At 69.7% G+C, this 108,761-nt stretch carries 112 protein-coding genes and 8 pseudogenes (2 of these 120 running past the window's edge); 42 read left to right on the forward strand and 78 right to left on the reverse strand.

The features are described from left to right. The 8 genes from ACHMXE_RS40745 to ACHMXE_RS40780 all read right to left on the reverse strand — a co-directional run. On the reverse strand, positions 1-289 hold the 5' portion of the coding sequence (locus tag ACHMXE_RS40745; protein WP_203203953.1) for a hypothetical protein. It extends 119 nt beyond the left edge of the window; 289 of the gene's 408 nt are visible here — the first part of the coding sequence; it begins with the start codon at positions 287-289; its stop codon lies beyond the left edge, outside the window. Between the two features lie 88 nt (positions 290-377). Further along, the gene (gene atpG / locus ACHMXE_RS40750; RefSeq protein WP_057593978.1) at positions 378-1,253 is read right to left on the reverse strand and encodes a F0F1 ATP synthase subunit gamma; all 876 of its coding nucleotides are present in this window, start codon (positions 1,251-1,253) and stop codon (positions 378-380) included. Positions 1,254-1,274: 21 nt separating this feature from the next. Continuing rightward, positions 1,275-2,828 carry a F0F1 ATP synthase subunit alpha gene (gene atpA, locus ACHMXE_RS40755; protein WP_093350313.1) on the reverse strand — a complete coding sequence of 518 codons (1,554 nt, stop codon included), beginning with the start codon at positions 2,826-2,828 and terminating at the stop codon, positions 1,275-1,277. Between the two features lie 51 nt (positions 2,829-2,879). After that, positions 2,880-3,410 carry a F0F1 ATP synthase subunit delta gene (locus ACHMXE_RS40760; protein WP_093350310.1) on the reverse strand — a complete coding sequence of 177 codons (531 nt, stop codon included), beginning with the start codon at positions 3,408-3,410 and terminating at the stop codon, positions 2,880-2,882. A gap of 7 nt (positions 3,411-3,417) precedes the next feature. After that, positions 3,418-3,888 (reverse strand): F0F1 ATP synthase subunit B, encoded by a 471-nt coding sequence (locus ACHMXE_RS40765; RefSeq protein WP_093350307.1) that lies wholly within the window; start codon positions 3,886-3,888, stop codon positions 3,418-3,420. A 34-nt stretch (positions 3,889-3,922) separates the two neighbouring features. Beyond that, on the reverse strand, positions 3,923-4,186 hold the full coding sequence (gene atpE, locus ACHMXE_RS40770; protein WP_057593982.1) for a F0F1 ATP synthase subunit C: 264 nt from the start codon (positions 4,184-4,186) through the stop codon (positions 3,923-3,925). 61 nt (positions 4,187-4,247) lie between these two features. Then, on the reverse strand, positions 4,248-5,144 hold the full coding sequence (gene atpB, locus ACHMXE_RS40775) for a F0F1 ATP synthase subunit A (RefSeq protein ID WP_203203951.1): 897 nt from the start codon (positions 5,142-5,144) through the stop codon (positions 4,248-4,250). A 24-nt stretch (positions 5,145-5,168) separates the two neighbouring features. Further along, positions 5,169-5,759 carry an ATP synthase subunit I gene (locus tag ACHMXE_RS40780; RefSeq protein ID WP_395349227.1) on the reverse strand — a complete coding sequence of 197 codons (591 nt, stop codon included), beginning with the start codon at positions 5,757-5,759 and terminating at the stop codon, positions 5,169-5,171. Positions 5,760-5,769: 10 nt separating this feature from the next. Here ACHMXE_RS40780 and ACHMXE_RS40785 point away from each other — a divergent pair, with 10 nt between their 5' ends. The 6 genes and pseudogenes from ACHMXE_RS40785 to ACHMXE_RS40810 all read left to right on the forward strand — a co-directional run bounded on the left by ACHMXE_RS40785 (position 5,770) and on the right by ACHMXE_RS40810 (position 11,629). After that, positions 5,770-6,666: a D-amino acid aminotransferase gene (locus ACHMXE_RS40785; RefSeq protein ID WP_395349228.1), complete on the forward strand. Its 897-nt coding sequence runs from the start codon at positions 5,770-5,772 to the stop codon at positions 6,664-6,666. Continuing rightward, a complete protein-coding gene (locus tag ACHMXE_RS40790; protein ID WP_209546167.1) occupies positions 6,663-6,974 on the forward strand; it encodes a DUF493 family protein in 312 nt (103 codons plus the stop codon). Before ACHMXE_RS40785 ends, ACHMXE_RS40790 begins: the two co-directional genes overlap by 4 nt. Positions 6,975-7,168: 194 nt before the next feature. Next, positions 7,169-8,221: an MBL fold metallo-hydrolase gene (locus tag ACHMXE_RS40795; protein WP_395349229.1), complete on the forward strand. Its 1,053-nt coding sequence runs from the start codon at positions 7,169-7,171 to the stop codon at positions 8,219-8,221. After that, the gene (gene lipB, locus ACHMXE_RS40800; RefSeq protein WP_209546163.1) at positions 8,218-8,913 is read left to right on the forward strand and encodes a lipoyl(octanoyl) transferase LipB; all 696 of its coding nucleotides are present in this window, start codon (positions 8,218-8,220) and stop codon (positions 8,911-8,913) included. Before ACHMXE_RS40795 ends, lipB begins: the two co-directional genes overlap by 4 nt. 11 nt (positions 8,914-8,924) lie before the next feature. Continuing rightward, positions 8,925-9,909 (forward strand): annotated as a pseudogene (lipA, locus tag ACHMXE_RS40805) (lipoyl synthase). 187 nt (positions 9,910-10,096) lie between these two features. Next, positions 10,097-11,629: a class I adenylate-forming enzyme family protein gene (locus ACHMXE_RS40810; RefSeq protein ID WP_395353022.1), complete on the forward strand. Its 1,533-nt coding sequence runs from the start codon at positions 10,097-10,099 to the stop codon at positions 11,627-11,629. On the opposite strand, the gene ACHMXE_RS40815 is transcribed toward ACHMXE_RS40810, so the two are convergent. Together ACHMXE_RS40815 and ACHMXE_RS40820 are read right to left on the reverse strand one after the other, a co-directional pair. Continuing rightward, positions 11,595-11,945, reverse strand: coding sequence for a hypothetical protein (locus tag ACHMXE_RS40815; protein ID WP_395349230.1), 351 nt, complete (start codon positions 11,943-11,945; stop codon positions 11,595-11,597). The genes ACHMXE_RS40810 and ACHMXE_RS40815 overlap by 35 nt on opposite strands. A gap of 35 nt (positions 11,946-11,980) precedes the next feature. Next, complete coding sequence (locus ACHMXE_RS40820; RefSeq protein ID WP_395349231.1) at positions 11,981-12,214, reverse strand: hypothetical protein; 234 nt, start codon at positions 12,212-12,214, stop codon at positions 11,981-11,983. A gap of 80 nt (positions 12,215-12,294) precedes the next feature. Here ACHMXE_RS40820 and ACHMXE_RS40825 point away from each other — a divergent pair, with 80 nt between their 5' ends. The 6 genes and pseudogenes from ACHMXE_RS40825 (at position 12,295) to ACHMXE_RS40850 (ending at position 18,229) form a co-directional block, all read left to right on the forward strand. Continuing rightward, the gene (locus tag ACHMXE_RS40825) at positions 12,295-13,128 is read left to right on the forward strand and encodes a sensor histidine kinase (protein WP_395349232.1); all 834 of its coding nucleotides are present in this window, start codon (positions 12,295-12,297) and stop codon (positions 13,126-13,128) included. Further along, positions 13,113-14,472: pseudogene (locus ACHMXE_RS40830) on the forward strand (sigma-54-dependent transcriptional regulator). The gene ACHMXE_RS40825 and the pseudogene ACHMXE_RS40830 overlap by 16 nt, the downstream one beginning before the upstream one ends. A gap of 148 nt (positions 14,473-14,620) precedes the next feature. Further along, positions 14,621-15,376, forward strand: coding sequence for a hypothetical protein (locus ACHMXE_RS40835; protein WP_395349233.1), 756 nt, complete (start codon positions 14,621-14,623; stop codon positions 15,374-15,376). A gap of 19 nt (positions 15,377-15,395) precedes the next feature. Next, positions 15,396-16,640, forward strand: a complete 1,245-nt coding sequence (locus ACHMXE_RS40840; protein ID WP_395349234.1) for an MFS transporter — start codon at positions 15,396-15,398, stop codon at positions 16,638-16,640. Beyond that, a complete protein-coding gene (locus tag ACHMXE_RS40845; RefSeq protein WP_203203941.1) occupies positions 16,637-17,791 on the forward strand; it encodes an SLC13 family permease in 1,155 nt (384 codons plus the stop codon). Before ACHMXE_RS40840 ends, ACHMXE_RS40845 begins: the two co-directional genes overlap by 4 nt. Positions 17,792-17,905: 114 nt before the next feature. After that, positions 17,906-18,229, forward strand: coding sequence for a hypothetical protein (locus ACHMXE_RS40850; RefSeq protein ID WP_057596177.1), 324 nt, complete (start codon positions 17,906-17,908; stop codon positions 18,227-18,229). A gap of 37 nt (positions 18,230-18,266) precedes the next feature. Here the strand turns inward: ACHMXE_RS40850 and ACHMXE_RS40855 are convergent, their stop codons facing one another. From ACHMXE_RS40855 to ACHMXE_RS40930, 16 genes and pseudogenes are all read right to left on the reverse strand, one after another. Further along, positions 18,267-19,259: a fimbrial protein gene (locus ACHMXE_RS40855; protein ID WP_395349235.1), complete on the reverse strand. Its 993-nt coding sequence runs from the start codon at positions 19,257-19,259 to the stop codon at positions 18,267-18,269. Continuing rightward, entirely contained in the window at positions 19,256-21,952 is a 2,697-nt protein-coding gene (locus ACHMXE_RS40860) for a fimbria/pilus outer membrane usher protein (protein ID WP_395349236.1), read from the reverse strand. The genes ACHMXE_RS40855 and ACHMXE_RS40860 overlap by 4 nt, the downstream gene beginning before the upstream one ends. Positions 21,953-21,981: 29 nt before the next feature. Then, positions 21,982-22,752 carry a molecular chaperone gene (locus ACHMXE_RS40865; RefSeq protein WP_395349237.1) on the reverse strand — a complete coding sequence of 257 codons (771 nt, stop codon included), beginning with the start codon at positions 22,750-22,752 and terminating at the stop codon, positions 21,982-21,984. A 204-nt stretch (positions 22,753-22,956) separates the two neighbouring features. Then, positions 22,957-23,493: a fimbrial protein gene (locus ACHMXE_RS40870; RefSeq protein WP_203203937.1), complete on the reverse strand. Its 537-nt coding sequence runs from the start codon at positions 23,491-23,493 to the stop codon at positions 22,957-22,959. A 198-nt stretch (positions 23,494-23,691) separates the two neighbouring features. After that, positions 23,692-24,740 (reverse strand): annotated as a pseudogene (locus ACHMXE_RS40875) (NADP-dependent oxidoreductase). Between the two features lie 114 nt (positions 24,741-24,854). Further along, a pseudogene (locus tag ACHMXE_RS40880) lies at positions 24,855-26,262 on the reverse strand (ATP-binding protein). Further along, positions 26,259-26,954 carry a response regulator transcription factor gene (locus ACHMXE_RS40885; protein WP_203203934.1) on the reverse strand — a complete coding sequence of 232 codons (696 nt, stop codon included), beginning with the start codon at positions 26,952-26,954 and terminating at the stop codon, positions 26,259-26,261. Before ACHMXE_RS40885 ends, ACHMXE_RS40880 begins: the two are co-directional and overlap by 4 nt. A 38-nt stretch (positions 26,955-26,992) precedes the next feature. Beyond that, entirely contained in the window at positions 26,993-27,394 is a 402-nt protein-coding gene (locus ACHMXE_RS40890; RefSeq protein WP_395349238.1) for a hypothetical protein, read from the reverse strand. Then, positions 27,388-27,861 carry a DUF4260 domain-containing protein gene (locus tag ACHMXE_RS40895; protein ID WP_395349239.1) on the reverse strand — a complete coding sequence of 158 codons (474 nt, stop codon included), beginning with the start codon at positions 27,859-27,861 and terminating at the stop codon, positions 27,388-27,390. The genes ACHMXE_RS40890 and ACHMXE_RS40895 overlap by 7 nt, the downstream gene beginning before the upstream one ends. A gap of 83 nt (positions 27,862-27,944) precedes the next feature. Beyond that, positions 27,945-28,409 (reverse strand): Spy/CpxP family protein refolding chaperone, encoded by a 465-nt coding sequence (locus tag ACHMXE_RS40900; RefSeq protein WP_395349240.1) that lies wholly within the window; start codon positions 28,407-28,409, stop codon positions 27,945-27,947. Positions 28,410-28,589: 180 nt separating this feature from the next. Then, the gene (locus ACHMXE_RS40905) at positions 28,590-28,958 is read right to left on the reverse strand and encodes a DUF4148 domain-containing protein (protein ID WP_395349241.1); all 369 of its coding nucleotides are present in this window, start codon (positions 28,956-28,958) and stop codon (positions 28,590-28,592) included. Between the two features lie 125 nt (positions 28,959-29,083). Next, complete coding sequence (ptsP, locus tag ACHMXE_RS40910; protein ID WP_395349242.1) at positions 29,084-30,880, reverse strand: phosphoenolpyruvate--protein phosphotransferase; 1,797 nt, start codon at positions 30,878-30,880, stop codon at positions 29,084-29,086. Positions 30,881-30,892: 12 nt separating this feature from the next. Then, complete coding sequence (locus ACHMXE_RS40915) at positions 30,893-31,162, reverse strand: HPr family phosphocarrier protein (RefSeq protein WP_209546125.1); 270 nt, start codon at positions 31,160-31,162, stop codon at positions 30,893-30,895. Next, positions 31,131-31,586, reverse strand: a complete 456-nt coding sequence (locus ACHMXE_RS40920; protein ID WP_203203928.1) for a PTS sugar transporter subunit IIA — start codon at positions 31,584-31,586, stop codon at positions 31,131-31,133. The genes ACHMXE_RS40915 and ACHMXE_RS40920 overlap by 32 nt, the downstream gene beginning before the upstream one ends. Then, positions 31,583-32,833: an MFS transporter gene (locus tag ACHMXE_RS40925; RefSeq protein WP_395349243.1), complete on the reverse strand. Its 1,251-nt coding sequence runs from the start codon at positions 32,831-32,833 to the stop codon at positions 31,583-31,585. The genes ACHMXE_RS40920 and ACHMXE_RS40925 overlap by 4 nt, the downstream gene beginning before the upstream one ends. A 43-nt stretch (positions 32,834-32,876) precedes the next feature. Then, a complete protein-coding gene (locus ACHMXE_RS40930) occupies positions 32,877-33,440 on the reverse strand; it encodes a hypothetical protein (protein ID WP_203203926.1) in 564 nt (187 codons plus the stop codon). A 103-nt stretch (positions 33,441-33,543) separates the two neighbouring features. Between ACHMXE_RS40930 and ACHMXE_RS40935 the strand changes: the two genes are divergently transcribed. Continuing rightward, on the forward strand, positions 33,544-34,041 hold the full coding sequence (locus tag ACHMXE_RS40935) for a TlpA disulfide reductase family protein (RefSeq protein ID WP_203203925.1): 498 nt from the start codon (positions 33,544-33,546) through the stop codon (positions 34,039-34,041). 73 nt (positions 34,042-34,114) lie between these two features. Here the strand turns inward: ACHMXE_RS40935 and ACHMXE_RS40940 are convergent, their stop codons facing one another. Further along, positions 34,115-34,561, reverse strand: coding sequence for a cytochrome c (locus tag ACHMXE_RS40940; protein WP_208510582.1), 447 nt, complete (start codon positions 34,559-34,561; stop codon positions 34,115-34,117). A gap of 168 nt (positions 34,562-34,729) precedes the next feature. Here ACHMXE_RS40940 and ACHMXE_RS40945 point away from each other — a divergent pair, with 168 nt between their 5' ends. After that, the gene (locus ACHMXE_RS40945; RefSeq protein WP_395349244.1) at positions 34,730-35,416 is read left to right on the forward strand and encodes a cytochrome b/b6 domain-containing protein; all 687 of its coding nucleotides are present in this window, start codon (positions 34,730-34,732) and stop codon (positions 35,414-35,416) included. Beyond that, complete coding sequence (locus ACHMXE_RS40950) at positions 35,413-36,000, forward strand: GNAT family N-acetyltransferase (protein ID WP_395349245.1); 588 nt, start codon at positions 35,413-35,415, stop codon at positions 35,998-36,000. The genes ACHMXE_RS40945 and ACHMXE_RS40950 overlap by 4 nt, the downstream gene beginning before the upstream one ends. 50 nt (positions 36,001-36,050) lie before the next feature. Here ACHMXE_RS40950 and ACHMXE_RS40955 read toward each other — a convergent pair whose 3' ends face one another. From ACHMXE_RS40955 to ACHMXE_RS41065, 23 genes are all read right to left on the reverse strand, one after another. Then, positions 36,051-36,557, reverse strand: a complete 507-nt coding sequence (locus tag ACHMXE_RS40955; RefSeq protein ID WP_057596157.1) for a peroxiredoxin — start codon at positions 36,555-36,557, stop codon at positions 36,051-36,053. 97 nt (positions 36,558-36,654) lie between these two features. Further along, positions 36,655-36,924: a 30S ribosomal protein S17 gene (rpsQ, locus tag ACHMXE_RS40960; RefSeq protein WP_013543938.1), complete on the reverse strand. Its 270-nt coding sequence runs from the start codon at positions 36,922-36,924 to the stop codon at positions 36,655-36,657. Between the two features lie 9 nt (positions 36,925-36,933). Continuing rightward, entirely contained in the window at positions 36,934-37,143 is a 210-nt protein-coding gene (gene rpmC / locus ACHMXE_RS40965; RefSeq protein ID WP_395353025.1) for a 50S ribosomal protein L29, read from the reverse strand. 55 nt (positions 37,144-37,198) lie between these two features. Further along, positions 37,199-37,615: a 50S ribosomal protein L16 gene (gene rplP / locus ACHMXE_RS40970; RefSeq protein WP_057596155.1), complete on the reverse strand. Its 417-nt coding sequence runs from the start codon at positions 37,613-37,615 to the stop codon at positions 37,199-37,201. A gap of 66 nt (positions 37,616-37,681) precedes the next feature. Beyond that, positions 37,682-38,593 carry a 30S ribosomal protein S3 gene (rpsC, locus tag ACHMXE_RS40975; RefSeq protein WP_057596153.1) on the reverse strand — a complete coding sequence of 304 codons (912 nt, stop codon included), beginning with the start codon at positions 38,591-38,593 and terminating at the stop codon, positions 37,682-37,684. Between the two features lie 15 nt (positions 38,594-38,608). Further along, the gene (gene rplV, locus ACHMXE_RS40980; RefSeq protein ID WP_007838134.1) at positions 38,609-38,941 is read right to left on the reverse strand and encodes a 50S ribosomal protein L22; all 333 of its coding nucleotides are present in this window, start codon (positions 38,939-38,941) and stop codon (positions 38,609-38,611) included. 9 nt (positions 38,942-38,950) lie between these two features. After that, positions 38,951-39,229 (reverse strand): 30S ribosomal protein S19, encoded by a 279-nt coding sequence (gene rpsS, locus ACHMXE_RS40985; RefSeq protein ID WP_007838132.1) that lies wholly within the window; start codon positions 39,227-39,229, stop codon positions 38,951-38,953. A 10-nt stretch (positions 39,230-39,239) separates the two neighbouring features. Beyond that, complete coding sequence (gene rplB, locus ACHMXE_RS40990) at positions 39,240-40,064, reverse strand: 50S ribosomal protein L2 (protein ID WP_203203921.1); 825 nt, start codon at positions 40,062-40,064, stop codon at positions 39,240-39,242. A 2-nt stretch (positions 40,065-40,066) separates the two neighbouring features. Continuing rightward, positions 40,067-40,402: a 50S ribosomal protein L23 gene (rplW, locus tag ACHMXE_RS40995; protein WP_057596149.1), complete on the reverse strand. Its 336-nt coding sequence runs from the start codon at positions 40,400-40,402 to the stop codon at positions 40,067-40,069. Further along, a complete protein-coding gene (rplD, locus tag ACHMXE_RS41000) occupies positions 40,399-41,019 on the reverse strand; it encodes a 50S ribosomal protein L4 (RefSeq protein WP_203203920.1) in 621 nt (206 codons plus the stop codon). Before rplD ends, rplW begins: the two co-directional genes overlap by 4 nt. Beyond that, the gene (gene rplC / locus ACHMXE_RS41005) at positions 41,019-41,699 is read right to left on the reverse strand and encodes a 50S ribosomal protein L3 (protein WP_057596145.1); all 681 of its coding nucleotides are present in this window, start codon (positions 41,697-41,699) and stop codon (positions 41,019-41,021) included. The genes rplD and rplC overlap by 1 nt, the downstream gene beginning before the upstream one ends. 247 nt (positions 41,700-41,946) lie before the next feature. Then, the gene (locus tag ACHMXE_RS41010; RefSeq protein WP_395349246.1) at positions 41,947-42,480 is read right to left on the reverse strand and encodes a hypothetical protein; all 534 of its coding nucleotides are present in this window, start codon (positions 42,478-42,480) and stop codon (positions 41,947-41,949) included. A gap of 14 nt (positions 42,481-42,494) precedes the next feature. Further along, on the reverse strand, positions 42,495-43,892 hold the full coding sequence (locus ACHMXE_RS41015) for a hypothetical protein (protein ID WP_395349247.1): 1,398 nt from the start codon (positions 43,890-43,892) through the stop codon (positions 42,495-42,497). 327 nt (positions 43,893-44,219) lie between these two features. Next, entirely contained in the window at positions 44,220-44,534 is a 315-nt protein-coding gene (rpsJ, locus tag ACHMXE_RS41020; protein ID WP_057596142.1) for a 30S ribosomal protein S10, read from the reverse strand. 21 nt (positions 44,535-44,555) lie between these two features. Further along, positions 44,556-45,749: an elongation factor Tu gene (gene tuf, locus ACHMXE_RS41025; protein WP_093356177.1), complete on the reverse strand. Its 1,194-nt coding sequence runs from the start codon at positions 45,747-45,749 to the stop codon at positions 44,556-44,558. A 142-nt stretch (positions 45,750-45,891) separates the two neighbouring features. Further along, on the reverse strand, positions 45,892-47,991 hold the full coding sequence (fusA, locus tag ACHMXE_RS41030; RefSeq protein WP_395349248.1) for an elongation factor G: 2,100 nt from the start codon (positions 47,989-47,991) through the stop codon (positions 45,892-45,894). Positions 47,992-48,086: 95 nt separating this feature from the next. Then, on the reverse strand, positions 48,087-48,560 hold the full coding sequence (rpsG, locus tag ACHMXE_RS41035) for a 30S ribosomal protein S7 (protein ID WP_007829591.1): 474 nt from the start codon (positions 48,558-48,560) through the stop codon (positions 48,087-48,089). A gap of 155 nt (positions 48,561-48,715) precedes the next feature. Further along, positions 48,716-49,093, reverse strand: a complete 378-nt coding sequence (rpsL, locus tag ACHMXE_RS41040; protein WP_057597516.1) for a 30S ribosomal protein S12 — start codon at positions 49,091-49,093, stop codon at positions 48,716-48,718. Positions 49,094-49,311: 218 nt separating this feature from the next. After that, on the reverse strand, positions 49,312-50,481 hold the full coding sequence (locus tag ACHMXE_RS41045; protein ID WP_203203916.1) for a D-alanyl-D-alanine carboxypeptidase family protein: 1,170 nt from the start codon (positions 50,479-50,481) through the stop codon (positions 49,312-49,314). Between the two features lie 45 nt (positions 50,482-50,526). Continuing rightward, on the reverse strand, positions 50,527-51,165 hold the full coding sequence (locus tag ACHMXE_RS41050; RefSeq protein ID WP_209546112.1) for an alpha/beta fold hydrolase: 639 nt from the start codon (positions 51,163-51,165) through the stop codon (positions 50,527-50,529). 86 nt (positions 51,166-51,251) lie between these two features. Then, positions 51,252-51,608 carry a (2Fe-2S) ferredoxin domain-containing protein gene (locus tag ACHMXE_RS41055; RefSeq protein WP_209546110.1) on the reverse strand — a complete coding sequence of 119 codons (357 nt, stop codon included), beginning with the start codon at positions 51,606-51,608 and terminating at the stop codon, positions 51,252-51,254. 52 nt (positions 51,609-51,660) lie between these two features. Next, a complete protein-coding gene (locus ACHMXE_RS41060) occupies positions 51,661-52,779 on the reverse strand; it encodes a VanZ family protein (RefSeq protein WP_203203913.1) in 1,119 nt (372 codons plus the stop codon). Positions 52,780-52,784: 5 nt separating this feature from the next. Further along, the gene (locus tag ACHMXE_RS41065; protein WP_203203912.1) at positions 52,785-53,213 is read right to left on the reverse strand and encodes a CopD family protein; all 429 of its coding nucleotides are present in this window, start codon (positions 53,211-53,213) and stop codon (positions 52,785-52,787) included. Between the two features lie 342 nt (positions 53,214-53,555). Between ACHMXE_RS41065 and hemB the strand changes: the two genes are divergently transcribed. Continuing rightward, the gene (gene hemB, locus ACHMXE_RS41070) at positions 53,556-54,572 is read left to right on the forward strand and encodes a porphobilinogen synthase (RefSeq protein WP_203203911.1); all 1,017 of its coding nucleotides are present in this window, start codon (positions 53,556-53,558) and stop codon (positions 54,570-54,572) included. A 58-nt stretch (positions 54,573-54,630) separates the two neighbouring features. Then, positions 54,631-55,788, forward strand: a complete 1,158-nt coding sequence (locus tag ACHMXE_RS41075; protein ID WP_395349249.1) for a magnesium transporter CorA family protein — start codon at positions 54,631-54,633, stop codon at positions 55,786-55,788. A 99-nt stretch (positions 55,789-55,887) separates the two neighbouring features. Here ACHMXE_RS41075 and ACHMXE_RS41080 read toward each other — a convergent pair whose 3' ends face one another. Together ACHMXE_RS41080 and ACHMXE_RS41085 are read right to left on the reverse strand one after the other, a co-directional pair. Next, on the reverse strand, positions 55,888-56,256 hold the full coding sequence (locus tag ACHMXE_RS41080) for a DUF4148 domain-containing protein (protein ID WP_203203909.1): 369 nt from the start codon (positions 56,254-56,256) through the stop codon (positions 55,888-55,890). A 206-nt stretch (positions 56,257-56,462) separates the two neighbouring features. After that, complete coding sequence (locus ACHMXE_RS41085) at positions 56,463-56,837, reverse strand: alpha/beta hydrolase (protein ID WP_395349250.1); 375 nt, start codon at positions 56,835-56,837, stop codon at positions 56,463-56,465. Positions 56,838-56,953: 116 nt separating this feature from the next. Here ACHMXE_RS41085 and ACHMXE_RS41090 point away from each other — a divergent pair, with 116 nt between their 5' ends. Next, positions 56,954-57,856 carry a LysR family transcriptional regulator gene (locus ACHMXE_RS41090; protein WP_209546097.1) on the forward strand — a complete coding sequence of 301 codons (903 nt, stop codon included), beginning with the start codon at positions 56,954-56,956 and terminating at the stop codon, positions 57,854-57,856. 45 nt (positions 57,857-57,901) lie between these two features. Here ACHMXE_RS41090 and ACHMXE_RS41095 read toward each other — a convergent pair whose 3' ends face one another. Further along, positions 57,902-58,585 carry a dienelactone hydrolase family protein gene (locus ACHMXE_RS41095; RefSeq protein WP_395349251.1) on the reverse strand — a complete coding sequence of 228 codons (684 nt, stop codon included), beginning with the start codon at positions 58,583-58,585 and terminating at the stop codon, positions 57,902-57,904. A gap of 79 nt (positions 58,586-58,664) precedes the next feature. Beyond that, positions 58,665-59,276 (reverse strand): 2-hydroxychromene-2-carboxylate isomerase, encoded by a 612-nt coding sequence (locus ACHMXE_RS41100; protein WP_395349252.1) that lies wholly within the window; start codon positions 59,274-59,276, stop codon positions 58,665-58,667. A gap of 139 nt (positions 59,277-59,415) precedes the next feature. On the opposite strand from ACHMXE_RS41100, the gene ACHMXE_RS41105 reads away from it, so the two are divergent. Continuing rightward, positions 59,416-60,165 carry an SDR family oxidoreductase gene (locus ACHMXE_RS41105; protein WP_395349253.1) on the forward strand — a complete coding sequence of 250 codons (750 nt, stop codon included), beginning with the start codon at positions 59,416-59,418 and terminating at the stop codon, positions 60,163-60,165. Beyond that, complete coding sequence (locus ACHMXE_RS41110; RefSeq protein ID WP_093355304.1) at positions 60,165-60,812, forward strand: MarC family protein; 648 nt, start codon at positions 60,165-60,167, stop codon at positions 60,810-60,812. The genes ACHMXE_RS41105 and ACHMXE_RS41110 overlap by 1 nt, the downstream gene beginning before the upstream one ends. A gap of 9 nt (positions 60,813-60,821) precedes the next feature. Here ACHMXE_RS41110 and ACHMXE_RS41115 read toward each other — a convergent pair whose 3' ends face one another. The 10 genes and pseudogenes from ACHMXE_RS41115 to purT all read right to left on the reverse strand — a co-directional run bounded on the left by ACHMXE_RS41115 (position 60,822) and on the right by purT (position 71,356). Further along, the gene (locus ACHMXE_RS41115) at positions 60,822-61,283 is read right to left on the reverse strand and encodes an EVE domain-containing protein (RefSeq protein WP_395349255.1); all 462 of its coding nucleotides are present in this window, start codon (positions 61,281-61,283) and stop codon (positions 60,822-60,824) included. A gap of 72 nt (positions 61,284-61,355) precedes the next feature. Further along, positions 61,356-62,516, reverse strand: a complete 1,161-nt coding sequence (locus tag ACHMXE_RS41120) for an ABC transporter substrate-binding protein (protein ID WP_395349256.1) — start codon at positions 62,514-62,516, stop codon at positions 61,356-61,358. 62 nt (positions 62,517-62,578) lie between these two features. Further along, positions 62,579-64,463 (reverse strand): annotated as a pseudogene (locus ACHMXE_RS41125) (AMP-dependent synthetase/ligase). A gap of 5 nt (positions 64,464-64,468) precedes the next feature. Further along, positions 64,469-65,242, reverse strand: a complete 774-nt coding sequence (locus ACHMXE_RS41130; protein WP_093355294.1) for an ABC transporter ATP-binding protein — start codon at positions 65,240-65,242, stop codon at positions 64,469-64,471. After that, positions 65,239-66,060, reverse strand: coding sequence for an ABC transporter ATP-binding protein (locus ACHMXE_RS41135; RefSeq protein ID WP_395349257.1), 822 nt, complete (start codon positions 66,058-66,060; stop codon positions 65,239-65,241). The genes ACHMXE_RS41130 and ACHMXE_RS41135 overlap by 4 nt, the downstream gene beginning before the upstream one ends. Further along, positions 66,057-67,133, reverse strand: coding sequence for a branched-chain amino acid ABC transporter permease (locus ACHMXE_RS41140; protein WP_093355289.1), 1,077 nt, complete (start codon positions 67,131-67,133; stop codon positions 66,057-66,059). The genes ACHMXE_RS41135 and ACHMXE_RS41140 overlap by 4 nt, the downstream gene beginning before the upstream one ends. Before the next feature lie 2 nt (positions 67,134-67,135). Beyond that, the gene (locus ACHMXE_RS41145) at positions 67,136-68,011 is read right to left on the reverse strand and encodes a branched-chain amino acid ABC transporter permease (protein ID WP_203203897.1); all 876 of its coding nucleotides are present in this window, start codon (positions 68,009-68,011) and stop codon (positions 67,136-67,138) included. A gap of 19 nt (positions 68,012-68,030) precedes the next feature. Continuing rightward, the gene (locus tag ACHMXE_RS41150) at positions 68,031-68,906 is read right to left on the reverse strand and encodes a helix-turn-helix domain-containing protein (protein WP_395349259.1); all 876 of its coding nucleotides are present in this window, start codon (positions 68,904-68,906) and stop codon (positions 68,031-68,033) included. Between the two features lie 122 nt (positions 68,907-69,028). Beyond that, a pseudogene (locus ACHMXE_RS41155) lies at positions 69,029-69,981 on the reverse strand (alpha/beta hydrolase). Between the two features lie 172 nt (positions 69,982-70,153). Beyond that, entirely contained in the window at positions 70,154-71,356 is a 1,203-nt protein-coding gene (purT, locus tag ACHMXE_RS41160) for a formate-dependent phosphoribosylglycinamide formyltransferase (protein WP_395349260.1), read from the reverse strand. A gap of 177 nt (positions 71,357-71,533) precedes the next feature. Here purT and ACHMXE_RS41165 point away from each other — a divergent pair, with 177 nt between their 5' ends. The 7 genes and pseudogenes from ACHMXE_RS41165 (at position 71,534) to ACHMXE_RS41195 (ending at position 78,070) form a co-directional block, all read left to right on the forward strand. Beyond that, a complete protein-coding gene (locus ACHMXE_RS41165) occupies positions 71,534-72,382 on the forward strand; it encodes a 3-hydroxybutyryl-CoA dehydrogenase (protein ID WP_093355279.1) in 849 nt (282 codons plus the stop codon). Between the two features lie 31 nt (positions 72,383-72,413). Continuing rightward, positions 72,414-73,229, forward strand: a complete 816-nt coding sequence (locus tag ACHMXE_RS41170; RefSeq protein WP_093355276.1) for a crotonase/enoyl-CoA hydratase family protein — start codon at positions 72,414-72,416, stop codon at positions 73,227-73,229. Between the two features lie 33 nt (positions 73,230-73,262). Then, positions 73,263-74,600, forward strand: a complete 1,338-nt coding sequence (locus tag ACHMXE_RS41175; protein WP_395349261.1) for a serine hydrolase domain-containing protein — start codon at positions 73,263-73,265, stop codon at positions 74,598-74,600. A gap of 95 nt (positions 74,601-74,695) precedes the next feature. Then, positions 74,696-75,146 (forward strand): annotated as a pseudogene (locus ACHMXE_RS41180) (MarR family winged helix-turn-helix transcriptional regulator). 106 nt (positions 75,147-75,252) lie between these two features. Beyond that, positions 75,253-75,678, forward strand: coding sequence for an organic hydroperoxide resistance protein (locus ACHMXE_RS41185; protein WP_057595126.1), 426 nt, complete (start codon positions 75,253-75,255; stop codon positions 75,676-75,678). Positions 75,679-75,866: 188 nt separating this feature from the next. Next, a complete protein-coding gene (locus ACHMXE_RS41190; protein WP_395349262.1) occupies positions 75,867-76,985 on the forward strand; it encodes a DUF2855 family protein in 1,119 nt (372 codons plus the stop codon). Between the two features lie 35 nt (positions 76,986-77,020). Beyond that, on the forward strand, positions 77,021-78,070 hold the full coding sequence (locus ACHMXE_RS41195) for a serine/threonine protein kinase (RefSeq protein ID WP_395349263.1): 1,050 nt from the start codon (positions 77,021-77,023) through the stop codon (positions 78,068-78,070). Here ACHMXE_RS41195 and ACHMXE_RS41200 read toward each other — a convergent pair. The 3 genes from ACHMXE_RS41200 to ACHMXE_RS41210 form a co-directional block, all read right to left on the reverse strand. Continuing rightward, positions 78,061-78,456 carry a hypothetical protein gene (locus ACHMXE_RS41200; RefSeq protein WP_395349264.1) on the reverse strand — a complete coding sequence of 132 codons (396 nt, stop codon included), beginning with the start codon at positions 78,454-78,456 and terminating at the stop codon, positions 78,061-78,063. The two genes, ACHMXE_RS41195 and ACHMXE_RS41200, sit on opposite strands and share 10 nt — an antisense overlap. A gap of 55 nt (positions 78,457-78,511) precedes the next feature. Beyond that, a complete protein-coding gene (locus tag ACHMXE_RS41205; RefSeq protein WP_395349265.1) occupies positions 78,512-79,225 on the reverse strand; it encodes an AP2 domain-containing protein in 714 nt (237 codons plus the stop codon). A 257-nt stretch (positions 79,226-79,482) separates the two neighbouring features. Next, a complete protein-coding gene (locus ACHMXE_RS41210; RefSeq protein ID WP_203203886.1) occupies positions 79,483-80,379 on the reverse strand; it encodes a LysR substrate-binding domain-containing protein in 897 nt (298 codons plus the stop codon). Between the two features lie 90 nt (positions 80,380-80,469). Between ACHMXE_RS41210 and ACHMXE_RS41215 the strand changes: the two genes are divergently transcribed. The 3 genes and pseudogenes from ACHMXE_RS41215 to ACHMXE_RS41225 all read left to right on the forward strand — a co-directional run bounded on the left by ACHMXE_RS41215 (position 80,470) and on the right by ACHMXE_RS41225 (position 84,946). Beyond that, positions 80,470-82,149 carry an acyl-CoA dehydrogenase family protein gene (locus ACHMXE_RS41215; protein WP_395349266.1) on the forward strand — a complete coding sequence of 560 codons (1,680 nt, stop codon included), beginning with the start codon at positions 80,470-80,472 and terminating at the stop codon, positions 82,147-82,149. Between the two features lie 50 nt (positions 82,150-82,199). Continuing rightward, a complete protein-coding gene (locus ACHMXE_RS41220) occupies positions 82,200-83,186 on the forward strand; it encodes a tripartite tricarboxylate transporter substrate binding protein (protein ID WP_093355257.1) in 987 nt (328 codons plus the stop codon). 607 nt (positions 83,187-83,793) lie between these two features. Further along, positions 83,794-84,946, forward strand: a pseudogene (locus tag ACHMXE_RS41225) (CaiB/BaiF CoA transferase family protein). On the opposite strand, the gene ACHMXE_RS41230 reads toward ACHMXE_RS41225, so the two are convergent. Beyond that, complete coding sequence (locus ACHMXE_RS41230; RefSeq protein ID WP_395349267.1) at positions 84,929-86,266, reverse strand: UDP-glucose dehydrogenase family protein; 1,338 nt, start codon at positions 86,264-86,266, stop codon at positions 84,929-84,931. The pseudogene ACHMXE_RS41225 and the gene ACHMXE_RS41230 overlap by 18 nt on opposite strands. Positions 86,267-86,380: 114 nt before the next feature. Here ACHMXE_RS41230 and ACHMXE_RS41235 point away from each other — a divergent pair, with 114 nt between their 5' ends. From ACHMXE_RS41235 to ACHMXE_RS41250, 4 genes are read left to right on the forward strand one after another with little or no spacing between them, the layout of a single operon-like run. Next, entirely contained in the window at positions 86,381-87,403 is a 1,023-nt protein-coding gene (locus ACHMXE_RS41235; RefSeq protein WP_395349268.1) for a glycosyltransferase, read from the forward strand. Between the two features lie 11 nt (positions 87,404-87,414). After that, the gene (locus tag ACHMXE_RS41240) at positions 87,415-88,404 is read left to right on the forward strand and encodes a hypothetical protein (RefSeq protein WP_395349269.1); all 990 of its coding nucleotides are present in this window, start codon (positions 87,415-87,417) and stop codon (positions 88,402-88,404) included. Next, positions 88,394-89,152 (forward strand): hypothetical protein, encoded by a 759-nt coding sequence (locus ACHMXE_RS41245; protein ID WP_395349270.1) that lies wholly within the window; start codon positions 88,394-88,396, stop codon positions 89,150-89,152. The genes ACHMXE_RS41240 and ACHMXE_RS41245 overlap by 11 nt, the downstream gene beginning before the upstream one ends. A gap of 4 nt (positions 89,153-89,156) precedes the next feature. Further along, positions 89,157-90,302 (forward strand): hypothetical protein, encoded by a 1,146-nt coding sequence (locus tag ACHMXE_RS41250; protein WP_395349272.1) that lies wholly within the window; start codon positions 89,157-89,159, stop codon positions 90,300-90,302. Here the strand turns inward: ACHMXE_RS41250 and ACHMXE_RS41255 are convergent. The 4 genes from ACHMXE_RS41255 to htpG form a co-directional block, all read right to left on the reverse strand. Continuing rightward, positions 90,278-91,954, reverse strand: a complete 1,677-nt coding sequence (locus tag ACHMXE_RS41255) for a hypothetical protein (protein ID WP_395349273.1) — start codon at positions 91,952-91,954, stop codon at positions 90,278-90,280. The genes ACHMXE_RS41250 and ACHMXE_RS41255 overlap by 25 nt on opposite strands. A 162-nt stretch (positions 91,955-92,116) precedes the next feature. Continuing rightward, on the reverse strand, positions 92,117-93,160 hold the full coding sequence (locus tag ACHMXE_RS41260) for a Bug family tripartite tricarboxylate transporter substrate binding protein (RefSeq protein WP_395349274.1): 1,044 nt from the start codon (positions 93,158-93,160) through the stop codon (positions 92,117-92,119). Positions 93,161-93,168: 8 nt separating this feature from the next. Then, positions 93,169-93,840 carry a hypothetical protein gene (locus ACHMXE_RS41265; RefSeq protein ID WP_395349275.1) on the reverse strand — a complete coding sequence of 224 codons (672 nt, stop codon included), beginning with the start codon at positions 93,838-93,840 and terminating at the stop codon, positions 93,169-93,171. Next, positions 93,837-95,873: a molecular chaperone HtpG gene (gene htpG / locus ACHMXE_RS41270; protein ID WP_203203874.1), complete on the reverse strand. Its 2,037-nt coding sequence runs from the start codon at positions 95,871-95,873 to the stop codon at positions 93,837-93,839. Before htpG ends, ACHMXE_RS41265 begins: the two co-directional genes overlap by 4 nt. Before the next feature lie 278 nt (positions 95,874-96,151). Between htpG and ACHMXE_RS41275 the strand changes: the two genes are divergently transcribed. The 6 genes from ACHMXE_RS41275 to ACHMXE_RS41300 all read left to right on the forward strand — a co-directional run bounded on the left by ACHMXE_RS41275 (position 96,152) and on the right by ACHMXE_RS41300 (position 101,668). Further along, positions 96,152-98,413, forward strand: coding sequence for a hypothetical protein (locus ACHMXE_RS41275; RefSeq protein ID WP_395349276.1), 2,262 nt, complete (start codon positions 96,152-96,154; stop codon positions 98,411-98,413). Positions 98,414-98,477: 64 nt separating this feature from the next. After that, on the forward strand, positions 98,478-99,092 hold the full coding sequence (locus ACHMXE_RS41280; protein WP_395349277.1) for a hypothetical protein: 615 nt from the start codon (positions 98,478-98,480) through the stop codon (positions 99,090-99,092). Continuing rightward, the gene (locus ACHMXE_RS41285) at positions 99,092-99,715 is read left to right on the forward strand and encodes a hypothetical protein (RefSeq protein ID WP_395349278.1); all 624 of its coding nucleotides are present in this window, start codon (positions 99,092-99,094) and stop codon (positions 99,713-99,715) included. The genes ACHMXE_RS41280 and ACHMXE_RS41285 overlap by 1 nt, the downstream gene beginning before the upstream one ends. Positions 99,716-99,720: 5 nt before the next feature. Further along, positions 99,721-100,203, forward strand: a complete 483-nt coding sequence (locus tag ACHMXE_RS41290) for a hypothetical protein (RefSeq protein ID WP_395349279.1) — start codon at positions 99,721-99,723, stop codon at positions 100,201-100,203. Beyond that, positions 100,200-101,030 carry a hypothetical protein gene (locus ACHMXE_RS41295; protein WP_395349280.1) on the forward strand — a complete coding sequence of 277 codons (831 nt, stop codon included), beginning with the start codon at positions 100,200-100,202 and terminating at the stop codon, positions 101,028-101,030. Before ACHMXE_RS41290 ends, ACHMXE_RS41295 begins: the two co-directional genes overlap by 4 nt. Next, complete coding sequence (locus ACHMXE_RS41300) at positions 101,027-101,668, forward strand: hypothetical protein (protein WP_395349281.1); 642 nt, start codon at positions 101,027-101,029, stop codon at positions 101,666-101,668. The genes ACHMXE_RS41295 and ACHMXE_RS41300 overlap by 4 nt, the downstream gene beginning before the upstream one ends. Before the next feature lie 21 nt (positions 101,669-101,689). Here ACHMXE_RS41300 and ACHMXE_RS41305 read toward each other — a convergent pair whose 3' ends face one another. Together ACHMXE_RS41305 and ACHMXE_RS41310 are read right to left on the reverse strand one after the other, a co-directional pair. Continuing rightward, positions 101,690-102,730, reverse strand: coding sequence for an ABC transporter substrate-binding protein (locus ACHMXE_RS41305; RefSeq protein ID WP_203203868.1), 1,041 nt, complete (start codon positions 102,728-102,730; stop codon positions 101,690-101,692). A 62-nt stretch (positions 102,731-102,792) separates the two neighbouring features. Then, complete coding sequence (locus tag ACHMXE_RS41310) at positions 102,793-103,701, reverse strand: LysR substrate-binding domain-containing protein (RefSeq protein WP_209540554.1); 909 nt, start codon at positions 103,699-103,701, stop codon at positions 102,793-102,795. Between the two features lie 98 nt (positions 103,702-103,799). On the opposite strand from ACHMXE_RS41310, the gene ACHMXE_RS41315 reads away from it, so the two are divergent. Both ACHMXE_RS41315 and aqpZ read left to right on the forward strand, forming a co-directional pair. Next, positions 103,800-104,807, forward strand: a complete 1,008-nt coding sequence (locus ACHMXE_RS41315; RefSeq protein ID WP_209540553.1) for an NAD(P)-dependent alcohol dehydrogenase — start codon at positions 103,800-103,802, stop codon at positions 104,805-104,807. A 183-nt stretch (positions 104,808-104,990) separates the two neighbouring features. Then, positions 104,991-105,731, forward strand: coding sequence for an aquaporin Z (gene aqpZ / locus ACHMXE_RS41320; RefSeq protein WP_395349283.1), 741 nt, complete (start codon positions 104,991-104,993; stop codon positions 105,729-105,731). 75 nt (positions 105,732-105,806) lie between these two features. Here aqpZ and ACHMXE_RS41325 read toward each other — a convergent pair whose 3' ends face one another. From ACHMXE_RS41325 to ACHMXE_RS41340, 4 genes are all read right to left on the reverse strand, one after another. Continuing rightward, positions 105,807-106,148, reverse strand: coding sequence for a hypothetical protein (locus ACHMXE_RS41325; protein WP_203203864.1), 342 nt, complete (start codon positions 106,146-106,148; stop codon positions 105,807-105,809). 203 nt (positions 106,149-106,351) lie between these two features. Then, complete coding sequence (locus ACHMXE_RS41330) at positions 106,352-106,690, reverse strand: DUF4148 domain-containing protein (protein ID WP_203203863.1); 339 nt, start codon at positions 106,688-106,690, stop codon at positions 106,352-106,354. Between the two features lie 387 nt (positions 106,691-107,077). Further along, positions 107,078-108,460 (reverse strand): sensor histidine kinase, encoded by a 1,383-nt coding sequence (locus tag ACHMXE_RS41335; RefSeq protein ID WP_395349285.1) that lies wholly within the window; start codon positions 108,458-108,460, stop codon positions 107,078-107,080. Next, a protein-coding gene (locus tag ACHMXE_RS41340; RefSeq protein WP_057593551.1) for a response regulator transcription factor crosses the window boundary here: on the reverse strand, positions 108,457-108,761 show its 3' portion. The gene runs 352 nt beyond the window's last position; only the last 305 of its 657 coding nucleotides appear in the window; its start codon lies off the right edge, out of view; it ends in the stop codon at positions 108,457-108,459. Before ACHMXE_RS41340 ends, ACHMXE_RS41335 begins: the two co-directional genes overlap by 4 nt.

Consider the following 108,761-nt stretch of genomic DNA (forward strand, 5'->3'; position numbering starts at 1 on the left):
TGGCCTTCATCGCGTCGGCGGCGGCACCGCTTTGCGAGCTGACGCAGGCGCTGACCTTCGTCAGGTAGTCGTTGCACTCTTGCGGCAGGTCGGCGGCCGAAGCCGTCGGTGCTGCTGCAGCCGGTGCCGAAGCGGGCGCTGCCGGTGCCGCGGCGGGAGCCGATGCAGCGGGAGCAGGCGCCGGCGCCGGTGCGGCCGCCGGAGCGGGCGCGGGTGCCGGTGCCTCTTCCTTCTTGGAACAGGCGGTCAGAGCGGCAGCCACGGCTACCAGGGCGAGAAGTTTCTTCATTGAGTCGGGTCCCCTTGTTATGAGCTGGGCCGTTGTCACCGGTCCGCGTACGAACCCGTGGGCAATGTGGCCCTGTGCACTGCCTCGATCAGACGCCCGCCGCTGCGGCCGCGCCCGACACGATTTCCGAAAGCTCCTTCGTGATGCCGGCCTGGCGGGTCTTGTTGTAGACCAGCTTCAGCTCGCTGATCACGTTGCCCGCGTTGTCGGTGGCGGCCTTCATCGCGACCATGCGCGCCGATTGCTCGGACGCCATGTTCTCGGCCACGGCCTGGTAGACCAGCGACTCCACGTAGCGCACCAGCAGCTCGTCGATGACGCTCTGCGCATCGGGCTCGTAGATGTAGTCCCAGGCGTGCTGGCCGCTCTCGACCTGCAGCGTCTCGGAGGCGAGCGGCAGCAGCTGCTCGACCACCGATTCCTGGCGCATCGTGTTGATGAACTTCGTGTAGCACAGGTACACGGCGCTCAGCTTGCCCTCGGCATACGCGTCGAGCAGCACCTTGACCGGGCCGATCAGCTTGTCGAGGTGCGGCGTGTCGCCCAGCTGGGTGACATGCGACACCACGCGGGCGCCGATCCGGTTGAGGAAGCCCAGGCCCTTGTTGCCGATGGCGACCGCCTCGACCGCGTTGCCGGCCGACTGCTGCTCGCGCAGCTTGGCGGTCACGGCGCGCAGCACGTTGGTGTTCATGCCGCCGCACAGACCCTTGTCGGTCGTGACGACGATGAAGCCCGCGGCCTTGGCCTCGTTCTCCTTCATGAACGCGTGCGTGTACTCCGGATTCGCCTGGCCGAGGTTGGCCGCGATGTTGCGGATCTTCTCGCTGTAGGGGCGGGCGGCGCGCATGCGTTCCTGCGCCTTGCGCATCTTCGACGCGGCCACCATTTCCATGGCCTTGGTGATCTTCTTGGTGTTCTCCACCGATTTGATCTTGCCGCGGATTTCCTTACCAGCTGCCATGAGGATTCCTTTGGGGGTCGATCAGGCGAACGACTTCTTGAACGAGGTGATCGCCGCGTGCAGTTCGGCTTCCGAGTCCTTGTCGATCGCCTTGGCCTGTTCGATCTTGTCGAGCAGAGCCGCGTGGCTGGTCTTGAGGAACTGGTGCAGGCCGTGCTCGAAGGCCAGGACCTTCTTGACGTCGAGATCGTCCATGAAGCCCTTGTTGACCGCGAACAGCGACGCGCTCATCAGCGAGATGGACAGCGGGCTGTACTGGGCCTGCTTCAGCAGTTCGGTCACGCGGGCACCGCGGTCGAGCTGCTTGCGGGTGGCTTCGTCGAGGTCGGAAGCGAACTGCGCGAACGCAGCCAGTTCACGGTACTGCGCGAGGTCGGTACGGATACCGCCCGACAGGCCCTTGATCGCCTTGGTCTGTGCCGACGAACCCACGCGCGACACCGAGATACCGGCGTTGATGGCGGGACGGATGCCGGCGTTGAACAGGCTGGTTTCCAGGAAGATCTGGCCGTCGGTGATCGAGATCACGTTGGTCGGAACGAAGGCGGACACGTCGCCGGCCTGCGTTTCGATGATCGGCAGCGCGGTCAGCGAACCGGTCTTGCCCTTGACTTCACCCTTGGTGAAGGCTTCGACGTAGTCGGCGTTCACGCGGGCCGCGCGCTCGAGCAGGCGGCTGTGGAGATAGAACACGTCGCCGGGGTAGGCTTCGCGGCCCGGCGGGCGGCGCAGCAGCAGCGACACCTGACGGTAGGCCACGGCCTGCTTCGACAGGTCGTCATAGACGATCAGGGCGTCCTGGCCGCGGTCGCGGAAGTATTCGCCCATCGTGCAGCCCGAGTAGGCCGACACGTATTGCATGGCGGCCGATTCCGACGCCGATGCGGCCACCACGATGGTGTAGTCCATCGCGCCGGCTTGTTCGAGGGAGCGCACCACGTTCTTGATCGACGAAGCCTTCTGGCCGATCGCGACGTAGACGCAGGTCATGTTCTGACCCTTCTGGTTGATGATCGCGTCGATCGCCACGGCGGTCTTGCCGGTCTGGCGGTCGCCGATGATCAGCTCGCGCTGGCCACGGCCGACGGGCACCATCGAGTCGATCGACTTGAGGCCGGTCTGCATCGGCTGGTCGACGGACTTCCGTGCGATCACGCCCGGGGCGACCTTCTCGATCACGTCGGTCATCTTGGCGTTGATCGGACCCTTGCCGTCGATCGGCTGGCCCAGCGCGTTGACCACGCGGCCGATGAGCTCGGGGCCCACCGGCACTTCCAGGATGCGGCCCGTGCACTTGACGGTGTCGCCTTCGGAGATGTGCTCGTACTCGCCCAGAATCACGGCGCCGACGGAATCGCGCTCGAGGTTCAGCGCCAGGCCGTACGACGGGACGCCGTCGGCCGTGGGCGGGAACTCGAGCATTTCGCCCTGCATCGCGTCCGACAGGCCGTGCACGCGCACGATGCCGTCGGTCACCGACACCACGGTGCCCTGGTTACGGATGTCTGCGCTGACGCCAAGCCCTTCGATGCGGCTCTTGATCAGCTCGGAAATTTCTGCGGGATTGAGTTGCATGACTCTTTTCCTTCTTTCAATAAATAGGGCTTACCGCGGCGACAGACCGCCTCAGGCGGTGAGCGCAGCTTTCATTTGTTCGAGCCGGGCCTTGACGGACATGTCGAGCACCTCGTCGCCGACCACGGCACGGATGCCGCCGATCAGCTCGGGATCGATCGCGACGCTCGTCTTGAGCTTGCGACCGAAACGGCGCACGAGCGCCGCCTCGATGTCCTGCAGCGCGGCGCCTTCGATCGGGAAGGCGCTGTAGATCACCGCATCGGACGAACCGCTGCTGGCGTTCTTGAGGGCACGGAACTGGACCGCCACCTCGGGAACGGCCGCGAGGCGGCCGTTGTCGAGAACGGTGCGCAGGAAGTTCGTGCCGAGGTCCGGCAGCGGCTGGGACAACAGGCCGGCGACCAGGCCGACGACCTGCTCGGGCGCGACCTTGGGATTGGCCGCGAACTGCAGCAGCTGCGGGTTCCCGACGACCGCGGCCAGCTGGTCGATCCAGCCGGTGGTGGCGTCGAGGTTGCCGGCACTGGCCTGGAACAGCGCTTCAGCGTAGGGACGGGCAATGGTCGCGAGTTCGGCCATGTCGTCCTCAGAGCTCGGTCTTCAGGCGCTGGAGCAGGTCGGCATGGACGCCGGCATCGACTTCCTTGCGGAGGATCTGCTCGGCACCCTTGACGGCCAGCGCGGCAACCTGCTCGCGCAGCGCTTCGCGGGCGCGCACGGTCTGCTGCTCGGCCTCGTCGCGGGCAGCCGCGACGATCTTGTTGGCCTCTTCGTTCGCACGGCCCTTGGCTTCTTCGATGATCTGCTGGGCGCGGCGCTCGGCGTCGGCAAGACGGCTGGCGGTCTCGGTGCGAGACGCCGACAGTTCCTGTTCGACGCGCTGGTTGGCGGACTGCAGTTCGGCCTTGGCCTTGTCGGCGGCCGCCAGGCCCGCGGCGATCTTTTGTGCCCGGTCATCCAAAGCCTTCGCGATCGGCGGCCACACGAATCTCATCGTGAACAGCACGAGCAACAGGAAGACGATGGCCTGAACGAACAGGGTCGCGTTGATACTCACGGCAACACCTTTCTAGAGTGGCGTTGAAACCGGATTACTTCGGCAGGGCGGACAGGAAGGGGTTGGCGAACGCGAACAGCAGGGCGATGGCCACGCCGATCAGGAAGGCCGCGTCGATCAGACCGGCCAAGATGAACATCTTGGTCTGCAGGTCGTTCATCAGCTCGGGCTGACGGGCCGACGATTCCAGAAACTTGCCACCCATCAGGGCGATACCGATCGATGCACCGATAGCGCCGAGACCGACGATCAGACCACAGGCGAGGGCAACGAGACCGAGAACGTTGGATGCTTCCATGATGACTCCTTAGATTTAACTGGATGAATGCAAAAGAAAAAGAACGAAAGGGAACCGAGCCTCAGTGGGCCTCATGAGCCTGGCCCAGATAAATGAGCGTCAGCATCATGAAAATGAATGCCTGGAGCGTGATCACCAGAATGTGGAAGATCGCCCAGACAGTACCGGCAATGACGTGGCCCACTGGCAACAGCACTCCCGAGAACGACGCAGCCATCGCACCACCCATGAGCGCGATCAGCATGAAAACGAGTTCGCCCGCGTACATGTTGCCGAACAGCCGCATGCCATGCGACACGGTCTTGGCCACGTACTCGATGATCTGCATGAGCAGGTTGACGATGCCGAGGATCACGGCAAACACGGGGTTCTTGCTGGTGCCGAACGGCGCGGTCACCAGTTCGTGCGCCCAGCCGCCGGCGCCCTTGATCTTGATGCTGTAGAGCAGGCACAGCAGCAGCACGGAGGTCGACAGGCCCAGCGTGGTGGACAGGTCGGCCGTGGGCACGGCGCGCATGTACGCGTGGTGCGGATCGTGGCCGGCAACTTCATGCAGCTTCGCCCAGATGGCCGGCAGCAGATCCACCGGCAGCATGTCCATCGCGTTGAGCAGGAAGATCCAGACGAACACTGTGAGCGCGAGCGGCGCAATGAACTTGCGGCTCTTGGCGTTGTGGATGTTGGCCTTGGTCTGGTTGTCGACCATCTCGACCAGGATCTCGACCGCGGCCTGGAAGCGGCCCGGCACGCCCGACGAGGCCTTGCGCGCGGCCAGCCACAGCACGAAGCAACCCAGCGCGCCGATGATCAGCGCATACAGGATCGAGTCGAGATTGATGATGTTGAAGTCGACGATCGACTTCTGCACCACGGGATTGAGATTCCAGTCGACCTGCCAATGTTGGAGGTGGTGAACGATGTACTCACTCGCAGTCGGTGCGTGTCCTTCGGCGGCCATCTTCAGCGTCTCTTTTTAAACAAGTCAAATCCGGTTCAACAACCTGGGCCGCACCACGAGTGCGATCCAGTACGTCTTCAGGGCGGCGATCACGCCAGCGACCAGCGCCAGCCAGTTCAGCCCTCCGACCAGCCACGGCGCCGCAACCAGCATGGCCACGGTCAGCACGATCTTGATCGACTCCCACACAAAAAACCTCAGCATGGCAGCGGACTGTGACACTGCTCCCGTTCCGCGCCGTACGCCTCGAACGAACAGCGCCGCCGGCAAGGCCACCGCGATCGCTCCGTAGAGCCCCGACACGGCGGCCGACGACAGTCCCGTCCACACCCATGCAACTCCCGCCACGATCACTCCCAAGGCCACTTGGGCCCCGATCACCCACCAGGGCGACAGTTCGGGATTTTGCTCGCGCAGCCGCCGCGCCTCTTCGGACGTGAGCGGCTCGAAATCAGAGATTTCGACCTCGGGTTCGGCTTCGGGGGTCCTGGTTGTCATTTGGAATGCGAACCCCTTGCCTGCCGAGAATTCTACAAAGCCTCTGATTATAAGGACAAACCCGCCCCGATCCGGACATCTTGGGCGCACAAGCGACACATTGGGGACGGCGCTCATAATTTGCGCCATGCAAGCCCTGCCCGCCACCCTGTGCCATCTCGATGGCGACTACCTTCCGCTGCGCGACGCGAAGATCAGCGTCCTCGATCGCGGCTTCATCTTCGGCGACGGCATCTACGAAGTGATCCCGGCCTATGACGGCCACCTGTTCTGCCTCGACGAGCACCTGGCCCGGCTCGAGCGTTCGCTCGCCGAGGTCCGCATCCCGAACCCGCACGACCGCGAGGGCTGGCGCGCCCTGGCGCAGCGGCTCGTGGACTCGGCCGCGAACGAGGCGACCGTTTCAGTCTACATCCAGGTCACGCGCGGGGTCGCGCCGCGCGACCACGCGATGGTCCAGGGCATCGCGCCCACCGTCTTCGCGATGGTCAATCGGCTCACCCTGCCGAATGAAGCGGCGCGCACGAACGGCGTGAAATGCGTGACGGCCGACGAGTTCCGCTGGGCCAAGGCGCACATCAAGAGCACCAGCCTGCTGGGTGCGGTGATCGCGCGCCAGATCGGCGTCGACGCGGGCGCGACCGAGACCGTGATGTTCCGCGACGAATGGCTCAGCGAGGCGGCCTCGAGCAACGTCTGGGTGGTCAAGGACGGCACCGTGTACGGCCCGCCGCGCGACAACCTGGTGCTGACCGGCATCCGCTACGGCCTGCTCGAGCGCCTGTGCGCCGAGCGCGGCATCCCGTTCGTGCTGCGGCGCATCGCGCGCGAGGAGGTGTTCGCGGCCGACGAGCTGATGATCTCCTCGGCCACCAAGGAGGTGCTGCCGGTGACGCTGCTCGACGACCGGCCCATTGGCAATGGCCGACCCGGCCCCATCTACCAGAGCTTGTACGCGGCCTACCAGGAGGCCAAGCGACACAACGCACAGGCGCAGCAGCCGCCACGAGGAGTATCCGCATGAGCACCGACCGTCCCGACACGCCCGCCACCGACGCCGTCACCGATCCGCGCAAGGATTCGCTGATCGAGTACCCCTCGCAGTTCCCGATCAAGGTGATGGGTGCGAAGGTCGACGGCTTCGTGCACGCGATCACCCAGATCGCCGAGCGCTTCGACCCGACGTTCGACGCCACCACCGTCGAGCTGCGCGACAGCAAGGCCGGCAACTACCTCGGCGTGACGATCACCGTGACCGCCACCAGCCGCGAGCAGCTAGACGACATCTACCGCGCCCTGTCCTCGCACCCGATGGTCAAGGTCGTGCTCTGAGCACGGGCGAGCGATGCCGCGTTGTGCGCTGACACGCTGGCGGCACCTCGCGGCCGCGCTGTGCGCGGGCGGCCTGGCGGTGGCCTGCTCCACCGCCCCCCAATCCCTACTACTACGCGAGCCGCCCGCACCACCGCCCCGACGGCTTCCAGGACAACTACGTCGAGTTCCAGCCCAAGAACTTCTTCATCGACGTGCTGGTGCGCTGGCAGATCCCGTCGTGGTTCAAGGGCCTGCCGAAGGCGCCCGAGGCGCCGCCGCCGGTGGTCAAGCCCGAGCTCGCGCTGCTGCGCGCCAACGCCACGGCGCAGCCGATGCGCCCCACCGCCACCTTCATCGGCCATGCCACCGTGCTGGTGCAGCTGCCGACCGCGAACGGCGGCCTCAACCTGCTGACCGACCCGGTGTTCGGCGAACGCGCCTCGCCGGTCTCGTTCGCGGGCCCGAAGCGCTTCCAGCCGCCGGGCCTGGCGCTGGCCGAGCTGCCGCGCATCGACCTGGTGCTGATCAGCCACAACCACTACGACCACCTCGACGAGGCCAGCGTGAAGGCGCTCGCCGCGCAGGCCGGCGGATCGCCGCTGTTCGTGGTGCCGCTGGGCATCGCCCCCTGGCTGGCCGAGCGCGGCATCGCCAACGCGGTCGAGCTCGACTGGTGGGACAGCCTCGAGCTGCCGGCCGGCACCGGCGCCGGCAGCGCCCCGCCGCAGGCTTCGCAGGTGCGCATCCAGCGCAACGGCGCGGGCCTCGCGACCACGACGGACGCCACCCAGGTCTTCCTCACGCCCGCCCAGCACTGGAGCGCGCGCGGCCTCGGCGACCGCCTCAAGACGCTGTGGGGCGGCTTCGCCGTGCTGTCGCCGAAGCTGCAGCTCTTCTATTCGGGCGACACCGGCTATTCGCGCGACTTCGCCGACATCCAGGCCCGCTTCGCGCCGCGCCAGGGCCGGAGCCAGGGCGGCGGCTTCGACCTCGCGCTGCTGCCCGTGGGCGCCTACGAGCCACGCTGGTTCATGAAGGACCAGCACGTGAATCCCGAGGAGAGCGTGCGCATCCACCGCGAACTCGGCGCCAAGCGCAGCCTGGGCGTGCACTGGGGCACCTTCGCGCTGACCGACGAGGCGCTCGACCAGCCGCCGCGCGACCTCGCCGCCGCGCGCCAGGCCCAGGGCGTGGCCGCCGACGATTTCTTCACGCTCGCCATCGGCGAGACCCGCACCCTGCCCGAGCGGCAGCCCCCACGATGAGCACCGACACCGCAGCGCCCCCCATCGCCCTCGACTGGCAAGGCCGCGTCGACTACGCCGCCACCTTCGCCGCGATGAAGCAGTTCACGCTGGAACGCACGCCCGACACGCCCGATGCGCTATGGATTTGCGAGCACGCGCCGGTCTTCACGCAGGGCATCGCGGGCCGCCAGGACCACATCCTCAACCCCGGCGAGATCCCCGTGGTGCAGACCGACCGCGGCGGCCAGGTCACCTTCCATGGCCCGGGCCAGGTGGTGGCCTATCCGCTGATCGACCTGCGCCGCGCGGGCTACTTCGTCAAGGAATACGTCTACCGGCTCGAGGAAGCGGTGCTGCGCACGCTGTCGCATTTCGGCGTCACCGGCCACCGCGTGGCCGGCGCGCCCGGCATCTACGTGCGCCTGGACGACCCGTTCTCGCATGCCGCCCTCACCGGCCCGCGGCCCGCGCACGACCCGTTCCGCGGCCTCGGCAAGATCGCCGCGCTGGGCATCAAGGTCAGCCGCCACGCCACCTACCACGGCGTGGCGCTCAACGTCGCGATGGACCTCGAACCCTTCTCGCGGATCAACCCTTGCGGCTACGCCGGGCTGCAAACGGTCGACCTTTCTACAATCGGCGTCCAATCCACATGGGAAGAAGCCGCCGCCGTGCTGGGCCGCAAGCTCGGTACTTTCCTGGCGCCTTGACGAGAACTCCAATGAGCACCACCGAAGTCGTCCGCGACGCCCAGAGCGCCGAAACCTACAACCCGCTGGCCAAGCAGAAGGCCGCGGCCAAGCTCTCGCGCATCCCCGTCAAGGTGATCCAGCAGGGCGAGGTGCTCAAAGAAGCCCGAGTGGATCCGCGTCAAGGCCGGCAGCCCGACCACGCGCTTCTACGAGATCAAGCAGATCCTGCGCGAGAGCAACCTGCACACGGTCTGCGAGGAAGCCTCGTGCCCCAACATCGGCGAATGCTTCGGCAACGGCACCGCCACCTTCATGATCATGGGCGACAAGTGCACGCGGCGCTGCCCCTTCTGCGACGTGGGCCACGGCCGCCCCGATCCGCTCGACAAGGACGAGCCGCTGAACCTCGCGAAGACCATCGCCAAGCTGCGCCTGAAGTACGTGGTGATCACCAGCGTCGACCGCGACGACCTGCGCGACGGCGGCAGCCAGCACTTCGTCGACTGCATCCGCAACATCCGCGAGCTCTCGCCGATGACGCAGATCGAGATCCTGGTGCCCGACTTCCGCGGCCGCGACGACCGCGCGCTCGAGATCCTCAAGGCCGCGCCGCCCGACGTGATGAACCACAACCTCGAGACCGCGCCGCGCCTGTACAAGGAAGCGCGCCCGGGCAGCGACTACCAGTTCAGCCTCAACCTGCTGAAGAAGTTCAAGGCGCTGCACCCCGACGTGCCGACCAAGAGCGGCATCATGGTCGGCCTCGGCGAGACCGACGAGGAGATCCTGCAGGTGATGCGCGACATGCGCGCCCACGACATCGACATGCTGACCATCGGCCAGTACCTGTCGCCGTCGGGCTCGCACCTGCCGGTGCGCCGCTACGTGCATCCCGACACCTTCAAGATGTTCGAGGAAGAGGCCTACAAGATGGGCTTCTCCCACGCGGCCGTCGGCGCGATGGTGCGCTCGAGCTACCACGCGGACCAGCAGGCACACGCGGCCGGCGTCTGAGCCGCGCGAGCCCCCTGCGCAGAGCGGCCTCCGGGCCGCTTTTTTCATGGCGCGGCCCGTCGCCTCGGGCTCACCGGGCGCGGGGCATCTTCGCTATCCTGCACGGCCGGCAACGACCGAGGATCCGACCTTGCAGCAATCCGCTTCCGCTTCTTCCGCTTCTTCCGACGCTTCCTTTCAGGCCCTGATGGAGCGCGACTTCGGCGTGATCGCCGACCTGATCCGCTTCCACGCGCACAACACCCCCGAGCGCCCCGCGCTCGCCGATGCCGCGCAGCAACTCGACTACCGCGCGCTCGACGCGCTGATGGACCGCATCGCCGCCAGCCTGCAGCGCGACGGCCTGCGCGCCGGCGACGCGATCGCGGTCTGCGCCGCCTCGTCGGTGAACTACGCGGCCGTGTTCCTCGGCGCGCTGCGCGCGGGCGTGGCGGTGGCGCCGCTGGCCCCGGGCTCCACGCCGGCCAGCCTGGCGCGCATGATCTCGGACGCCGATGCGCGCCTCCTCTTCGCCGACGCGGGCGCGGCCGAGGTGATCGGTGCGGCGCAGCCCGGCGGCATCGCGCGCGTGGCGCTCGACGGCTCGGCCATCGGCCGCTCGCTGGCCGACTGGCTCGCGCCCGAAGGCGCCACGCCCGAGCCCGCCGACGTGCAGCCCGGCACGGCCTTCAACATCATCTATTCCTCGGGCACCACGGGCGAGCCCAAGGGCATCGTGCAGGGCCACGGCATGCGCTGGGCCCATGTGCAGCGCGGCGCCAAGTACGCGTACGACAGCCACACCGTCACGCTGCTGTCGACGCCGCTGTACTCGAACACCACGCTGGTCGTGTTCTTCCCCACGCTGGCCTTCGGCGGCTGCGTGGTGCTGATGCCCAAGTTCGACGCGCTCGGCTACCTGCAGCTGGCCGAACGGCACCGCGTGACCCACACCATGCTGGTGCCGGTGCAGTACCAGCGGCTGATGGCGCATCCGCGCTTCGACGCGCACGACCTCTCGGCCTACCGCTTCAAGTTCAGCACCAGCGCGCCCTTCAATGCCGCGCTCAAGGCCGACGTGCTCGCGCGCTGGCCCGGCGGGCTGATCGAGTTCTACGGCATGACCGAGGGCGGCGGCACCTGCATCCTCGAGGCCCACCTGCATCCGACCAAGCTGCACACCGTGGGCCAGCCGGCACCGGGCAGCGACATCCGGCTGATCGACGAGGAAGGCCGCGAGCTGCCGGCCGGCAACACCGAGGTGGCCGGCGAGGTGGTCGGCCACTCGGCCGGCATGATGACCGGCTACCACCGCCAGCCCGAGAAGACGCGCGAGGCCGAGTGGTTCGACGCGACGGGCAAGCGCTTCATCCGCACAGGCGACGTGGGGCGCTTCGACGCCGACGGCTTCCTCACGCTGTTCGACCGCAAGAAGGACATGATCATCAGCGGCGGCTTCAACATCTACCCGAGCGACCTCGAGGCGGTGCTGCGCTGCCATGCGGCGGTGGCCGACGTGGCGGTGGTCGGCGTGCCCTCCGAGCAATGGGGCGAGACGCCGATGGCCTTCGTGGTGCGCCGCGAGGGCGATGCCACCGCCGCCGAGGCGCTGCTGCAATGGGCCAATGCCCAGGTCGGCAAGACGCAGCGGCTCGCGGGCCTGGAACTGATCGACGAGCTGCCGCGCAGCGCGATCGGCAAGGTGCTCAAGCGCGAGCTGCGAGAACGCGTTCGCGGCTGACGCGCCGCGCACCGAAGACCGGGCAGGATCGCGGCAGATGAAATCGCTGCGCGGTCAACTGGTCTTCTTCTGGGTGCTGCTGCTCGGCATGTGCGCGGCGCTCGCGGTCGTGATGTTCACGCTCTACCGCAGCAGCGCGGGCGCCCAGGTGGCGGCCGGGCGCGCCGCCACCGAGCAGTCCTGCCGCGCGATCGCGGCGCGCTACGCCAAGTCGATCACCGCGCCCGCGCCGCCGCGGCCCGAGGTCGACCTGCTGCGCGTGCTGCTGCAGCTCGTGCTGATCGAGGCGCCGCATGTCGAGGGCGGCGTCTGGCATGCGGTCGACGGCCCGCTGGCCTACGCCTACCCGACCTACGAGGGCAGCGGCGTCAAGCGCGACGTGCCCGCGGCCGAGCAGCCGCTGATCGCCCAGCTGGCGCAGCTCGCGGCGCGCACCCGCCAGCCGCAGACCGACGTGGTGCGCGGCAGCCGCGAGGCGCTGATCGTCTCGGCCTGCCCGCTGCCGGCGCCGGCCGACGACCTCGCGGCCTGGACCATGACGCGCACCAGCGGCGGCGCGCTCGCGGCCCAGGACAGCCTGCGCACCGGGCTCGGCGCGCTGCTGTTGCTGGTGCTGGCCTCGGGCCTGTGGCTCGGGCTCGATCCTGCTGCGCGGGCTGCGCCACGTGCAGCGCCTCGAGGGCCGGCTGGCGCAGGCCGACGCCGACGGCGACGCCATGCCCGAGCTGCCGCGCACCGGCGTGCGCGAGCTCGACCGCATCGTCGACGGCTTCAACCGCTATCGGCTGCGCTTCGAGGAGGCGCGCGCCCACCTGCGCGCGGCCGCCCAGCAGCGCAGCCGCGACCAGCGGCTGGCCGCGCTGGGCCGCATGACGGGCGGCATCGCGCACGAGATCCGCAACCCCATCGCCACCATGCGGCTGAAGGCCGAGAACGCGCTGGCCGCCTCGCCCGAGCGACAAGGCCCGGCGCTGCAGGCCATCGTCGGCCAGATCGACCGGCTCGACGCTCTGGTGCAGAGCCTGCTCGCGCTGGTGCAGCCCGTGACGCTGGCGCCGATGCCGGTGCCGCTCGCGCGCTGGCTCGAGGAACGGCTGGCGGCCGTGGCGCCGAAAGCGGAAGCCGCGGGCGTGCGGCTCGTGCTGCGGCACGAGGCGCCCGCGAGCGCCGTGTTCGACCCCGTGCACCTGGCGCGCGCCATCGACAACCTGCTCGACAACGCCGTGCGCCATGCGCCGCGCGGCGGCGAGGTCGTGCTCGCGGCCGCGCAGCCCGATGCGCGCACGCTCGCGCTGCGCGTCGACGACGACGGAGCGGGCGTGCCCGAGTCGCTGCAGGCCAGCCTGTTCGAGCCCTTCGCCACCGGCCGCGCCGACGGCACCGGCCTGGGCCTGGCGCTGGCGCGCGAGGTGGCGCTGGCGCATGGCGGCGAGCTGCGCCACCTGCCGCTGGCGCCGGGCACCCGTTTCGAACTGGAGCTTCCATGGCGCACCTCCTGATCGTCGACGACGACGATGCCTTCCGCGACACGCTGGCCGGAAACCCTCGAGGGCCTGGGCCACGGCGTGACGGCCGTGGCCGGCGGCGCCGAGGCCATCGAAGTGCTCGCGCACACGCGCTTCGACGCCGTGTTCCTCGACCACCGCATGCCCGGCATGGACGGCCTGCAGACGCTCTCGGCGCTGCGCGCCCGCGCGGGCAGGCTGCCGCCAGTGATCGTGCTGACCGCGTTCTCGAGCGCGGGCAACACCATCGAGGCGATGCGCCTGGGCGCCTTCGACCACCTGGCCAAGCCGATCGGCCGCGAGGCGGTGCGCGAGGTGCTCGAGCGCGCGCTGCAGCAGCGCACGGCGACTGCCCCCTCGGCCGCGCCCGACGACGCGGACGACGCCGAACTGATCGGGCCGAGCGAAGCCATGCGCGAGGTGCACAAGCGCATCGGCCTGGCGGCCGCCAGCGCGATGCCGGTGCTGGTGCTCGGCGAGACGGGCACCGGCAAGGAGATGGTGGCGCGCGCGCTGCACCGCCATTCGGCGCGCGCCGGCGGGCCCTTCGTGGCCATCAACTGCTCGGCCATCCCGAAGGAGCTGCTCGAGAGCGAGCTGTTCGGCCATGTGCGCGGCGCCTTCACCGGCGCCACCGGCGAGCGGCTCGGCTGCTTCCGCGCGGCCGACGGCGGCGTGCTGCTGCTCGACGAGATCGGCGACATGGCGCTCGACGTGCAGGCCAAGATGCTGCGCGCGCTGCAGGAAGGCGAGGTGACGCCGCTGGGCGGGCACCGCACGGTGAAGGTCGACGTGCGCGTGGTCGCCGCGACCCATCGCGACCTGCGCATGGCCGTGCGCGAAGGTCGCTTTCGCGAGGACCTGCTGTACCGGCTCGACGTGCTGTCGATCCGCCTGCCGCCGCTGCGCGAGCGGCTGGCCGACATCATCCCGCTGGCCGAGCACTTCCTGCGCCGCGCGGTTCCGCGCGACGCGACCGAGCCGCCGAAGTCGCTGTCGGCCGAGGCGGCCCGGCGCCTGCTCGGCCATCCCTGGCCCGGCAACGTGCGCGAGCTGCGCAACGCGATGGAGCGCTGCCAGGCGCTGGTGCGGCACCGCGTGATCGGCGAGGCCGACCTGGCCGCCGCGCTGGGTGCCGCGCCGGCCGCCGATGCCGCGCCGACGCTGCCCGCGGACTGGCTCGAGGGCGAGCTGCCGGTGGCCGTCGAGAGGCTGGAGCGGCTGCTGATCGCGCATGCGCTCGCGCAGGCGCAGGGCAACCGGGCCGAGGCGGCGCGCCGGCTCGGCATCCACCGCCAGTTGCTCTATCGCAAGCTGACGCAGTACGGCCTCGAGTGACGCGGTGTCCGAAAAGCGGACGCCCGCTGTCCCCGGATCATCCGGATGCCGCCGCGGCGGCACTCGCAAGTCGTTGATATCAAAGGGTTTCGGTGCTGGCACGTTGCGTGAGATGTCCTGGGGACATCCAACCCGCAAGGAGCTTCCCGTGACAGTCCGCACCCCTTTCCTCGCCGCCGCCTTCCTGCTCGCGGGCGGCTCGGCCTTCGCCCAGCTGCCGCCCCCGCCGCCCGGCGCCCCGCTGCCGCCGGGCCCCGTGGCCGCGGCCGCCGCGCCCGAGGCCGGCACGGTCGTCACCGGCCGCGTGCAGCGCTTCCTGCTCAACCCCGGCGGCGAGGCCGATGGCCTGCTGCTGGCCGACGGCACCCAGGTCGCGTTCCCGCCGCACCTGTCGGCCGACGCGATGCAACTGCTGCAGCCCGGCGACACGGTGCAGGTCGGCGGCTGGCGCGCGCCCGGCGTGCCGGTGCTGCGCATGCGCTCGCTCGAAACCAAGGGCCGCAGCCTGGTCGACACCCCGCCCGCGCCCGGCATGGCGCCGCCGCGGCCGCCGCGCGATCCGGGCGCGCTCGATGCGCTGAGCGCGCAGGGCCGCATCGAGCGCCTGCTCTACACCGACCGCGGCGACGTGCGCGGCGTGCTGCTGGCCGACCAGACCATCGTGCGCTTCCCGCCGCATGTGGGCGCGATGTACCGCGACCAGCTGAAGCCGGGCGCCGAACTCCATGCGCGCGGCTGGGGCACGCGCGGCGCGCAGGGCACGGCGCTCGAGGCCACCGGCCTGGGCCCGACGGCGGACACGGTCGCCGAGGTGCTGCGCGGTCCGCGTCCGGGCGCAGGCCCTGGCGCGGGTCCTGGCGTGGGCCCGGGTCCGCGCCCCGCCCCGCGCGGCCCGGCTTCCTGATCTTCGGCCTCGCCCCGCCATGACGACCGCGCCCTCCCGCCGCAGCCTGCGCGCCCTCGATGCGCTGGCCTTCTTCGCACCCGACATCCAGGGCGGCGTCGGCCCGTTCCTGGTGGTCTTCATGGCCGGCACCTTGGCCTGGGATCCGCAACGCATCGGCAGCGTGATGTTCGTCTCGGCGCTGGTCGGGCTGGCGGTGCAGGCGCCGGCCGGCGCGCTGATCGACAGCGTGCGCCGCAAGCCGCGCTGGATCGCGGGCGCGGTCGCGCTGATCGCCTTGTGCCTGGTGGCGATGGCCCAATGGCCGCTCTACGGCACCATCCTCGCGGGCCAGTCGCTGATCGGCGCCGCGGGCACGCTGGTCGCGCCCGCCCTCGCGGCCACCAGCCTCGGCATGGTGGGCCGCGCCGGCCTCGACGCGCGCATCGGCCGCAATGCCGCGATCACCGCGGCCGGCACGGTGCTGTGGGCGCTGGGCACCGGCTGGGTCGGCCATGCCTTCGGGCCGCGCGCGATGTTCTTCTATGCGGTGGCGATGGCGCTGCCGACCATCGCGGCGGCGCTGCTGATCCGCGACCGCGACGTCGACCCGCGGCTGGCGCGCGGCGCCGACGCGCCATCCGAGGATGCCGCCCCGGGCACCGTCCGCTGGCACGACCGCCGCCTCGTCGTGCTGCTGGCCTGCGCCTTCCTGTTCCACCTCGCCAATGCCGCGATGCTGACGCTGGTCGCGCAGAAGGTCGGTTCGCGCACCGGCGCCGCGGCCACGCTGTGGCTGTCGGCCGGCGTGATCGTCACGCAGCTGGTGACCATCCCGATCGCGATGGCGGTCGGACGCTGGGCGCCGCGGCTCGCGCGCAAGCCGGTGTTCCTGGTCGGCTTCGCGGTGCTGCCGGTGCGCGGGCTGCTCTACCTGCTGGCCGACAGCCCCGCCGCGCTGCTCGCGCTGCAGGTGCTCGACGGCATCGGCGCGGGCATCTTCGGCGTGATGCTGACGCTGATGATCGGCGACCTCACGCGCGGCAGCGGCCACTTCAACTTCGCGCTCGGCCTGGGCGCGGCCTGCGTCGGGCTGGGCGCGGCGCTCAGCAACCTGCTGGCGGGCAGCATCGCGCACGCGGCCGGCTACGGCAGCGCCTTCGTCGTGCTCGCGGCCATCGCCGCCGCGGCGCTCGCGCTGTTCGCGCTCGCCATGCCCGAAACTCGGGGGCGGGACGCGCGCACCGCGCACGCTCCCGCCGCCCTGACCACCGCCGCCCCATGACCAAAGACACCGCCGCGTCCGCCCTGCCCCCCGCCACCGCCGCCGCGGACACCGCCCCGCCGCACGAGGGCGGCGGCAACGGGCTGCTGTGGGTGCTGGTGGCGGTGGCGGTGCTGTTCGCCTTCGTGCGACCGCGCGCGCCGCTCGACTGGCTCCAGTTGATCGACTGGCAGACCGTGGGCGCGCTCGCGGGCCTGCTCGCGATCACGCAGGGCGTGGAGAAGAGCGGCGTGCTGCAGTCGGCCGCGCAGCGCCTGCTGGCGCGCACCACCAACCTGCGCCAGCTCGCGCTGCTGCTCGTGGCCAGCGCGGCCGTGCTGTCGGCGCTGGTCACCAACGACGTGAGCCTGTTCCTGCTGGTGCCGCTCACGCGCGTGCTCGCCACCCAGGCGCACCTGCCGCTGGCGCGGCTGGTGGTGCTGGAGGCGCTGGCGGTCAACGCGGGCTCGGCGCTCACGCCGATCGGCAATCCGCAGAACCTCTACCTGTGGCACCGCAGCGGCGAGAGCTTCGCGGGCTTCATGGGCATGATGGCGCCCACCGTGGGCGTGATGCTGTTCTGGCTGTTCGCCGCCGTCTGGCTGCTGGTGCCGCGCACCGCCATCGCGCTCAAGCCGGCGGCCGACAGCGCGCCGGTGCAGCCGCGGCTGCTGGCGCTGTCGGGCCTGCTGTTCGTGGGCTTCGTGGTCGCGCTCGACCGGCACTGGCTGGCCGCGGGCCTGGCGGTGGTGTTCGGCGCCTACCTGCTGTTCCAGCGCCGCGTGCTGCGCGACGTCGACTGGGCGCTGCTCGCGATCATCGCGCTGATGTTCGTCGACCTGCGCCAGCTCGCCGAGCTGCCCTTCATCGCCGCGCTGATGACGCAATGGCCGATCGCCGAGGGCTGGCGCGCCTACCTGGCGGCGATCGTGAGCTCGCAGTTCATCAGCAACGTGCCGGCCACCATCCTGCTCGACCGCTACGTGCACGATCTGCCGGCGCTGGCCGCCGGCGTGAGCGTGGGCGGCTTCGGCTGCGTGCTGGGCTCGCTCGCCAACCTGATCGCGCTGCGGCTCGCGAAGCTGCCCAACGGGCTGCGCGAGTTCCATCGCCTGAGCGTGCCCTTCCTCTTGGTGTGCGCGGCCTCGGCGCTGCTGCTGCGGCTGGGGTGACGGCGCGCAGTGGCGGCACCGGATGCGTGCGTGCGGCGCAACATCGCCCGTGTCCGACGGGCGCGCGCGCTTTTTGTGGCTAGAGTGGTGACTCCCGAAGAAAGGAGTCACCGCATGGACAAGAAGAACAACAACGAGGATTTCGAGATCACCCCCAAGCTCGTGTTCGACATGAACCTGGCGCTGTACCTCGACCTGGTCGCGGCGCTGGAGGGCGCGGGCGCCGTCACCTACCGCCAGATGGCGGCCCGCGTGCTCAACATCAGCATGGATGCGCGCGCCGACGGCGAGCTCGGCCTCTCGACCGCGCTGGAGGGCATCGCGCAAGGCTTCGCGGGCCACGGCGACGGACTGTCGATCGAGCTGCTGAAGGCCGCGCGCGGGCTGCGCGAGGATGACGCGATGGGCGACATCCCGATGCGGCCGGACGTGGACTGAATGCGGTCCCGGCCCGGCACGCGCCGGGCCGATCCGGTTATTTGTAGTCGAGCGTGAAAGTCGCCGTGCCGTCGGCGCGTCCCGGCGTCACCGCATTGCCGGTCTGGAAGTAGCGCGCCGTGTACGGCAGCACGTAGTCGCCGTCCTTCGACGGCCCCACCAGCGCCTCCTCGCCGTACTTGACGGGCACCTTCTGTCCGTCGATCACCTGGATGCCCACGCCGGTCGCGGTGCCGGCGCCGCCCTGGGTGATGCGGATCACCCCATCGTCGCCCGCCGGGTCTTTCGTCGCATCCATGCGCAGGTACACCGTGTTCTGCGCGTTCTGGCCCGCCCTGCAGTTCAGCTTGATATTGAAGTTGCGGTCGCCCGTGGTGGTGCCCTTGCCCTTGAAGTTGCTCTGCGGCACCTTGCCGAACTGGACCGAGATGTTGCGCGAGCCCGTGTCCACCGTGCACGAGGGCGTGATGATGGTGATGCCCTCGCCCAGCAGGTAGGTCGTGAGCACCGAGCGGTTGTCCGATCCCACCGCGTAGTACTGGGTGTAGGTGCCCTGCGCCAGCGGCCCGTTGCCGGTGACCGTCGCGATCTTGAACAGCTCCACCTGGAAGCGCGAGGCCGCGTTGAAGTCGCCGAAGTCGGTGGTGGTCGAGCGGTCGTGCGGGTAGTAGCTGACCTCGGTGTCGCTGAAGTAGCGCGACAGCCGGATGCCCACGCCGGGCACGGCGGTCGTGTACACGTGGTCGTACCCGGGCACCGCCGTGCCCTGCAGCATCACGCCCTTCACGCTGCCGCCGCCGGTGCAGGTCCACGGCTTGTTGGTGGTGCCCGTCAGGGGCAGCGGGAACAGCTGCTTCTTGAAGATGGTGCCGACCGCGGCATCGTTCGGAATGACCACCCGGCCCATCGCCATGTTGACGGTCTTCTCGATGTAGCCCGGTGTCACCCGGCACTCGGCCCAGGCGCCCTGCGCGCCGAACAGCAGCGCGAGCGCGGGCAGGATGAAACGGGACGGCGTGCTGGCGCTCATCGCGCTCCTTTCAATGTCGCGAACGGCACGGACGTGGGGCCGCTGCACTGCCCCGCCAGTTCGCGGATCGGCGGCGGGTTGGCGTCCTCGGGCAGGCTGTAGGCCACCGTGCACTGGTCGTTCGTGCCCTGCCCCCAGCGCACCGTGAGATGGCCGCTCTGGCCCGCGCCGGTCACGAAGGCCTGGCCGTCGGGGCCGACGATGCCGACCTCCTGGCCGGCCTCGTTCTCGATCTTCGAACCCAGCGGCAAGGCCCGGTCCTTCGCGTCGCTCAGCGTCATCAGCAGGCGGAAGCCCACCGAGGTCTCGAACTTCGCGACCACCACGGCGCCGCGCGTGGGCACCACTTCCATCGCCGCGTTCTTCACCTCGACGGTGTCGCCGAGGTCGCCGGTGCGCAGCGCGAGGCGGTTGAGCCGGTACGGGCTCAGGTTCGGGATGACGGCATTGCCCGCGCTGTCGGTCGCCACGCCCGGCTGCGACTCGAAGCCCACGCCGCCGGCCTTGGGCGCCTGCACCAGCGCGATGGTCTCGCCCAGCGGCTGCGACAGGGTAAGGCCGCCGCCGTGCGCCAGCAGGCCGCCCGACATGCCGAAGGTGGTCTGGCCGTAGCCCTTGCCCCGCGAATGGCCGACATCGAAGCGGCCTACGGGCGACAGGTAGCTCGCGCTGGCGCTGCCGTTGGAGCCCTGGCCCTCGGCGTTCGAGTGGCCCGCGGTGAGGTTGTAGTTGAGCCGGCTGTCCTCGAAGGCGCTGCCGTAGACGCTGGCCTGCTGGTTGAGGCGCCCGTCGTTGTCGCGGCTCACCGTGTACTGCGCGCTGGCGCGCGTGTCGCCCAGCGGGATGCTGACCATCACCATGAGCTGCCGGCTGACCGGGCGGGCGATGCCGGCGCCGAAGCTGTCGATGCCGCCGTTGTTGGTGCTGTGGTTGTAGAAGACGCTGTAGCCGAACTGCCTGTAGTTGCCCGACCAGCCGACCTGCACCAGCCGGTCCTTGGCGGGCGTGCCCCAGTAGGTCTGCTGGCGCGCCGAGGCGAACACCGAGCCCCAGCTGCCGATCTGCTGCGAGAGCTCGAAGCGCAGCTCGTTGCGACGGCTGTTGAAGTTGTCGGGCAGCAGCAGGCCCTGCATCTGCGCCGCCTCCTGGAAGGTGCGGTAGCCGCTGGTCGAGTAGCGGTAGCCGGCCACGCGGAAGTTCGTGCCCGCGTCGACGAAGGCCTTCGAATAGAGGAAGCGCAGCGACTGGCCGTTGTAGGTCTTGTCGAAGCGGTCGACGGTGCGCGCGGCCGAGAGGTCGAACGAGACGGCGCCGAAGGCGCGCATGTTCTTGCCCAGGCCCACCAGGCCCGACTGGTACTTGCGCGCGGCGATCAGGCCGCCGTACACCGAGTACTCGTCGGGCAAGCCGCGCGCCAGGGTGGCCTGCAGGAACACCGGCTCGGCCGGCACCTGGCTCGGCAGCAGCGGGTTGGTGTTCACGTTGTCGTAGCCGTTGCGGTACTTGCCCACGGTGGCCGAATAGCGCCAGGTGCCCTCGCGCAGCAAGGTGGGCACGGCCGAGAAGGCCTGGGTGTACTTGGTCTGGCGGCCGTCGGCCTCGGTGATCGTGACCTCGAGGTCGCCGCTCGAGGCGGTGGGATAGAGGTCGTCGAGCACGAAGGGCCCGGGCGCCACGAAGGTGCTGTAGACGATGTAGCCGTTCTGCCGCACGGTGACGCGCGCATTGGTCTGGGCGATGCCGCGGATCGTGGGCGCGTAGCCCTGCAGGCTGTCGGGCAGCATCGCGTCGTCGGAGGACAGCTGCACGCCGCGGAACGGCAGGCTGTCGAAGAAGTTGCCGGGCGTGTTGCCGTCGCCGATCAGCAGCTGGCCGTTGATCGAGGCCAGGTCGCGCTGGGCGTAGCTGGTGACGCCCTGCCAGCGGCTCTGGCCGTCGAGGCCGCGGTTGTAGGTCGAGTAGTGGCGAAAGCGCCAGGCGCCCCAGTTGAAGCCCGCGCGCACGCCCGCGAAGAAGGTGTTGCGCTGCAGCGTGTTGCGGTTGCGGTTGAACGGATCGGCGGCGTCGAAGACGTTGAGCTGCGGGTTGGTCAGCGGGGTGTCGTTGCGGTAATTGCTGCCGCTGAAGCGCGAGTGGTTGAGCTGGTAGTCCAGCATGAAGGCGGTGATGCCCCTGTCCCACTTCTCGGGGCCCACGGCGCCGCGCGCGCTGCGCTTGAGCGCGGCCTGCGGAATGCTCAGGAACAGGCGCTGGCGGCCGGCGTCGTAGCTGAGCTTCGATTCGGGGATGGCGCCGGCGAGGTCGATGCAGGTTTCGTCGGCGGCAGCGGCGATCGCCGGGAACACGGCGACGTTCACGCCCCAGCTGTCGAGCAGGCCGCGCGTGAGGCAGGCCACGGCGTCGTTCGTGCCTTCCCTGTCCTCGAAGCGGACCTCGCTCTGGCCCACGCCGCGCTCGTTGAGCGAGACGTCGACGGTGTACTTGCCCGCGAGCACGCGGTTGCCGAAGGAGAACAGCGAGAGGTCGGCATTCGGCTGGTCGCCGCCGATGCCGAGGAATTCCTCGTTGAAGCTCGAGGCGGCGAGCTGCTGCTGCTTCTGCGGCGCGGGCGCGGCATGGGCGCCGTGCATGCCGAGTCCCGCGAGCAGCGCGGCGGCGACCGGCGCGCGACGCAGCGCGGGGAAGGTGGGCACGCGGCGGCGCATGGCTCGGCTCGCCTTCCTCAGCGCTTCGCGGCGTCCGCCGCGACCGGAACCAGTTCGGCCTTCACGGCCACCGGCGCATCGCCCGCGGGCACGCGCACCAGCTCCTCGGGCGTCTCGCCGCCGTAGTCGTTGAGCGTGGTGAAGTTGACCTGGATCGCTTGCGGCGCCTTCACCGCGGTCAGCGGATACACCGACTCGCCGAAGGGCGGCACCATGTCGGCGTTGATGTCCTGCTGGCCGCCGTTGATCTTGAGACCGGTGAAGGTCACGTGGTAGGGCGTCGGGTTGCCAATTCGAAGCACCGCGCCCTGCGCGCCGCCGGCCACCGCCCACTGCAGTTGCGCACGGGCCTCCTCGGACTTGCCGCCCAGGCCGCTCGGCCGGTAGAACAGCTTGATGCGGCTGCGCACCGCGATCTGCAGCACGTTCTCGTCCTTGGAGCGCTCGGGGATCTCCTTCACGTTGAGCCAGAACACCGTCTCGCGGTCGGCCGGCAGCTCGCCCGCCACGCGCATGATGCGCAGGATGTTCTCCATGCCGGGATCGAGCCGCGACAGCGGCGGCGTGACCAGCATCGGGGTCTTGTTACGGCCCTCGCCGGCGTCGATCCAGGCCTGGACCACGTAGGGCGAGGTGCCGGTGTTCTTCACCGGGATCGAGGCTTCGCGGTCCTTCTCGCCCAGGATGACGCGCGTGCCGCCGAGCATCACGCCCGCCGCGGCCGGCCACTGGAGGCAGAGCATCGCCACGATGCCCAGGGTCCAACGAATTCGATTCTTGCTGCACATACGACGAGTTCCTCGGCACGGCGGACGCTGGCGTCCAGGCGCACCCCAGCACGGCGGCGCACGCGGCGCACCGGCGGAGAAAAGACGGGTGATGGAAAAACCGGCCGATGCGGCGCGCCACGCGAGGCGGCCGCGTCGGTCCGGTGCGGCCATCCGGCAAGGCCTGCCGCCAACGGGCAGGGGCCGGATTTCCGCGCTGGCGGCTTACTTGTAGTTGACCGTGAACTGGGCCACCGAGTTGGCCGGACCGACCGTCACGGTGTCCTTGGTCGACACGTACACGGCCTGGAACTTCAGGGCGTTGTCGCCCTGGCCCAGGACGTACTGCGCCGATTCCGAGCCGAGCGGAATCTTGGTGGCGGCCGAGTCACCGAGCTCGATGGCCACGCCCGAAGCCGTGGTCACGCCGACCTGGCCGGCATTCGCCAGGCGCAGGTTGGTGGCGTCGTCGAGGTCGGGCGTGCCGGTGAACGACACGGTCGCGCCCTTGGCGGTGGCGCCGCAGCCGAGCAGGTCGATGGTGAACTTCGACGGCGTGGCCTTCTTGCCCTTGCCGCCGTCGAGCACCGTGCGAGCGACCTTGCCCAGCGGCACGGTCATGTTCTGGCTGTTCGGCGAGATCGAGCAAGGCGCATCGACGATTTCGCCCGTGAAGTTGATGGTGCCGTCGGCAGCCATCGCGCCTTGCGACAGCGCACCGGCGACAGCGGCCAGCGCCGCCAGCTTGAAGAATTTACGCATCTGGATTCCCTGGGGATTGTTAACAAAAAGACTCATGCCTTGACAAGGCAGCGCGCAGTCTATTAACCAATTCCTAGGAGAAGAAGACGTTTTGGCTTCAGTTGACAGTGGTTGACATTGTTAATCAACCGTTTGTGAACTAAAGCCAAATGCAAACTTTTCGATACGAAAGTTTTGCCAAATACTACCGAGCCGTCATCACTCGGTCGCCACCTGCAGCACCAGCTTGCCGAAGTTCGCGCCGCTGAACAGCCGGTTCAGGGCCTCGGGGAAGGTATCGAGGCCCTGCACGATGTCTTCCTTGCTCTTCATGCGCCCCTCCTTCAGGTAACCCGCCAGCTCGGCGATGGCCACGGGATAGCGGTCGGCGTAATCGAACACCACGATGCCCTCCATGCGCGCCCGGTTCACCAGCAGGCTCAGGTAGTTGCGCGGGCCGGCCGCGGGCATGCTGTTGGCGTTGTTGTACTGGCTGATGGCGCCGCAGATGATGATGCGGGCCTTGCGCGCGATGCGCGCGAGCACGAGGTCGAGGATCTCGCCGCCGACGTTGTCGAAGTAGATGTCCACGCCCTTGGGGCAGTGCTGCTTGAGGCCGTCGCGCACGGCGGCGGCGCCGGCCTTGTAGTCGATGCAGGCGTCGAAGCCCAGCTCCTTGACCACCCAGTCGCACTTGGCCTCGCCGCCCGCGATACCGACCACGCGGCAGCCCTTGATCTTGGCCAGCTGGCCCACGGTCTGGCCGACCGCGCCGGCGGCGCCGAGATCACGACGGTCTCGCCGGCCTTGGGCTGGCCCACGTCCATCAGGCCGAAGTAGCCGGTCATGCCGGGCATGCCCAGCACGTTGAGCCACTGGGTGATGCTGCCCACGCGCAGGTCGATCTTCACCAGGCCGTTGCGCTTGATCTCCTCCTGCGGAATCAGCATGTATTCCTGCACGTTGAGCGTGCCGTAGACGGTGTCGCCGACCGCGAACTGCGGGTTCTTCGAAGCGATGACGCGGCCGACGCCGCCCGCGCGCATCACGGCGCCGATCTCGACCGGCGGGATGTAGCTCTTGGCATCGTTGAGCCAGCCGCGCATGGCGGGGTCGAGCGACAGCGACAGCGTCTTGACCAGCACGCCGCCCTCGGCCGGCTCGGCCACGGGCTCGCTGCCGAAGCGCCAGTGCTCGCGCGTGGCGGCGCCCTCGGGACGCTTGGCGAGGCGGACCTGGTGGTTGACGAGTGCGGTGGTGTCGGTCATGAAGCGTCTCCTGAGATGGGGCCGCGCCCCGGTGTGGCTGAGCGGCGCATGCTAGCCGCGCGGCGCGGGGCCGCGCGTAGCGCAGGCGACAGCCCGCTTCCCGCCCAAACCTCGTCAGCCCAGCCGCACCACGATCTGCAGACCCGGCGACGCATTGCGCACCCGCAGGCTGCCGCCATGCGCCTCGGCGATCAGCCGGCACAGGTACATGCCCAGGCCGACGCCGCCGGTGGCGCGCTGGCGTGCGCCGTCGGTGCGGTAGAAGGCCTCGGTCAGCCGCTCGAGCTGCGCCTCGTCCACGCCCGGGCCGAAATCGCGCACCTCGATCTCCACGCCCTGCGCCTGGCCCTCGAGCACCGCGCGCACCGACACGCTGGGCGGACGCGGCGCCTCGGTGCTGTAGCGCAGCGCGTTGTCCAGCAGGTTGCGCACCAGCAGGCGGATGCGCATGCGGTCGACCGAATGCGCGGGCAGGCCCTCGGCGAGGTCGAGGCGGACCTCGCGCGCGGCCGGCATCTCGGCCACGGTCTCGCGCACCAGCGCCGCGAGGTCGATGCGCTCGCGCTGCAGCGCCGCATGCGGGCTCGCGAGCCGTTCGCTCTCGAGCAGGTCGCTGATCAGGTCGCGCATCTCGTTGAGGTCGCGCAGCAGCGCCTCGCGCTCGGCCCGGCCCTCGGCCGTGGCCGGCAGCAGTTCGGCATTGAGCCGCGCGCGCGTGAGCGGCGAGCGCAGCTCGTGGCTCAGCGCCAGCAGCAGGCCGCGCTTGGCATCGAGCATGGCCTGGATGTCGTGGGCCATGGTGTTGATGTGCTCCGCGAGATCGCCGATGTCGTCGTTGCGCCGCACCGGGATCGGCCGCTCGAAGTCGCCGCGGCCGAAGCGCTGCGCGCCCTCGCGGATGTCGATCAGCGGCCGCAGCAGCCGGCTCACGTAGGCATAACCCAGCACCACGAGCAGCAGCAGCAGGCTCAGCGTGGCCCAGCCGGCCGCGCGCGGCGCGATCTGCCACAGCCGCGGCGCCCAGCCGAAGATCACGCGGTGGCCGTCGGCCGTGGGCCGGATGAACCACTTGTCGCCCCATGTCGATTCGTCGTGGTCGCGCATCCAGCCGCCGCGCGTGCCGTGTTCGCCGGGGTTCGAATCCCGAGTTGACCGTCGGCCCGACGATGCGGATGGTGATCGGCAGGCGATCGACCAGCGCCTGCGCGCGCGACACGTCGGGCGGCGTGCCGAGCTCGGCCACCAGCCGGTCGGCGTAGTCGACCAGCATCGGCTGCGCGGACTCGGCCCAGCCAGTGGAGAAGGACTTCTTCATGCCCGCGAGGAACACGCCGGTCATGACCACCGCGAGCAGCACGAACATCATCACCAGCCGGATGCGCAGCGAGCGGCGCCAGCGGCGCTTGCCCTGCACCTTCTCGTGCCACTGCGCATGCCACTGCCGGTGCAGCTCGTCGCGGCGGCAGGCGAAGGCGTGCCACGCGCCCTCGCGATCGCGGCGTTCCCGGCGGCGGAAGTTCATGAAGAAGGCTCGCCGGGCGCCACGGCCAGCGCATAGCCCGCGTTGCGCAGCGTCTTGATGCAGTCCAGCGGCTCGAGCTTCTTGCGCAGGCGGCTCACCACGATGTCGACCGCGCGCGTGTAGAGCTCGGCCTCGTGGCCGCGCAGCCGGTTGAGGATGTCGTCGCGGCTGAACACCTTGCCGGGCTCGGCCGCCAGCAGCGCCAGCAGCTCGAACTCGGTGCCCGTGAGGTCGACGCGCTCGCCCTGGCGCAGCACCAGGCGCCGGTCGAGGTCGATCGCCAGGCCGTCGAACACGCGCTGCTGCGACGAGGCGGCCGCGGGCGGCGCGACGCGCTGGCGCCGCAGGATGGTCTGCACGCGCGCCACGAGTTCGCGCGGCTCGAAGGGCTTGGGCACGTAGTCGTCGGCGCCGAGCTCGAGGCCGACCACGCGGTCCATCACCTCGCCGCGCGCGGTCAGCATCACGATCGGGATGTCGCTCTCCTTGCGGATCTCGCGGCACAGCGCGAAGCCGTCCATCTCGGGCAGCATGACGTCGAGGATGGCGGCGTCGAAGCTCTCGGCGCGCAGCCGCGCCAGGCCTTCGCTGGGCCGCACCGCGCTCTCGAGCGTGCAGCCGAAGCGCGCGAAATAGCTCGCCAGCGGCGCGCCGAGGTGCTCGTCGTCGTCGATCAGCAGGATGCGCGGCATGGGCGGATTGTGCCTTCTGGCCAGGAGCTGGCTGATGATCAACCCGCCCGGCATCGCACCGCCACGACGAGGCCGGCCGCGAGCGCGGCGAGCAGGACCAGGTGATAGGCGACGTCGGGCACGGTCTGCGGCCCGATGCCGATCGCGATGGTGAACAGGCCGACCAGCGTGCCGAGCAGCGCGAAGCCCTGGGCGCGGATCGCGAACCAGCGCGTCCAGGCCGGGCGCAGCCAGCTCGCGGCTGCCGCGCCCAGCAGCACCAGCGCGATCACGGCCTCGGCCGTGCGTGCCTGCGCATGCGCGAAGCCGGGGATCAGCCGGCCCGTGTGCACGGCCGAGGCGGTGCCGAGCGCGAGCGCCTCGGCCAGCAGCCAGGTGCGCGCCACGGCGGGGCGCAGCACCGGGCGCTCGGCATCGGCATGGATCGCTTCGCTCACCATGGGTCCTGCCTTCCGACGCGGCCCAGGTGCGTGAAGCCGAAGCCTGCGTCGTACTTGAGGCCGAAGCCCAGCGCACGATCGAACGCGACGTGCGCGGCCCAGATCAGCGCCAGCGGCAGCGCGAAGGGCAGCGCCACCAGCAGGCCCAGCGCGGCGATGCCCAGCGGCACCAGGTACGAATGCGCGAGGTTGTAGACCCGCGCGCCGATGCGCGGCCCCGCGAGATAGCCGAGCATCGACAGGTCGGGCAGCAGGAACAGCAGCGCGAACAGGCCCCAGCCGCCGCCGGTGCGGTCGTAGGCGATCAGCGCGCCCGCCAGCACGGCCAGCGACTCGAGCCGCAGCGTGGTGCGCACGCCGCCGGTCGCGGCGCCTTCCCGCATCTCGGTCGCGGCATCGCTCGCGCGGCGCGCGGCCTGGCGCCGCAGCGCGATCAGGTCGCCCAGGTTCGGTTCGATGGTCTTCATGGTGTGCTCGCATCAGGTGGAGGGCGCCGGGCCCCGAAAGGAACGGAAGGCGGCCCCGCCCGCGGGACGGGGCCGCCGGTGCATCAGCCTTGGCGGCTCCAGCGGCGTCCGCCGCGCTCCATGAACTCGCGCACCTTCTGCTGCTGCGCGGGGTTCAGGTGGTCGAAGAAGTCGGCCGCCGCGGCAATGATCTCGGGGCTGCCATTGCGCAGCGCCGCGGTCTTCTCGTCGACCAGGCGGGTGGCGCCGGCCTGGTCGAGCTTGTTGCCCGCGAACAGGGCGCGGAACTGCGAGCGCGGATCGCCCGAGCCGTCGGCGCCGCGCAGGGCCTGGCGCTGCGCCTGCAGCTTCTCGGCCAGCACGGTGAGCTTCTGCTTCTGCGCGGTATCGAGGTCGAGCTTGCTGCCCACGCGCTCGACCATCTTGGCGCGGAACTCGGCGCTGTCGCCGTTCCAGCCGTGGCGATGGCCGGCGCAGCCGGCGACGCTGCCGGCCACCACGGCGAGCCCGGCAAAACCGAAGAGCGTGCGTTTGATCCAGTGTTTCATGACGGGTCCTTGTGTGTGTTGGAGGAGGAAGCTCGATGGTGCTTTCGGGGCGGCGGCGCGTCCTTTCGCCGCGGTATCGGCGTGTTTCGTTTTATTGCGACGCGATGTTCGAGCGGCCGAAACGAAAAAGCGACGCCGGGTGCGTCGCTCGTTTCGGGAGGGTGCGGAGGTCCGCGTCGCTCAGAGCTTGCTGGCGTCGCGCGAGGCGGTGGCGCGGGCGTCCACCGGGTTCTGCAGCGTCGAGATCACCTTGCTGTTGACGCGCGAGCCCGAGCCCACGTTCTGGTCGGGCGCGGCCGCGGTGCGCACGGCCTCGGCGACCACGCTGGCGCGGTCGGTCGAGCGCGCCACGGTCTCGGGGCCACGCGAACCGCGCGTCACGTTCTGGTTCGGCGCCGCGGCGGCGCGCACGGCCTCGTCGTTGATCTCGGCGCGGGTCTTGGCCGACACGGCCTGGTGCACGCCGTCATAGCTTTCGGCCTTGGCGCCCGCGGCGGCGAGCATGGCGAAGGAGGCGACGGCGACAGCCTGGGTCAGGGAGAGCTTCATGGATCGGGCCTTTCAGGGTTGGTGAAGAGAAGGCCTGATCGTGCTTGCCGGCGCGCGGCAAGTCCTTTCGCCGCGGTTTCGGCGTGTTTCGTTTTATTGCGCCGGGCTTGAAGCGCGCGCCGCGCTCAGCCCGCGAGCATGGCGCCGGGATCGTCCGAATCGACCACCGAGCGCGCCCAGGCCTCGAGCTTGCTCGTGTCGGCGCGCAGCACTTCCTGCTTCACCGCGAGGATGCGCGAGGGATGCATCGAGAAGCTGCGCAGCCCCAGGCCCAGCAGCAGCCGCGTGAAGGCCACGTCGCCCGCCATCTCGCCGCACACCGCCACGGCCTTGCCCTGGCGCCGGCACTCGGCGATGGTGTCGGCCACCAGTTTCAGCACCGCCGGATGGGCCGGGTCGTAGAGGTGCGCCACCGACTCGTCGGCGCGGTCGATCGCCAGCGTGTACTGGATCAGGTCGTTGGTGCCGATCGAGAGGAAGTCGAAGTGCTTCAGGAAGGTACGCAGCGTGAGCGCCGCGGCCGGGATCTCGATCATGGCGCCGAGCTTCACCTGGCCGTGCACCGCGCCGCGGTTGTCGAGCTCGGTGCGCGCGAGCGCGAGCAGCGCCAGCGTCTGGCGGATCTCGCTCGCATGCGCGAGCATCGGGATCAGCAGGTGGATCTCGCCGTGCGCGGCCGCGCGCAGGATGGCGCGCAGCTGCGTGAGGAACATCGCGGGATCGGCCAGGCTCCAGCGGATCGCGCGCAGGCCGAGCGCGGGATTCAGGTGCTCCTGCTTGTTGGCGGACTTGTTGTCCAGCGGCTTGTCGGCGCCCACGTCGATGGTGCGGATGGTGACCGGCATGCCCTGCATGCCCTCGACCGCGCGCTTGTAGGCCTGGTACTGCTCCTCCTCGTTGGGCAGCCGCGTCTGGCGCGCCGACGACTCGCGGCCCATGAACAGGAACTCGCTGCGGAACAGGCCCACGCCGACCGCGCCGGCCTTCATCGCGCCCACCGTGTCCTCGGGCATCTCGATGTTGGCGAGCAGCTCGACGCGCTGGCCGTCGAGCGTGACGGCCGGCTTGTGGCGCAATCGCGCGAGGCGCCCGCGCTCGAGATCGCCCTGGCGCTGCTTGAAGCCGTACTCGGCCAGGATGATCGGCGAGGGATCGATGATCATCACGCCGGCATCGCCGTCGATGATGACCCAGTCGTCCTGCCGCACCAGTTGGCTCGCGGTGCGCGCGCCGACCACGGCCGGCACGTCCATGCTGCGCGCCACGATCGCGGTGTGCGAGGTGCGCCCGCCGACGTCGGTGACGAAGCCGGCGAACACGCTCTTCTTGAACTGCAGCATGTCGGCCGGCGAGAGATCGTGCGCGATCAGCACCAGCGGCACGTCGATGCCGTCGCCCGCGGTGAGGTCGTCGTCCTCGTCGGACGAGGCGCGCTTGCGCCGCGGCGGGCTCGGCGCCAGCACCGCGGCCGTGCCCTTCATGCGGTGCAGCAGCCGCTCCACCACCTGCTCGAGGTCGGCCTTGCGCTCGCGCAGGTACTCGTCCTCCATCTCGTCGAACTGGCGCGCGATGACCTCGAGCTGCGTGGTCAGCGCCCATTCGGCGTTGTAGAGCCGCTCGCTGATCCAGTGCTTGACGCCGCCGCTCAGGGCCTCGTCCTGCAGCAGCATCTGGTGCACCTCGAGCAGCGCCGCGAGTTCGTGCGGCGCGTCGTTCGGACCCATCTGCGCGACGTTGGTCTGCAGCTTGGCCAGCTCCTCGGCCACGGCGTTGCGCGCGGTGCGCACGCGATCGATCTCGGTCTCGATCTCCTCGGGCTTGATGAAGTAGTGGGCCACGTCGATGCGGCTCGACACCACCAGCACCGCGCGGCCGATGGCGATGCCACGGGCGACGGGAAGGCCGTGGACTGCGAAGGTCATGCGCGGTGGTCCTTATTCGCCTTCGCCGAACTTGTCGTCCATGAGCTGGACGATGGCATTGAGGGCCTCTTCTTCCTGCGGGCCGTTGGTCTCGAGCTCGACGGTCGAGCCGAGCCCGGCGGCCAGCATCATCACGCCCATGATGCTCTTGGCGTTGATGCGGCGGTCGCCGCGCGAGAGCCACACCTCGCAGGGAAAGCTGCCTGCGAGCTTGGTCAGCTTGGCCGATGCGCGTGCATGCAGTCCCAGCTTATTGCTGATGGTCACGGATTTCTTGATCACTGTGCTTTCTCTTGGCCTGGTTCTGCGGTGCCGCCACCGCCACTTGCATCACGCCCGCGGTGCCGCCGGCGATGGCGCGCTGCACGAGCACGTCGAGCGGCTCGTGCCGGTAGGTCACGGCGCGCAGCAGCATCGGAAGATTGACGCCCGCCACGAGCCGCGAGCGAACGCCGTCCACCAGCTTCTGCGCCACGTTGCAAGGCGTGGCGCCGAACACGTCGGCCAGCACCAGCACCTGCACGCGCGGCCCGTTGAGCTGCTGCGCGAGCGTGATGCGCGCGGCCGCCAGGGTTTCCTCGGGCGGCACGTTGGGCAGCACGTCGAGCGCGACGATGGCGTTCTCGCTGTCGGGAAACACATGCAGCGCGCACTTTCGCAACGCTTGTGCGAAGGGCGAATGGGCAATGATGAGGATGCTGTTCATGCGGCTCGGGGGACGGCGCGTCGATTATGCGGGGGCGCCCGGAGGAAGTAGATATACGACATAACGCAGCACCCCAGCAGGATGGCCATTGCGCCACGGAAAGCGTCCACGGTGTCGAGGCCGGCGCGCACGAACAGGTCGATCAGCAGGCCCACGCCCCACTGCACCACGAACACGCCGACGAAGATCACGAGGTTGTAGGCCGACAGCGCGCGGCCCGCGAGCGCCGGCGGCAGTGCCATCGCCACGGCCGGCTGGGCCAGCGTGACCACCGTGCAGAGGCACAGGAAAACCGCCCACGTTCCCGTGCCCGCACGCGGCCCCGCTATCAAAACAATAGCCATGAACAGCAGCGAGAACGGCAGGCCCCAGGCCATGAGCCGATCCGCCGCAATGCCGCGCTGCGCGAGCCTGGGATTGGCCACGCCCCAGAGCCAGTAGGTGGCCAGCAGCACCAGGCTGATGGCGAACAGCGCCTCGGCCGCGCGCAGCGGCGTGTAGCCCGACACCCGCGTGAGCCAGGGCACGGCCCACAGCGACTGCATCGCGATGAAGCCGCCGTAGTGGAAGAAGCCGATCGGCGCGAGCTTGCGGAAGAAGGGATCGCGCCAGACGGCGGCGTAGCTGCCGCCGTCGTCGACAGCCGCCACCGTCGCGGCGGGTGCCTGGCGCCACGAGGGCGCGACCCAGGCGATCAGCAGCATCGAGACGATCACGCCCGCGCCCAGCAGCCAGAACAGCGCGCGCCAGCCGACCAGCGGCACCAGCCATTGCACCGGCAGCGTCGCGCCGACGAGCCCGAAGGACCCGACCATCAGCATCCACGAGTTGCTGCGCAGTTGCATCGCGGGCGAGAGCCAGCGCCTGTAGCCGGTGAGCGGCGCCATCAGGCAGGCGCTGACGCCCACGCCGGTGAGCACGCGCGCGGCCAGCAGCAGCGAGAAATGCGTGGCGACCGAGAACAGCAGGCAGCCCGCCACCGCCACGCCGAGGAAAGCCACCACCACGCGCTTGGGACCGTGGCGGTCGAGCCAGGCGCCCATGGGCAGCTGCGTGAACGCGAAGCCGAGGAAGTAGCCGCCCGCGAGCAGGCCGAGGTCGCGCGACTCGAGGTCGAACTCGTCGGTGAGCGTGGGCGACAGGGTGGCGGTGATCGCGCGCACCAGCGTCGAGAGGAAGTACGCGAAGGCGAAGGCCAGGAAGACGCCGGCGACGCGGCGCCGACCGCCGAGGGTGCCGTCGCTCATCGCGCGGCCGCCGGGAGCGCCGCGCCGAGATCGCGGGGGCGGCTCATGGCAGCCGCAGGCCTTCGAAGAAGGTCTTGGCGGCCTCGCCCGACGACGGCCGGCCGAGCACCATCGCCTGGTAGAGCGACACCGCGCCGGGCGGCGTCGAGCGGGTCTCGGTCTGGGCGAACCACAGCACCTGCAGCGGCTGGCCCGTGGGCGTGGCCGGCGCATCGAGCCGCAGCGGCGCGGGCGTGGCGGCGGCGCGCGGCACCGTGGCCGGCGCCTCGGTGGTGGCCGCGCCCTGCAGTTGCTCGCGCGTGGCGAGCTGCCAGGCGCGCAGCCAGCTCTCGGCCTGGGCGGCGTTGGCGGCGGTGGCATGCGCGATCGCGAAGGTGGCGCCGCCGGCCTCGCAGCCGGCCATGTCGACCTGCACCGATTCGGCGCCCAGCGGCTGCGCGCGCGTGGCGCGGTCGGCCTTGCAGGGCAGCAGCGCGACCAGGCCGGCCTCGGCCACCGGGACCTCGCGCCAGTTGAAGGTCGGGCTGCAGGCCGCGAGCACGAGGACCGCGGCGGCGGCGCAGGAGGCGCGCGCGCGGCGGCGAGGACGGGAGGTGGGCTGCGGCATGGGGATCGGATTATCGATCCACCGTTCCACGGGCACTGTCGCGCGCGCCAGCAGGTTCGAACCTGCGGAACTAGAATCGCGCCGCCCCACTCAGTCAGCAGCCATGAAAAAGTACGTTATCGCAGCCGCCGTTGCCGTCGCCCTGGCCACTGGCGTGGGTGTGTACCTCGGCTCGGGGGCCACCGCGGCGCCCGCCTCGACCTTCGTGCTGCTCGACGGCACGAAGAAGAGCACCGAGGACCTCAAGGGCAAGGTCACGCTGGTCAACTTCTGGGCCACGAGCTGCGTGACCTGCGTCGGCGAGATGCCCAAGGTGATCGCCACCTACGACAAGTACAAGTCGCAAGGCTACGACACGCTGGCGGTGGCCATGAGCTACGACCCGCCGAGCTACGTCGTCAATTTCGCCGAAACCCGCAAGCTGCCGTTCAAGGTGGCGATCGACAACACCGGCAGCGTGGCGCAGGCCTGGGGCGACGTGAAGCTCACGCCGACCACCTACCTCGTGAACAAGCAGGGCCAGATCGTCAAGCGCTATGTGGGCGAGCCCGATTTCGCCGAACTGCACAAGCTGATCGAGAAGCTGCTGGCCGAAGCCTGAGCCGGCCCCACTCGACAAGAAGGCGCTGCCCGTTACCGGACAGCGCCTTTTTTCTTGGGCGACCGAACGCGGATCAGCGATCGCGGAAGGTGTCGTGGCAGGCCTTGCAGCTCGCGGCGGTGGGGCCGAACTGGGCCTTGAGCGCATCGATGTTGCCGGCCTTGGCGGCCACCAGCAGCTTGCCGGTCTCGGCGATCAGCTTGTCCTGGTGCTCCTTGAACTTGGGCGCTTCCTTCCAGACCTCGGGCTTGGCCTTGCCGCCCTCGGTGCCGGCGCCGAAGCCGGCCCAGGGCAGCTTCGCCATGTCGGCCACCACCTCGGCATTGGCCGCGGCGGCGGCGGCGTCGTAGGGCGCGCGGCCGTTGGCCATGGCGCCCAGGCGGCCGAAGTGCTGCGACATGACGAACAGCGCGCTCTGGCGGTACTTGATGGCGTCTTCAGGCTTCGCGAACTGGGCCGCGGCCGGCAGGGTGGTGGCGGCGCAGGCTGCAGCCAGCGCGAAGGTGGCGAGTCGGATCATCGTGGTCCTTCTGACGTGTGGGAATCGTGGGTGATGCCGTCGGGCGCGGCACCTGCGCGGCAGTGTAGGGGCAGGCCGGCCGGCGCGCATAGCAACAACCCGATGGAGCGAGCGGCCCGGACTTTGCTAATCTGCGCCTTCCGCAGCCATGCGCTCCCCCCTCCTTCGATGACCGACTCCCCCGCGGCCGCGGCGTCCCGCCAAGCCACCCGAACACGCGTCTGGGACCTGCCGACCCGGCTGTTCCACTGGGCCCTGGCCGCCGCCGTGATCGGGCTGATCGCCACCGGCCTCGGCGGCATCATGGAATGGCATTTCCGGCTCGGCTACACGGTGCTCGCGCTGCTGCTGTTCCGGCTGGTCTGGGGCTTCGTCGGCGGGCGCTGGTCGCGCTTCGCGGCCTTCGTCTATCCGCCGGGCTCGCTCCTCGCCTACCTGCGCGGCCGCGCCCATCCCGATGACCTGATCGGCCACACGCCGCTGGGCGCGCTGTCGGTGTTCGCGCTGCTGGCCATCCTCGCGCTGCAGGTGGCCACCGGCCTCGTGGCCGACGACGAGATCTCGGCCGCCGGGCCGCTCACGCGCTTCGTCTCGGGCGATCTCGTGAGCCTGGCCACGGGCTGGCACAGCACGCAGGGCAAGTGGATCGTGATCGCGCTCGCGAGCCTGCACGTGCTCGCGGTGCTGTTCTACGTGCTGGTGAAGCGCCACCGGATGGTCGCGCCGATGGTCTCGGGAGACAAGGACATCGCCGCCGCCGGCAGCCGCGACGACGCGGCATCGCGCGGCTTCGCGCTGGTGCTCGCGCTGCTGTGCGCGGGCGTCGCGTACTGGGTTTCGTCGTTGCGCGCATGAGCTCATCCGTCTCACGCCCCCTGCCGCTGTCGGACACGCCGGCCGTCGTGCTGCTCACGCCCGACGAGGTCCATGAGCTCGAGGCCGCGCGCCTCATCTTCCGCGACTACGCCGCCTCGCTGGGCATCGATCTCGAATTCCAGAATTTCGACCAGGAACTGGCCGCGCTGCCGGGCGAGTACGCCGAGCCGCGCGGCACGCTGCTGCTGGCGCTGGTCGATCCGGCGCACGTCAAGGACGAGGTTGGACGCGCCACGCCGACGCTGCTGCGCGCCGACGGCCGGATCGCACACGTGGCGGGCTGCTGCGCGCTGCGGCCGCTCGACAGCGCGGACTATGTGAATGCGGCGGAGATGAAGCGCCTGTACGTGCGCCCGGGCTTTCGCGGCCTCGGATTGGGCCGCCAGCTCGCCGAGGCGATCCTCGACGCGGCGCGTGGCGCGGGCTACGGCTGCGTGCTGCTCGACACGCTCGACGAGATGGAGTCGGCGCGCGCCCTCTATGAGGACCTGGGCTTCGCCGAGGTGCCGCCCTTCTATCACAACCCCATTGCGGGGGCGCACTACCTGAAGGTGGACCTGTAGGCGGGACGCGGTCCGCGAGAAGCGGACCGCTCTGCTCATGAGCCTGCCGCTCAGCCCTTGGCTTGCGCCAGCAGCGTCTCGGCGTTGCTGACCTCGAACTTGCCCGGTGCCTCGACGTTGAGCGTCGCGACCTTGCCGTCCTTCACGAGCATCGAGTAGCGGTTGCTGCGCAGGCCCATGCCGCGGCCCGTGAGGTCCAGCGTGAGGCCGGTGGCCTTGGCGAAGTCGGCGCTGCCGTCGGCCAGCATGCGCACCTTGGCGCCGGTCTTCTGGTCGCGCGCCCAGGCGCCCATCACGAAGGCGTCGTTCACGCTCACGCACCAGATCTCGTCGACGCCCGCGGCCTTGAAGTCGTCGAAGTGCTGCACGTAGCCGGGCACGTGCTTGGCCGAGCAGGTGGGCGTGAAAGCGCCCGGCAGCGCGAACAGCGCAATGGTCTTGCCAGCCGTTGCCTTGCTCACGTCGACGGGGTTCGGGCCGATGCTGCAGCCTTCGCCCTCGACTTCCGAGTACTCCTGCAGGGTGGCCGAGGGAAGGGTGTCGCCGACTTTGATCATTTGAAAGTGCTCCTGGAAAAAGAAAAACGGCCCACATTGTGGGCCGTTTCGCGATGGACTGCCGGCTGCCTTGCGGAGCCGGCGGACCCGAGGGGGATCAGACCAGGACGGCCTTCTCGACCAGACGGGTCACGACCCAGTTCTTGGTCTTCGAGATCGGACGGCTTTCCGTGATCTCGATGGTGTCGCCCAGCTTGTACTCGCCGTTTTCGTCATGCGCGTGGTACTTGCTCGTCTTCGCCACGATCTTGCCGTAGAGCTCGTGCTTCACACGGCGCTCGACCAGCACGGTCACGGTCTTGGCACGCTTGTCGCTGACCACCTTGCCGATCAAGGTGCGCTTGAGGGATTTTTTAGCTTCCGTCATGTTCACTCCTTACTTGGCGGCTTGGGTTTCTTGCTGCTTCTGAGCAAGAACGGTCTTGGCGCGCGCGATGTCGCGACGCGTCACGCGCAGCATCGAGGTGTTCGACAGCTGTTGCGTGGCTTTCTGCATGCGCAGGCCGAAATGGGCCTTCTGCAGATCCTTGATTTCGGCTTGCAGACCGGCGACGTCCTTCTCGCGCAGTGCTGCTGCCTTGCTCACCTTGGCCGGAGCCGCGGCTTCTTTCTTCTTACGGGTTGCCATGGATGTTCTCCTCTCAGGCGCCGAGCTGGCGCGAGACGAACGTCGTGCGCAGCGGCAGCTTGGCAGCGGCCAGGCGGAAGGCTTCGCGGGCGAGTTCTTCGGGCACGCCGACGATCTCGAACACGATCTTGCCGGGCTGGATCTCGGCGACGTAGTACTCGGGGTTGCCCTTGCCGTTACCCATCCGCACTTCTGCGGGCTTGGTCGAGATCGGCTTGTCGGGGAACACGCGGATCCAGATACGGCCACCGCGCTTCACGTGACGCGAAATCGCGCGGCGAGCGGCTTCGATCTGGCGCGCCGTGAGGCGGCCGCGGTCGGTGCATTTCAGACCGAAGTCACCGAAGGCCACCGAGTTGCCCCGGGTGGCGACGCCGGTGTTGCGGCCCTTTTGTTCCTTGCGGAACTTTCTGCGTGCAGGTTGCAGCATGTCTTGTTACTCCGTGAGGACTGCCCCGGGCTTCCTGTGCAAATGCACACCCGGGGCTGAGACCGATTACTCGGTCTTGGCACCGTCCGCTGCTGCAGCGGGCGCGGCTTTGCGGACGCGCTTAACGGCGGGTTTCGAGTCTGCACCGGCACCGCCGGTTGCTTCTGCGGGCTTGTCGCTGCCGTCGGCGGGAGCGGTGTTGCCACCGATCGGGCCACGGGCACCGGCACGCGGGCCGCCGCGGCGGTCACCGCCCGGACGGTCGCCACCAGGGCGGCCATCACGGCGCGGACCACGCGGACGACGCTCTTCCTCGGGACGCGGGGTCTCGACGGCGGGCAGGTCGTTGCGGCCCAGGGTGTCGCCCTTGTAGACCCACACCTTGACGCCGATGACGCCGTAGGTGGTCTTGGCTTCCGAGGTGCCGTAGTCGATGTCGGCGCGCAGCGTGTGAAGCGGCACGCGACCTTCGCGGTACCACTCGGTACGAGCGATTTCGATGCCGTTCAGGCGGCCAGCCGACATGATCTTGATGCCCTGGGCACCCAGACGCATGGCGTTCTGCATGGCGCGCTTCATGGCGCGGCGGAACATGATCCGCTTTTCGAGCTGCTGCGTGATGCTGTCGGCGATCAGCTGGGCATCGATTTCGGGCTTGCGCACTTCCTCGATGTTCACTGCCACCGGCACGCCGAGCTGGCGGCCCAGTTCGCGCTTGAGGTTCTCGATGTCTTCGCCCTTCTTGCCGATCACGACGCCCGGACGAGCCGAGTAGATCGTGATGCGGGCGTTCTTGGCGGGACGCTCGATCAGGACGCGCGACACCGAAGCGTTCTTCAGCTTCTTCTTCAGGTATTCGCGAACCTTGATGTCTTCGGCCAGCATGCCCGCGAAATCGCGGTCACTGGCGTACCAGCGGCTGGACCAGTTACGGGTAACCGCCAGACGGAAGCCGGTCGGATGGATTTTCTGTCCCATATTTCTTCCAGGCTCTTAGTTGCCAACCGTCACGTACACATGGCACGTGGGCTTGCTGATGCGATTGCCGCGACCCTTGGCGCGCGCCGTGAAGCGCTTGAGCGTGGCGCCCTGTTCGACGTAGATGGTCTTGACCTTCAGTTCGTCGATGTCGGCACCGTCGTTGTGCTCCGCGTTGGCGATGGCCGACTCGAGCACCTTCTTGATGATCACAGCGGCCTTCTTCTGCGTGAACTGCAGAACGTTGAGCGCTTGATCGACCTTCTTGCCGCGGATCAGGTCGGCGACCAGACGGCCCTTGTCGACCGAGAGGCGGACACCGCGGAGGACTGCACGTGTTTCAGACATGGTCGTTCCTTACTTCTTCTGGACTTTCTTGTCCGCGGGGTGCCCCTTGAACGTGCGCGTGAGCGCAAATTCGCCGAGCTTGTGGCCGACCATCTGGTCGGTGATGTAGACAGGCACGTGCTGCTTGCCGTTGTGCACTGCAATGGTCAGGCCGATGAACTCGGGCAGGACCATCGAGCGGCGCGACCAGGTCTTGATCGGCTTCTTGTCCTTCGTCGTCACGGCCTTGTCGGCCTTGGCAACGAGGTGATGGTCAACAAACGGACCCTTTTTGAGAGAGCGAGTCATTTGCTATCCCTTACTTCTTGCGGCGCGACACGATGAAGACCTGCGTGCGCTTGTTGTTACGGGTACGGTAACCCTTGGTCAGGTTGCCCCACGGGTCGACAGGGTGACGGCCTTCGCCGGTCTTGCCTTCGCCACCACCGTGCGGGTGGTCGACCGGGTTCATCACCACGCCGCGAACGGTCGGGCGGATACCCATGTGACGCTTCACACCGGCCTTGCCGAGCTGGCGCAGGCTGTGTTCTTCGTTGGCAACTTCACCGATGGTCGCGCGGCATTCGATGTGAATGCGGCGAACTTCGCCCGAACGCATGCGGACCTGGGCGTAGACGCCTTCACGGGCCAGCAGCGTGGCCGAGGTACCGGCCGAACGTGCGATCTGCGCGCCCTTGCCGGGTTGCAGTTCGATGCAGTGGATCGTCGAACCCACGGGGATGTTGCGGATCGGCAGGGTGTTGCCGGCGCGGATCGGAGCTTCCGAACCCGACAGCAGCGTTGCACCGGCTTCCAGACCGCGCGGGGCGATGATGTAGCGGCGCTCGCCGTCGGCGTAGCAGATCAGCGCGATGTGGGCGGTGCGGTTCGGGTCGTACTCGATGCGTTCGACCTTGGCCGGGATGCCGTCCTTGTTGCGCACGAAGTCGACGACGCGGTAGTGGTGCTTGGCACCGCCGCCACGATGACGGATCGTGATGTGGCCGTTGTTGTTGCGGCCGGCCTTCTGGAACTGGGGTTCCAGCAGGGGGGCGTGAGGAGCACCCTTGAACAGGTGGTCACGCGAGATCTTCACCGCGCCGCGTTGGCCCGGCGAAGTGGGTTTCATCTTGATGACGGCCATGATTAAGCGCCTTCCCCGACGAGGTTGAGCTCTTGACCGGCCTTCAGCGTGACGTAGGCCTTGCGAACGTGGTCGCGGCGGCCGACGGACTTGCCGAAGCGCTTGGTCTTGCCCTTGATGTTGGCAACCGACACGCCCTTGACTTCGACCTTGAACATCAGTTCGACGGCGGCCTTGATCTCGGGCTTGGTGGCGTCTTGCAACACCTTGAAAGTGACAGCGTTCGACTTCTCGCCGACCATCGTGGCCTTTTCGGACACGATCGGGGCGACCAGCACGTTCATGAGACGGCCTTCGTCGAACTGACGTTGAGCAGGGGTGGGGTTCACGCGGCTCATGCGAACATCTCCTTGAGCTTGTCGACGGCACCCTTGGTGACCAGCACCTTCTTGTAGTGAACCAGCGACACCGGATCGGCGTAACGGGGTTCGACCACGAGGATGTTGACCAGATTGCGCGAGGCAAGGTACAGGTTTTCGTCGACTTCTTCGGCGATCACGAGCACGGACTCGAGATTCATCGCCTTGAAACGGGCTGCCAGCGGCTTCGTCTTGGGCGAATCCACGGTCAGCGAATCCACCACGGCCAGACGGCCTTCGCGAGCGAGCTGCGAGAAGATGGACGCCATGCCGGCGCGGTACATCTTCTTGTTGATCTTCTGCGAGAAGTTTTCGTCAGGCATGTTCGGGAAGATCCGGCCACCCCCGCGCCACAGCGGCGAGGACGTCATACCGGCACGGGCGCGGCCCGTTCCCTTTTGCTTGAAAGGCTTCTTGGTCGAGTGCTTGACCTGTTCGCGGTCCTTCTGGGCGCGCGTGCCTTGGCGGGCGTTGGCCTGGAACGCGACGACGATCTGGTGCACCAGGTCTTCGTTGTAGTCACGGCCGAACACGGTTTCGGGGGCGTCGTACTTCGACGCGGCCTGACCTTGCTCGTTCAGGAGTTCGAGTTCCATTACTTCGCTCCTTCAGCCGCTTGCGGCTTGGCCTTGACGGCGGGACGCACGGTGACGAAGCCACCCTTCGAACCCGGGATCGCGCCCTTGATGAGCAGCAGTTGACGCGCTTCGTCGATGCGGAACACCGAGAGGTTCTGCGTCGTGCGGGTGACGTCGCCGAGGTGGCCCGTCATGCGCTTGCCGGGGAACACGCGACCGGGGTCCTGTGCCATGCCGATCGAGCCGGGCACGTTGTGCGAACGGCTGTTACCGTGCGACGCGCGCTGCGAGCTCATGTTGTGGCGCTTGATCGTGCCGGCGTAGCCCTTGCCGATGGAGGTGCCTTGCACGTCCACCTTCTGGCCCACGGAGAACACGCTGCCGGCCGCGATCACGCCGCCAGCCTGGTGCTGACCTGCGGTATCTGCGGTGACGCGGAATTCCTGGATAATTTCGCCAGCTTCGACACCCGCCTTGGCGAGGTGGCCGGCTTCGGGCTTGGTCACGCGCGATGCTTTGCGCGAACCGAACGTCACTTGCAGTGCGACGTAGCCATCGGTCTCTTGCGACTTGATCTGGGTCACGCGGTTGTTCGAAACATCCACCACCGTGACAGGAACTGCATCCCCGTCATCGGTGAAGAGACGCATCATCCCCACCTTGCGGCCCAGCAACCCGAGGGAGTTGCTCAGACTCATGTGTTTTCTCCAAAAAATGGAAGCTTCTCCCGCCGCTGCCACTTCAATTGGCGACAGCGTTTGACCGAAGTCGTATGACCGACTCGCGGCAACGGGGGAAGGTTGATAAATCTCCGACCTGCACGTACCTTGCGGACGCAACAAGGGCAGAGCCAGCGATTATAGCCCGCGGCGCGGGTGGGGTGCAAGTGCTGGAAATGGGCCCGTTTCGGGGTGCCCGCAACGGCCCGCGGGGGCCGTTTTCCGCCTATTTGGCGGGCATCGTGATGATGCTGTCGCCTTCCTTGGTGCCCTGGATGTCGCCCTGCGACTTCATCAGGGGCGCGGTCCCGGCCTGGATCGGGATCGAGATGGCGCTGCTGGCGCCGCCCTGGGTCACGAACACGTTCAGGTAACGCAGCCCGTCCGACTCGCTGACGACCGACACGGTCGCGCTGCCGCGTTGTCCCGTCGAGAGCGTCAGCGGACCGCCATTGCGCAGCGTCAGGCCGGGGTCCGCGGTGAAGCGCACCGACGCGCCCTGCGGATCGGTCACGCCGTCGAACTGCAGCGCGACCGACGTGGCGCGGCCCGCCTGGGGCGCGCCGTCGACGCGGTACTGCACCACGACGCCCGAGTCGTTGGACTTCTGCACGGCCGTGGTCATGGGCGCGGGCGCCGTCTTGTGCTGCGAGCGCTTGTGCGCGCGAGCGTCCGGCACGCCGTCGGCCAGGGCCCAGCTCGCGAGCGCCGCCAGCGAGAGCGCCGCGACGGCGGTCCGTGTGTTCGAGCGAATCGTCATGGCCATCATTCCTCTTACTGGATCGAGACGCTGATGCAGTTCGCGCCCGAACTGTTGAGATCGGTGACCGCCAGCACGTACTCGCCGGCCGGCAGGCTGAGCTTGTTGCCCGAGCGCGGGATCTGGCCGGCGCGGAACACGGCGAAGTCGGGGTTCACGGGTGCTGCCGCCGCCACCGAGATCTGGTAGTCGCGCGTCGTCGGCGCCACGAAGCGCAGGTAGGCGTAGTTGCCCAGCTTGTTGCCGCCGCCCGCGACGTTCGTGACGCATGCGGAGGCGGGCACGCCTACCGTCGCGCTGCCGTACATGGGCCGCGCTATCGGCACGTTGCCGTCGTTGGTTTCGGCCTCGCCGAAGGGATCGTTGCCGCCGGCGCTGATGTTCTGCGCGCTCAACAGGCCCGCCAATGCCGATGCGCTGCCGGGCGCCACGGCATTCAGGGCCGCGGTGAATGGATGGATCGAGGTCACGGCGGCGCCGCCCCGGAACTGCGCGCTGGTCATCGCATCGTGGATCGGCTTGAAGCCCACCTGCTGGTTGAGGTTCCAGAAGATCGAGTGGATCGAACGCTCACGAAACCAGCCCGGATTGGTGCTCGGCCCCACGGTCAGGTTGACCGACACGCTGACGTCGGTGGCGACCTGCCCTTCGCCGCGCGAATCGACGTAGTTGCTGCGGCCGAGCGCGATGCCCGACCAGCCGTTGCCCCATCCTTCGGAGAAGGCCACGCGGCGATCGAGCCGGTCGCTCAGGTCGTGCGACCCGCCGACCGAGTCATCCCGGCTGAACGAGGACTGGTAGTAGTGGCCCCATTCGTGCGCGATCACCGGCGCATCGAATTCGTCGGTGTCCACGTTCTCCTTGCCGAGCACGTAGATCTCGCGGCCGGTGCTGCGGTTGGTGAAGAAGGTGTTGCCGATCTGCCCGAGCGCGAGGCTGCCGCTGGTCGGCACGTTGTTCGGGCTCCAGAACACCTTGAGCGGCGGGAAGGTGGTCGCGGGCGCCACCGACAGCACCTTCAGCATCGAGGTGTAGACCGTATCGAGCACCGCGAACGGCGCCGACACGCGGCGCCCGGTGTAGCTCGAGCCGCCCCATCCCGAATCGGCGCGCAGGTCGCGCGTCAGCGCGACCGAACCCGTCGCGAAGGCCGCCGACTGCATCGAATAGAGCGGCGTGTTGGCGCCGGTGTTGTCGCGCACGCTGACGTCCCAGGCGGCGGTCTGGATCTGGGCGCGCACGCGGACGATGACCGTGCTGTTCGCCGGCACCGACACCGAGTAGTTGCCGCTGCCGTCGGTGGCCGTCACCGCGATCTGGTTCGACAGGGCATCGAGCACCTCGACGAAGGCCCCGCGCACCGGCTTCGCGACGGTGGCCGAATAGACCAGCGGGCCGCTGTTGTTGGGCACCGAGTCGTAAGTGGCCTTGCCGCTGAGGGTGACCCCACCGATTACCGGGGGCGGAAAACCGATCGGGATTCCACCGCCGCCACCGCCGCCGCCTCCACCGCAACCTGCGAGGAGTGCCGCGGCAATCAGCGCCGAACCGATGCCAGAAAGAATCCTGTGGCTCATAGCGTGTGCTGCCCTCATTCAGCTCCGGCCAACGTCGCGCGGCCGGTGGTGCGCGAGGATGCCACAGACGACGCGCAAATGACAAAGGCCCGTTCACATTTCTGCGAACGGGCCTCGAAGCCGACGCCGCGCATGAAGCGCGGGCGGGCTCGTGTTGCGTGCTTACTGCAGCTTGATCTCGACGTCGACGCCGGCCGGCAGGTCGAGCTTCATCAGCGCGTCCACGGTCTTGTCGGTGGGGTCGACGATGTCCATCAGGCGTTGGTGCGTGCGGATCTCGAGCTGGTCGCGGCTGGTCTTGTTGACGTGCGGCGAGCGCAGGATGTCGAAACGCTTCAGGCGGGTCGGCAGGGGCACCGGGCCCTTGACGATCGCGCCGGTGCGCTTCGCGGTGTCAACGATCTCGGCGGCCGATTGGTCGATCAGCTTGTAGTCGAACGCCTTCAGGCGGATGCGGATTTTTTGCTTGGTTGCCATGGTGATTCCTTTGCGTTCGGCTTAGATGTCGAGGATCTTGGCCACGACGCCCGAACCCACGGTACGGCCGCCTTCGCGGATGGCGAAGCGCAGACCTTCTTCCATCGCGATCGGGTTGATCAGCTTCACGGTGATGCTGACGTTGTCGCCAGGCATGACCATTTCCTTGTCCTTCGGCAGCTCGATCGCACCGGTCACGTCCGTCGTGCGGAAGTAGAACTGCGGGCGATAGTTGTTGAAGAACGGCGTGTGACGGCCGCCTTCGTCCTTCGACAGCACGTACACCTCGGCGGTGAAGTGCGTGTGCGGCTTGATCGAACCGGGCTTGCACAGCACCTGGCCGCGCTCGACTTCTTCGCGCTTCGTGCCGCGCAGCAGCACGCCCACGTTGTCGCCGGCTTGACCTTGGTCCAGCAGCTTGCGGAACATTTCCACGCCGGTGCAGGTGGTCTTGACCGTCGGGCGGATGCCCACGATTTCGATTTCTTCACCGACCTTGATCACGCCGCGCTCGACGGCGCCGGTCACCACGGTGCCGCGACCCGAGATCGAGAACACGTCTTCCACGGGCATCAGGAACGTGCCGTCCACGGCGCGCTCGGGCGTCGGGATGTACGTGTCCAGGGCTTCGGCCAGCTTCATGATCGCGCCTTCGCCGAGTTCGCCCTTGTCGCCTTCCAGGGCCAGCTTCGCCGAGCCGTGGATGATCGGGGTGTCGTCGCCGGGGAATTCGTACTTGTCGAGGAGTTCGCGAACTTCCATTTCGACCAGCTCGAGCAGCTCCTTGTCGTCGACCATGTCGCACTTGTTCAGGAACACGATGATGTAGCCCACGCCCACCTGGCGAGCCAGCAGGATGTGTTCACGCGTCTGGGGCATCGGGCCGTCGGCGGCCGAGCACACCAGGATCGCGCCGTCCATCTGGGCGGCGCCGGTGATCATGTTCTTCACGTAGTCGGCGTGGCCGGGGCAGTCGACGTGTGCGTAGTGGCGGTTGGCCGTTTCGTACTCGACGTGCGCGGTGTTGATCGTGATGCCGCGGGCCTTTTCTTCGGGCGCAGCGTCGATCTGGTCGTAGGCCTTCGCTTCGCCGCCGAACTTCGACGACAGCACCGTCGCGATCGCGGCCGTCAGCGTGGTCTTGCCATGGTCAACGTGACCGATCGTGCCCACGTTCACGTGCGGCTTCGTGCGGGTGAATTTACCTTTTGCCATTTTTCAATCCTTGAAAGAGCAGTCCCGTGTATTGGTTTTATGTCTGCATCCGATTGCTGGATCGCCTCGCACGGGAACGAGACGGCACCGGATCGCAGACAAGAAGGGCCGCGCACTGCGCGGCCCTGCATTCCTGAAACGCTTATTTCGCGCGGGCAGCCACGATGGCTTCGGCGACGTTACGCGGAGCTTCGGCGTAGTGCTTGAACTCCATCGTGTACGTGGCACGGCCTTGCGACATCGAGCGCAGCGTGGTCGAGTAGCCGAACATTTCCGACAGCGGCACTTCGGCCTTGATGGCCTTGCCGCCACCGACCATGTCGTCCATGCCCTGCACCATGCCGCGGCGGGACGACAGGTCGCCCATCACGTTGCCGGCGTAGTCTTCGGGCGTCTCGACTTCCACGGCCATCATCGGCTCGAGGATCACGGGGTTGGCCTTGCGGGCACCTTCCTTGAAACCGAAGATCGCGGCCATCTTGAACGCCATTTCGTTCGAGTCCACGTCGTGGTACGAACCGAAGTGCAGCGTGACCTTGACGTCCACGACGGGGTAGCCCGCCAGCACGCCTTGCGTCAGCGCTTCCACGACGCCCTTTTCCACCGCGGGGATGTATTCGCGAGGAACCACACCGCCCTTGATGGCGTCGACGAACTCGAAGCCCTTGCCGGCTTCCTGGGGTTCGATCTTCAGCACGACGTGGCCGTACTGGCCCTTGCCGCCCGACTGGCGAACGAACTTGCCTTCGGCTTCGTCCACGGTCTTGCGGATCGTTTCGCGGTAGGCCACCTGCGGCTTGCCCACGTTGGCTTCCACGCCGAATTCGCGCTTCATGCGGTCCACGATGATTTCGAGGTGGAGCTCGCCCATGCCCGAAATGATGGTCTGGCCCGATTCCTCGTCGGTCTTGACGCGGAACGACGGGTCTTCCTGCGCGAGACGCTGCAGGGCGATGCCCATCTTTTCCTGGTCGGCCTTGGTCTTGGGCTCGACGGCCTGCGAGATCACCGATTCCGGGAACACCATGCGCTCGAGGGTCACGACCGAATCCGGATCGCACAGCGTCTCGCCGGTGGTCACTTCCTTCAGGCCCACGCAGGCGGCGATGTCGCCGGCGCGGATTTCGCTGACTTCCTCGCGGTTGTTCGCGTGCATCTGAACGATACGGCCGATGCGTTCCTTCTTGCCGCGCACCGGGTTGTAGACGCTGTCGCCCTTCGAGAGCACGCCCGAATAGACGCGCACGAAGGTCAGCTGGCCCACGAACGGGTCGGTCATCAGCTTGAATGCGAGCGCCGAGAACTTCTCCTCGTCGTCGGCCTGACGCACCACCGGTCCTTCGTTCTCGTCGGTGCCGGCGACCGGGGGGATGTCCGTCGGAGCGGGCATGTACTCGATCACGGCGTCGAGCATGGCCTGCACGCCCTTGTTCTTGAAGGCCGAGCCGCACAGCATCGGCTGGATCTCGCCGGCGATGGTGCGCTGGCGCAGGGCCTTCTTGATTTCCTCTTCGGAGAGCTTCTCGCCTTCGAGGTACTTGTTCATGAGCTCTTCGCTCGCTTCGGCGGCCGCTTCGACCAGCTTCTCGTGGTACTCGTTGCAGACGTCGACCAGGTCGGCCGGGATCTCACCGTAGGTGAAGGTCACGCCCTTGTCCTCGTCCCAGATGATGGCCTTCATCTTCACGAGGTCGACGATGCCCTGGAACTTGTCTTCGGCGCCGATCGGGATCTGGATCACGACGGGGTTGGCCTTCAGGCGGTCGATCATCATCTGGCGAACGCGCAGGAAGTTCGCGCCGGTGCGGTCCATCTTGTTGACGAACGCGAGGCGGGGAACCTTGTACTTGTTGGCCTGGCGCCAGACGGTTTCCGACTGGGGCTGCACGCCGCCGACGGCGTCATAGACCATCACGGCACCGTCCAGCACGCGCATGGAACGCTCCACCTCGATGGTGAAGTCCACGTGGCCGGGGGTGTCGATGATGTTGATGCGGTGCTCGGCGAAATTCTGGGCCATGCCCTTCCAGAAGCAGGTCGTGGCAGCCGAGGTGATCGTGATGCCGCGCTCTTGTTCCTGCTCCATCCAGTCCATCGTGGCGGCACCGTCGTGCACTTCACCGATCTTGTGGTTCACACCGGTGTAGAACAGGATACGTTCCGTCGTCGTGGTCTTGCCAGCGTCGATGTGCGCGGAGATGCCGATGTTGCGGTAGCGCTCGATGGGGGTCTTGCGGGACATGATTTACTTTCGGGTTGAAATGCGTTGAGCGCTGGGCCCCGGGGCGGGCTATACGCCCAACACCCGACACCCAACGCCCAAGCGAAGTTTGGTTTTTAGAAGCGGAAGTGGCTGAACGCCCGGTTGGCTTCCGCCATGCGGTGCACTTCGTCGCGCTTCTTCATCGCGCCGCCACGGCCTTCCGTGGCTTCCATCAGTTCGTTGGCCAGACGCAGGGCCATCGACTTCTCGCCGCGCTTGCGGGCGGCTTCCTTGATCCAGCGCATCGACAGGGCGAGGCGGCGGACGGGGCGGACTTCGACCGGCACTTGATAGTTCGCACCGCCGACGCGGCGCGACTTCACTTCGACCATCGGCTTCACGTTGTTGATGGCAACGGTGAACGCTTCGAGGGGGTCCTTGTCCGGGTTCTTCTTCTCGATGAAGTCGAGCGCGCCATAAATGATGCGCTCGGCAACAGCCTTCTTGCCGCCTTCCATGATCACGTTCATGAACTTCGACAGCTCGACATTGCCGTACTTGGGATCCGGCAGGATTTCACGTTTGGGGACTTCGCGACGACGTGGCATTTTCTTAACCTCTTTGCTTCAGTTGGCACCGCTTCCGGCACCGCGAGAGTCGACTCGGACCCTCACTTACTCGACCCAACTTCGGGTCACTACGCTCGACATGCCCGCCAAGGCACTCGAACACCGATGAAACAACTACCGAAAGAAGAACCCGATCAGGCCTTCTTGGGACGCTTCGCGCCGTACTTGGAACGCGACTGCTTGCGGTCTTTCACGCCTTGCAGGTCGAGCGAACCGCGCACGATGTGGTAACGCACACCGGGCAAGTCCTTGACACGACCGCCGCGAACCAGCACGACGCTGTGTTCCTGCAGGTTGTGGCCTTCGCCGCCGATGTAGGAAATGACTTCGAAGCCGTTGGTCAGGCGGACCTTGGCAACCTTACGAAGTGCCGAGTTCGGCTTCTTGGGGGTCGTGGTGTAGACCCGGGTGCAGACACCGCGACGTTGCGGCGAGTTCTGCATGGCAGGGCTCTTGGACTTGATCTTTTCGACCGTCCGGCCCTGACGCACCAGTTGATTGATGGTTGGCATGAATGAATTAGTCCCAAAACGAGAAATACCCCGGTGGTGCCTTGCGGCGCCCTGGTCGTGACCCAGGAAACCGGGAGATGACGCAAACGTGAATCCCTTCGGAATTTTCCGAAAAGCCCACGAGTATAGCAGCGGGCTCGTGAAACGGCAAAGTCAGGCGGTTTCGGAGGCTTGGGAGCCCCCGTCGCCAGCCTGAAACCGGCTCCCTACCCCGCCGATCACTTGATCCAGAGCCGGACGGCGTCCCAGGCGCGACCCAGCATGCCGGCCTGTTCGACCGGCTCCAGCGCCACCAGCGGCACCTCGGCCACGGGCTGGTCGTCGAGCGTGACCTTGAGCGTGCCCACGGGCTGGTACTTGGTGAACGGCGCCACCAGCGGGTCGGGGCGCGCGATCTGGGTCTTGAGCTTGCTGGCGCTGCCCGCGGGCACGGCGACCACGATCGGCTCGGGGCGGCCGAGCTTCAGCACGTTCTGCTTGCCCTTCCAGACCGCCGGCGTGGCCGCGGGCTGGCCGCCGTCGAACAGGCGCACGGCGTCGTAGGCGGTGTAGCCCCAGTTCAGCAGCTTCTGCGATTCGTTGGCGCGCACGGTTTCGCCCGAGGTGCCGAGCACGATCGACAGCAGGCGGCGGCCGCCGGTCAGGTTCGGGAAGTCGCGCTTGGCGGTGGCGATCATGCAGTAGCCGGCCGCCTCGGTATGGCCGGTCTTCAGGCCGTCGACGGTCGGGTCGCGGAACAGCAGCAGGTTGCGGTTGGTGTCGTTGGTCGAGGGCGTGCCCGGGTAGCGGTACTTCTTGATCGCGTAGTACTTGGCTTCCTCGGGGAAGTCGCGCACCAGCCGGGTCGCCAGGATGCTGAGGTCGCGCGCGGTGGTGGTGTGGCCGGGCGCGGTCAGGCCCTCGGGATTCTTGTAGGTGGTGTTCTTCATGCCCAGCACCTTGGCCTGGGCGTTCATCAGCTCGACGAAGTGCTCGACCGTGCCGCCCACGCCCTCGGCCAGCGCCACGGTGGCGTCGTTGCCCGACTGGACGATCAGGCCCTTGATCAGGTCTTCCACCGGCACCTGCATCTTCGGGTCGATGAACATGCGCGAGCCGGGCATCTTCCAGGCACGCGGGCTGACCGGCAGGGTCTGCGTCAGGGTGATCTTCTTGGCGCGCAGCGCGTCGAACACGATGTAGGCCGACATCAGCTTGGTCAGCGACGCGGGCTCGACCGGGCTGTCGATGTCCTTCTGCGCCAGGATCTGGTTGGCCGTCACGTCGAGCAGCAGGTAGCTGCGCGCGGCGATCTCGGGCGGTGCTGGCACCTGGGCGGCGGCGATCAGGCAGACGGAAGCGGCGGCGGCGAGCAACAGCGCGCGGGCACCGTGGAAGAAGCGATTCATGGGAGCGATGGGAAAGAAACGAAGACGTGCCTGCAAGCCAGGCTTTCAGGCGGCCGGGTTGTCCGCGCGCAGATGGCGCGCGACCAGGCTCTTGAGCAGCGGCAATTGTCCGTGAAAGAAATGGCCGCCTCCGGGGACGACTGTGACAGGAAGTGACTGCGGCCGCGCCCAGTCCATGACCGCCGACAGCGCCACCGTGTCGTCGGCCTCGCCGTGGACCACCAGCGTGCGCTCGTGGGCCTCGGGCGGCAGCACGGCCACCGTGTTGCGCGCGGCTGCCGTGCCGACCAGCACGATCTGCCGCACGTCGCGCGCGGCCCACAGCTTCTCGACCGCGCCGCTCGCGACGAAGGCGCCGAAGGAGAAGCCGGCGATCGCCAACGGGCCCTCGGGCGCGAGCTGGCCGACGACGTTCAGCATGTCGTCGAGCTCGCCGCGGCCCTCGTCGTGCACGCCTTCGCTCGCGCCGACGCCGCGGAAGTTGAAGCGCACCGCGGTCCAGCCGCAGGCGATGAAGGCACGCGCCAGGGTCTGCACCACCTTGTTGTCCATGGTGCCGCCGAACAGCGGATGGGGATGGGCGATGACGGCGATGCCGCGCGCGGCCTCGGCCGGCTGGTCGCGCTGCACCTCGATGACGCCGGCGGCGCCCTGGAGGCTGATCTTTTCGGTCTGGGAATTCATGAGGCTCGGATGGGAACGGGCCGGCAGGCCGACGGTGGAGGGGTGCCTGCGGCGAGCACGGTACGAGCGCAGGCCCGACTGAAAGTTCAGCGCCCGACGTCGGGCGGCAGCAGCAGGCGCTCGACGATCTCGCCCTTCTTCAGGTGCGAGTCGACGATCTCGTCGATGTCGTCGGCATCGACGAAGGTGTACCAGACCGCCTCGGGATAGACCACGGCGACCGGCCCGCCGGCGCAGCGGTCGAGGCAGCCGGCCTTGTTGACGCGCACCTTGCCGGGCCCCGAGAGCCCCTCTTCCTTGACCCTGGCCTTGCAGCGGTCGAAGCCCTGCTGGGCGTTGTGCATGGCACAGGAATCCTCGCCGTTCTTGCGTTCGTTGAGGCAGAAGAAGATGTGGCGGCCGTAATAGCCCGAAGGCACGGCGGAGCTGGCGGGGGTGGGCATCGGCGGATTCTCAGGACCGCCGTCCGCGTAGCCGGCGCGTGTACCCGGCGCTTCAGGCGGCCGGCGGCCGGCTGCGCCGCGACAGCAGGAAGATCACGTAGGCCAGCACACCGAAGGGCCAGAGCCAGCCCAGCCACTGGGCCAGCCCGTGGAAGCGGATGAAGCGCCCCTGCTCCCAGGTCGCCAGCGTCTGCGCGAAATAGGCGCTCTCGGGCGCCTGGTTCAGCAGGCTCAGCTGCAGCACCAGCGCCACCAGCAACAGCGCCCCGCAGAGGCGACGCGGCGCGAACAGCAGCGCCAACGCGGCGAACAGCGCCGCCGCGATGCCGACCTGCGCCGGCAGCCCGAGCCAGGCCCAGGCGTGGTCGGGGCCGTAGCTCAGCGCCGCCGACAGCCCCGAGGCCACCACGCCCGTCAGCAGGATCAGCGGCAGCAGCACCGCGCGCTGCACCACGGTGCGCGCCACCAGGTAGCCCAGCAGGCAGGGCACCAGCGCGCCCAGCATCACGCACAGCAGCTCGACCGCCGGCACCAGCGGCTCGAGCTCGAACTGGCGCACCGGCAGCCAGTCGATGAACGGGGTGTCGAGCAGCCACTCGGAGATCGCCGCCTCGAGCCGCTCGAACACCTGGCCCAGCCCGAAGGTCACGGCGGCCGGGAACAGCAGCGCGAACGGCCACAGCGCCAGCAGCACCAGCGCGCCGCGCGCCTCGTCGACGAACCACTGCGCGCGGGCCCGCCCCCAGTGGGCGACCGCGCCGAAGCGCTCGAGCGCCACCGCCAGCACCGCGCCCAGCAGCGCGCCGGTGCTGTTCAGGCCCAGGTCGACGTTCGAGGGGATGCGCACCGGCAGGTAGCTCTGCAGCGTCTCCATCGCGAAGGACACCGCCACGCCCGCCAGCGTGGCGCGCAGCACCGCGCGGCCGCTGCTCGCGGTGCTGCGGGTGCGCAGCACCGACAGCGCGCAGAGGAAACCGAAGGGCACGTAGCCCGCGACATTGACCGCGAAGTCGAAGCCGGTCCAGTACTTGGGCCAGGGCGCCCACAGGTAGGCCCAGGGCGCGATGCCCTGGTCGCGCCAGTCCGCGAACGGATAGAGGCTGGCATAGACGATCAGCGCCGCATAGGCCAGCGCAAGGGGCAGCGCGGCGGACTTGTGCTGCGTCGCCACCGCCGTCAGAAGGGCTTGACCACGACCAGGATCACGATCGCCAGCAGCAGCAGCACCGGCAGCTCGTTGAACCAGCGGTACCAGCCGTGGTTGCGCCGGTTCTCGCCGGCAACGAAGCGGCGCAGCAGCACCGCGCAGCCGTGGTGATAGCCGATCGCCACCAGCACCAGCGCCAGCTTGGCGTGCATCCAGCCGTTGCCCGGGCCGCGCCCGATGCCGTAGCCCAGCCACAGCCAGAGACCGAAACCCAGCGCCGGCACGGCCAGCAAGGTGGTGAAGCGCAGCAGCTTGCGCGCCATCAGCAGCAGGCGCTCGCGCTCGGCGACCGAGTCGCTCGGCACCATCGCGAGGTTGACGAAGATCCGGGGGAGGTAGAACAGGCCGGCGAACCAGCTGGCGATGAAGACGATGTGGAAGGACTTGACCCAGAGCATGGCGGTCAGTTTAGTGGCCGGCCACCGGCGCATGCACCCGCTTTCATCGGCCCCCACGAAAGCGACGGACAAAAAAAAGCCCGACGTCTTCACGTCGGGCTGGGAAGCCCTTTTGCTGTCACACATCAAGGCACCCGCTCAGGGAGGAAAGCGGGGGACGGCAAGCCGTCCGGGGCAGAATTTAACAAAGACGAAACAAGGTTTCAAGCGACTGCTGCGCTTTAATTAACAATCTAGGGTAAAAATTTACTACTTTGGCACTACTAAATTCCGTGGTTGTCAGACAACTCAGCGCAACCGCGCCAAAAGTTCGGGAACTTTAGTTCGGGCACAATTTTCCGCATGAGCTCCTCCCTTTCCTCCTTCGCCGCCTTCCCCGCCGGGCGCCCGCGCCGCCTTCGCCGCGACGCCTTCACGCGCAATCTGGTGCGGGAAAACGCCCTGACCGCACACGACCTGATCTATCCGGTGTTCGTGCAGGAAGGCAGCGGCCGGCGCGACGCGGTGGCGTCGATGCCCGGCGTGGAGCGCCTGAGCCTCGACCTGCTGCTGCCCGTGGCCGAGCAGTGCGTGGCGGCCGGCATCCCGGTGATGGCGCTGTTCCCGGTGATCGACGCGAGCCTCAAGACGCCGGCCGGCGACGAGGCCTTCAATCCCGACGGCCTGATCCCGCGCGTGGTGGCGGCGCTCAAGTCGCGCTTTCCAGAACTGGGCGTGATGACCGACGTCGCGCTCGACCCCTACACCAGCCACGGCCAGGACGGCCTGCTCGACGACAGCGGCTACATCCTCAACGACCCGACCGTCGAGGTGCTGGTGAAGCAGGCGCTCACACAGTCGCAGGCCGGCGTGGACATCGTGGCGCCCAGCGACATGATGGACGGGCGCATCGGCGCGATCCGCCAGGCGCTCGAAGCGCGCGGCGACGTGCACACGCGGATCATGGCCTACAGCGCCAAGTACGCGAGCGCCTTCTACGGCCCGTTCCGCGACGCGGTCGGCTCGGCCGCCAACCTCGGCAAGAGCAACAAGAAGGTCTACCAGATGGACCCGGGCAACAGCGACGAGGCGCTGCGCGAGGTGGCGATCGACATCGCCGAGGGCGCCGACATGGTGATGGTGAAGCCCGGCATGCCCTACCTGGACATCGTGCGCCGCGTGAAGGACGAGTTCCGCGTGCCGACCTTCGCCTACCAGGTCAGCGGCGAGTACGCGATGCTCAAGGCCGCGGCCCAGAACGGCTGGCTCGACCACGACGCCGTGGTGCTCGAAAGCCTGCTGGCCTTCAAGCGCGCGGGCGCCGACGGCATCCTCACCTACTTCGCGCTCGACGCCGCCCGCCTGCTACAAACTAAGTAGCACAATCGGGTCCGCCCGGCCTTGGGTCCGGGCCATCTTGAGCAAGCACGGGGGCGCGATGCGAATCTTCGAAATCAACACCTCGCAGGTCAGCGAGCATGCCGCGCTGGCGCCGCTGGCCCTGCCCGGCTCCTGCAGCGCCGCCAGCTATCTCTGGATCTCGCTCACGCGCGACGAATTCCGCGCCTCGCTGCCCGAGGTGCAGCAGATCCTGCAGACGCTGTGCCAGACCCAGTTGGTCGACCTGCACGTGGCCGACCTGCTGAACGACCAGCTGCCCTCGCACAGCGACTACACCTCGCAGTACGACGTGCTGGTGTTCCGCCGGCTCGCGAGCGGCGGCAACGGCCAGCCGGCGCCCGCCACGCCACCGGCGGCCACGCCCGCGGCCCCCGCCCCGCGCCCGCGCGGCGGCCCGCCCGTGCTGCGCCGCATCGACACCCGCCCGGTCGGCTTCGCCGTGTTCGACCGCGTGCTGCTGTCGGTGCATCCCGAAGACGGCGCGGTGCGCGACGTCTTCGCCGCGCGCCTGCTGGCGGCCGCCGCGCCCGGCGACCGCGGCACGCCGGCGCTCGATGTGCGCGCGGTCACGAACCGCGTGCCCACCAGCCCGGCCGACCTGATGCTGCGCGTCATCAACCAGATCGTCGACGGCTACCTCGACCTGCGGCGCGAACTCACGAAGCAGCTCGACCACTGGCAGGCCGAGCTCATCGACCCGCGCAGCCGCTTCACCAACTGGGGCGCGCTGATGGAATCGCGCCAGTCGCTGCACCACCTCGACGAGATCTGCGAGGACCAGCGCGCCGCCATGCAGGACTGGCTCGACAACCTCGAGACCCTGCCGCCGCCGAAGGACGCGGCCGAGGGGCGCGAGCGCGAACTGGTGATGATCCGCAGCCGCGACGTGCTCGAGCACATCGAGCGCGTGGTGCACCACGTGCGCCGGCTCGAGCAGAACGCCGAGACCGCGGTGCAGATGCATTTCAGCGTGCAGGGCCACCGGGCCAACGACATCATGCGGGTGCTGACGGTGCTCACCGCCGTGTTCCTGCCGCTGAACCTGATCGCCGGCATCTTCGGCATGAACTTCGAGTTCATCCCGCTGGTGCACAAGGCCGACGGCTTCTGGATCGCCATGGGCTCGATGCTCGCGATCGCGTTGCTGCTGGTGCTGATCTTCTGGCGCAAGCGCTATCTCGCGCGCACGCGCTGAACGAGCGCGCATGAAAAAAAGCCACGCGGAGCGATCTCCGCGTGGCTTTTCTCGTCCGGGTGCGAACGGCCCGAAGGCCGCCCGGTGCCGTGCGACAGCTTACTTGGCGGTGGCGCCGGTGCCTTGCTGGGCCTGGACGCGTGCGTCGAGCGGGTGCTGCATGGTCGAGATGACCTTGCTGTTCACGCGCGAACCCGAGGTCACGTTCTGGTCGGGAGCGGCCGCGGTGCGGATCGCTTCGGCTTCGACCAGGGCGCGGTCCTTCGACACGGCGACCGTTTCCGGGCCGCGCGAGCCGCGGGTCACGTTCTGGTTCGGAGCGGCGGCGGCGCGCACGGCTTCGGTGTTGACTTCGTCGCGGCTCTTGCTCGAGACGGCCTGGGTCACGCCTTCATAGGTTTCGGCTTGAGCGCCCATGGCGGCAACCAGGGTCAGAGCGGCGGCGGCGATGATGTGCGAGGTCTTCATTTCGTTGGTCCTTGATACGGTACGTCGGAGGGTTTAGCCACCAGGCGTGCACGGATCGGCTCGCCTGTGCGGCGAGTTTCAAGGCGAAATCCCTCGGGAAAACACCCGGTTCAGAGACACGGTGTTTCCGCTATTGAAACAATGTCAGGTCGACCGTTCAGTCATTAACCTCGGTGCGCGGCGCGCCATTCGGCCGCGTCGGATGCTCAGCGCGCGGTGCGCGGCGTGCCCGGCACGGCCTTGATCTGCGGCGGGATCTCGCTGTTGAAGAAGGCGCGGCGGTCGAGGTTCAGGCTTGGGTCGTGCGAGGTCGCCACCGCCTCGGCGCGCACCGCTGCGCGGTCGCGCCCGCCGGTGCGCGGCGCGGCCAGCGGCGGCTCGGCCTCCACGTCGCCATACACATTGCCCGCGCGCGCGGCCGCGGCGGCTTCGGCGGCCAGCGCGGCGCGGTCGGTGCCGGGGCCCATCGGCCGGATCGGATCGAAGGCCTGGGCCAGCGCCCCGCCGGCCGGCAGCCACAGGGCCGCCAGCGCCAGCAGCCACGGCGCGAGGGCCGCATGAAGTCGAAAAGTGCGTGTCATCGATTGCATCCTCTGCCTGCTTGCGAGTCGCGGCGCGTCACGAAAGTGCCGCGCGGCCTTGCTAAGAAAAACCCTTGAGAATCGCGCCATCGCCCAGCGCTACCGGCACGACCTCCATGGACAGCCTCGACCTGATCAGAACCTTTCGCGAAGTCGCGTCGCATGGCAGCTTCTCGCAGGCCGCCAAGCGGCTCGACATGTCCAAGGCCACGGTCAGCAAGTATGTCGCCGAACTCGAAACCCGCTTCGGCGTGCGCCTGCTCAACCGCTCCACGCGCTCGGTGAGCCTCACCGACGCCGGCCAATTGCTGCTGGAGCGCAGCACGCCGGTGCTCGAGATGGTCGAGCTCACGCAGGCCGAGCTGCAGGAGCGCGCGAGCCAGCCCGGCGGCCGGCTGCGCATCTCGGCGCCGCACGGCATGGGCAACGGCGAGTTCCCGAACCTGCTGGCCGACTTCATGCGCTACTACCCCGACGTGCGCATCAGCCTGCAGCTGACCAACCGCACGGTCGATCTCGCCGAGGAAGGCATCGACGTCGATATCCGCAGCGGCCCGGTCGAGGACGCCAACCTGATCATGCGCAAGCTGCGGCTCATGAACATGGTGGTCTGCGCCTCGCCGGTCTACTGGAAGAAGCACGGCAAGCCCGAGCATCCGCGCGACCTGGCGGACCACGAGGCGCTGACCCATTCGCTGCTCGGCGCCCAGCCGGTCTGGCGCTTCGACGACGGCGGCGAGCCGCTCGACGTGCACGTCAAGAGCCGCATGGACTGCACCGAGGGCGCGCCGCTGATCCGCATCGCGATGCGCGGCTTCGGCGTGATCTACCTGCCCTCGATCCTGGTGCAGTCGCACATCGACCAGGGCGAGCTGGTGCCGGTGCTGCAGGACTATGCGCGCAAGGACATGTGGCTGTCGGCCGTCTACCTGCAGCGGCGCCACAACAGCGCCGCGCTGCGCGCGCTGCTCGACTTCCTCGAGACCCGCGTGGGCGACAAGCCCGGCCTCAGGAAATGAAAAAGCCCGGCGGCGCCGGGCTCCCATGCGACGAAGCGAACGTGCTCAGCCGATGTGCTGCGCGAAGAAGGCCAGCACGCGCTCGCGCGCCAGCTTGGCCGCGTCGGCGTCGTACGAACCGCGCTGGTCGCAGTTGAAGCCGTGGCCCACCGGGTACACGTGCACCTCGACCTCGGGATGGGCCTTCTTGAAGCTCTCGATGGTGTCGAGCGGAATCCAGTGGTCTTGATTGCCGAAGTGGGCCTGCACCGGCACCTTGGGCTGGCGCGCGGTTTCCTCGGGCGAGGTCATGCCGCCGCCGTAGTAGGGCGCGGCGGCCGAGAGCCCGGGCACCAGCGCGGCGGCGCGCCAGGTCAGCAGGCCGCCCCAGCAGTAGCCGACGATGCCGACCTTGCCGGCCTTGGCCGCATAGGCCACGGCGGCCTCGATGTCCTGCAGCACGCCGGGCGCGGGCAGCGCCTCGACGGCCGTCTTCAGGCCGAAGCCCGCCTTCATGTCGTCCTCGCTGTAGCCCAGCTCGACGCCGGGCTTCACGCGGTGGAAGGTCGCGGGCGCGACGGCCAGGTAGCCCTCGGCCGCGTAGCCGTCGGCCACCGAGCGGATGTGCGAGTTGATGCCGAAGATCTCCTGCACCACGACGACGGCGCCGCGCAGCGTGCCGGCGGGTTCGGCCACGTAGGCGGGAAAGCTGAAGCCGTCCTTGGCGGTGAGATCGATGAATTGACCCATGATGTGTTGCTCCTTTGATGGCAATGGGAAGGATGGGGGGAATGCGTGTCCGGTGCGTGTCGGGTGCGCGGAACCGGGTTCAGCCCGCCGCCCCGGGCCGCAGCGCGCGTTCGACGAAATCGAGCCGGTCCTGGCCCCAGAAGATCTCGCCATCGATCACGTAGCTCGGCGCGCCGAAGACCTGGATGTCGATGGCTTCCTGCGTGTAGGCCTCGTACTGCTCCTGCACCGCCTGGCTCTGCGCCTGGTCGGCGCGCTTGGCCGGCAGGCCGCATTCGGCCACCAGCGCCTCGAGCACCTTGGGGTCGCCGATGTTGCGCTCCTGCGCCCACACCGCGGCGAACACCGCCGCGCACATGCGCATCGCGGCCTCGCAGCCGTCGTTGAGGTCGACCGCGATGATCAGTCGCGCCGCGTCGTCGCCCGCGACCGGGAAGAACTTCGGCTTCGGATGCAGCGGAATCCCCAGGTGCTTCGAGAAGCGCTCCAGCTCGACCAGCCGGTAGGCCTGCCGCTGCGGCGCGCGCTTGCCCAGCGGCAGCCCGCCCGAGACCGGGAAGATGCTGCCCATGTCCACCGGACGCACGCGCACCGTGGCGCCGGCCGCCGCCGCGATCGCGGCGAAGCGGGCATGGCCCAGATAGGTCCAGGGGCTTTGGGGGGGGAAGTAGTAGTCGATGGTCTTGCTCATGAATTCGCCTCCGCGCACGAAGCGCCGCCGGACCATCGCGGTACTGCGGGTAAGGCCCGCAACTTGCGAGCCACCCTCGGTGATGTAATCCGGACCGACGGTTTTAACTGACGCGCAGCTTTTGTGCAGGAGATCGGAATTGAACCAGCAGGTGCTCTTGGTCACGGGGGGCGGACGCGGCATCGGCGCCGCCACCGCCTTGCTGGCGGCGCGGCGCGGCTATGCCGTGGCGGTCAACTACGCGAGCAACTCGCTCGCGGCCGACGAAGTCGTGCGCGCGATCCGCGCCGCGGGCGGCAAGGCGATCGCGGTGCAGGCCGACGTCGGCGATGAAACACAGGTGATGGCCATGTTCGAGCAGGTCGATGCCAGGCTCGGCCGGCTCACGGCGCTGGTCAACAGCGCCGGCGTGGTCGACGTGCGCGCGCGCGTCGACGAGATGAGCGCGGCGCGGCTGGAACGCATGTTCCGCATCAACGTGATCGGCAGCTTCGTCTGCGCGCGCGAGGCGGTGCGCCGCATGAGCACGCGCCACGGCGGCACGGGCGGCGCGATCGTCAACCTCTCGAGCGCCGCCTCGCGGCTGGGCTCGCCCGAGCAGTACGTGGACTACGCCGCGAGCAAGGGCGCGATCGACACCTTCACGCTCGGCCTCGCCAAGGAAGTGGCCGACGAGGGCATCCGCGTCAACGCGGTGCGCCCGGGCCTGATCGAGACCGAGATCCACGCCTCGGGCGGCATGCCCGAGCGCGCCGCGCAGCTCGCGCCCTCGGTGCCGATGAAGCGCACCGGCAGCGCCGAGGAGGTGGCGAACGCGATCGTGTGGCTGCTGTCCGACGAGGCCAGCTACACCACCATGGCCCTGCTCGACGTCTCGGGAGGACGCTGATGAGCACCTCGATGGACCTGATCAAACCGCTGGTCACCTTGGTGGCGATCGTCAACCCGCTGGCCATCGTGCCCTTCTTCATCCATTACACGCAGGGCTACTCCGACGCGCAGCGGCGCCGCACGGTGCGCATGTCGGCCTTCAGTGCCTTCGTGGTGATCGCGGTCAGCGCGCTGATCGGGCTGCAGCTGCTGTCCTTCTTCGGCATCTCGATCGCGAGCTTCCAGGTCGGCGGCGGCCTGCTGCTCTTGATGAGCTCGCTGTCGATGCTCAACGCGCAGCCGGCCGAGAGCAAGACCAACGTCGAGGAGCTGCGCGCCACCGAGGTCAAGGCCTCGATGGGCGCCTCGATCGCGGTGGTGCCGCTGACCATCCCGCTGCTCACCGGCCCGGCCACCATCTCCACCGTGGTGATCTACGCCGACAAGGCCAAGCACCTGTGGGAGCTCGCGGTGCTCGTGGGCTACGGCGTGGTGGTGGCGCTGGCCACGGCCATCGCCTTCTCGCTCGCGCAGCCGATCGCGCGCGTGCTCGGCAAGACCGGCATCAACATCATGACCCGGCTCATGGGCCTGATCCTCGCGGCGCTGGCGGTCGAGGTGATGACCGACGGCCTGGGCAAGCTGTTCCCGATCCTCGCGAAATGACGAGGGCGCTCAGCCCAGCATCTTCTCGATGATCTTCCAGTGCGCCGGCTCCACCGGCGTGATCGACAGCCGGTTGCCCTTGCGCAGGATCGTGAGCTCGGCCAGCTCGGGCTTGGCGCGCAGCTCGGGCAGTGCCAGCAGGCGCGTCTTGCGCAGCGCCTGCACGTCCACCAGCAGCCAGCGCGGATCGTCCTTCTTCGAGGCGGCGTCGTAGTAGGGCGACTTCGGATCGAACTGCGTGGGATCGGGCTTGATCGCCGAGGCCACACGCGCCAAGCCGGCGATGCCGGGCTCGGGGCAGCTCGAGTGATAGAACAGCACGCCATCGCCGACCTTCATGCCGTCGCGCATGAAGTTGCGGGCCTGGTAGTTGCGCACGCCGGTCCACGCCACCGTGGCGTCGGGCGCGGCCAGCGCATCGTCGATCGAGACCTCGTTGGGCTCGGATTTCATCAGCCAGTACTGGGGCATGGCGTTCTCGCGAGGATGGGATGCCGCGCAATATAGCCGCCCACCCCGGCCACTCCGGCACCGGGGCTCGGCTCAGGGCGCCACGTAGTCCGACACCACCGCCCACTTGCCGTCCTTGATCTGCGACAGCCGCGACTGGTCGTTGCCCAGGCGCTTGGTGGCGGTGTAGGTGCTCTTCGGGCTGCCGAACATGTCGGGCTCGAAGGTGATGCTGTCCATGGCCTTGATGAAGCTGTCGGTCGTGAGGTTCGGGCCGGCCTTCTGCGCCGCCTTGATGAACGAGTCGACGATCACGTAGCCGTAGACCGAGAACACGGTCGGGTCCTCGTTGAACTTGGTCTTGTACTTGTTGGCCCAGAAGCGCAGCGGCTGCGACTGCTCGTCGGTGTAGGGGTTCTGCACCGTCATGGTCGCGTAGATGCCGTCCATGGCCTTGCCGCCGAGCTTGTGGATCAGGTCGGTGTAGGCCGCGCTCGAGCCCAGGAAGGTCGGGTTGAAGCCGGTCTTGCGCGCCTCGCCCACGGTGCCGATGGTCTCGCGGATGATGGTGCCGAGCACCACCAGGTCGCAGTTGGCCGCCTTCATCTTCGCGACCTGCGAGCTGAAGTCGGTGGCGCCGCGCTTGAACGAGGTCTTCTCGGCCAGCTCCATGTTCACGGCCTTGAGGCCGGCCTCGGCGCCGCGCTGCACCTCGAGGCCGAACTCGTCGTCCTGGTAGATGGTGCAGACCTTCTTCGCGCCCTTGTCCTTCACCATCTTCGGCAGCGCCAGGCGGATCTGGTCGTAGTAGGTGGCGGCGAACGAGTACTTGAGGCGATTGAGCGGCTCGTACATCTCGCGCGCCGCGGTGATCGGCATGTAGTTGACGACGTTCTTGTCGAACTGCACCGGCATCGACGCCATGTTCTGCGCCGTGCCGATGTGGCCGGCCATGATGAAGATCTTCTCCTGGTTCACCAGCTTCTGCGCCGCCAGCACGGCCTTCTTCGGGTCGTAGCCCGAGTCCTCGACGTAGAGCCTGAGCTTGCGGCCGTTGACGTCGCCCTGCTCGTTGAGCTCGTCCACGCGCAGCTGCATGCCGTTGCGCGCCTGCTTGCCGAAGCCGGCGAGCGGCCCCGAGAGATCCTGGATCGTGCCGATGCGGATCTCGTCCTTGGTCACGCCCTGCTGCGCGGACGCGAGCGTCGCGGCCAGGCCCAGCACGGCCAGCATCGTCGGTGTCTTGAGCTTCATGCGCTTGTCTCCTCGGGTTGGCGAAAGAATCGGGTGGCGATCGGGACGTTTTTTCGATGCGCTCAGCGGTACATGGCCTCGATGCGCGGCGCGTACTTGGTCTGCACCAGCTTGCGCTTGAGCTTCATGGTCGGCGTCAGCTCCTCGTCCTCGGCGCTCAGTTGCGTCTCGAGCAGGAAGAACTTCTTGATCTGCTCCACGCGCGCGAACTTCGCGTTGACGCGATCGATCTCGCCCTGGATCAGGTCGAGCACCTCCTGCGCGCGCGTGAGGCTTTCGTAGTTGCTGAACGGCACGTCGTTGTCCTGCGCGAATTTCTCGACGTTCTCCTGGTCGATCATCACGATCACCGTCAGGTAGGGCCTCTTGTCGCCGATCACCACCGCGTCGGTGACGTAGGGGCTGAACTTGAGTTCGTTCTCGAGTTCGCTCGGCGTGATGTTCTTGCCACCTGCCGTGATGATGATGTCCTTCATGCGGTCGGTGATGCGGAAATACCCTTCCGCGTCGACCGTGCCGACGTCGCCGGTGTGCAGCCAGCCCTCGGCGTCGATGGTCTCGGCGGTCTTCTCGGGCAGGTTCAGGTAGCCCATGAAGACGTTCGGGCCGCGCACCAGGATCTCGCCGGTCTGCGGATCGAGGCGCACCTCGTTGTAGCCGGTGGCCGGGCCGATCGAGCCCGGCATGATGCGCGCGGGCGGCACGCCGGTGGAGGCGCCGCACGACTCCGTCATGCCCCAGACCTCGAGCATCGGCACGCCCAGCGCGAGGTACCAGCGCACCAGCTCGGGCGAGATCGGCGCGGCACCGGTCACGAGGAAGCGCGCGCGGTGGATGCCGATCAGCTTGCGCACGTTGTCGAGCGCGAGCCAGCGCGCGATGCGGAACTTCAGCCGCAGCCCGGCGCCCACCGGCCGGCCCTCGAGCACCCGCTGCGCGATCTGCTGGCCCACGCCGATGCTCCAGCCGTAGGCCGCCTGCTGCAGCCGGCTGGCCTCCTTGAGCGCGATCATCACGCCCGAATAGAACTTCTCCCACACGCGCGGCACGGCCGTGAACACCGTGGGCGCGATCTCGCGCACGTTCTCGGGCACGGTCTCGGGGTTCTCGACGAAGTTGAGGATCGAGCCGGTGTACATCGCGAAGTACTCGCCGCCCATGCGCTCGGCGATGTGGCACAGCGGCAGGAAGCACATGCGCTCGTCGCTCTCGTCCTGCGCCAGCAGCGTGTTGTAGCCGCGCATGGTGTAGACCAGCCCGCCGTGGCTGTGCATCGCGCCCTTGGGCTTGCCGGTGGTTCCAGAGGTGTAGACCAGGATCGCGAGGTCCTCGGCGCGGCAGGCGGCCACGCGCTGCTCGAGCGCCTGGGGGATGCGCGGCCAGGTGCGCGCGGCCCAGGGCACGCAGTGCCTCCAGGCTCAGCACGTTGGGGTCGTCGAGCTCGCGCAGGCCCTCCATGTCGAACACCACCACCTTGCGCAGCAGCGGCAGCGCGGCGCGCACCTCGAGCGCCTTGTCGAGCTGCTCGTCGTCCTCGACGAACAGCACCGTGGTGCGCGAGTCCTCGCACAAATACTGCACCTGCGAGGCCGCGTCGGTCGGGTAGATGCCGTTGGAGACGCCGCCGCAGCTGAGCACGGCCACGTCGGCCAGCACCCATTCGATGACGGTGTTCGACAGCACCGAGGCGCACTCGCCGGCCGCGAAGCCCAGCGCCATCAGGCCGCCCGCGATCTCGCGCACCGCCTCGGCGGTCTGGCCCCAGGTCCAGCTGCGCCAGATGCCGAATTCCTTCTGCCGCATCCAGACCTTGTCGCGGCGCAACTCGACCGCTTTCCAGAACACGGCCGGGATGGTGTCGCCCGGCACCACCACCTCGGTGCGGGGCTGCAGGTGCGCCAGGTCCCAGAGGCCGGCCGGCGCGCGCAGTGCGAGGGTGCTGCTCATCGGTGCTACCTCCAGGTCTTCTTTTTCTTCCAGCGCCGCTCGCCGCGCACGCCCTCGTCCTTCACACCGAGGTAGAACTCCTTGATGTCCTCCTTCTCGCGCAGCCGCTCGCAGCTGTCCTCCATCACGATGCGGCCGTTCTCGAGCACGTAGCCGTGGTCGGCCGCGTTGAGCGCCATGTTGGCGTTCTGCTCCACCAGCAGGATGGTGGTGCCGCGCTCGCGGTTGATGCGCACCACGATCTCGAAGATCTCCTTGGTGAGCTTGGGGCTCAGGCCCAGGCTGGGCTCGTCGAGCAGGATCAGCTGCGGCGCGGCCATGATGGCGCGCGAGATCGCGAGCATCTGCTGCTGGCCGCCCGAGAGCAGGCCGGCGTCCTGCGTGGCGCGCTCGCGCAGGATCGGGAAGTAGCCGAACACCGTTTCGATGTCGCGCGCCACGCCGTCGCGGTCCTGGCGCGTGTAGGCGCCCATCAGCAGGTTGTCGCGCACCGACAGCAGCGGGAACACCTCGCGGCCCTCGGGCACGTGGCTCAGGCCCTGCTGCACGATGTGGGCCGGGTCCCTGGCCGTGATGTCGCGGCCCTGGAACTCGATGCTGCCCTTGCGCGGATCGATGATCCCCGAGATGGTCTTGAGGATGGTGGTCTTGCCGGCGCCGTTGGAGCCCAGCACGGTCGCGATCTCGCCCTGGCGCACCTGGAGGCTCACGCCGCGGATGGCCTTGATCGGGCCGTAGGCGCTCTCGACGTTGAGCAATTGCAGAACCACATCGCTCATGCTCGAACCCTCCGCAGGCTGCTCACGTCGTCGACCGTGCCGAGGTAGGCCTCCACCACGCGCGCATCGGCCTGCACCTCGCGCGGCGAGCCCGTGGCCAGCACCTCGCCCTGGTTCATCGCGAGCACGCGGTCCGACACCTTCGACACCAGCGACATGTCGTGCTCCACCATCAACACCGACACGCCGAGCTCGTGCTGGATGTCCTGGATCCAGAACGCCATGTCGGCCGTCTCCTCGACGTTGAGGCCCGACGAGGGTTCGTCGAGCAGCAGCAGCTTGGGTTCGGTGCACAGCGCGCGCGCCAGCTCCACCACCTTGCGCACGCCGTAGGGCAGGCCCGCCACCATCGCGTCGCGGTGGTGCTGCAGGTCGAGCAGCTCGATCACCTGCTCGACCTTCTCGCGCGCCTCGATCTCGGCGCGCCGCGTGGCCGGCGTGAAGAACAGCTCGCGCCAGAAGCCACTGCGCCGGTGCGTGTGGCGGCCGATCAGCAGGTTGTGCAGCACCGTCGCATGCTCGAACAGCTCGATGTTCTGGAAGGTGCGCGCGATGCCGAGCGCAGCGATCGCGTGCGGCGCCTGGCTGGTCAGCGCCACCGCGCCGCCGGCCTCGCCATGCCAGGTGATCGTGCCCGAGGTCGGCGTGTAGATGCGGCTGATCAGGTTGAACACCGTGGTCTTGCCCGCGCCGTTGGGTCCGATCAGCGTGAACACCTCGCCGCGCCGCACGTCGAAGCTGACCTTGTTGACCGCGAGCACGCCGCCGAAGCGCACGCTCAGGTCCCGGGCCGAGAGAAGGATATCGCCGCCGCTCATCTCAGGCGATCCGACTTGGTGAAGGACTTCTGCCGCTTGAACAGCCCCTTGCGGTAGAACGGAAACAGCTGCAGGTAGGTGCGCACCTTGAGCCAGCGCCCGTACAGGCCCAGCGGCTCGAACAGCACGAACACGATCAGCACCACCCCATAGACGAAGCCCTGCAGGCCCGGCGCCTGGCCGATCACCGCCGGCAGCCAGTCCTTGCCCATCGAGATCAGCTGCGGCATCGCGATCAGGAAGATCGCGCCGAGGAAGGCGCCGTGCACCGAGCCCAGCCCGCCGATCACCACCATCAGCAGCAGGTCGATCGACTGCAGGATGTTGAACTGGTCGGGCGAGATGAAGCTCAGCTTGTGCGCATAGAGCGCGCCGCCGAGCCCCGCGAGCGCGGCCGAGATCGCGAACGACATCGTCTTGTAGCGCGCGAGATGGATGCCCATGCTCTGCGCCGAGATCTCCGAATCGCGGATCGCCACGAAGGCGCGGCCGGTCGGCGAGCGCAGCAGGTTCAGGATGCCCAGCGTGCTGAGCACCGCCACCACCAGGCACAGGAAGTAGAAGCCGTCGCCCGAGCCCAGCGACCAGCCGAAGAGCTGCGGCGACTTCACGTGCAGCCCCGCGTTGCCGCCGGTCACGCTCTCCCAGCGCGCGAACACCTCCTCGACGATGAAGCCGAACGAGAGCGTCGCGATGCCCAGGTAGATGCCCTTCACGCGCAGCGCCGGCAGCGCCACCACCACGCCCACGCCGGCCGACAGCGCCGCGGCCGCGACCAGCGCGAGCGGGAACGGCACGCCGAGGTTGGTCAGCACGCCCTGCGTGTAGGCACCGGTGCCGAGGAAGGCCGCGTGGCCGATCGAGAACTGGCCCGTGAAGCCCGCGAGCAGCATCAGGCCCAGGCCGACGATGCCGTAGATCAGCACGAAGGTCAGCTGCGCGAGCCAGTATTCGTCGATGACCCAGGGCGCGGCCAGCAGGAAGACGCACAAGAGGCCGTACCAGAAGACCTGGCCGCCATGCTTGGCGAGGCGGATGTCCTGGTCGTAGGAAGTCTTGAAGATGTAGCGCATGTTCAGACTTTCTTGCGCAGCTTCTCGCCGAACAGGCCGTTCGGTTTGATCATCAGCATCAGCAGCACCACGATGTACGGCGCCGTGTCCTTGAAGCCGTCGGGCAGGTAGAAGCCCGCGAACGACTCGACGATGCCGATCACCAGCCCGCCGACGATCGCGCCCGGCAGGCTGCCGAAGCCGCCGACCACCGCCGCCGGAAAGGCCTTGAGCCCGATGAAGCCCATGTTGGCGTGCACGAAGGTGATCGGCGCGAGCAGCATGCCCGCGATGGCCGCGACCGCTGCCGCCAGCCCCCACACCAGTCCGTTGAGCCGCTTGACCGGAATGCCCATGTAGTAGGCCGCGAGCTGGTTCTGCGACGAGGCCTGCATCGCGATGCCGAGCTTGCTGTAGCGGAACATCGCGAACAGCAGGCCGCAGAGGATCGCGGTGGCGACGATGATCACCAGCTGCTCGAGGTTCACCACCAGCTCGCCGAGCTTCCAGATCCGGTCCTTGTAGGGCACGGCCAGCGCATGGGTCTCGGTGCCGATGCCCGGCACCATGGTGACCAGGCCGCGCGCCACGTAGGCGATGCCGATGGTGAGCATCACGATCGAGAACTGCGGCTGGCCGAGGATCGGGCGGATCACCACCAGCTCAAGCAGCACGCCGAAGGCCGCCATCGCCACGATGGCGAGCACGGCCGCGAGCCAGAACGGCATGCCGAACAGCGACATGCCCGCGAACGCGGCGAAGGCGCCGAGCATCATCAGGTCGCCCTGCGCGAAGCTCACCGTCTCGGTGGCCTTGTAGATCAACACGAAGCCGAGCGCGATCAGGCCGTAGATGCAGCCTTGCGCGATGCCCGACAGCAGGAGCTGGAGGATCTGCACGACGGGAACCTCCTTGGCCTTACTGGCGCAGGTGACGGAACGGAGACGTGAAGGGGCGATAGGCCGCGCCGGCCGCGTCGTGCAGCGCGAGGCGCCGCGAGCCGGCCAGGATGTCGCTGGGCTTCAGGCCGTAGACCTGGCGGATCGAATGGCTGAAATGGGTGGAGTCGGGATAGCCGGCCTCGAGCGCGATGTCGGTCAGGGTGGCGGTCTGGCGCACGTAGCGCAGCAGGCTGCGCGCGCGCTTCCAGGCGCGGAAGGCACGAAAGGCCATGCCGGTCTCCTGCTTGAACAGGTGCAGGAAGCGCGAGAACGAGAGGTGCACCGAGGCCGCGCATTCCTCGGCCGAGGTGGCGGCCGCAGGGTCGGCATTGATCGTGTCGATGACCTTGCGGATGCGCGCATCGAGCGCGCGCGGCGCGAGCGGCGCGCCGAAGAACTGGCGGTCGAAATCCAGGCCGTCGAAGCGCTGGCCGCGCGCCGAGGCGGCGAGCAGTTGGGCATGGCTCTCGCGCACGCGCTGCACGAAGGCCGGCGCCCGCACCGGGCCGCAGTGCTGCAGCCAGTCGGGCATGCCCGCGGGGTCGACCGACTCGGATTCGATCAGCAGGTTGAGGATCAGCGGATGCGCGCTCTCGATCTCGTGCGGCACCTGCGGCGGCACCACCAGCAGCTCGCCGCTCTGCCAGGCACCGCCACCCACGCGCAGGCGATTGGGCGGCGCGCCCGCGGGCGAGACATAGACGCCATGGCCGCCCATGGTGCGCTCGGCGGCACGGCCCAGCAGGCCGGCGTAGAACACGCGCTGCGTGGTGAGCCACATCAGGCGTTCGCCCTGGCCGCGACCCTCGCGGGCACCGCCTTGCGTCGACGGCGCCATCCTCGTTCCCTGCATGGTGTCTGTCTCCTGCATTCGGGGGCCTGGACCAGGGCGCGGGCCCTGGGTCGGCGTCGTTGTGGGGCTGATCGTAGCGGGGCACGCGCGCGGCGCGGGGCCCATTTGCGCGGGGACTTTCCCTAGGCCTGCGGCTTCGCGGCCGCGAACGCGCGACGCAACTCGGTGGCGCAAAGCGCGACCGCGGTGTTGGCCTCGTCGAGCACCTTGCCCATGGTCACGAAGCCATGGATCTGGCGCTCGAAGCAGACGTAGTTCGCGCTGTTGCCGGCCGCGGTCAAGGCTTCCGCGTAGGCCAGGCCTTCGTCGCGCAGCGGGTCGTAGCCGGCCGTGAGCACCAGCGCCGGCGGCAGCCGCGAGAGGTCAGCGTGCAGCAGCGGCGAAGCGCGCCAGTCGAGGTCGTGCTTCGCATCGGTGATGTAGTGGTCGTGGAAGTAGGCCATCGTGTCGCGCGTCAGCAGATAGCCCTGGCCGTTGGCCTGGTGCGACGGATGGCCACGGCGCATGTCGGTGGCCGGATAGATCAGCAGCTGGAACACCAGCGGCAGGTCGGCGCTCTCGCGCGCGGCGATCGCAGCCACCGCCGCGAGATTGCCGCCGGCACTGTCGCCGCCGACCGCCATGCGGCTCGCGTCCACGCCCAGCGCCGCGGCCTCGCGCCGCACCCAGCGCGTGGCGGCCAGCACGTCGTCGACCGCGGCCGGGAAGCGGTGCTCGGGGCCCATGCGGTAGTCGACCGCGACCACCGCGCAGCCGGCGCCGTTGGCCAGCTCGCGGCACAGCACGTCGTGCGTGTCGAGGTCGCCGATGACCCAGCCGCCGCCGTGGTAGTACACCAGCACCGGCAGCGGGCCGGCGCCCGAGGCCAGCGGCCGGTAGACGCGCACGGGAACAGGGCCGTGCGGGCCGTCGGCCGCGAGGTCGCGCACCTCGGCCACTTCGGCCGGCAGCGGCTGGGTGGCGGCGCGGCGCTCGCGGTAGAAGGCGCGCGCGTCGGCGGGCGACAACGTGTGGGTCGGCGGATGCCGCGCGCCTCGATGAAGTCGAGCAGCGCGCGGGCCTGGGGATGCAGCATGGTGTCTCCGGTGGATCGATCGATCGACCCAGTGTGGAGCGCGGCGCGCGCGGACGGAATCCGCATGCACCCGCATCCCTCCCGGGCCGGCGTCTTTCGTCAGCACCGGCACCTTGCCTGCGCCTGCGCGGCGCGGCTTGCGAAAACTGGCTACGGCTGTCGGCCGAAGCGATCAGGCCTGGCGCGGCTTCACGCGCGAGGCGGCTTCCTTGGCGTTGGCGCGCGCGGTCTCCACGTCGGCCGCATGCGCCAGCGCCACGCCCATGCGGCGCTTGACGAAGCTCTCGGGCTTGCCGAACAGGCGCAGGTCCACGCCCGGCACCTGCAGCGCCTCGGCCACGCCGTCGAAGGCGATGCCCTGGGCATCGACGCCGCCGTAGATCACCGCGCTGGCGCCCGGGCTCTTGAGCGTGGTGTCCACCGGCAGGCCGAGGATCGCGCGCGCATGCAGCTCGAACTCGTTCTGCCATTGCGTGGCCATGGTGACCATGCCGGTGTCGTGCGGGCGCGGGCTGACCTCGCTGAACCAGACCTGGTCGCCCTTGACGAACAGCTCGACGCCGAACAGGCCCTGGCCGCCGAGGTCGGCCGTGACCGCTTCGGCGATCTGCTGCGCCTTCTGCAGCGCGGCCGGTGCCATCGGGTGCGGCTGCCAGCTCTCGACGTAGTCGCCGCTGACCTGCACATGGCCGATGGGCTCGCAGAATCGGGTGCTCACGGCGCCGCCGGCCTCCTTGGCGCGCACGGTCAGGAGCGTGATCTCGTAGTCGAAGTCGATGAAGCCCTCGACGATCACGCGGCCATGGCTCACGCGGCCGCCGGCCATGGCGTAGTCCCAGGCCTTCTGTACGTCGGCCGGGCCGTCGATCTTGCTCTGGCCCTTGCCCGAGCTGCTCATCACGGGCTTGACGATGCAGGGGTAGCCGATGCCGCCGTCGATCGCGGCCTGCAGCTCGGCGAGCGAGTCGCAGAACTTGTAGGGGCTGGTGGGCACGCCCAGGGTCTCGGCGGCCAGGCGGCGGATGCCTTCGCGGTCCATCGTGAGGCGGGCGGCGCGCGCCGTGGGGATCACGCGCACCGTGCCCGCGTCCTCGAGCTGCTGCAGCATCGGCGTGGCGATGGCCTCGATCTCGGGCACCACCAGCTGCGGCTTCTCGGCCTCGATCAACGCCTGCAGCTGCGCGGGGTCGCTCATCACGATGGTGCGCGCATGGTGGGCCACCTGCTGGCCGGGCGCGTTCTCGTAGCGGTCGACGGCGATGGTCTCGACGCCCAGGCGCTGCAGGGCGATCAGCACCTCCTTGCCGAGTTCGCCGGAGCCGAGGAGCATCACGCGGGTTGCCGAGGGGGAGAGGGGGGTGCCGAGGGTGGTCATGGCGGCTTCTGTCGGTTCGGGAGAAAGGAAAAAAGAGGGAAAAGCGCGAGCGCGCACTGTAAGCCACCCGTGTCGCCCACGGCAACGACGCTGGCACGGGGCTGATCCACAATGGACGACACGGCGGCTGGCCCGCCCTCTTTTCTTCCCCTTTCGTTTTCTCAAGGAGCATTTCTCATGGCGATTCAGACCGTCGGCATCATCGGCGCCGGCACGATGGGCAACGGCATTGCGCAGGCCTGTGCGGTGGCGGGCGTCAAGGTGGTGATGATCGACGTCGCGCAGGCGGCGGTCGACAAGGGCCTGGCCACCGTCTCGGGCAGCCTCGACCGGCTGATCAAGAAGGAGAAGCTCACGGCCGAGCAGAAGGCCGCCGCGCTGGCGCTGATCCAGGGCTCGACCAATTACGACGACCTCAAGGGCGCGCAGCTCGTGATCGAGGCCGCGACCGAGAACCACGCGCTCAAGCTCAAGATCCTCAAGCAGGTCGACGAGCTCGTGGGCCCCGAGGTCATCATCGCCTCGAACACCTCCTCGATCTCGATCACGCAGCTGGCCGCCGCCACCTCGCGCGCCGACCGCTTCATCGGCATGCACTTCTTCAACCCGGTGCCGATGATGGCGCTGGTCGAGCTGATCCGCGGCTACCTCACGAGCGACGCCACCCACGACACGGTGAAGGAACTGGCCGAGCGCCTGGGCAAGTCGCCGATCACGGTGAAGAACGCGCCGGGCTTCGTGGTCAACCGCATCCTGGTGCCGATGATCAACGAGGCCTTCTTCGTGCTGTCCGAGGGCATCGCGACGGCCGAGGACATCGACGCCGGCATGAAGCTCGGCTGCAACCAGCCGATCGGCCCGCTGGCGCTGGCCGACATGATCGGCCTGGACGTCTGCCTCGCGGTGATGGAGGTCTACCTCGACCAGTTCGGCGACTCCAAGTACCGCCCCTGCCCGCTGCTGAAGGAAATGGTCGCCGCCGGCCAGCTCGGTCGCAAGACCGGCCGCGGCGTCTACACCTACTGACGCGCCGAAGAACGAGGAGACAGGCCACGCCATGACCGCCACGCCCACCACCCCGCCCACCGAAGGCTGCATCGACACCCAGGTGCTCGACCACGTGCTGCTGATCGGCATCAACCGGCCCGCCAAGCGCAACGGCTGGACGCCGCCGATGTTCCGCCAGCTCGCCGAGGCCTACACGCGCCTGGACGACGACCCGAACCTGCGCGTGGGCGTGCTGCATGCCTTCGGCGACCACTTCACGGCCGGCCTCGACCTGCCCGCGGTGGCCGACTACATGAAGCGCGGCGAGAAGGCGATCCCGCAGGGCCTGGTGGAGCCGCACGACTTCGGCCTCGAGGGCTACCGCCGGCGCACCAAGCCGATGGTGGTGGCGGTCAAGGGCATCTGCTTCACGGTCGGCATCGAGCTGATGCTCGGCGCCGACATCGTGGTGGCGGCCGACAACTGCCGCTTCTCGCAGATGGAGGTGCAGCGCGGCATCATGGCCACGGGCGGCGCCACCTTGCGCATGGCCGAGCGCGCGGGCCTCGGCAACGCGATGCTGCACCTGCTGACGGCCGACGAGTTCGGCAGCGCCGAGGCCTATCGCCTGAACTTCGTGCAGAAGGTCGTGCCCGCGGGCCAGGAGCTCGACGAGGCGCTCGCGATCGCGCAGCGCATCGCCGCGCAGGCGCCGCTGGCGGTGGTGGCCACGCGCCTCAACGTGCTCAAGGCGATCGAGCAGGGCCCGCTGGCCGCGGTCGGCGAGTTCATCGAGACGCAGAAGCGGCTGTCGAACAGCGAGGACGCGGCCGAGGGCGTGCGCTCCTTCATCGAGCGCCGGCCCGCGCGCTTCAGCGGGCGCTGACGCGCCCTCGTCCCCCTCTTCCTCCATCCCACCATGACCCTGCGCCTGCGCGCGGCCCTGGCCGCATTGACCCTCTTCGCCGTGAACACCTCCCTCCACGCCCAGGCACCGGCCGCGCCCGCGGCCCTGCCCGATCCCGCGGCCACCTCCGTCGACGCGCTCGGCTGGATGCGCGGCTTCCCGCCGCCGCCGGACAAGCTGATCACCTTCGAGAACCCCGCCGGCAACGTCTTCCCGCGCAACCGCTGGACCTTCTCGCACGTGCGCGAGGTCGTGCCCACCGCCAACGTGTGGCGCGGCAGCGCAGCCGCGAGCCCGCTGCCAGCCGCCACGGGCGTGACGCCCGAGCAGATCGAGGGCATCCGCTTCAAGTCGCTGTCGGGCGAGGACAGCACCGTCGCCCAGATGATCGCCAACACCTACACCGACGGCATCCTGGTGCTGCATCGCGGCCAGGTGGTGTACGAGAAGTACTTCGGCGCGCTCACGCCCGAGCGGCCGCATCTCGCGATGTCGGTCACCAAGTCCTTCGTCGGCACGCTCGCGGCCATCCTCGCCGACGAGGGCAGGCTCGACCCCGCGGCGCCAGTCACCAAATACGTGCCCGAGCTCAAGGACAGCGCCTACGGCGACGCCACCGTGCGCCAGGTGATGGACATGACCATCGGCGTGCGCTACTCCGAGAACTACGCCGATCCCAAGGCCGAGATCTGGGACTACTCGCGCGCCGGCGGCTTCATCCCGCGCGCGCCCGGCTACAGCGGCCCGAAGACCTTCTACGAGTTCCTCGCGCTGCAGCAGAAGGAAGGCGCGCACGACGAGGCCTTCGGCTACAAGACCATCAATGCGGAGGTGCTGGCCTGGATCCTGCGCCGCGCCAGCAACCAGTCGCTGGCCGAGCTGCTGAGCGAGAAGATCTGGCGCCGCATCGGCGCCGAGCAGGACGCCTACTTCATGGTCGACAGCATCGGCACCGAGTCGGGCGGCGGCGGCCTCAACACCGCGCTGCGCGATCTCGCGCGCTTCGGCGAAACCATGCGCAACGGCGGCCGCGCGCCCAACGGGCAGCAGGTGTTCCCGAAGGCGGTGGTCGACGACATCCGCCGCGGCGGCGACACCGCGAAGTTCGCGAAGGCCGGCTACGGCCTGCTGCCGGGCTGGTCGTACCGCAACATGTGGTGGGTGTCGAACAACGCGCACGGCGCCTACATGGCGCGCGGCATCCACGGCCAGAGCATCTACGTGGACCCGGCGGCGCAGATGGTGATCGTGCGCTACGCGGCGCATCCGGTGGCGGCGAACGCGGGCAACGATCCGCTGACGCTGCCGGGCTTCGCCGCGGTGGCCGATGCGCTGATGAAGCGCCCCTGAGTTTTCCTACCCTCTCCCGCCGGGAGAGGGCATCCGAAAACCCTGCCGCACGAAATACTTTGCACACAATTTAATTGAGTGCCATAATTCGGCCCATGCCCTCCCTCACGCAAGACGAACTCCTGAAGCTGGACAACCAGCTCTGCTTCGCCATGTACTCCGCCTCGCTGGCCATGACCCGCCTGTACAAGCCCCTGCTCGACAAGCTCGGTCTCACCTACCCGCAGTACCTGGTGATGCTCGCACTGTGGGAGAAAAAACGGCCCCATGGTCTCCGAACTCGGCGAGCGCGTCTCGCTCGACTCGGGCACGCTCACCCCGCTGCTCAAGCGCCTCGAGGCCAACGGCTTCGTGGCCCGCGTGCGCGACGTGGCCGACGAGCGCCGCGTGCACATCACGCTCACGGCCGCGGGCCGCCGCCTCAAGGCGCGCGCGGGCCATGTGCCCGAATGCCTGCTCGCGGCCTCCGAATGCTCGGTGCCCGAGCTCGTGGACCTCACCCACCAGATTCAAGCGCTGCGCGACCGCATCCGCAAGGCCGCCTGAGCAAGCAAGCCATTTCAATCACTACAACAGGTTTCTCCCGCCGCGTGCCCTCGCGGACCACGACGGCTTTCTTCAACCACCCTTCCACTTCGACCAAGGAAACACCATGACCACCAAGCTCGACAAAGTGCTCTACACCGCCCAGGCCCACACCACGGGCGGCCGCGACGGCGCCGGCAAATCCAGCGACGGCGCGATCGACGTCCAGCTGAGCTCGCCCGGTTCGGGCAAGCCCGGCACCAACCCCGAACAGCTGTTCGCGGTCGGCTACGCCGCCTGCTTCATCGGCGCGATGAAGGCCGTGGGCCCGAAGATCGGCGTCAAGGTGCCGGACGACGTGGCGATCGACTCCAGCGTCTCCCTCGGCCCGACGAATGGCGGCGCCGCCTACGGCATCGCGGTCAAGCTCGCGATCACGCTGCCCGGCCTCGACGCCGAACAGAAGCAGAAGCTGGTCGACACGGCCCACCAGGTCTGCCCGTACTCGAACGCCACGCGCGGCAACATCGACGTCGAACTGACGATCGCCTGAGCCCCCTCGCGCTCCACGCCGAGGCCCCGCTCGCGGGGCTTTTTCGCGTGCGCGCGCTTGTCCCGCGTGCGACGCGCGCGGCGCCGGCGCGATGGCGCCTTTCACGAAGCTTGGCTAATGTCACGTGGACGCACCCCTTGCCACCCCAGCGGCCGGAACGCCGCGCAGCCACGGAGCTTCGACACGCCATGAGCACCACCCTCAGCCTGCAGATCCGCAAGAGCCAACTGAGCGACACCCGCCTCGACGACCGCACCGACACGCCACTGGCCGACGGCCAGGTGCGCGTGCGCATCGACAGCTTCGCGCTGACCTCGAACAACATCACCTACGCCGCCTTCGGCGAGGCCATGAGCTACTGGCGCTTCTTCCCCACCGGCGACGAGGCCTGGGGCAACATCCCCGTGTGGGGCTTCGCGAGCGTGGTGCAGTCGCTGCATCCGGGCGTGGCGGTGGGCGAGCGCCTCTACGGCTATTGGCCCATGGCCACCAGCGCGGTGCTGAGCCCCACGCGGCTGTCGCCCGAGCGCTTCGCCGACGGCGCCGCGCACCGCGCCGAGCTGCCGGCGGTCTACAACCAGTACTTCCGCTGCAATGCCGATCCGCTCTACACCGCCGACAGCGAGGACACGCAGGCGCTGCTGCGCCCGCTGTTCATCACCTCCTGGCTGATCGACGACTTCATGGCCGACAACGACTTCTTCGGCGCGCGCACCATGCTGCTGTCGAGCGCCTCGAGCAAGACGGCCTACGGCACCGCGTTCCAGCTGCACCAGCGCGAAGGCATCGAGGTGGTCGGCCTGACCTCGGCCGGCAACGTCGGCTACTGCGAGAGCCTGGGCTGCTACCACCGCGTGCTGCGCTACGACGCGCTCGACGAATTGCCGGCCGACACGCCCTGCGTCTACATCGACTTCGCGGGCAACGGCGCGCTGCGCGAGGCGATCCATGCGCGCTTCACCGGCCTGCGCTACAGCTGCGCGATCGGCGGCACGCACGTCGACGAACTGGCCGCCAAGGGCGCCACCCGCGAACTCGCGGGCCCGCGCGCCACGCTGTTCTTCGCGCCCGCGCAGATCAAGAAGCGCACCGCCGAATGGAGCGCCGAGGAATTCAGCCGCCGCATGGTGGCGGCCTGGCAGGCCTTCACCGCGCGCGCAACCGATGCCGCCAGCCCCTGGCTGCGCGCCGAGCACCACCGCGGCGGCGCGGCCGCGCAGGCGGCCTATGCCCAGGTGCTCGCCGGCAAGGGCGATCCGCGCACCGGCCACATCCTGTCGCTGCACGCGCACCCCGGCGGCCTCTGAAAAGCGCGCGGGGTGCGGGCGACGACAATCGCCGCATGATTCCCGATTCCCCCGCGGCGCCCGCCGGCCACCCTGCCCATCCCTACGAGAGCCTCACGCCCGACGTGGTGCTCGACGCGCTCGCGGCCCTCGGCCTGCACGGCGACGGCCGGCTCACCGGGCTCAACTCCTACGAGAACCGGGTCTACCAGGTGCACCTCGAGGACCCGCAGCCGCACCCGGCCGTGGTGGTCAAGTTCTACCGGCCCGGCCGCTGGAGCGAGGCCGAGATCCTCGAGGAGCATGCCTTCTCGCTCGAACTCGCCGCGGCCGAGGTGCCGGCCGTGCCGCCGCTGGCCTTCGGCGGCGCCACCTTGCACCGCCATGCCGGCTTCGCCTTCAGCGTGAGCCCCTACCGCGGCGGCCGCGCGCCCGAGCTCGACGACTTCGAGGTGCTCGAATGGGTCGGACGCTTTCTCGCGCGCATCCACACCGTGGGCGCCGCGCGCCCGTTCGAGGCGCGGCCCGCGCTCGACCTGCAGAACTTCGGCACCGCCTCGCGCGACTGGCTGCTGGCGAACGACAAGCTGCCGCTCGACGTGCAGCGCGACTGGGAGAAGGCTTGCAACGAGGCGCTGGCGATGATCGCCGCGACCCCGCTTTCGGGCTCGGCGGCCACCGGCGACGGCCCGCGCAAGCTGCGCCTGCATGGCGACGTGCACCCCGGCAACATCCTCTGGACCCCGACCGACCGACCCCACGGCGGCCCGCACTTCGTCGACCTCGACGACGCGCGCACCGGCTTCGCCGTGCAGGACCTGTGGATGCTGCTGTCGGGCGAGCGCGCCCAGCGCACCGCGCAGCTCTCGGGCCTGCTCGACGGCTACGAGCAGTTCCGCGAATTCGACCGCCGCGAGCTCGCGCTGATCGAGCCGCTGCGCACGCTGCGCCTGATCCACTACAGCGCCTGGCTCGCGCGGCGCTGGGAAGACCCGATCTTTCCGATCAACTTCCCCTGGTTCGGCAGCAGCGACTACTGGAAGGGCCAGGTCCAGATGCTGCAGGACCAGTGCGAGGCGATGGCCGAGGACCCGATCTACGCCTGAACCGTCGGCGCCGACAGCCGGCGGATCTCCTCGCGCACGATCTCGCGGTGATGGTGCGAGGGCGACAGGCCGATGAACTGCGTGTACTTCTCGAGCGCGGCCACGACGTTGCCCGCGTCCTCGAGGTCCAGCGCCTCCACCATCAACTGCGTGAACAGCCGATTGGCATCGGCCTCGCGGCGCGAGGCCGCGAGCGTGCGCGGCTGCAGGTCGGGCTGCGCGGCATAGATCCGGCGCTGCACCTCGATCAGCTCGACCATCGCGCGGCCGATGCGGTGCACCTGCTCGGTCGCCGGCTCGAGGCCGCAGGCGCGCACGTCGGCCGCGGCCTGGTCGAGCAGGTGCGAGGCCACGCGCAGCAACCGGTTCAGCGACTTCAGGCTCATCGCGACACCGCCCCGGCCGTGCCCGCGGGGCCGGCCCTCCACTCTCGCGCCGCCATCAGGACGCGAGCTCCGCGCCGTCGAGCTGCCGCTTGAGCGTGAGCTGCGTCTCGCGCTCGGCGATCGCGAGCCGCTTGGCCGCCTGCTCGCCATGGGTCTTCACCGAGAAGGCCTTGCTGACCGTGCCACGCCCGGCGATGAAGGTGATCGCCATCCAGTAGCCCGGATGGTCGGGCCGCGGCGACTTGAACTGCACGCCGCTGATGCCGCTCGAGTTGTTGCGCCGCACGATCTCCGCGCGCGAGAGCCGCGGCGTGCGCGCGCGCGGCGCGGCGGCGGTCTCGCGGCGGATCGCCTCCTCGGCCGGATGCACGTGCGCCAGGCCGGTCATCTGCGCGAGCTGGCGCGCGCGCTCGGCCAGCGCCGCCGCATGGGCCGCGCGATCGGTGCCGTCGACCGAGAAATAGGTCTGCAGGATCCGGTCTTCGGCGATGTAGGTCTTGGCGAGCCAGGCGCGCACGCGGCCGTCGGGCGCGACGCGGCTGAAGACGCCGGGCGCACCGGTGCTGTTGTTGGCGCGCGGCTGCTCGGCGCGCGCGCGGCGTGCGATCGGCGGATGCTGCCGCACGATGGCGTCGCGCCAGTCCTGCGCGTGCAGCAACGCCTGCTCGGCGCCGCCGTAGCTGGCGCGGCCGAACTGGCGGTAGTGGCGGGTTCCGTTGCGCATGACGGAGACCTCGTAGCCCCAGGGCCGGGTGAAGATGCCGTACATGGCGGCGGAATTGGGGATACCTTTTGGCATGCTGGCGTCGACTCGGCCGTGTCGTTGATCTGAACCCCCTGGCGACACCCCTTCTTTCTGGCGTGTTCTTGAAGGCCAGGGCCATGGCGAGGTTGGCGGGAATACTAAAGCCTTCGCAAGGCCTTGGGCATCACCGGTATCGGTAGCCCGGCGCGGTGCGGGGTCGATGCAACGCATGGTCATGGCCGTGCCATGAAGACGGTGCAGGCGCGTTTCTCGTTCAGCGTTCAGCGCTTCGCGCTCTCGCGCAGGCTCTTCGCGAGCCCGTCGAGCAGCCGCTGCACCAGCATGTTCGGCGGCCCCGCGCGCCACACGCCATAGGCCTCCGAGGGCGTGACCTCGCGGTCGAGCGGGCGGAACACCGCGCCGCTGAGCGCCGAGTGCCGCATCGCCTGCGGCACCAGCGCCACGCCCATGCCCTGCGACACCAGCGAGACCACCGCGAGCCAGTGCCGCACCTCGTGCCGCACCTCGGGATGGAAGCCCGCGTCGGCGCAGATCGAGAGGATGCGCTCGTGGTAGTCGGGCGAGGCCTCGCGCGAGAACAGCACGAAGGGCTCGCCGCGCAGCTCGGCCGGCGCGAGCGCGCGCCGCCGCGCCAGCGCATGGCCCGCGGGCAGGCAGCAGACGAAGGGCTCGGTCAGCAGCAGCCGGTGCTGCAGCTCGGGCGGCATGCGCGCGGTGTGGACGAAGCCGAGGTCGAGCCGGTCGTGCATCAGCTCGGCGATCTGCACGCCCGAGTTGAGCTCGGCCAGCGTGATGCGCACCGCCGGATGCTTGGCCTGGAACGCGCGCAGCGCCTGCGGCAGGCCGCGGTAGAGCATCGCGCCGACGAAGCCGATGCGCAGCCGGCCGGCCGAGCCCTGCGCGATGTCGCGCGCCTCGAGCGCGGCCTCGTCGGCCTGCTGCAGCAGCCGGCGCGCCGACACGCGCAGCGCGTCGCCCGCGGGCGTGAGCCGCACCTCCTTGCTGTTGCGCTCGAACAGGCGTGCGCCCACCGTGTCCTCGAGCTGGCGGATCGCCACCGACAGCGGCGGCTGCGAGATCGAGAGCCGGCGCGCCGCGCGCCCGAAGTGCAGCTCTTCGGCGAGCACGGAGAAATAGCGCAGGTGACGCAGTTCCATGAATAGGCAAATCGAATCGAGCAAGACCCAAACGATATTAGACACGGATCGTCACGGCTTGAACAATGGCGCGAATCCAGGAGACAAGCCATGCCAGAGACGCCTGCCGCGCCCGCCGTTCACCCCATTCCCGACCGCCACGGCCAGAACCTCTACAGCGTCGACACCGAGCTGCAGTCGCTGCTCGCGCTCTACCTGCCCGAGGACCTGCTGCGCCACCTGCGGCCGCAGCTCGAGCGCCTCGGCGGCCTCGCGGGCGGCACGCTCGACGAGCTGGCCGGCACCGCCGACCGCAACCCGCCCACCTTGAAGCAGCGCACGCGCACCGGGCTCGACGAGCAGCAGGTGATCAAGCATCCGGCCTACGTCGAGATGGAGCGCCTCGCGCTCAGCGAATTCGGCCTGGCCGCGATCTCGCACCGCGACGAGACGCTGGGCTGGAAGGGCCGCATGCCGCCGCTCGTGAAATACGCACTGACCTACCTGTTCGTGCAGGCCGAGTTCGGCCTGTGCTGCCCGGTCTCGATGACCGATTCGCTCACGCGCACGCTCAAGAAGTTCGGCGCGCCCGCGCTGGTGCAGAAGTACCTGCCGCGCCTGACCTCGCTCGACTTCGACGAACTCGCGCAGGGCGCGATGTTCATGACCGAGCAGGCCGCGGGCTCCGACATCGCCGCCACCGCCACGCTGGCGCGGCGCGAGGCCGACGGCAGCTGGCGCCTCAGCGGCGACAAGTGGTTCTGCTCGAACCCCGACGCCGACTTCGCGATGGTGCTCGCGCGCGCCGAGGACGGCGTGGCCGGCATGAAGGGCGTGTCGCTGTTCCTGCTGCCGCGCCGGCTCGACGACGGCAGCCTCAACCGCTACCGGATCATCCGGCTCAAGGACAAGCTCGGCACGCGCTCGATGGCCAGCGGCGAGATCCGGCTCGAGGGCGCGCACGCCTTCCTGGTCGGCGAGGAAGGCCGCGGCTTCGTGCAGATGGCCGACATGGTCAACAACTCGCGGCTGTCGAACGGCGTGCGCGCCGCCGGCCTGATGCGCCGCGCGGTGGCCGAAGCCGAGTACATCGCCGCCGAGCGCCAGGCCTTCGGCCGCACGCTCGACCGGATGCCGCTGATGCAGCGCCAGCTCGACAAGCTGCGCGTGCCCGCCGAGCAGGCGCGCACCATGGTCTGCCAGACCGCGCTGGCGCTGGCGCGTTCCGACGCCGGCGAAGCCGATGCCTACGCGCTGCTGCGCATCCTCACGCCGCTCATCAAGTTCCGCGCCTGCCGCGATGCGCGCAAGGTCACGGGCGATGCGATGGAGGTGCGCGGCGGCTGCGGCTACATCGAGGAATGGAGCGATCCGCGGCTGGTGCGCGATGCCCACCTGGGCTCGATCTGGGAGGGCACCAGCAACATCGTCGCGCTCGACGTGATCCGCGCCGTCAAGCGCGAGGGCTCGCTGCCGGTGCTGCGCGCCCATTGCGAACGGCTGATCGCCGAAGCCGACCTGGCCCCGGCCTTCGCCCAGGCGTTGCGCGATGCGCTGGCGCGCGCCGCCGCGCTGGCCGAGACGGCCGCGCGCGAGGGCGGCGACGTGCTCGCGCGCCAGGCCGCCTCGGCGCTCTACCACTGCACCAGCGCGAGCGCGATGGCGTGGGAGGCCACGCGCACCGGCTCGGCCGCGCGGCTGCGCTGGTCGCAGCTCGCGCTGCTGCACCGCGTGCTGCCGCGCGATCCGCTCGCGCCCGATGCGCTGCCCGCGGACTGGACCGCGGCCTGAGCCCTGCCCCCGAACACTCGAACACTCGAACAAAGAACGGAGACCTCCTCTTGAAACACCTCGCTTCCCTCCTCGCGCTGGCCACCGCCTGCGCCGGCCTGCTGGCCGCGGCCCCTGCCGCGCAGGCCGACACCGCCTTCCCTTCCAAGCCAATGACGCTGGTCGTGCCCTTCCCGCCCGGCGGTCCCACCGACGCGATGGCGCGCACGCTCGCGGCCGAGATGAAGGACCGCATGGGCCAGCCGATGATCGTGGAGAACCGCGCGGGCGCGGGCGGCAACATCGGCGCCGAGTACGTGGCGCGCGCCGAGGCCGACGGCCACGTGCTGCTGTTCGGCACCTCGGGCCCGCTCGCGATCAACGCCAGCCTCTACCGCAAGATCAACTACGACCCGGTGAAGAGCTTCGCGCCCGTGATCCAGGTCGGCTACCTGCCGAACATCCTGGTGGTGAATCCCGCGCTGCCGGTGAAGACGGTGCCCGAGCTCGTCGCCTATGCCAAGGCCAACCCCGGCAAGCTCAGCTATGCCTCCTCGGGCAACGGCGCCTCCTCGCACCTGGCGGGCGTGCTGTTCAACTCGATCGCCGGCACCGACTTCCAGCACATCCCCTACAAGGGCACCGGCCCCGCGCTCAACGACCTGCTGGGCGGCCAGGTCAGCATGACCTTCACCGACATCCTCACCGCGCTGCCCTACGTCAAGGCCGGCAAGCTGCGCGCGCTGGGCGTGGCCACCCTCGCGCGCTCGCAGGCGCTGCCCGAGGTGCCCACGATCTCGGAGCAGGGCTACAAGGGCTACGACGTGAGCGTGTTCTTCGGCATCGTCGCGCCCGCCGGCACGCCCGCCGAGCGCGTGGCGAAGCTCAACCATGCCTTCGCCGAGGTGCTGAACTCGCCCAAGGTCAAGCAGATGTTCGCGGCCCAGGGCCTCGAGGCCAGCGCCGACACCTCGCCGCCGAAGCTCGGCCAGTTCATCGCGAGCGAGTCGGCGAAGTGGAAAGACGTGGTCAAGAAGTCGGGGGCGCAGCTCGATTGATGCTGTTCCGGGGCGCGATCACGCCGACGGGGTACCTTGCTCCGCGAATGTCCCCCGGCCTTCGGCCTCCTCCTTTATTTCGCTGCGCAAGGCACCCCATCGTCGTGATCGATGAGCGCCGCGCCTGAACTTCCGGCACGGCCAGAGCGCCTCTCGTGCGGAGGGCATCGGGTACTCCCCGCAGCGAAATCAAGGAGGAGGCCGAAGGCCGGGGGACATTCGCGGAGGGGAGTACCCGGTGTCCTTCGCACGCGCCCCGGACGACGAGACAAAAGGGAACAAGAAATGACACAAGGCGCACTCGCGGGCATCCGGGGCGCGATCACGCCGACGGGGTACCTTGCTCCGCGAATGTCCCCCGGCCTTCGGCCTCCTCCTTTATTTCGCTGCGCAAGGCACCCCATCGTCGTGATCGATGAGCGCCGCGCTCGAGCCGCCGGCACGACCAGAGCGCCTCTCGTGCGGAGGGCATCGGGTACTCCCCGCAGCGAAATCAAGGAGGAGGCCGAAGGCCGGGGGACATTCGCGGAGGGGAGTACCCGATGTCCTCCGCACGCGCCCCGGACCTTCCCCCGGACAAATCAACCCAAAGCATGAAGGCACGCAAATGACATCCACTCCAGGCGCACTCGCGGGCATCCGCGTCCTCGACATCTCCCGCATCCTCGGCGGCCCCTACTGCGGTCAGATCCTCGGCGACCATGGCGCCGACGTGCTCAAGGTCGAGCCGCCGCAAGGCGACGACACCCGCACCTGGGGCCCGCCGTTCAAGGATGGCGTCGCTTCCTACTACCACGGCCTCAACCGCAACAAGCGCGTGCAGCACCTCGACTTCTCGACCGAGGAAGGCCGCGCCGCCCTGCTCGCGCTGGTGGCCGAGGCCGACGTGCTGATCGAGAACTTCAAGACCGGGACCATGGAGCGCTGGGGGGATCGGCTACCAGACCCTGTCGCAGCGCTTTCCGCGTCTGGTCTGGTGCCGCGTCTCGGGCTTCGGCGCCGACGGGCCCCTTGGTGCACTGCCCGGCTACGACGCCGCCGTGCAGGCCATGACCGGCATCATGAGCGTCAACGGCGAGGCCGAGGGCGGGCCGCTGCGCGTGGGCCTGCCCGTGGTCGACATGGTGACCGGCCTCAATGCCGTCATCGGCGTGCTGCTCGCGCTGCAGGAACGCCAGCGCAGCGGACGCGGCCAGTTCGTCGAGGCCGCGCTCTACGACAGCGGCATCTCGCTCTTGCATCCGCACGCCGCCAACTGGTTCATGGACGGCAGCGCCCCGCGCCGCACCGGCAACGCCCATCCCAACATCTATCCCTACGACGCCCTCGCCACCGGCACCGACCCCGTGTTCGTCGCCGTCGGCAACGACCGCCAGTTCGCGAGCCTGTGCGGCTGCATCGACCTGCCCGCGCTCGCCACCGATCCGCGCTTCGCCACCGCGGGCGCGCGCTCGGTGAACCGCGACGCGCTCAAGCAACGGCTCGAGGCCGCCATGGCCGCCTTCGATGGCCGCGTGCTGGTCGAACAGCTCATGGCCGCGGGCGTGCCGGCCGCGCCCGTGCTGCCCGTGGCGGCAGCGCTCGAGCATCCGCACACGGCGCACCGCGGCATGGTGGTCGAGATGGAGGGCTACCGCGGCATCGGCGCGCCCGTGAAGCTGGGACGCACGCCCGCGAGCTACCGGCATGCGCCGCTGACGCCGGGCGATGCGTTCCTGCCTCGCGCGGACGAAGAGGCTGCGTCAAACGCGGCGCACTGAACGCCCGCGGCCGATGCCGTAGCAGGCGATACTGGCCGCCTCGACCTCGGCCGGGTCGTAGAGATTGCGGCCGTCGAACACGGCGCGCGCCGACAGCAGCACGGCCATGCGCGTGAAGTCGGGCCGACGATAGGCCGCCCATTCGGTGACGAGCACGAGCGCATCGGCCCCATCGAGCGCGGCCTCGGGCGCATCGCACCAGGCGATGCCTTCGCGCTCGCCGAGCAGCGCGCGCGCATTCGGCATCGCGGCCGGATCGTGCAGCCGCAGCCGCGCGCCGGCGGCCAGCAGCCGCTCGATCAGCACCAGGCTCGGCGCATCGCGCATGTCGTCGGTGTCGGGCTTGAAGGCCAGGCCCCACACGGCCAGCGTGCGCCCCGCGAGCGTGGCGCCGAAATGGCCGGCGACGAGTTCGAAGAGCCGCGACTTCTGCGCCTCGTTCACCGCCGCCACCGCGGGCAGCAGCCGCAGCGCGGCGCCCTCGCCCTCCTGCTGCAGCGCGCGCAGGTCCTTCGCGAGGCAGGAGCCGCCATAGCCCGCGCCGGCCTGCAGGAAGGCCGGACCGATGCGCGCATCGGCGCCGATCGCGCGGCGCACGCTCTCGATGTCGGCGCCCGCCTGCTCGGCCACGCGCGCCATCTCGTTCATGAAGCTGATGCGGGTGGCAAGCATCGCGTTGGCGGCGTACTTCGCCAGCTCGGCCGAGCGGCGGTCCATCACCAGCCACTGGCGCGCGGGGTCGCGCAGGAACGGCCGATAGAGCTGGGCCAGCAGCGCAATCGCCTCGGCATCGGAGGACCCGACCACGATGCGGTCGGGCGCGCGGCTGTCGTGCACCGCCGAGCCTTCGCGCAGGAACTCGGGGTTGACCGCCACCGCGATCCGGTGCGTCGCACCGCGCCGCGCCAGCGCGTCCCGCACCACCGCCTCGACCCGGTCAGCCGTGCCCGCCGGCAAGGTCGACTTGCAGACCAGCAGGCCGTCGCGGCCGCGGTGGCGCCCCACGGCGCGCGCCACCTCGAACACCGCCGCGAAGTCGACCGCGCCTTCGGCATCGGCCGGGGCATTGACCACGATGAAGAGGATGTCGCCATGCCGCGCGGCCTCGCCGGCATCGTCGGTGAAGCGCAACCGGCCGGCCGCCGCCTCCTGCGCCACCAGCGCGCCGAGCCCCGGTTCGTGCAGCGGCATGCGGCCCGCGCGCAGGCCCGCGATGCGCGGCGCGTCGGTGTCGGCGCACAGCACCGCGTGCCCGGCCTCGGCCATGCAGGCCGCGAAGCTCAGGCCCACATAGCCCGCGCCGAAGACCGAGAGCCTCAAGACGGCGTCCCCGCGGCGGGCCGCGCCCATGAGCGATGGCACTGGCAACCGCGAGGGTTGTGCGATAAAAGCGGCATGCATGCCTTCCCAACGACGTCCGGACAGGAAAAATCGATGATGCCCGATCAAGTGGCGGCGCGCACCGCGCTGGTCCTCGAGACCAACAACCTGCGCGGCGGCGCCGATGCGCAGGCCAGGACCGCCGCCAGCTTGCAGCGGCTGATCGCGCTGCTCGCGCGCCAGAAGCAGCCGCTGTCCACGCTGGCCCAGGTGGTCATCACGCACGACGGCCTCGACGCCGCCACCTGCGAGGAAGTGCAGCGCCTGGCCGGTCGGCCCGTCGACTTCGTGCGCATCGACGCCAGCACCGGCTACTACGACGCCAAGAACACCGGCTTCGCGGCCACCGACGCGGCGCGCTGCGACTGGGTGGTGTTCGCCGATGCCGACTGCCTGCCCGGCGAGGACTGGCTGCGCGAGCTGCTCGCGCCCTTCGCGCGCGCCGACGCGCCGGCCGTGGTGGCGGGCCGCACCAGTTACGCGGCCAACGTGGTGGGCACCGCGCTCACCACCATCGACTTCATGTACTTCCCGAACGAGCACGCGGGCGCGACGAGCAACTTCTACGCGAACAACGTGGCGTTCCGGCGCGAGGTCTTCGACACCCACAGTTACCAGGCGCTCGACGGCGTGTACCGCGCCCACTGCCAGGTGCTCGGCATGCGGCTGCGCGCGGCCGGCATTGCGCTGCACTACGCGGCACGCGCCCACACCGAGCACCGCCTGCCCGACACGCGGCGCGAGGCGCTCAAGCTGCGCTGGATGCGCGGGCAGGACACGTATTCGCTCACGCCGCACCTGCTGCGCAGCTACGTGTCGCCGCGCTGGCACTGGCTCGCGAAGAGCGGCCCGATCGGCCCGCTGTGCGTGCTCGTCACGCGGCTGGGCTTCAGCCTGCGCGCGCTCAACCGGCAGGACCTGCCGCCGCTGCGCGGCGCGCGCTGGGCGCTCGGCGTGCTGCTGATCCTGGGCTTCTCGGCCGTCGACATGCTCGGCGCCTTCGCGCGCGGCATCGGCCTGCACACCACGGGCCGCGCGCACGCGGATGCGCAGGCGCTCTCGTACCACCGTCCCTGAGGCCCGCGACCATGGCACGCCTTCTTTCTCTCGCCGCCCTCGCGCTGCTCGCCCCCGGACTCGCGGCCTCGGCCGAGTTCTCGGGCCGCGGCGTCTTCGCCTTCCGCTCGGGCAGCGGCTGCCCCATCGCCGCCGGCAGCGGCGACAACTGCAACCGGCTCGCGCTCGACGACGAGCACACCCGCGCCACGCTCGACGAGGCCACGCACACGCTGCGCTTCGCCAATGACCGCGGCTACGACGGCAAGCGCATCGTGGGCGACGTGGTGCTGCAGGGCTCGGGCCGCACGGCCGATGGCCAGCGCGTGCCGCTGAGCTTCCATGCGCTGCTGAGCCGCTCGGGCAGCGACTGGTCGTTCAGCAGCCACGCGCATGCGCCGGTGCGCGGCGAGTTCTCCGAGATCCGCATCGATCCCTGGCAGCTCGTGGTCGGCGAGGCCGGCAACGAGCGCGTGCTGTTCAGCAGCGCGCAGGTCGTGGAGGCGCTCGCCAAGCCCTCGCTGACGGCGCGCCTGGCCGACGAACTGGTGCAGGTGCGCGACAACCGCGAGAGCGCCGCGCGCGACGCCGACATCACGGTCGGGCTCGGCGTGTCGAAGGCCGTCAAGTGGGTGGCGCGCACGCGCTTCGCCACGACGCGCAACCGGCCGCTGGCCGAGGCGATGCGCGAGGGCAACTGGTCGCTCGAGTTGCAGGCGCTCAGCGGCCGGATCCCGCGCCAGGTGGTGCAGCGCGACCTGTTCCTCTATGGGCTCGAATCGCAGTCGCTGCTGCAACCGCTGCTGCAGCGCGGCTTCCGCAAGAACGAGAAGCTCACGATCGGCGCCGCCGGCGGCAAGGGCTTCGTGCGCTACGACGGGCAGCAGCGCGAGTTCGCGGGCGCCGACGCCACGGCGCGCGGCTTCCTGCAGGGCAGCTTCCTCGGGCTGGTGCTCGGCTGGCAGCAACAGCAGCTGCAGCCCGTGGCGCTCGATGCGAAGGCCGGCTCGAATGGCCGCTGAGCTGTACGCGCAGGCCGCGCCAGATGCGCCGGGCTTCGAGAGCCTCGCGCCGCCGCGGCTGCACGGCTGGCCCGCGCTGCAGGCCGCGCTGGTGCACCGCGTGAAGCGCGCGGCGCTGCGCCAGCTGCATGCCAGCCGCGCGGGCGAGGCATTGCTGCTGCGCCTCTACCTCGTGGGCGAGGAATCGTCGGAACAGGCGCTGCAGCGCGAACTGCGCGCCGCCGCGCCCGACTGGCTCGAGCGCCAGCTCGACCAGCACCTGGCCGACGAGCAGCTGCATGCGCGGCTGTTCGCCGAGGCCATCGCCGAACGCGGCGGGCGCGCACGGGCCGGCGCCGTCGATGGCGAGCAGCCGCGCCCCGACTGGTTCAGCCGACGCAAGCTCGCGCGCTGGCAGGCGCTGATCCGCCGCCACGCGCCGCACTTCGCGCACGGCGGCCTGGTGCCGGCCTATGCGATCGGCCTCGCGGCCGAGCAGATGGCCTCGCGCATCCTCGAGCGCCACTGCGCGCTGATCGGGCCCGCGCATGCGTTGCATCCGCTGCTCGCGCGCGTGTGGGCCGACGAGCAGCGCCACGTGCGGCTGTGCAGCCACACGCTGCAGCGCTGCGTGGCGCCGCACGAGCGCGCGCGGCTCGCGCAACTGATGGACGAGGTGCGCGCCATCGAGCGCGGCTTCGGCATCACAGGCGCGCTCGGCATGTGGTGCGCGGGCGCGGCGCTGCGGCTGTTGCCGCGTGCAGGCTGAGGCCATGCCGCGCATCCTCTACCTCGCGACCGCGGACGCGCGCGGCCACCTGATGCGCTCGCAGCTGCTCGCGCACGCGCTGCGCGCGGCCGGCGCGCAGGTGCAGGTGCTGACCACCTCCGACGAGGGCGCGCGCTTCCTCGCGGGCTTCGGCATCGACGCGCCCGTGCTCTCGCGCCACTACGCGGTGCAGTTCGACGCGCGGCAGAACATGCTGCGCCGCGAGACCGACCGCAACGTGGCGCACTACGTGTTCCGGCCCGGGCGCATGCTGCGCGACATCGTGCGGCTGAACGGCCTGCTGCGCGAGGCCGACCTGGTGGTCAACGACTCCTTCCATCCCGCGCTGCTGTTCATGGGCGCGCTGCCGCCGTGGCGGCACAAGGTGGTGCACGTGTACGGCGCGAGCCTGCGGCGCGCGCTCGAAGGCAATTTCAGCGGCCGACTGCCGGGCTGGACGGCGCGCGCCTTCGGCCGCATCGTGGCCTGGCAGATCGGGCGCAGCCGCGCGCGCATCGCGCACGATTTCGCGCAGGAGGCACCGGCGCACGATGGCCGCGGCACGCACCGGCTCGCGACGCCGGTGGCGGTGGCCTCGAACGACGACGTTGCGGCCGTTGCTTCGCGGGCCGCGGTCTACCTCAACCCGCACTTCAAGGACGAGGCGCTGGCCGACGGCCTCGAGCGCGGCCTGGCCGCCGCGGGCCTGTACGCGCATTGCGTGGGCGAAGGCTATGCCGGGCGCGCCGGCTGGCAGCCGCAGGACGCCCACTGGATCGACACCGCGGCTCGCAGCGCCTTCATCGTCTCGGCCCCCGGCATGGCGGCGCTGTCGGTGGCCCAGGTCTACCGCAAGCCTATCCTGCTGCTGCTGACCGACCAGCCCGAGCAGGCGAGCAATGCCGAGCGCGCCGCGCAGCTCGGGCTGCACCATCGCGTGGTGGTATGGCGCGGTGACGCGGCCGCGTTCGCAAGCGACGTGGCGGCCGCGGCGCGCGAACTCGGCGCGAGCACCGAGGCCACGGCCGCGCAGGGCCGCGAGGCGGCGCTCGAACGGCTGCAGCCCTGGAGCCAGCTGCTGCTGCGCCTCGCGACGCGACCGGCCGCGGCCGGTGCCGACGCGGCCTATCCGGCCGCGCGCCTGGACTGAAGCACCACGCGCAGCATCCGGTCGAGCGCGCGCTCGGGCGCTGCCGCCGTGGTGTCGGGCTGCGGCAGCGCCGCGGCATCGCCCGTGCCCGCCGGGCTCATCGACACGCGCAGCCTGCGCAAGGTGAAGCCCGAGCGCACGACCGGCTCGTCCGCGCCCTCGGCCACTTCCGCATCGGCCGCCTCGCCCACGAAGAACTGCAGCACCAGGCACTTGCGCTGCGGCGAGGGCACGAGCTCGAACACCAGGCTGCGCCGCCACGCGCCCGAGGTGCGCTGGCCCGGCAGCATGGCGCCGTCGAGCAGCGCGACCACGCGCGTGCTCTGGGCCTCGCAGCGGTAGTCGATGCGCACGCGCAGCCGCTGCGCCGGCGCCTGCAGCGGATGCGCGAACACGGCCGCGGGCGGCAGCGGGATCACCAGGCAGGCCAGCGAGCCCTCGCTCCAGGTGTCGACGTCGTCGGGCGCCGACCAGCCATGGGCCAGCCAGGCCGTGGCCGGATTGCCGGTGCGAAAGGCGTAGTCGCGGCCGAGCACGAGTTCGGGCAACGATTGCAGGCCCGGGTCACGGTCGTCGAGGCCCCAGCGCGTGGAGAAGGCGCGCTCGATCGCGTCGGCGGGCCATGCGCCGGCGCCGGCCGGCGGGGCCGCGGCCTCCTCGCCGGGCGCGCGGCAGGCATCGAGCATGAAGTCGAGCGCGCCGAGCTCGGGCCCCACCGGCAGCCATGGCGAGCAGGCCGCGGGCAGGCACTCGGGCGCATTGCGGTCGGCGCGGATCAGCGCGCGCACGGGCTGCAGGAAGTAGCGCGCCTCGGTCAGCACGCTCGAGGACAGCCCCGCGACGAAGCGCAGGTTCCCGGCCGACAGCAACGCATAGGTGTTCTCTCGCGTCCAGGCGACGTTGGGAATGGCGCGCGCGATCGGCGCGAGGTCGTGCAGCGCGGGCTCGTAGGGGTGCGGCTTCACGACCAGCAGGTCGACCTCCTGGGCCAGCGTGCGCAGCGCGCCGATCACGGCCGACGGATGCTGGCTGCGCCCGCCGCTCACCAGCGAGAGGTCGACCAGGCTCTGGCCGAAGAACAGGCCCACGCGCAGCCGCGGATCGAACAGCGCGCCCGCGCCGCGGCGCGCGAAACGGCCGCGGATCGCGGCCGCGTGGTTCCAGAACAGCTCCTCGTCGATGGCGCGCGCCTCCAGCGCGGCGCGGATGCGCGCGTCGTTGGTGCGCGCGCAGAAGTGCAGGTGCTCGGTGAAGCGGCGCGGATCGATCTCGATGTCGAGGTAGCTCGCGCCGCTGCGGTCGATGCAGTGCTGCAGCGCCGGCGTCAGGCCCCAGCCGATCACCAGGCAGCCCGGGCCGAAGGCCGGCAGGCCCTCGAGCCCGCGCAGCGGCGCGAGGTCGGCGACCGAGGCGCGAGCCCAGCCGGCCGGCGTGGCCGGCAGGCCCAGCAGCGCCATCGCGCGCGCCACGTCGATCGTGCCGCCATGCGAGCGCGGCGCGATCTCGCGCATCGGCAGGCCGAGCCGACCGAGCGCCGAGCCGAAGAAGCCCTGCAGGAAGCGCCGGTTGGCGGGGAAGTAGTGCAGCCCGTTGTCGGGCGAACGGAAGAAGTCGTCGACGAAGAGGACCTGGTGGAACCGGCGTGCGGGCATGGCGGTGGACGGTCGTTGGCTGAGGGAGCCGCCAATCTAGAAGCGCACTCTTAGCGGCCGGTGAGTCCCGCGCCAGGCGCGCGCAAAGTTCGTGCAAAGCAGGAGGCGAAGCGCCTGCCGCGTGTGAACGGCAGGCAAAGTTGCGGCGCCGGAAGGCGGCGCTCAGTCCAGCGTCAGGTTGAGCCCGCGGATCAGGCCGTCCCAGCGCTCGGACTCCTGATGCAACAGGGTGGCGAATTGCGCGGGCGTGCCGCCCACCGTTTCGACGCCATAGGCCGCGAGCTTGCGGTGCACCGCGGGGTTGTGGATCGCGCTCGCGATCGCCTGCTGCAGCCGCGCCACGATCTCGGGCGGCGTGCGCGCCGGCGCCACCACGCCCACCAGCGCGGCCGCCTCGACGCCGTCGATGCCGAGCTCGGCGAAGGTCGGCACATCGGGCAGCTGCGGCAGGCGCACGCGGTCGGCGATCGCGAGCGCGCGCACGCGGCCGCTGCGGATGAAGCCCAGGCACGCGGCGAGGTCGCACATCATGGCCTGCAGCTGGCCGCCGGCCACGTCGGCCACCGCGTTGGCGGCGCCGCGGTAGGGCACGTGCAGCATGCGCAGCCGGGCCTGGCGCTGCAGCAGTTCCATCGCGAGGTGGTGCGGGCTGCCGGTGCCGGCCGAGGCATAGCTGATCTTGCCGGGATAGGCGCGCGCGTCCTCGAGGAAGGCGCGCGCGTCGCGCACGCCGCTGGCCGGTCCGACCAGCAGCACCAGCGGGAAGCGGCCCATCAGCGTGACCGGCGCGAAGTCGCGCTGCGGTTTGTAGCCGAGGTTGCGGTAGAGCACGGGGTTGAACACCAGCGTGCCGTTGTCGGCCGACAGCACGCTGTAGCCGTCGGCCGGCGCGCGCAGCACCTCGGCGGCACCGAGCGAGGTGTTGCCGCCGGTGCGGTTCTCGACCACCACCGGCTGGCCGGTGTCGATCGCGAGCTGGTTGCCGACGATGCGCGTGAGGAAGTCGGAGCCGCCGCCCGCGGGGTAGGGCACGATCCAGCGGATCGGCCGGTTGGGGAATTCGCGCTGGGCCCGCGCGGCAGGGGCACCGAGCAGCAGCGCACCGGCCAGGCCGGCGGCGCCCGCGAGCCAGGCGCGGCGATCAGGCGAGGCGGCCGATGGATCTGCCTGCGCCGATGCCACCGTTGCCACGCGTGCCGTCGCCATCGGTCGTCTCAGGGCGCAATCGGATTGCCCGGCGAACCGAGCGCGTTGGTGCCGACCCGCGCGGGCGCCGCGGCCTCGGGGGCGCGGTAGGTGACCTGCACGGGGGCGGCGGCGGGTGGTGCCGGCGGGACGGACGCCGCCTGGCGCGCGGGATCGTTCCTGCGCACCAGCACGCCCGGCGCGCGGGCCTTGTTGACGCGCGGTGCGGTCGACACCGGCGCGGCGGCGGGCGCCGGGGCCGGCGCGGGTTGCGCGGCTTGCGCACCGCCCGTGGGCGGCAGCTCGGCCGCGACGCCGAAGCCCCCCGCGCTGCCGCCGACACCGGCGCCGACGCTGGTCACCGGACCTGGCTGCACCGCATTGGGCTTGCCCGCGTTGGGATCGTGCAGCACCACGGTCTGGCCCACGCCGGCACCGACCGGGCCGACGCCCAGGCCCATGCCGACCGAACCCGCGACCGCGCCGCTGTTGCTGACCGCGACGCCCGCGCCGAGCGGGCCGAAGCCGGTGTTGAGGCCGACCGAGAAGTTGCCGTCTCTGGTGGCGCCGAGCCCCAGCGAGAGGCCCGGCACGATCGGGATGCCGATCTGGTAGTGGGAGCAGCCGCTCACCAGCAGCGCGAGCAGCACGCCGGCCGGAAGGCCGGCGGCCGCGAGGCGGGTGCGCGGCCGCGTGTTCACACCAGGAGCGCGTTCACGCGCCGCACGTAGGCCGCGGGATCGGCCGGCAGGCCGCCTTCGGCGAGCAGCGCCTGGTCGAACAGGATGTTCGCGAGGTCGTCGAAGTGGGCCGAGCCCTCGAGCTTCTTGACCAGCGCGTGCTCGGCATTGACCTCGAGCACCGGCTTGAGCTCGGGCGCGGGCTGGCCGGCCTGCTTGAGCATGCGCGCGAGCTGCGTGCTCATGCCGCCGTCCTGCACCACGAGGCAGGCCGGCGAGTCGACCAGGCGCGTGGTGACGCGCACGTCCTCGGCCTTGTCCTTGAGCGCTTCCTTGAGCTTCTCGAGCAGCGGCTTGAACGATTCGGCGGCCTCCTCGGCGGCCTTCTTCTCGTCCTCGTCCTGCAGCTTGCCGAGGTCGACCGCGCCCTTGGCCACGCTCTGCAGCGGCGTGCCGTCAAACTCGTTGAGGTAGTTGAGCGCCCACTCGTCGACGCGGTCGGTCATCAGCAGCACCTCGATGCCCTTCTTCTTGAAGACCTCGAGCTGCGGGCTGTTCTTGGCGGCGGCCAGCGTGTCGGCCGTGATGTAGTAGATCGCGTCCTGGCCGTCCTTCATGCGCGCCTTGTAGTCGGCGAAGCTCACGCTCACGGCATCGGTGGTGGTCGAGGCGTAGCGCAGCAGCTTGGCGATGCGCTCGCGGTTGCCGAAGTCCTCGCCGAGGCCTTCCTTGAGCACGGCGCCGAACTCGGCGTAGAACTTGGCGTACTTGCCCGCGTCGTCGGCCGCCGCGGCGGCGGTCTCGGCCGCGGTGGGCGCGTTCTTGTCGACCACATCGGTCACGGCCTCGGTCGGCTCGGGCGTGGGCACCGATTCGCCCGAGCCCACGTCGATGCGGCCCTCGCCGCTCTCGGGGCCGGTCTTCTGCTTCTTCGCCAGGTCCTCGAGCATGCCGAGCACGCGCTTGGTGCTGCCTTCGCGGATCGCCTTCACGTCGCGGCTTTCCTGCAGCAGCTCGCGGCTCACGTTGAGCGGCAGGTCGGCCGAGTCGATCACGCCCTTGACGAAGCGCAGGTAGCTGGGCATCAGCGCCTCGGCGTCGTCCATGATGAAGACGCGCTTCACGTAGAGCTTGACGCCCGCGCTCTTCTCGCGGTTCCAGAGGTCGAACGGCGCCTTGGCGGGGATGTAGAGCAGTTGCGTGTACTCGGTGCTGCCCTCGACGCGGTTGTGGCTCCAGGCCAGCGGCGCCTCGAAGTCGTGGCTGATGCTCTTGTAGAACTCCTCGTACTGCTCGGTCGTGACGTCCTTCTTGGGACGGCTCCACAGCGCGTTGGCCTTGTTGACCGTTTCCCATTCGCCGGTCTTCACCATGTCGCCGGGCTGGTCGTTCTCGCCTTCCTTCCACTCCTCCTTCTCCATGAGGATCGGCAGCGAGATGTGGTCGGAGTACTTGCCGACGATCTGCTTGATCTTCCAGGCGTTGAGGTATTCGTCGGCATCCTCGCGCAGGTGCAGCGTGATGCTGGTGCCGCGCTCGGCACGCGTGATGTCGGCCACCTCGAAGTCGCCGGCGCCGCCGCTGGCCCAGCGCACGCCCTGCTCGGCGGGCAGGCCCGCGCGGCGCGACTCGACGGTGATGCGGTCGGCCACGATGAAGCCCGAATAGAAGCCCACGCCGAACTGGCCGATGAGCTGCGCGTCGGCCTTCTGGTCGCCGCTGAGCTTGCTCACGAAGTCCTTGGTGCCGCTCTTGGCGATGGTGCCGAGGTTGTCGATCGCCTCCTGGCGCGACAGGCCGATGCCCTTGTCGGCGATGGTGATGGTGCGCGCGGCCTTGTCGAAGCTGATGCGCACGTCGAGTTCGGACTGGCCTTCGTAGAGCTCGGGATGGTCGATGGCCTCGAAGCGCAGCTTGTCGCAGGCGTCCGATGCGTTCGAGATCAGCTCGCGCAGGAAGATTTCCTTGTTCGAGTACAGCGCATGCGTGACGAGGTGCAGCAGTTGCGCGACTTCGGCCTGGAACGGGAGTTTGGTGTTGGAGGAATCAGCCATGGAAAAAAGAAAGGTCGGATCGAAAAAATTCTATGTCGGCGCGGCGGTCCGGGCTCGGCCCGGACACAGCTTTTCTACCTGGGGCAAACGGTTTTAAAAATCAACGCTCACAACCGAGATTTCAAGCACTCCATCACGGTTTACTACGAAAAATTCGGCAACACCCCGGAAGCCCTCGTTTTTGGTCAGCAAAAGTTACCAAAAACCACAATCATCGCCTCCGCTGCGCATGCAGTGATTCAACTCAACCGGGGCCCTCGGGGCCCAAAGGGACGGCGATGTTGTTGGATGACCAGGGAGTTGCCGTGGCCTGCCGCTGGCTGGGCCGGAATGCCGTGGCACCGCGGGGCCGCCCGGGCGTCGGCTGCCTGGCGGCGCTGGCCTGCCTCGCGGCGGAGGCGCAGACCGCGCCACCCGCTGCGGCCGCCGAGGCCCGCATCGAGCCGATGGACCGGGCGCAGGCGCAGCAGGCGCGGCTGAGGGCCCTCGTCGAGGCGGCGCCGCAGGCCTACCAGGACCGGTTCATGAGCGCCGACGAAGCCGGCGCCGCGCTCGCGGACGAGAGCGAAGCGACCTCCGCGCAGCCCCAGGGTTTTCGCGCCTGGTCGATCGAAAGCCGCGTCGGCTTCGGCGAGGCGAGCAGTTCCGGCGCCGGACGCCGGCGCGCGCTGGAGTTCGGCCAGCGCATCGACTACCGCCGCGAGACGCTCAACCACGGCGAGTGGCTGCTGCAGGCCGACGGCCGCCGCTGGACCGGCGACAGCGAGGCCCTGGGCGGCGGCATCGGCATGCTGGGCTACGCGCAGGATGCGGGCAGCGGCCGCCTCACGCTGCGCAACCTCGCGTTTCCGCTGACGCCCAGGACCTTCGCCGACAGCGCGCTGGGCGACCTCCACAGCGAGCTCACCGCGGGCCTGGCGCGCCACTACCGGCTCTCGCTCGGCAGCAGCACGGTGCGCGGCGCCGCGCTGCGCGTGTACGACGCCGACAGCGACTGGCGCGCGGGCTTCGGCGCGCGCGGCGACCTCCGGGGCGGTCCCTATCCGGGCTTCGAGCGCAGCCAGGGCACGCTCGGCTGGCTCGGCCTGACGCAGCGCGTGGGCGGGAGCGGCTTCGTCGCCGCGCAACTGAACCGGGCGCGCGACCTCCCGGCCTGGACCCTCGACCCGTTCACCGGCCAGGGCGTTGGATCGCGGCATGTCGAGAGCGGGGCCGGCGCGCTGGGCTGGGGCGGCGAGGTGGAGCGCGATGGCGACTTCCGGGTCCGCGCCACGCTGGTCGGCAGCCGCACGCGCTCGCCGACGCCGGGCGTCGCCATCGGCGATTCGCGCGGCCTGTTCGTCGAGGCCGGCGCGCGCCTGGGGGCCTACCGCCACGAGTTCGGCGCGCACGCGGCCGGGCCGAACCTCTTCTTCGGCGACCAGCTCGTGGCCGACGGCACGCGCGGCGCCTACTGGCGCGTGGACCGCGGCGGCAGCCGCGTGCACTGGGGCGCCGGACTCGAGCACGAACGCACGCGGGCCGACGCCGCCTTCGGGCTCGCGGGCTCCAGCCGCGGTGGCGCGAACGGCAACTTCCTCTACCAGTTCGACCGCCATGCCTCGGTCGGCGGCAGCCTGGGCCTGCAGCGCACGCGCTACGACGGAAGCGCGGACGCCATCGCCGGCAGCGACTCGCGCAGCCTCCACGCCAGCGTCTTCCACCAGCGGCGCATCCTCGACGGCCTGCGCAGCCGCTTCAGCCTGACCGTGCGGCGCAACGAACTCATCGTGCTCGGCGACCAGGCCGCCACCGGCCACGAATGGCAGTGGGAGCAGGACTGGATCGGCGCGGGCCGCGAGACGCTGCGCCCCGAACTCACCACCACGCTCGGCTACGCGCGCGACCGCAGCGGCGGCGTGCCGCGCAACTACCCCACGGCCGGCGTGCAGTTCCTGTGCTGGATCGACAGCGGCTTCCACGTCGGCGGCAACCTGCGCTACACCTCGCAAAGCGGCGGCCTGCACACCAGCCGCGGACTGTCGGGCTCGCTCACGGCCGAGAAGGCGCTCGCCCGCGGCTGGCGCCTCGGCTTCGCGGCCTCGTTCAACCAGGCGCGCGCCGCCGTGGCGCCCACCGCGAGCCTCGGCCCTCGGCTGTACCGCAGCAACGACCGCAGCGCCTACGTCTACCTGCGCTGGGACGGCAGCGCGGGCACGGCCTTCCAGACCGCCGGCGTGCGCGACGCCGACGCGGGCGCCGGTGTCGGCAGCGTGGCCGGGCACGTGTTCTTCGACGCCAACCGCGACGGCGCGCGACAGCCCGACGAAGGCGCCGCCGCCCAGGTGGAGGTCCTGCTCGACGGCCGCTACCGCGCCACCACCGACCGCGACGGCCGCTTCGAATTTCCGCTCGTGACGACCGGCCGCCACCGGCTGAGCCTGGCGCTCGACAGCGTGCCGCTGCCCTGGGGCGCGGCCGGCGACGGCGGCGTGGACGTCAGCGTTCCGCTGCGCGGCCGGGTCGGTGCCGAGATTCCCGTGACCCGGGTGGGCGAATGAGCAGCGCGCCCCACCCGGTCCTTTCCCGCCCACCGCTGCTCTTCTTCATCCATCGAGGCCCCTCATGAAACCCAGCGCCCCTTCCCATCGCCTGCTCGCCCTCTGCGTGGCGGCCCTCTGCCTGGCCGCCGGCGACGCGGCCCGCGCCGAAAGCCAGTACGGCGCGGGCACCGGCACCATCACGGCCCAGGCCAAGGTCAACCTCAGCGTGACGGTGCCCAAGCTCATCCTGCTGCGCGTGGGCGCGGCCAACACCGCCGTCGACACGCTGCGCTGGAGCTCGGCGCTGGAGATCCCCGCCGTTCCCACGCCGGCCCTGGCCGACACCACCAACACCGGCGTGGACTGGAACGGCGCGGCACCGGCCGCGAGCGTCGCCACCGCGGCCGGCGCCGACACGCTCACCGTCTACGCCTGGACCAATGCCGGCACCGGCACCATCCATTGCGCGCTCGGCGCCTGGAACACCACGGGCGGCCCGGCCGACGCCAACTTCACGGTCACCGCCGAGGGCACGCTGCCGCACCCGGGCGCGAACCTGGGCGCCTGCGCCTCGACCGCGTTCCCGTCCAACATGGTGGCCACGGGCACCTGGACCTACTCGCTCGGCGGCGCGCCGGCCGGCTGGCGCGCCAACACGTACACCAACACCATCACCTACACCGCGCAAGGCATCTGATGCGCCCCCGCCCGGCCCAGGCCCTACTCGCCGCCGCGCTGCTGGCCGCGGGCCTCGCCGCGCCCGCGGAGGCCGTCGTCACGACGGTGACCGACGTCGGCCTGGTCTATGCGATCTCGGTGCGCGTGGGCGCGGTCAGCGGCGTCGACACGGTGGCCTTCCACGTCGCCGGCAACAACGTCGGCCTGGCGCCGGCGCCGGTGGCGGGCTCGCCGGTCATCGAGGTGTCGGTCACGCCGTTCCGGCCCGCGAATTCGTCGTCCACGGCGCGGCCGGTGACGCTGCGCGTCGACTCGACGCCCGGCCTGGCCTGCCAGTCGGGCGGCTGCGGCGCCACCCTCATCCCGTTCAGCCAGATCGCCTGGACCGCCAGCAACAACGGCGCCGCCGCCACGGGCGACATCCAGAGCGGCCGCTTCGACGGCGGCGCCAACCAGCAGATCGCGAGCTTCAACGCCAACGCGACCTTCTGCTCGGCGCCGGTGCTGCTGCTGTGCCTGGGCTACACCTACCGCTCGAACGCGATCAGCGCGACGCGAATGCAGTTCAGCTACGACAACGACGTCCTCTATCCCGCGGGCAACTACCGCGGCACCGTGCGCTTCACGGCGTCGATGGAGTGAAGCGCATGCGGGCATCGATCGTCCCATGCGCCGCGCTGCTGCTGCTGGCGCTGACGCCGCCGGCCGGCGCGGGCGTCGCTCGGCTGGACGACTCGGCCTCGCCGCGCGCGCGGGTCGACACCGACTTCCGCCGCGCGCAACCGGTCGACGGCATCCGCTTCGACCTGCCGTTCGGACGCATCGAGTACCGGCTCGCGACCGCGCCCTACGTCGGCCGGCGCGCGCGCATCTTCTACGTGATCCCCGCCGCCATCCCCGGCCTGCGCTCGCCCGCGGGCATGCAGCTGCAATGGCGCAGCCACGGCGCCTTCGCGAGCGCCAGCGGCCGGCCGGGCGACCGCGTGCCGGTCTGGAGCGGCACCGTCGCCACCGCCTGGATGAACGAGAGCTTCGAGCTCACGCTGCGCCTCGATCCGCGCGAACTGCGGCTGCCGCCGGGGGCTGCGCTGCGCTTCGAATCGATCTTCGAAATCGAGACCCTGCCATGACCCAGCCTTGCCCCACGCACGCGCTGCGGCGGCGCGCCGCCACCTTCGCCCTGCTGCTGGCTTGCATCGGCGGCGCGGCGGCCGCGCCGTTCGAGATCGCGGTCTCGCCCTCGCGCTTCGAGCTGTCGGGCCGCGGCGGCACGCGCCTGGGCCAGTCGCTGGAGATCCACAACCTCGCGCCGGTCGCGACCGAGGTGACGGTGCGCACCATCGACTGGCACTACTCGGCCGAGGGCCGGATCAGCTACCACGACGACCTGCAGCCCGGCAGCTGCCGGCCCTGGGTGGCGCTCGAGCGGCGCAGCGTGCGGCTGCCCGCGCGCGGCAGCCGGGCCTATCGCTTCCAGATCGAGCCGCCCGCGGGTTCGCCGCGCGGCGAATGCCGCTTCATGATCGCGATCGAAGGCAGCGAGCCCGCGCAGCAGGCGCTGATCCAGGGCGGCGGCGCCAGCCTGAGCCTGCCGGTGACGGGGCGCATCGCGGTGGCCGTGTACCTCGCGCTCGACGGCGCCGAGCCGCGGCTCGACCTGCAACGGATCGCCAGCGGCGACAGCGGCGGCCAGCGCCGCATCGCCGTCACCGTGGCCAACAGCGGCGACGCGCACGGTCGCCTCGAAGGCAGCCTCGAGGCCGTCGACAGTCGGGGCCACGCCTTCGCGCTGGTGCCCGAGGGCACGCCGATCCTGCCCGGCCAGACCCGCACGCTGGCGCTGCTGCCCCAGGGCGAAGACGGCCGCGCCGCGCCGCAGCCCGCCTACCCGGTGAAGGCCGGCGGCACGCTGGACTGGGAGGGCGGCAGCTTCAAGCTGGAGGCGACGCTCGAATGACGTCGCACATGGCCCTGCGCGGCACGATGGCGGCGGCGTGCCTCGCGCTCGTCGCTTCCGCGCGGGCCGAGACGGCCACCTCGGCATCCGGCTTCGACGTGCCGCGCAGCGCGACGGCCAGGCTGGACTTCAGCCTCTCGATCCAGAAGTTCCTGTTCTTCGGCGTCGGCGCCAGTCCCTGGCCGGCGCAGAGCAATGCCGTGGGCACCGTGCGCTTCGTGCTCGCGCCGTCGATCCCGCCGGCCGGCGTCGCGCCCGTGGCCGGCAGCCGCAGGGCCGTGGACTGGCCCGGCGGCGCGCCGGTCTTCGCGGTCACGGCCTCGGACCACGTGCTGCCCGTCGAGGTGCGCAGCAATGCCGGTCCCATCGCCATCCGCGCCGAGGCGAGCACGCCGCTGTCCAACGGCAGCCACACCATCCCGATGTCGGAGATCACCATCGCCTCGAGCAACCCCGGCCTGCCCGCGCCGCCGGTGCCCGCCAGCGGCATCGGCGGCGCCGCGATCGTCGCGGGCACGGGCTTCTCGAATCTCGTGACGCTGCAGAAGGCCAGCTGGACCTTCGGCTATGCCAACAGCGCGAGCCGCAGCGCGGGCAGCTACAGCGGCGTGCTGCGGTTCACGGCCAGCACGCCCTGAACGCGGGCCTGAACGCGGGCCTCAGCGCGGCAGCGCTTCGACTTCGCGCGTCCAGCGGTCGATCAGCCGCTTGCGCTCGGCCGCCTGGCCGTACTTCTGGAAGTCGTACTTGATGAGCTTCACGCCGTCCATCGAGGGAATGCGCGGATCGGGCTTGAAGGTCTTGTTGGCCGGCGACTGCAGGCTGCCGGCCTTGGCGCCGATGGACTGGCCCGCGGGGCTCATGAGCCAGTCGTAGTAGCGCTTCGCGTTCTCTTTGTTGCGCGCGCCCTTCACCAGCGCGATGCCGCCGATCTCGTAGCCCGTGCCCTCGCAGGGCGCGGCGGTCTTGACCGGAAAGCCGTCGTGGCGCCAGCGCTCGAAGCCGAAGATGAAGCTCACGCCGACCGCCACTTCCCCCTTGGCGACGTTGGGCGCCTGGGCCTGGCCGCTGCGCGTGTAGCTGGTGACGTTGCGGTGCAGCTGCTTGAGGTAGTCGAAGGCCGCGTCCTCGCCCATCTGCTGCACCAGGCCCGCGATGATGGTGTAGGCCGTGCCGCTGGTGGCGGGGTGCGAGATCTCGATCTCGCCCTTGTAGCCGGGCTTCACGAGGTCGGCCCAGCAACGCGGCTCGGGCAGCTTCTTTTTCTTCAGCAGCTCGGTGTTGAAGCCGAAGCCCATCGCACTCGTGTAGAAGCCGCCGACCATGTTCTGCGACAGCGCGTACTGGCGCACGGCCCAGTCGTGCAGGTCGTTGATGTAGGCCGGGCGGTAGGGCTCGAGCAGGCCCTGCTCGGCCGCCTGCAGGAAGGGATCGCCGGTGCCGCCCCACCAGATGTCGGTCTTGGGATTGGCGGCCTCGGCGCGCAGCTGGGCGCCGATCTCGCCCGTGCCCTTGTGGGCCTGCAGCACCTTGATGCCGGTCTCGCGCGTGAACGCGGCGGCCGCGGCCTCGCACCAGCCGGCGTCGGTGCTGCACAGCGCGTTGACCGTGCCCTGCGCTCCCGCATGCGACGCGAAGGCCAGCAGGGCGGCGGCCGCGCCGAGCGCGGCGAAGGTGCGGGTGAGGGCGAAGGGGCGCATGGGGGATCTCCTCGGGGGCTGGCGCCCAGGATAGCGCCGGCGCGCGCGGGCGCCGACAGGGTTCAGTCGGTTGCCAGCAGCGGCGGAAGATGCTCGGCCAGCCAGTCGATCACCACGCGCGTCTTCAGCGGCAGGTAGCGGCTGCGCGCGCGGATCACGTGCAGCGCGAAGCCGAAGGGCCGCGGCTCGTCGAACACCCGCACCAGCGTGCCCGCCGCCAGCGCCTCGGCCGCGAGCCAGGCCGGCAGCCGCGCGAGCCCCATGCCGCCGATGGCGGCCTCGAGCAGCACCTCGGCGCTGTCGCAGCGCAGCCGCGCCGGCAGCAGCACCTCGGCGACGCGATCGCCGGCATGGAAGCGCCAGGCCGAGGCCGCGCCGTCGCGCGCGTAGAGCACCGCTTCGTGCGGCGGCTTCAGGTCCTCGATGCCTTGCGGACGGCCGCGCTCGGCCAGGTAGGACGGCGCGGCGCACAGCACCATCCACTGCATGCCCACGAGGCGCGCGACCAGCGCCGTGCTGTCGCCGAGATCGCCGCTGCGGATCGCGAGATCGAGCCCCTCCTCCGCGAGGTCGACGAGGCGGTCGCTGAAGCCCAGTTCGAGCGAGAGCTGCGGATGCCGGCGCGCCAGCGCCAGCAGCAGCGGCCCGATCTTGAGCCGCCCGAGCATGGCCGGCATGCTGACCCGCACCACGCCCGAGGCCGTGCTGCGCGCCGCATCGGCCAGGGCCTCGGCGGCCTCGAGCTCGGCCAGCGCATTGCGGCAGCGCTCGTAGTAGCCATGGCCCTCCTGGGTGAGGCTCTGGCTGCGCGTGGTGCGCAGGAACAGCCGCGTGTGCAGCCGCGCCTCGAGCCGCGCGATGCTCTTGGCGACCGCCGAGCGCGTGACGTGCAGGCGCTGCGCGGCGAGCGCGAAGCTGCCGGCCTCGACGGCGGCGACGAATTCCTCGATGCCTTGCAGGCGCTGGCTCATTGGCGAATTTCAGGCAACAAATCTCGGAAAATTATCCACCACCGACGCCTGAAGAGCGTCAATAGCATCAGGCCTTCTTCTTTTCGCGGAGGCCCTTCATGCCCGAAACCACCCTGCGCCGCTGGCAACTTCCCGCCTACGGCCGCGCCCATCTCGAACAGGTCCGGGCGCCCTTGCCCGCGCCCGGCCCCGGCCAGATCCTGGTGCGCGTCGGCGCGGTCGCGCTCAACTACCGCGACCTGCTGATGACCGAGGACGGCATGGGCATGCCGCTCGCGCTGCCGTTCACGCCGGGCTCGGACATGGCGGGCACGGTCGAGGCGGTCGGCGACGGCGTGCGCCGCTTCGTGCCCGGCGAACGCGTGATCAACACCTTCTGGAACGGCTGGATCGACCACCACTGGCCCGCCCATGCCGTGCCCGCGGGCGGCCCCGGGCCGGGCATGCTGGCCTCGCACGTGCTCATCGACGCCGAGGCGGCCGTGGCCGCGCCCGCGTCGCTCTCGCTGGCCGAGGCCAGCACCCTGCCCTGCGCCGGGCTCACGGCCTGGTTCGCGCTGGCCGAGCTCGGCGCGCTGCGCGCGGGCCAGACGGTGCTGATCCACGGCACCGGTGGCGTGGCGCTGTTCGGGCTGCAGATCGCGCGGCTGCATGGGGCGCGGGCCATCGTGGTGTCGGGCAGCGCCGACAAGCACGAGGCCGCGCGCGCCCTCGGCGCCAGCCACGTGCTGGCGCGCGACAGCGACTGGCCCGCCGAGGTGCGGCGCCTGACCGGCGGGCGCGGCGCCGAGCACGTGCTCGAGCTCGCGAGCGGGCCCAACCTCGACCGCTCGCTGCAGGCCTGCGCCCAAGGCGCGCGGGTGTCGGTCATCGGCATGCTCGAAGGCACGACGCTCGACGCCTCGTTCTACGGCCTGGTGCTCGGCCGCGTGACGGTGCAGGGCATCGGCGTGGGCCACCGGCGCGCGCTCGAGGACCTCGTGCGCGCCGTCGACGCCAACGGCCTGCGCCCCGCGATCGCCGCCAGCTACGGCTTCGACGCGCTGCCGCGGGCGCTCGACCACCTCGCGCGCGGCGCCTTCGGCAAGATCGTCGTGACGCCCTGAAGCCGCGCGGCCCTGGCGCCGCGCGGAAAACCGCGGCGTTTTCGTGAACAGTTGCCCGCCTTGCCCGATCCGGTGCGGGCATCCGAAGCCTTCCTCTTCCTTTCCCGTTTCAGAATCCGCGCGCGCCGGGTCTCCCCGGCGTTTTCGTTGGCATCCAGAACATCAAAAGAGAGGAAATCGAACATGGAACGCAGGGACTTCAGTGCACCGCAGAAATGGACCGCCGAATTCATCGGCACCTTCTGGCTCACCTTCGGCGGCTGCGGCAGCGCGGTGCTCGCGGCGGGCTTTCCGGAACTGGGCATCGGCTTCGCGGGCGTCGCGCTGGCCTTCGGCCTCACGGTGCTGACCGGCGCCTACGCGCTCGGCCCGATCTCGGGCGGGCACTTCAACCCCGCGGTCTCGATCGGCCTCGCCGCGGCCGGGCGCTTCCACCCGGCGCAGCTCCCGGCCTACATCGTGGCGCAGCTGCTGGGCGCGATCGCCGCCGGCGGCCTGCTCTACCTGATCGCCACCGGCAAGGCCGGCGCGCAGCTCGGCGGCTTCGCCACCAACGGCTACGGCGAGCACTCGCCCGGCGGCTACAACCTGATGTCGGCGCTGCTGATCGAGGTGGTGCTCACGGCCGTGTTCCTGGTCGTGATCCTCGGCGCCACCGGCCGCCGCGCGGCGCAGAACTTCGCGGGCCTGACCATCGGCCTGTGCCTCACGCTGATCCACCTGATCTCGATCCCCGTCACCAACACCTCGGTGAACCCCGCGCGCAGCACAGGCGTGGCGCTGTTCGGCCCGGTCTATGCGATCGAGCAGCTGTGGCTGTTCTGGCTGGCGCCGATCGCGGGCGCCCTGATCGGCGCGCTGATCTACCGCGGGCTGCGGCTGCGCGGCAACGGCGGCAGCGGAAGCGGCGACAGCACGCACTGAACGCGCGGCGCGCATACGACAAAAGGGGAGGCATCGCTGCCTCCCCTTTTCTCATGGCGCCGAAGCGCGGGTCGCTCAGCTGCCGGTGGCCGACTTCACCAGCGGCGCCGAGGTCGACTGGCCGATCGACTCGGTGCCGCTCGGATGCGAGGCCGCGTAGGCGCCGGCCTGGATGTCCGACACCGGCGTCACCGAATTCATCGCGGGCGCGCTGGTCGACTGGCCGATGGACTCGGTGCCGCTCGGGCGCGCGGCAGCCATGGCCGCTGCCTGGATGTCGGCGCTGGCGGGCGAGTTCATCTGCAGCGGGTGGTAGTCCGAACCGTCCATCTTTTCCTGGGCCGATGCGGTGATGGCGCCCGTCGCCGCGAACGCGGCGAAGGAGGCGACGGCGAGAAGCTTGAAAGAAGTGCGCATGCGTGTTCTCCTGGTCACAGGTTGTCCCGGCCTCGTGCCGGCGCCGACGGGCGCGCGGCAGGCCTGGACGCACTCTATGCAGGCCGACTGAGGGCAGCGTGAGTAAAGAGTTACGCGAGCCTTAGCGGGCGTTGCGCGCCGCTTCGACGACGTTCAACGAATTTCTGACACCGCCTTGCGCCGGCTGGCACGAAGGCATTCATTCATTCGCCGGCCGCGCCCACCTCGCCGTACGGAATGCGCCCCTCGCGCTCGGCCTGCGCCGCGAGCGCGCTGACGCTGTCGCGCGTGAGCCCCGGCTGCGCGCGCTCCATCGGCGGCGCGGTCTCCTGCGACAGCATCGGCGAGGCAGTCGCGGTCTGCGTGGCCTGGGCGGCATCGCGCGCGAAGTCGGCGCGCGAGCGCTGCGACTGGAACTGCAGCGCGTGCTCGGAACCGTCGGCCTCGTCGGCCTGCGCGGCCACCATCGGTGCCAGCGCCACCACGGCGCCGGCGGCCGCGATGAGGGCGAACCGGCGCGAAGAAAAGAATGCGATCTGCATGGCGAACTCCTTGAATGCGGGCTCGCGATGGCCGCGACATGCGGCCCCTCGGCCCTGGAGATTCACTTAGGGCCTGTTAACCCTATTCAAGGGGTCGCGAAGCTCGCCAAAGCCCGCCCATCAAGGCGCGTGACGACGCGTGTGCGTCCGCACACGCTAGGAGCGCAACGCCGAGGGGCGGGCTTTGGCGAGCTTCCCTCCGGGTTGCCCCGCCAAGGGGCCGTCTGCGGCGTTGCCCGCGCTTGCAAGGCGGACGCCTTGCTGCGCACGGGCGCCTTGCATCCAGCCCCTTGGCGGGGCAACGCGACCCCTTGAATAGGGTTAACAGGCCCTAAGCCGCGAGTCTCAGCAGGGGCTGAGCAAAAACTTCGCAGCGCGTGAGGGCCGCTACGGCTTCTCCGCCTCGGGCTCGGCCGGCAGGTGCACGCGCGCGCGCAGGCCGCGCCCGTGCTCGCGATTGCTCAGCTCGATGCGCAGCCCGTTGCGCTCGGCCGCGGTGCGCGCGATCGCGAGCCCCAGGCCGCTGCCGCCGGCGGCCGCGCCCGGCACGCGGAAGAAGCGGTCGAACACGCGCGCCATCGCATCGTCCGGAATGCCCGGCCCGTTGTCGAGCACGTCCACCACGCCGTGGCCGTCGACCGCGTGCAGCTTCACGTCGACCACGCCGCCTTCGGGCGCATAGCGCAGTGCGTTGTCGATCAGGTTGTCGAACACGCTGCGCAGCTCGGCCGCGGGCGCGAACACCACCGGCGCGATGCTGCCCTCGAAGCCCACGTCGACCCGGCGCGCATCGGCCAGCACCATGAGCTGGCTCACGCTCTCGCGCAGCAGCACCTCGATGTCGACCGCCTCGCGCGCCGTCGCGCGGCGCGGCGCGTCCTGGCGCGAGAGGCTCAGCAGCTGCTCGATCAGATGCTGCGCGCGCGTCACGCCGGCCTCGAGCTGCACGAAGCGCTCGGTGGCCTCGCCGGCCGGGATGTGGGCGCGCAGGTTCTCGATCTGCAGGCCGATCGCGGCCATCGGCGTGCGCAGCTCGTGCGCGGCGTCCTGCACGAAGCGGCGCTGCGTGGCGAAGGCGCTGCGCACGCGGCCCAGCAGGTGGTTGAAGGAGGCGACCAGCGGCGCGATCTCGTCGGGCACGCGCGCCAGCGGCAGGTCGGTGGGACTGCGCTCGTCCTGCGAGGCCACGTCGCGCGCCACCGCGCGCAGCGAGCGCGAGGCGGCCGAGACGATCAGCCACAGTGCGAGCAGCGCCACCGGCAGCAGCAGCGTGATCGGCAGGCCCTCGAGCAGCGCGCGGCGCAGGGCACGGCGGCGCCGGTAGTCCTCGTTCTGCAGCACCTGCACGCGCCGCTGGTCGGCATGCGTGCCGGGCTCGGCGGTGAAGGCGCGCCAGTGGGCCCAGGCCTGCGGTCCGGTGCGCAGGTCGCCGAAGCCCGGGCGGGGCTGCAGCGGCATCGGCAGGTCGGGCCAGGAACTGCTGAGCAGCCGGCTGCCGTCGGGGCTCCAGATCTGCACCACGAAGGCGCCGCGCTCGAGCACGGCCTCGCTGTTCAGCAGGCGCGGCGTGCGCGACTGGTCGCCGCCCGCGTACGACTCGGCCACCAGCCGCATCTGGTCGTCGAGCGCGTTGTGCACCAGGTTGCCGTAGGCCAGGAACGAGAACCAGGCCGTGAGCACCGCCGCCGCGAGGTGCAGCGTGATGAGCCACAGCAGCAGTTGGGTGCGCAGCGAGCGCGGCCGGCGCCAGCCGCCCGTGCCGGCGCTCACGCGGCCACGCGCCAGCCGAGCCCGCGCACGTTGCGGATCGACTCGGCGCCGAGCTTGCGGCGCATGCCGTGGATCAGCACGTCGATCGCGTTGCTCGTGACCTCCTCGCCCCAGCCGTAGATGCGGTTCTCGAGCTGCTCGCGCGAGAGGATCGCGCCCGGGCGTTCGAGCAGCGCATGCAGCAGCGCGAACTCGCGCGCGGTCAGCGCCTCGCGGTTGCCGTTGACGACCACCTCGCGCGTGGTGAGGTCGAGCTGCAGCGCGCCGCTGCCCACGAGCGAATGCGCGGCGCCGTCGCGGC

It is taken from the genome of Variovorax sp. UC122_21, from assembly GCF_044056785.1.
Classification (GTDB): Bacteria; Pseudomonadota; Gammaproteobacteria; order Burkholderiales; family Burkholderiaceae_C; genus Variovorax.

Excerpts from the sequence above, each read along its gene's own strand:
- atpG (WP_057593978.1), bottom strand. The coding sequence starts at position 1,253 with ATGGCAGCTGGTAAGGAAATCCGCGGCAAGATCAAATCGGTGGAGAAC.
- atpA (WP_093350313.1), bottom strand. The coding sequence starts at position 2,828 with ATGCAACTCAATCCCGCAGAAATTTCCGAGCTGATCAAGAGCCGCATC.
- ACHMXE_RS40760 (WP_093350310.1), bottom strand. The coding sequence starts at position 3,410 with ATGGCCGAACTCGCGACCATTGCCCGTCCCTACGCTGAAGCGCTGTTC.
- atpE (WP_057593982.1), bottom strand. The coding sequence starts at position 4,186 with ATGGAAGCATCCAACGTTCTCGGTCTCGTTGCCCTCGCCTGTGGTCTG.
- atpB (WP_203203951.1), bottom strand. The coding sequence starts at position 5,144 with ATGGCCGCCGAAGGACACGCACCGACTGCGAGTGAGTACATCGTTCAC.
- ACHMXE_RS40780 (WP_395349227.1), bottom strand. The coding sequence starts at position 5,759 with ATGAGCGCCGTCCCCAATGTGTCGCTTGTGCGCCCAAGATGTCCGGAT.
- ACHMXE_RS40785 (WP_395349228.1), top strand. The coding sequence starts at position 5,770 with ATGCAAGCCCTGCCCGCCACCCTGTGCCATCTCGATGGCGACTACCTT.
- ACHMXE_RS40790 (WP_209546167.1), top strand. The coding sequence starts at position 6,663 with ATGAGCACCGACCGTCCCGACACGCCCGCCACCGACGCCGTCACCGAT.
- lipB (WP_209546163.1), top strand. The coding sequence starts at position 8,218 with ATGAGCACCGACACCGCAGCGCCCCCCATCGCCCTCGACTGGCAAGGC.
- ACHMXE_RS40810 (WP_395353022.1), top strand. The coding sequence starts at position 10,097 with ATGGAGCGCGACTTCGGCGTGATCGCCGACCTGATCCGCTTCCACGCG.
- ACHMXE_RS40815 (WP_395349230.1), bottom strand. The coding sequence starts at position 11,945 with ATGCCAGACGCCGCCCTCGACATGCGGCGCCTCGATCAGCACGAGCTG.
- ACHMXE_RS40840 (WP_395349234.1), top strand. The coding sequence starts at position 15,396 with ATGACGACCGCGCCCTCCCGCCGCAGCCTGCGCGCCCTCGATGCGCTG.
- ACHMXE_RS40845 (WP_203203941.1), top strand. The coding sequence starts at position 16,637 with ATGACCAAAGACACCGCCGCGTCCGCCCTGCCCCCCGCCACCGCCGCC.
- ACHMXE_RS40850 (WP_057596177.1), top strand. The coding sequence starts at position 17,906 with ATGGACAAGAAGAACAACAACGAGGATTTCGAGATCACCCCCAAGCTC.
- ACHMXE_RS40855 (WP_395349235.1), bottom strand. The coding sequence starts at position 19,259 with ATGAGCGCCAGCACGCCGTCCCGTTTCATCCTGCCCGCGCTCGCGCTG.
- ACHMXE_RS40865 (WP_395349237.1), bottom strand. The coding sequence starts at position 22,752 with ATGTGCAGCAAGAATCGAATTCGTTGGACCCTGGGCATCGTGGCGATG.
- ACHMXE_RS40870 (WP_203203937.1), bottom strand. The coding sequence starts at position 23,493 with ATGCGTAAATTCTTCAAGCTGGCGGCGCTGGCCGCTGTCGCCGGTGCG.
- ACHMXE_RS40885 (WP_203203934.1), bottom strand. The coding sequence starts at position 26,954 with ATGCCGCGCATCCTGCTGATCGACGACGACGAGCACCTCGGCGCGCCG.
- ACHMXE_RS40890 (WP_395349238.1), bottom strand. The coding sequence starts at position 27,394 with ATGGTGAGCGAAGCGATCCATGCCGATGCCGAGCGCCCGGTGCTGCGC.
- ACHMXE_RS40895 (WP_395349239.1), bottom strand. The coding sequence starts at position 27,861 with ATGAAGACCATCGAACCGAACCTGGGCGACCTGATCGCGCTGCGGCGC.
- ACHMXE_RS40900 (WP_395349240.1), bottom strand. The coding sequence starts at position 28,409 with ATGAAACACTGGATCAAACGCACGCTCTTCGGTTTTGCCGGGCTCGCC.
- ACHMXE_RS40905 (WP_395349241.1), bottom strand. The coding sequence starts at position 28,958 with ATGAAGCTCTCCCTGACCCAGGCTGTCGCCGTCGCCTCCTTCGCCATG.
- ptsP (WP_395349242.1), bottom strand. The coding sequence starts at position 30,880 with ATGACCTTCGCAGTCCACGGCCTTCCCGTCGCCCGTGGCATCGCCATC.
- ACHMXE_RS40920 (WP_203203928.1), bottom strand. The coding sequence starts at position 31,586 with ATGAACAGCATCCTCATCATTGCCCATTCGCCCTTCGCACAAGCGTTG.
- ACHMXE_RS40925 (WP_395349243.1), bottom strand. The coding sequence starts at position 32,833 with ATGAGCGACGGCACCCTCGGCGGTCGGCGCCGCGTCGCCGGCGTCTTC.
- ACHMXE_RS40930 (WP_203203926.1), bottom strand. The coding sequence starts at position 33,440 with ATGCCGCAGCCCACCTCCCGTCCTCGCCGCCGCGCGCGCGCCTCCTGC.
- ACHMXE_RS40935 (WP_203203925.1), top strand. The coding sequence starts at position 33,544 with ATGAAAAAGTACGTTATCGCAGCCGCCGTTGCCGTCGCCCTGGCCACT.
- ACHMXE_RS40940 (WP_208510582.1), bottom strand. The coding sequence starts at position 34,561 with ATGATCCGACTCGCCACCTTCGCGCTGGCTGCAGCCTGCGCCGCCACC.
- ACHMXE_RS40945 (WP_395349244.1), top strand. The coding sequence starts at position 34,730 with ATGACCGACTCCCCCGCGGCCGCGGCGTCCCGCCAAGCCACCCGAACA.
- ACHMXE_RS40950 (WP_395349245.1), top strand. The coding sequence starts at position 35,413 with ATGAGCTCATCCGTCTCACGCCCCCTGCCGCTGTCGGACACGCCGGCC.
- ACHMXE_RS40955 (WP_057596157.1), bottom strand. The coding sequence starts at position 36,557 with ATGATCAAAGTCGGCGACACCCTTCCCTCGGCCACCCTGCAGGAGTAC.
- rpsQ (WP_013543938.1), bottom strand. The coding sequence starts at position 36,924 with ATGACGGAAGCTAAAAAATCCCTCAAGCGCACCTTGATCGGCAAGGTG.
- rplP (WP_057596155.1), bottom strand. The coding sequence starts at position 37,615 with ATGCTGCAACCTGCACGCAGAAAGTTCCGCAAGGAACAAAAGGGCCGC.
- rpsC (WP_057596153.1), bottom strand. The coding sequence starts at position 38,593 with ATGGGACAGAAAATCCATCCGACCGGCTTCCGTCTGGCGGTTACCCGT.
- rplV (WP_007838134.1), bottom strand. The coding sequence starts at position 38,941 with ATGTCTGAAACACGTGCAGTCCTCCGCGGTGTCCGCCTCTCGGTCGAC.
- rpsS (WP_007838132.1), bottom strand. The coding sequence starts at position 39,229 with ATGACTCGCTCTCTCAAAAAGGGTCCGTTTGTTGACCATCACCTCGTT.
- rplB (WP_203203921.1), bottom strand. The coding sequence starts at position 40,064 with ATGGCCGTCATCAAGATGAAACCCACTTCGCCGGGCCAACGCGGCGCG.
- rplW (WP_057596149.1), bottom strand. The coding sequence starts at position 40,402 with ATGAGCCGCGTGAACCCCACCCCTGCTCAACGTCAGTTCGACGAAGGC.
- rplD (WP_203203920.1), bottom strand. The coding sequence starts at position 41,019 with ATGGAACTCGAACTCCTGAACGAGCAAGGTCAGGCCGCGTCGAAGTAC.
- rplC (WP_057596145.1), bottom strand. The coding sequence starts at position 41,699 with ATGAGTCTGAGCAACTCCCTCGGGTTGCTGGGCCGCAAGGTGGGGATG.
- ACHMXE_RS41010 (WP_395349246.1), bottom strand. The coding sequence starts at position 42,480 with ATGACGATTCGCTCGAACACACGGACCGCCGTCGCGGCGCTCTCGCTG.
- rpsJ (WP_057596142.1), bottom strand. The coding sequence starts at position 44,534 with ATGGCAACCAAGCAAAAAATCCGCATCCGCCTGAAGGCGTTCGACTAC.
- tuf (WP_093356177.1), bottom strand. The coding sequence starts at position 45,749 with ATGGCAAAAGGTAAATTCACCCGCACGAAGCCGCACGTGAACGTGGGC.
- fusA (WP_395349248.1), bottom strand. The coding sequence starts at position 47,991 with ATGTCCCGCAAGACCCCCATCGAGCGCTACCGCAACATCGGCATCTCC.
- rpsG (WP_007829591.1), bottom strand. The coding sequence starts at position 48,560 with ATGCCACGTCGTCGCGAAGTCCCCAAACGTGAAATCCTGCCGGATCCC.
- rpsL (WP_057597516.1), bottom strand. The coding sequence starts at position 49,093 with ATGCCAACCATCAATCAACTGGTGCGTCAGGGCCGGACGGTCGAAAAG.
- ACHMXE_RS41045 (WP_203203916.1), bottom strand. The coding sequence starts at position 50,481 with ATGAATCGCTTCTTCCACGGTGCCCGCGCGCTGTTGCTCGCCGCCGCC.
- ACHMXE_RS41050 (WP_209546112.1), bottom strand. The coding sequence starts at position 51,165 with ATGAATTCCCAGACCGAAAAGATCAGCCTCCAGGGCGCCGCCGGCGTC.
- ACHMXE_RS41055 (WP_209546110.1), bottom strand. The coding sequence starts at position 51,608 with ATGCCCACCCCCGCCAGCTCCGCCGTGCCTTCGGGCTATTACGGCCGC.
- ACHMXE_RS41065 (WP_203203912.1), bottom strand. The coding sequence starts at position 53,213 with ATGCTCTGGGTCAAGTCCTTCCACATCGTCTTCATCGCCAGCTGGTTC.
- hemB (WP_203203911.1), top strand. The coding sequence starts at position 53,556 with ATGAGCTCCTCCCTTTCCTCCTTCGCCGCCTTCCCCGCCGGGCGCCCG.
- ACHMXE_RS41075 (WP_395349249.1), top strand. The coding sequence starts at position 54,631 with ATGCGAATCTTCGAAATCAACACCTCGCAGGTCAGCGAGCATGCCGCG.
- ACHMXE_RS41080 (WP_203203909.1), bottom strand. The coding sequence starts at position 56,256 with ATGAAGACCTCGCACATCATCGCCGCCGCCGCTCTGACCCTGGTTGCC.
- ACHMXE_RS41085 (WP_395349250.1), bottom strand. The coding sequence starts at position 56,837 with ATGACACGCACTTTTCGACTTCATGCGGCCCTCGCGCCGTGGCTGCTG.
- ACHMXE_RS41090 (WP_209546097.1), top strand. The coding sequence starts at position 56,954 with ATGGACAGCCTCGACCTGATCAGAACCTTTCGCGAAGTCGCGTCGCAT.
- ACHMXE_RS41095 (WP_395349251.1), bottom strand. The coding sequence starts at position 58,585 with ATGGGTCAATTCATCGATCTCACCGCCAAGGACGGCTTCAGCTTTCCC.
- ACHMXE_RS41100 (WP_395349252.1), bottom strand. The coding sequence starts at position 59,276 with ATGAGCAAGACCATCGACTACTACTTCCCCCCCCAAAGCCCCTGGACC.
- ACHMXE_RS41110 (WP_093355304.1), top strand. The coding sequence starts at position 60,165 with ATGAGCACCTCGATGGACCTGATCAAACCGCTGGTCACCTTGGTGGCG.
- ACHMXE_RS41115 (WP_395349255.1), bottom strand. The coding sequence starts at position 61,283 with ATGCCCCAGTACTGGCTGATGAAATCCGAGCCCAACGAGGTCTCGATC.
- ACHMXE_RS41120 (WP_395349256.1), bottom strand. The coding sequence starts at position 62,516 with ATGAAGCTCAAGACACCGACGATGCTGGCCGTGCTGGGCCTGGCCGCG.
- ACHMXE_RS41130 (WP_093355294.1), bottom strand. The coding sequence starts at position 65,242 with ATGAGCGATGTGGTTCTGCAATTGCTCAACGTCGAGAGCGCCTACGGC.
- ACHMXE_RS41135 (WP_395349257.1), bottom strand. The coding sequence starts at position 66,060 with ATGAGCGGCGGCGATATCCTTCTCTCGGCCCGGGACCTGAGCGTGCGC.
- ACHMXE_RS41140 (WP_093355289.1), bottom strand. The coding sequence starts at position 67,133 with ATGCGCTACATCTTCAAGACTTCCTACGACCAGGACATCCGCCTCGCC.
- ACHMXE_RS41150 (WP_395349259.1), bottom strand. The coding sequence starts at position 68,906 with ATGCAGGGAACGAGGATGGCGCCGTCGACGCAAGGCGGTGCCCGCGAG.
- purT (WP_395349260.1), bottom strand. The coding sequence starts at position 71,356 with ATGACCACCCTCGGCACCCCCCTCTCCCCCTCGGCAACCCGCGTGATG.
- ACHMXE_RS41165 (WP_093355279.1), top strand. The coding sequence starts at position 71,534 with ATGGCGATTCAGACCGTCGGCATCATCGGCGCCGGCACGATGGGCAAC.
- ACHMXE_RS41170 (WP_093355276.1), top strand. The coding sequence starts at position 72,414 with ATGACCGCCACGCCCACCACCCCGCCCACCGAAGGCTGCATCGACACC.
- ACHMXE_RS41175 (WP_395349261.1), top strand. The coding sequence starts at position 73,263 with ATGACCCTGCGCCTGCGCGCGGCCCTGGCCGCATTGACCCTCTTCGCC.
- ACHMXE_RS41185 (WP_057595126.1), top strand. The coding sequence starts at position 75,253 with ATGACCACCAAGCTCGACAAAGTGCTCTACACCGCCCAGGCCCACACC.
- ACHMXE_RS41190 (WP_395349262.1), top strand. The coding sequence starts at position 75,867 with ATGAGCACCACCCTCAGCCTGCAGATCCGCAAGAGCCAACTGAGCGAC.
- ACHMXE_RS41195 (WP_395349263.1), top strand. The coding sequence starts at position 77,021 with ATGATTCCCGATTCCCCCGCGGCGCCCGCCGGCCACCCTGCCCATCCC.
- ACHMXE_RS41200 (WP_395349264.1), bottom strand. The coding sequence starts at position 78,456 with ATGAGCCTGAAGTCGCTGAACCGGTTGCTGCGCGTGGCCTCGCACCTG.
- ACHMXE_RS41205 (WP_395349265.1), bottom strand. The coding sequence starts at position 79,225 with ATGTACGGCATCTTCACCCGGCCCTGGGGCTACGAGGTCTCCGTCATG.
- ACHMXE_RS41210 (WP_203203886.1), bottom strand. The coding sequence starts at position 80,379 with ATGGAACTGCGTCACCTGCGCTATTTCTCCGTGCTCGCCGAAGAGCTG.
- ACHMXE_RS41215 (WP_395349266.1), top strand. The coding sequence starts at position 80,470 with ATGCCAGAGACGCCTGCCGCGCCCGCCGTTCACCCCATTCCCGACCGC.
- ACHMXE_RS41235 (WP_395349268.1), top strand. The coding sequence starts at position 86,381 with ATGATGCCCGATCAAGTGGCGGCGCGCACCGCGCTGGTCCTCGAGACC.
- ACHMXE_RS41240 (WP_395349269.1), top strand. The coding sequence starts at position 87,415 with ATGGCACGCCTTCTTTCTCTCGCCGCCCTCGCGCTGCTCGCCCCCGGA.
- ACHMXE_RS41245 (WP_395349270.1), top strand. The coding sequence starts at position 88,394 with ATGGCCGCTGAGCTGTACGCGCAGGCCGCGCCAGATGCGCCGGGCTTC.
- ACHMXE_RS41250 (WP_395349272.1), top strand. The coding sequence starts at position 89,157 with ATGCCGCGCATCCTCTACCTCGCGACCGCGGACGCGCGCGGCCACCTG.
- ACHMXE_RS41255 (WP_395349273.1), bottom strand. The coding sequence starts at position 91,954 with ATGCCCGCACGCCGGTTCCACCAGGTCCTCTTCGTCGACGACTTCTTC.
- ACHMXE_RS41260 (WP_395349274.1), bottom strand. The coding sequence starts at position 93,160 with ATGGCGACGGCACGCGTGGCAACGGTGGCATCGGCGCAGGCAGATCCA.
- htpG (WP_203203874.1), bottom strand. The coding sequence starts at position 95,873 with ATGGCTGATTCCTCCAACACCAAACTCCCGTTCCAGGCCGAAGTCGCG.
- ACHMXE_RS41275 (WP_395349276.1), top strand. The coding sequence starts at position 96,152 with ATGTTGTTGGATGACCAGGGAGTTGCCGTGGCCTGCCGCTGGCTGGGC.
- ACHMXE_RS41280 (WP_395349277.1), top strand. The coding sequence starts at position 98,478 with ATGAAACCCAGCGCCCCTTCCCATCGCCTGCTCGCCCTCTGCGTGGCG.
- ACHMXE_RS41285 (WP_395349278.1), top strand. The coding sequence starts at position 99,092 with ATGCGCCCCCGCCCGGCCCAGGCCCTACTCGCCGCCGCGCTGCTGGCC.
- ACHMXE_RS41290 (WP_395349279.1), top strand. The coding sequence starts at position 99,721 with ATGCGGGCATCGATCGTCCCATGCGCCGCGCTGCTGCTGCTGGCGCTG.
- ACHMXE_RS41295 (WP_395349280.1), top strand. The coding sequence starts at position 100,200 with ATGACCCAGCCTTGCCCCACGCACGCGCTGCGGCGGCGCGCCGCCACC.
- ACHMXE_RS41300 (WP_395349281.1), top strand. The coding sequence starts at position 101,027 with ATGACGTCGCACATGGCCCTGCGCGGCACGATGGCGGCGGCGTGCCTC.
- ACHMXE_RS41305 (WP_203203868.1), bottom strand. The coding sequence starts at position 102,730 with ATGCGCCCCTTCGCCCTCACCCGCACCTTCGCCGCGCTCGGCGCGGCC.
- ACHMXE_RS41310 (WP_209540554.1), bottom strand. The coding sequence starts at position 103,701 with ATGAGCCAGCGCCTGCAAGGCATCGAGGAATTCGTCGCCGCCGTCGAG.
- ACHMXE_RS41315 (WP_209540553.1), top strand. The coding sequence starts at position 103,800 with ATGCCCGAAACCACCCTGCGCCGCTGGCAACTTCCCGCCTACGGCCGC.
- aqpZ (WP_395349283.1), top strand. The coding sequence starts at position 104,991 with ATGGAACGCAGGGACTTCAGTGCACCGCAGAAATGGACCGCCGAATTC.
- ACHMXE_RS41325 (WP_203203864.1), bottom strand. The coding sequence starts at position 106,148 with ATGCGCACTTCTTTCAAGCTTCTCGCCGTCGCCTCCTTCGCCGCGTTC.
- ACHMXE_RS41330 (WP_203203863.1), bottom strand. The coding sequence starts at position 106,690 with ATGCAGATCGCATTCTTTTCTTCGCGCCGGTTCGCCCTCATCGCGGCC.